This window comes from Nocardioides sp. NPDC057767, from assembly GCF_042798275.1.
Lineage (GTDB): Bacteria > Actinomycetota > Actinomycetes > Propionibacteriales > Nocardioidaceae > Nocardioides.
Genome location: NZ_JBHVKJ010000027.1, coordinates 1 through 84,827, shown reverse-complemented (window position 1 = coordinate 84,827; position 84,827 = coordinate 1). Strand labels below are relative to the sequence as shown.

Genomic DNA, 84,827 nt, shown 5'->3' with positions numbered 1-84,827 from the left:
GTACAGCCCGATGACCAGCGCGACGAGATGTGTATAAGAGACAGGACTGCGACCTTCATGCGTGTGGCGAGGGCCGTGCTCAGGCGTTGGCCTTCTTCTTGAAGCCGATCACGAAGCCGGCCGCCTCGGCCGAGGCCTCGCTGTCGAACCAGACCTCGGCCTGGGTGCGCTTGAAGGCGGTGCTGGCGGAGGTGTGGTAGCGCTTGGCGCCGTCCTTGCGGATGTTGCCCTTCACGACGTACGCCGGGTGCGGGCTGGAGCCGTCCTCGAGCGGGTCGGCGCTGCCGGTGCCGTAGCTGCTCGCCGGCGGCAGCGGCTGCTCGGTCTCGGCGGCCGCGTTCTTCTTGCCGCGGTCGTAGAAGTCGCTGCTCGCGCCGACGAACCCGGCCGCCTCGGCCGACTCCACGGTGTCGAAGTAGACAGCCGCCTTCGTACGTCCGTAGTAGGGGCTCGCGGTCGTGTGGTACTTCTTCCCGCTGCTGCCCTTGATCGTGTACGCAGCATCCGAGCTGCTTCCGTCAGCGGCAGGCAGCACGGCGCCGGCGTAGGGAGCTCCCTTGGTCGCGGCGGGCGCCTCGGCGGCGGGAGCGGGCTCGGGAGCGGACTCAGCGGTGACCTCGGCGGTGGGAGCCGGGGTCTCGGCCGCGTCGACCGTCGGCTCGGCGGCCTCCGGCTCGGCGGTCGCGTCAGCCGCGGCCGCTGCGGCGGTGACGCTCTCGGCCTCAGCAACCACGGCAGCGGTGTCCGCCTCGGTCACCTCGGCGGCGGGAGCCTCGACGGATTCCTCGGCCGCGGGAGCCTCGTCAGCGGGTGCCTCGGCCGCCGGGGCCTCCTCAGCCGGAGCCGCGGCCGCCGGAGTCTCTGCGCTGACCGGCTCGGTCGCGGACTCCTCGGCAGGGACCGCGGCAGCGGCGACGGGAGCGCTGGTGGTCTCGGTCGCCGGGCTGTCCTTGTCTGCTCGGTGCGCGGCCTTGGCGTCCTTGCGGATCGGCCGCCCGAAGAAGAACCAGATCAGGAGGGCGAGGACGAGAATGAGGGCAAGCAGCAAGGGCCACTTCATGGGGTGATGTTTCCTTCCGGGGGAGAACTCGGGTGTGGTGGTGGGGCAGCACAGCGCCCGACGAGGGTGGCGGCCATGTCCCGCGTCCCCCCATATGACCGGAAGAACCCTTGAGGCGCCCGAACGTTACCCTCAGCCGGGTAAAGCATGACTAACACATTCAGGAGCAGTTGCCCATGACCGCCCCGCGCACACTTCTGGCAAGTGCCCGAAAGCAGCTCGAAGAGGCCGGAGTCGAGAGTCCCGACGCCGACGCAGCCATCTTGCTGGCCCATGTCCTCGACACCGATCGCAACCGCCTCTTCCTCGTCGACGACGTCGCCGAGCACCAGGAGAAGGCCTACGCCGACCTGCTCGCCCGCCGCGCGGAACGTGAGCCGCTGCAGCACCTGACCGGGGTGGCGTACTTCCGGCACGTCGAGCTCGCCGTCGGCCCCGGTGTGTTCGTGCCCCGGCCGGAGACCGAGCTGCTCGCCGGGTGGGCGATCGACCGTGCCACCGCGATCGACGCACCTGTCGTCGTCGACCTGTGCACCGGCTCGGGCGCGATCGCCAAGAGCATCGCCGACGAGGTCCCGGGCGCCGAGGTGCACGCGGTCGAGCTCTCCGAGGACGCCTATCCCTGGGCCGTACGCAACCTGGCCGGCACCGGCGTGGACCTGCGCCAGGGCGACATGGCCGACGCTTTCCCCGACCTGGACGGCGGCGTCGACGTCCTCGTCTGCAACCCGCCCTACATCCCGCTCGAGGCCTGGGAGTCGGTCGCGCGCGAGGCGAGGGACCACGACCCCGACCTCGCCCTCTTCTCCGGACAGGACGGCCTGGACGCGATCCGCGTCCTGGAACGGCGGGCGGCCGAGCTGCTCAAGCCCGGGGGAGTGGTCGGCTTCGAGCACGCCGACGAGCAGGGCCCGGACGCCGACAACGGCGGGGCACCGGCTGTCTTCGCCGCCACCGGACGATGGCAGGACGTACGCGATCACCTCGATCTGGCAGGCCGTCCGCGCTTTACGACCGCGCAACTGGCAACATGAGCACTGTGACTGAGCGCTACCCGATCGCGACCGAGGACGAGCAGACCGAGGCGATAGATGCGGCTGCGGCCGCCCTTCAGGCCGGCGAGCTCGTGATCGTGCCGACCGACACGGTCTACGGCGTCGCCGCCGACGCGTTCGACAAGGGAGCGGTGGCCGGTCTGCTCGCCGCCAAGGGCCGCGGCCGCGCGATGCCGCCGCCGGTGCTGATCTCCAACGTCGCCACCCTCGACGCCCTCGCCACCCGGATCCCCGACTGGGCCCGCACCCTCGTCGAGGAGTTCTGGCCCGGCGCGCTGACGGTCGTCTTCCACCAGCAGCCGTCGCTGCAGTGGGACCTGGGCGAGACCCGCCAGACGGTGGCCGTACGCATCCCCGACTCCGACATCCTGCGCCGGATCATCGACCGGGTCGGCCCGCTGGCGACCAGCTCGGCCAACCGCACCACGATGCCGGCCGCCACCAACGCGGACCAGGCCGACGAGATGCTCGGCAAGATGGTCAGGGCGATCATCGACGGGGGCGAGTCGCCCGTCGGTGAGGCATCCACGATCATCTCCGCCACCGGTGACGAGCCGAAGATCCTGCGAGAGGGTGCGATCAGCATCGACCGGATCAACGAGCTGCTGGCGAAGCACGATGTCGCCATCCGGCGCCCGGGCGACCCGGACCCGGCCGTGGCCGACACCGATGTGCCCGACACGGACACCGACGCAGAAGCCTGATGCGCGCCTACGTCCTCCTCTTCCTGGTCGCCGCCGTGGTGACCTACCTGCTCACCGTCGTCGCCCGCGAGTTCGCGATGCGCACGGGGGCCGTCGCGAAGGTCCGCGACCGTGACGTACATGCCGTGCCGATCCCCTACATGGGCGGCGTGGCGATGCTGGGCGGCCTGGTTGCGGCCTACCTGGTGGCCCGTGAGCTGCCGTTCCTCGCCGACGCCCCCGACTTCGTGCTGCAGGACACCGGTGTGGTGATCCTTGCCGGCGCGCTGATCTGCATCGTCGGCGTCGTCGACGACATCTTCGAGCTCGACGCCCTCACCAAGCTGGGCGGTCAGGTGCTGGCCACCGCGATCCTGGTGGGCTTCAACCTGCAGTACACCTTCATCACCTTCCCCGACGGCACCCAGTTCGCCGTCGACCCGGCCCAGGGCGCGCTGCTCACCGGCCTGGTGGTGATCACCGTGGTCAACGCGGTCAACTTCATCGACGGCCTGGACGGTCTGGCGGCGGGCGTCGTCGGCATCGGCGCGCTGGCCTTCTTCCTGTTCTGCTACCAGTTCACCCGCATCAACGACATCGGCCGGGCGTCCACCGCCGCCCTGCTGAGCGTCGCGCTCGCCGGAGCGTGCGTCGGCTTCCTGATCCACAACTGGCACCCTGCTCGGCTCTTCATGGGCGACAGCGGCTCGATGCTGATCGGCCTCATCCTCGCCGCCAGCGCCGTCACGCTCTCCGGCTCCTACAGCGCCGGCGGCCTGAACGTGAACGCCTTCGACGCCTCCACGGCGCTCCTGGTGACGTTCCTGCCGCTGCTGCTACCCCTGACGATTCTGGTGGTGCCACTCGTCGACCTGGTCCTGGCCGTCGTACGCCGCACCCGCGCCGGCCGTTCCCCGTTCGCCGCCGACAAGAAGCACCTCCACCACCGCCTCCTGGAGATCGGCCACTCGCAGCGCCGCGCCGTGCTGATCATGTGGCTCTGGGCCGGCCTGATGTCCTTCGGCTCGGTCTTCGTGACCCTCTACCGCGGCCCCGTCGTCATCGCCGGCCTCGCCGTCGCCACCGCCCTCATCGTGCTGCTCACCTTCGTCCTCCCCAAGATCCGCGGCGAGCGCACCGACAAGCTCCTCGAGGTTCCCGAGGACCTCACCCCGCTGGAGGAGCAGGCCCGATAGCGGTGCCTTGATCGATCAATTAGGGCGCCCAAAGACGCTTGTGATAGTTTTCACGAGCGTTCGGGATACGCTCCTGAACACGTGAAATGCCCCCAGAGAGAACGGCCGCCGACGATGACGACCGAAACCAGCAAATCCAAGGTGCTGCGAGGTTCTGCCGCAGTGTCCGCAGTTGCTGTGCTCGCGGCCCTCGGGGTGGCCTTCGTTCTGGCCGGGACCGATGGTCTGACCGGGGCCGCGATCGGTTCGATCGCCACCGTTGTCGTGCTGGCGGTCGGTTCTTGGGCGATGTTCTGGATCGCGGCGAAGTCGCCCGCTTTGTCGCTGCCCGCGGCCGTCGGTGTCTTCACTCTGTCGGGCATGGTTCTCTTCGTCGTCCTGCTGATCGTTTCGCAGACCGCTGGAGACGCTGTCGTACGTCCGGCAGCCTTCTCGGTCATGGCGCTGACGGTCGCATGGACGACCACGTTCGCGTTCCTGGTGCGACGCGCGCGAATCCCGCTCTTCGACCTGCCCGGGGCAGACTCGTGACCCGCCAGTAGCGCCTGATATCGTCCGGGCCGTCGGGGGCGGCCGCCGGGATGATGCCCGAGCCATTGAGGCTCGCCACCCAGAATCGTAAGTTCGAACAAACAGGAGACAGCGTGAAGTCGCTTGCCGCCACCGTTATGGCGTCGGAGTCGGGGCCTCATATCCCGGGGCCCGCGGACTTCTTCCTTCCGCCGATCGTCGGGTCCGGCGACTGGGCTCTGACCAAGGTGAGCCTCCTGGTCCTGCTGTCCGTCGTGATCGTTCTCGGCTTCTTCTACGCGGCCTCCCGGAAGGCCGCGGTCGTTCCGGGCCGGCTGCAGTTCGCCGGTGAGTACGTCTACGGGATGGTCCGCAACTCCATCGCGCGCGACATCATCGGCTCCCACGACTACATGAGGTTCGTGCCGTACCTGTTCACGGTGTTCACCTTCATCCTGGTCAACAACTTCTACGGGATCATCCCGCTGATCCAGTTCCCGACGATGTCGCACATCGGCTTCACGGCCGCGCTGGCGGCCATCACCTGGCTGATCTACAACATTGTCGGCATCGCGAAGCACGGTTTCGTCGGCTACCTCAAGCTCCAGACGGTGCCCAGCGGCGTGAGCGGCCCGATCCTGCTCATGATGGTTCCGCTGGAGTTCCTCTCCAACATCGTCGTGCGGCCGTTCACGCTGGCGATCCGTCTCTTCGCGACCATGTTCGCGGGCCACCTGCTGGTGGCGCTCTTCTCCATCGGTGGCGCCTGGCTGATCCTGCACTACGCTCCGGCGTGGCAGGGCGTCGCGGCCGGCATCTTCGCCTTCCTGCTCGGCATCTTCGTGTCCTTCCTGGACATGCTGATCATGTTCCTGCAGGCCTATGTCTTCACCCTGCTCTCGGCGATGTACATCGCCGGGGCGGTCGCCGACGAGCACTGATCCGTTCAGGCTCAACCATCAGCTCAACCAATACGACGCACAACAACTGACGCACAGCGCGTCGCAACCGAAAGGAATATCCCCATGGAGGGACAGCTCGGAATCATCGGCCTCGGCCTCTCCGCCATCGGCCCGGGTGTCGGTGTCGGTCTGATCTTCGCCGCGTACGTCGCCGGTGTCGCCCGTCAGCCGGAGGCCCAGAGCCGCCTGCAGGCGATCGCGATCCTCGGCTTCGCCCTTTGTGAGCAGTTCTTCATCATCTCCCTGGCTCTCGCCTTCGTCCTTCGCTGACGTAGGGAACTACTGAAGGTTCCGACATGATCCTTACCCAGGTAACCGCTGCGGAGACCGAGATCAATCCCTTGGTCCCGCACGTGCCGGAGATCATCCTCGGTGTCATCGTCATCGCCCTCCTCTTCGTGGGAGTCGCGAAGTTCATCGTTCCGAACTTCGAGAAGGCGTATGCCGACCGCACCGCGGCGATCGAAGGCGGCATCGAGAACGCCAACGCCAAGCAGGCCGAGGCCGATGCCAAGCTCGCCCAGCTGGAGGCCCAGCTGGCCGACGCTCGTCACGAGGCGGCTCGCATCCGCGAGCAGGCTCGCGAGGAGGGCGCCGCGATCAAGGCCGAGCTGCGTGCTGAGGCGCAGGCCGAGGCCGAGCGCATCATCACCGCAGGCAAGGCGCAGATCGAGGCAGAGCGCCAGGCGGCAGCTGCATCGCTGAAGACCGAGGTCGGCTCGTTGGCCACCGGTCTCGCCGGTCGCATCGTCGGCGAGTCCCTCGACGACGACGAGCGTTCCAGCCGTGTCGTGGAGCGGTTCCTCGCGGACCTCGAGGCAGGGGTTCACTGATGGACTTCCGTGGAGCGTCGGCCGAGGCCGTTGCCGCCCTGACCGAGGAGCTGAAGACCGCTGTCTCCGCCTCTCCTGAGGCGGCGGCGAAGGCGGCCGACACCCTCTTCGAGGTCTCCCAGACCTTCCGCGCCGAAGCAGCTCTGCGCCGCTTCGTCACCGATGCATCGGTGCCGTCGGAGGCCAAGACCGGCCTCGTCGGTGAGCTCTTCGGCGGGAAGGTCGACGCGACGGGCCTCGGCGTGGTCGAGTCGGCGGTCAAGCACCGCTGGACCCACGCCGGTGACCTGAGCGACGCGATCGAGCGACTGAGCGAGATCGCCGCGGTCCGCAGCGCCGGCGGCGAGGCCAAGCGCCTCGCTGACGAGCTGTTCGCGGTCCAGCAGGCCGTGCAGGAGACGCCGGAGCTGCGCGACGCGCTCTCCGACCCGGCTCGCACGAACGCGGACAAGGTCACGCTCGTCGACGACCTTCTCGGCGGCAAGGCGCTGGCGGCGACGGTCACCCTGACCAAGCAGGCGCTGGCGGGCACCTACCGCACCGCCACGGTCGCGCTGGGTGAATACCAGAAGGTTGCCGCTGCGGTCGCGGGCGAAGGCACCGCGGTCGTCCGCGTGGCCGCTCCGCTCTCGGAGGCGGACACCACCCGCCTGGCTGCGGCCCTCGCGAAGAAGTACGGCCGCGAGGTCCACCTGAACATCGTGGTCGACCCGGCCATCGTCGGCGGCATCAAGGTCTCGATCGGTGACGACGTCATCGACGGCACCATCTCCAGCCGCCTCGACGGGGCGCAGCGAGCACTCGCCGGCTGATCCGGCATCACGGCCCCAACTGGCCGTATGACCCCTGTGTGACACAGACTTCGACGTAAGAACGAGAGAGAAGGCAGAGATGACGGAGCTCACCATCCGTCCCGACGAGATCAGGGACGCGCTGGCAAAGTACGTCGCGGACTACAAGCCCGAGGCGGCGAAGACCGAGGAGGTCGGCACTGTCGCGCGGACCGCTGACGGCATCGCCCAGGTCTCGGGCCTGCCCTCGGCCATGGCGAACGAGCTCCTCGAGTTCGAGGACGGGACCCTCGGTCTCGCCCTGAACCTCGAGACCCGCGAGATCGGTGTCGTCATCCTGGGCGACTTCGACAAGATCGAGGAGGGCCAGTCGGTCCGGCGTACGGGCGAGGTTCTCTCGGTCCCCGTCGGTGACGGCTACCTCGGCCGCGTCGTGGACCCGCTCGGCAACGCGATCGACGGCCTCGGCGACATCGCGACGGTCGGCCGCCGCGCCCTGGAGCTCCAGGCTCCGGGCGTGATGCAGCGCAAGTCGGTTCACGAGCCGCTCGCCACCGGCATCAAGGCGATCGACGCGATGACCCCGATCGGCCGTGGCCAGCGTCAGCTGATCATCGGTGACCGTGCGACCGGTAAGACCACGGTCGCCATCGACACGATCATCAACCAGAAGCAGAACTGGGACTCGGGCGACCCCGACAAGCAGGTTCGCTGCATCTACGTCGCGATCGGCCAGAAGGGCTCGACCATCGCCTCCGTGCGTGGCGCCCTCGAGGAGGCCGGCGCGCTGGAGTACACCACCATCGTGGCCGCTCCCGCGTCCGACTCCGCCGGCTTCAAGTACCTCGCCCCCTACACCGGCTCGGCCATCGGTCAGCACTGGATGTACGAGGGCAAGCACGTCCTGATCGTCTTCGACGACCTGACCAAGCAGGCCGAGGCCTACCGCGCCGTGTCGCTGCTGCTGCGTCGCCCGCCGGGCCGTGAGGCCTACCCGGGTGACGTCTTCTACCTGCACTCCCGCCTGCTGGAGCGCTGCGCGAAGCTCTCCGACGACATGGGTGCCGGCTCGATGACCGGTCTGCCGATCATCGAGACGAAGGCCAACGACGTCTCGGCGTTCATCCCGACCAACGTCATCTCCATCACCGACGGTCAGATCTTCCTGCAGTCCGACCTGTTCGCGGCCAACCAGCGTCCGGCGATCGACGTCGGTGTCTCGGTCTCTCGCGTCGGTAGCGCCGCGATGACCAAGGCCATGAAGGCCGTCACCGGCTCGCTCAAGGTCGACCTCGCGCAGTACCGCGCGATGGAGGCCTTCGCGATGTTCGCCTCCGACCTGGACGCGGCCTCGAAGCAGCAGCTGGCCCGTGGTCAGCGCCTCATGGCGCTGCTCAAGCAGCCGGCCTACTCGCCCTACCCGATCGACGAGATGACCGTCTCGCTGTGGCTGGGAACCACCGGCCGCCTGGACATCGTCCCGACCGCGGACGTGCTCAAGTTCGAGCAGGAGTTCCTCGACTACCTGCGCCGCTCCCACGAGGGCATCCTGGCCGCGATCCGCGAGTCGCTGAAGTTCGAGGACTCCACCGAGTCCGCGCTGAGCGGTGCCTACGACAGCTTCCTCGACCAGTTCGAGACCTCGGAGGGCGCCTCGGTCAAGCCGGGTTCCGCCAAGGAAGAGGCCCTGGCTGACGAGGACGTCGAGCAGGAGCAGATCGTCAAGCAGAAGCGGGGCTGACCCATGGCCGTGTCAGTGCGTGAACTCCGCGCGCGGATCAAGTCGACGGAGTCGATGAAGAAGATCACGCGCGCCATGGAGCTCATCGCTGCGTCCCGGATCATCAAGGCGCAGCAGCGGGCCAATGCGGCCGCGCCGTACGCCCGTGAGCTCACCCGCGCCGTCTCGGCGGTGGCGACCTACTCCAACGTGGATCACCCGCTGACCACCGAGCCGGAGGCGCCGAAGCGCGCCGCCGTGCTGGTGGTCACCAGCGACCGTGGTCTGGCCGGCTCCTACTCCTCGAGCGTGCTCAAGGAGGCCGAGGGCCTGGTCGAGAAGCTCAAGGCCGAGGGCAAGGAGGTCGACCTCTACGTCACGGGACGTAAGGCCGAAGCCTTCTACAAGTTCCGCGGCCGTTCCGTGGCGCAGGCCTGGACAGGCTTCTCCGACCGTCCGGACTACGACGCGGCCAAGGAGATCGGCGAGAAGCTGATCGAGGTCTTCGTCGAGGGCACCGAGGCCGAGAAGGCCGTCGCCCCCGGCGTCGACGAGGTCCATGTGGTCTACACGCGGTTCATCACCATGATGACGCAGAAGCCCACCGCCGTACGTCTCCTGCCCCTGGAGGTCGTGGAGGGCACCGAGGCTCCGGCCGAGGGTGACGTCCTGCCGCTCTACGAGTTCGAGCCGTCGGCCGAGGCCGTGCTCGACTCGCTGCTCCCGCAGTACGTCGTGAGCCGGATCTGGTTCGCGCTGCTGCAGGCGGCCGCCTCCGAGCTGGCCCAGCGTCAGAAGGCGATGAAGTCGGCTACCGACAACGCCGACGAGCTCATCAAGAAGTTCACCCGGGTTGCCAACCAGGCTCGCCAGGCCGGCATCACCCAGGAGATCAGCGAGATCGTCGGTGGCGTGAACGCGCTGGCCGACGCCCAGGCTGCGAACGACTGAGAACCCACAGAAAGACTGACTAGAAAATGACCGCACAGGTTGACGAGAAGACCACGACGGGCCGCATCGCCCGCGTGATCGGCCCGGTCGTCGACGTGGAGTTCCCCGTCGACGCCATGCCGGAAATCTACAACAAGCTCGAGGTCGAGGTCACCGTCAACGGTGAGACCTCCGTCCTGCCGCTCGAGGTTGCCCAGCACATCGGTGACGGCATGGTCCGCGCGATCTCGCTGAAGCCGACCGACGGCGTCGTCCGCGGTGCCACCGTGACCGACACCGGCGCGCCGATCACCGTGCCCGTGGGTGACGTCACCCTCGGCCACGTGTTCAACGCGACCGGTGACATCCTGGATGTCGACCCGTCCACGGTCGAGGTCAAGGAGCGTTGGGGCATCCACCGCAAGGCTCCGGCCTTCGACCAGCTCGAGTCCAAGACCCAGATGTTCGAGACGGGCATCAAGGTCATCGACCTCCTCACCCCCTACGTGACCGGTGGCAAGATCGGTCTCTTCGGTGGTGCGGGCGTCGGCAAGACCGTCCTCATCCAGGAGATGATCGCCCGAGTCGCCAAGAACCACGGTGGTGTCTCCGTGTTCGCCGGTGTCGGCGAGCGCACCCGTGAGGGCAACGACCTCATCCACGAGATGCAGGAGGCCGGCGTCTACGACAAGGTCGCCCTGACCTTCGGCCAGATGGACGAGCCGCCGGGCACGCGTCTTCGCGTGGCCCTCTCGGCGCTGACGATGGCGGAGTACTTCCGCGACGTCCAGGGCCAGGACGTGCTGCTGTTCATCGACAACATCTTCCGCTTCACCCAGGCGGGCTCCGAGGTCTCCACCCTGCTGGGCCGGATGCCGTCCGCGGTGGGCTACCAGCCCAACCTCGCCGACGAGATGGGTCTGCTCCAGGAGCGGATCACCTCGACGCGTGGTCACTCGATCACCTCGATGCAGGCGATCTACGTGCCGGCCGACGACTACACCGACCCGGCTCCGGCGACCACCTTCGCCCACCTCGACGCGACCACCGAGCTCTCCCGTGAGATCGCTTCGCTGGGTATCTACCCGGCGGTGGACCCGCTGACGTCGACGTCGCGAATCCTGGACCCGCAGTACATCGGTCAGGACCACTACGACTGCGCCGTCCGCGTCAAGCAGATCCTCCAGCGCAACAAGGAGCTGCAGGACATCATCGCGATCCTGGGTGTCGACGAGCTCTCCGAGGAAGACAAGATCATCGTCTCCCGCGCTCGCCGGATCCAGCGGTTCCTCTCGCAGAACACCTACGTCGCCAAGCAGTTCACCGGCATCGAGGGCTCGACGGTTCCGGTCAAGGACACCATCGAGGCGTTCAACAAGATCGCCGACGGTGAGTACGACCACGTCGCCGAGCAGGCGTTCTTCATGTGCGGTGGCCTCGACGACGTCGAGGCGAAGTGGGCCGAGATCCAGAAGAGCCTCTGATGACGGACGCACTTCAGGTGGAGCTCGTCGCTGCAGACCGTGTGGTCTGGAGCGGCGGGGCCACCATGGTCATCGCCCGAACGGTCGACGGTGATGTCGGCATCCTGCGCGGTCACGCGCCGGTGCTGTCGGCTCTCACCGAGGCGGTCGTGGAGATCACTCCGGAGGAGGGCACCGAGGTCATCGCGACCGTCGACGGTGGCTTCCTCTCGGTGGCCAACGACCGCGTCTCGATCCTCTCCGAGCACGTGCTGCTGGCCCACGAGATCGACCTCAACCAAGCTCAGGTCGAGCTCGAGGAGGCCCGTCGCCTGCTCGGCACCAACAACGACGCCGAGAAGCGCATCCGTCATGCCGAGGCACGCATCCGCGCTGTCGAGAAGGCCTCCTAGGGGAAAAGGGGCGATACCCGGATGGCATGGTGGGAGCTGCTCTTGGTCGTTGTGGCCGCATCGCTTCTGCTTGTCCTCGCCTATGGCATCGGGATCGCCGTACGGCGCCGCCTGCTCGCTCGCAACGGCGGCGTCTTCGAACTGAGCCACCGCGTCCGGGACACCCGTCCCGGGCGCGGTTGGGTCATCGGAATCGGGCGCTACTCCGGTGATGCACAGCTGGAGTGGTTCCGGATCTTCTCGCTCTCGCCCAAGCCCAAACGGGTCTGGCGCCGGACCGAGATGGCCTACATCTCCAGCCGCTCTCCCGAGGGGATCGAGGAGCTGGTCCTCTACCCCGAGAGCCTGATCGTGACCTGCGAGGTCAACGGCGAGCACATCGACCTGGCGATGGACCCGCAGACTCTGATCGGCTTCCAGGCGTGGCTCGAGTCCCGCCCGATGCGGTCCACCTGGACCGTCTTCTGAGCCTTCCTCCTTCGACCGTCCCCGGCACAACACCGGGGTCGGTCGGTTTGCTTTCGGGGGCTTCCCCGATTGCCCGGAGGGCTTCTGCGGCGGATCGTTGAGGTATGTCCTCAACCGCTCCCATTCCCACCCCGCCCGCTCCGCCCGCTCCGCCCGCTTCGCCTGCTGGCGATGAGCTCCGCTGCACCGACGCCGATCGCGAGCGCGTGATCGACCTGCTCAAGGCCTCCTACGCCGACGGCCGGCTCGACCAGGCCGAGTTCGACGTCAGGTTCGACCTGACCATGAAGGCGAAGACGTACGCAGCGCTGGAGCCGATCACCCGCGACCTGGTTGCGCAGCCCACCCCGGCCCCGGCGCCGGCCAAGCCCGCCCGCGACCTGCTGCCACCGCCGACCACCGAGGAGCGGCTGCTGGCCGCGCTCGCCCAGGCCACGACCTGGGTGCCGGTCGTCGTCGGCCCCGCGATCCTCTACTACACCGTCGGCAAGCGCTCCGAGTTCGTGAAGCACCACGCCGCCGGCGCCCTCAACCTGCAGCTCACCCTGCTCGCCGTCACGATCGTGACCTTCGGGCTCGGTGGCGCGCTCTACGGGATCGCCTGGGTCCTGGCGACCGCCTTCGCGGTCGTCGCGCTCGCCGGTGCCCCGCTGCGCCAGCCGTGGGTGCTGCCGATCTTCGGACGCGGCGGTCCCTACGAGAAGAAGCGGGACTGAGACCACACTCCGTGGGCACGTCCTGGAGGCCACTAGCCTTTACCCGTGACGCCTCTTCACCGTGCCCAAGCCGGATCGGTGGTGGCGTTCGCCACCAACGGGCTGCTGTCCGCGACCTTCATCTCCCGTATCCCCGCCCTGCGCGAGAGCCTCGGTCTGACCAACTCTGCCGTCGGCCTGATGCTGCTGGCGATGGGGATCGGGTCGGTCGCCGCGCTGCCGCTCGCCGGGGGGCTGGTGATGCGCTGGGGTGCCGCTCGGGTCGTACGCCGCTGCGCGGTGCTCTGTGCAGCCGCCCTGACCATGGTGGCGATCTCCGGCAGCTGGCTGGGACAGGCATGGCTGGTGGCGGTGTTCCTGGTGGCGTACGGCGTCGGCTACGGGGTCTGGGACGTCGCCATGAACGTCGAGGGTGCCGCGGTCGAGCGGCTGGGTGGCAAGACGCTGATGCCGCAGCTGCACGCGATGTGGAGCGTCGGCACCGTGCTCGGTGGGCTGCTGGGCATCGCCCTGGTGGGTACGTTGCCGACGGTGTGGCACATCGCCGGCGTCGCGGCCGTCGCTCTGGCGATCTGCTGGTGGGGGACCGCCGGGTTCCTCCCGACCGCGGCGCCGCCGGAGGGGCATTCGCCACGGCGTGAGCTGCTGGCCGCCTGGCGCTCGCCCCACACCCTGCTGCTGGGCCTGATGGTGCTCGCCTTCGCCGCGGCGGAGGGAAGCGCCAACGACTGGGTGTCGCTGGCGATGATCGACGGCTACGACGTCAGCCATCGGGTCGGCGTGGCGTGCTATGCGGTGTTCGTCCTCTGCATGAGCCTGGCCAGGTTTGCCGGCGCGAAGGTGATCGACCGGATCGGCCGGCAGCCGGTACTGATCACCTCGGCGGCGCTGGCGGGCGCCGGGATCGTGCTGACCGTGTTCGCCGGCTCGTTCGGGCTCGCCCTGGCCGGGATCGTCCTGTGGGGCTTCGGCGCCGCCCTGGGCTTTCCGCTGGGGATCAGCATCGCCGCCGACGACGAGACCCGGGCAGCGGCGCGCGTATCGGTCGTCTCCACGCTGGCCTATGGCGCCTTCCTCGGATTCCCGCCGATCCTCGGTGCCGTGGGGGACCAGATCGGCACCCTGCGCGCGCTCCTGGTCGTCGCGGTCCTGATGCTCCCTGCGGCGGCGCTCGCCGGGACCGTGGCGCGCCGGCGGGCGGTGTAACACGCTGTTCGTGGGACTATCCGGTCGTTCTGACAGGGCGAGTAGTCCTACGAACGACGTGTTACACGAGAGCGACGCCCCCGCCCGCCCGTTTCAGTCGAAGAGTGCGCGGATGTCGTCGGCGCCGATGGTGGATCCCATGGCACCCTCGCCGTCCACGACCTTCGCGAAGAGCTCGGCCTTGCGCTCCTTGAGCTCCATGACCTTCTCCTCGATCGTGTCGGTCGAGACCAGCCGGTAGACCATGACGTGCTGGGTCTGGCCGATCCGGTGGGCGCGGTCGACGGCCTGGGCCTCGGCGGCAGGGTTCCACCACGGGTCGAGCACGAAGACGTAGTCGGCCTCGGTCAGGGTCAGACCGACGCCTCCGGCCTTCAGCGAGATCAGGAAGACCGGGGCATCTCCGTCGCGGAAGCTCTCGATCACCGCACCACGGTCACGGGTAGCACCGTCGAGATAGGCGGCGTCGATGCCGGCCTCCGCGAGCCGGGTGCGGGCCCGGCCGAGGAACGAGGTGAACTGGCTGAAGACCAGCGCCTTGTGGCCCTCGGCGGCAAGCTCCTCGATGTGGTCGACCAGGGTGTCGAGCTTGGCCGAGCCGATGTGGTCGTCCTCGGGGTCGACCAGGCCGGGATCGAGGGAGAGCTGGCGCAGCCTGGTCAGTGCGCTGAGGATCGCGACCCGGTTGTCGTTGAAGTCGTCGAGCAGGTGCAGGATCCGCTGCCGCTCCCTGGCCAGGTGGGCGTCATAGATCTTGCGGTGGGCCGGGTTGAGGTCCACGCCGAGCACCTGCTCCTGCTTGGGCGGCAGGTCGTCGGCGACGAGCTCCTTGGTGCGTCGCAGCAGGAACGGGCGCAGCCGGGTCCGGAACCGGCGCAGCGCTCCGTCGTCGCCCGACTTCTCCACCGGAGAGACCACCGTGTCGCGGAACATCCGAGGGCTGGGGTAGAGCCCCGGCGCGGTGATCGAGAGCAGCGCCCACAGCTCCATCAGCCGGTTCTCGAACGGTGTGCCCGTGACCGCGAGACGCCAGCGGGCGTCGATGCGGCGGGCGGCTGCGTACGTCTTGGACTGGTGGTTCTTGACCTGCTGGGCCTCGTCGAGGACGAGACCGGCCCACGGGCGCCCGGCGAAGGCGTCCTGCTCGAGCCGGAGGATGGCGTAGGTGGTGACCACGACGTCGGCGTCCTCGCGGGCCTCGGCCACGGAGTCGACGCGCTTGCTGACCGTGCTCACTCGGAGGCCGGGAGTGTGGCGGCGGGCCTCCTGGACCCAGGCCGGGACGACCGATGTCGGCGCCACCACGAGGTAGGGGGCGCGCGGGCCGGGCTCCGAGTGCACGGCATGGGAGATGGTGGCCAGCACCTGCAGCGTCTTGCCCAGACCCATGTCGTCGGCGAGGATCCCGCCGAGGCCCTGATCGTGCAGGAACGCGAGCCAGTGGAAGCCGTCGAGCTGGTAGTGGCGCAGCTCGGTGGCCAGACCGGTCGGCTCCGGCCGCGGGATCTCGCGCAGGTCACGCAGCGCCTGGGCCCGTCGGACCCATTCGGCGGCCTGCTGGTCCACGACGCCCAGCTCGGCGAGCTCGGCCCAGACCCCGAGGTCGTGCTTGCCGACCGCGATCCCGTCGCCGGTGCGCTGGTGGAGCTGCCCGGCGGCCTCGACGACGTTGCGCAGCCGGTCGAGCTCGGGGCGGTCCGTGGTGATGTAGGTGCCGCTGGGGAGGATCAGGTGTTCGTCGCCCCGGGTCAGTGCCGCGAGCACGTCGGGCAGCGGGACGGCCTCGCCGCCGATCCGGATCACCACCTGCAGGTCGAGCCAGTCCTGGCCGATCCCGGCGCCGCCCTCGGGGGAGGTGATCTCGAAGGAGATCTCCGGGTCCTCGTCGGTCTCGCGGAACTCGGGCCGCTCCACCTCGGTGACCTCGACGCCGTCGACCTCACGCAGCGCCGGGAGGTCGTGGATGGCGAGCGCGAGCGCGTCGCCGTCACGTACCTCCTGCTTGCGGAGCAGCTCGGCGGAGACCTTGTCGCGAAGGACGGCCTCCGCGGCCGGATCACGGACCAAGCCGAGATCCTCGCGGGAGTCCACCGGGTAGTGACGTACGCCGTAGGACCACGTCCAGCCGAGCGTGGCATGTGTCGAGCTGCGCCAGGTGACCGTCAGGCTCAGGCGCGGCGCGGGAGGCGCCGGGATGTCCAGGGAGTCGTCGGTCGAGCGCAGCGGGACCAGACGAGCCAGCGGGCCCAGCAGGGCGCTGAGCGTGCCGATCTCGGGCTCGGGGACGGTCAGCGGCTCTCGGGCGGTCACCAGCCGCTGCGCATGCGTCGACAGCGGCCCGGCCAGGTCGCCGAGGTGGAGCACGCCGGCGTCGAGCACGCCCACCGAGCGGGTCGGGCGACCGATCGGCAGCACGGTCGGGCCGGCGTAGACGCGGTCGCCGTGGGCCAGGCCGAAGCGGAGGACGGCCTCGCCGTCCTCACGGCGCAGCTCGCCGGCGAGCGAGAGCGGCTCATCGAAGATCACCACGCCGCGTACGTTCTCGCCGGGCAGCACCGTCACGCCGCCACGGATCGCGTCGCGGAGCAGGCTGACCGCGTGCTCGCCGAAGTCAGCGAGGCTGAGCGAGGAGCCGCGGGCGTAGAGCAGCCGGTCGGGCCGCAGCTGCCGGGCCAGCTCCTGGAGAGGGAGCAGCTGGCTGCGCGGGAAGTCCTTGCCCGGCAGCGCGCCGGGGATGTTGGACCAGTCGGCGCCGGTCTTCGCCCAGCGCTCGCGGTTGCCCATCCGCATCGGCCGGAGCTCGACCGTGGGGGAGCTCGCGACCGCCGACCGCGGGCTGTGCACGTCGATCTCGAGCGCCAGCGCCGGCAGGTCGTCCTCGGGCTTGTTGTCCTCGGCGAGCTGGCCGAGCAGCGTACGCAGCTCCGTCTCCCACAACGAGCTCGGCGACGCCGCCGCGGTGCGTGAGCCGGTGAGCACCAGGCCCAGGGCGGCACCGTGCTTGCAGCTGTTGCGTACGGGGCAGGTGCACGAGCTGGTCACCCGGTCGACGCCGTTCCTGGACTCCAGGCTGAGGGTCGCGCGGTAGGGGACGGGGCCGCTTCCCCGGACCTCGGCCGTGGCACGCAGCGTGCCAGCGACCTCGCTGATCTGGGGCTCGGCGACGCGGCCCTCGGTCGCGTAGGCCTTGCCGCGCTCCATGGTCTGTGGGTCGAAGGTCTCGCGGAGCAGGTCGTTCGTGAGAGCTTCGAGCGAGGACACCCGACCTAGTCTTCCAGCATGAGGGCGGTTCTGCGACTTCGTGGACGCTGGTGGTGAGGAGCGTCTCGTTCGTTGCGGTGGCGGTGGTCTAGACCAGAGGCGCAGCCTGATGGGGTTTCGGTGCATTCATGGGTCTGCATAGCCGCGCGTCCGTCGCGGACATGCGGGCAACCGAATCCGAACCCGTCGCGACGACTTCGTCGCGCAAAAGTAGAGCCACCTCGATCCGAGCGGGGGGATCCGGACCGAGGTGGCGATGAATACTTTCGGCCAAGTCGGCGGTGAATGCAAGTCGAACCGCCATGGCGGGAATGTGACGTGTCGTATATCTGCCATGATGTCCGTCGTTCTTCCCTCACTACGAAAGGGTTCTCGGATGCTCGATGCGCTCGGTCTCGACAATCTCGAGGAGACGGTCTACCGCCAGCTGGTCGGCGCGCCGTCGGCCAACCTCGACGAGCTGGCCGAGGCGGCCGACCTGGACAGCTTCGCGGTCTCCGCGGTGCTGGCCACGCTGGAGGGCAAGGGGCTGGTCGCCCGAGCGTCGGCGGGGCAGGACAGATACGTCGCCTCGCCTCCGGCGGTGGCTCTCGGGGCGCTGCTGGTCCAGCGGCAGGACGAGCTGCGACGCGCACAGGTCGAGATGACCGAGCTCGCCGGTCTCTACCGCGGCTCCGTCGCTCGCCGGGACGTGGCCGACGTCGTCGACGTGGTGCACGGCACCGAGGCGATCGCCCAGCGGTTCGCCCAGCTGCAGTACTCGGCGAAGAAGTGCATCCAGGCGTTGCAGAAGCCGCAGGCCGCGGTCGTCACACGGGAGGACGCGGACGAGGCCGAGCGGGCCGCGATCGAGCGCGGCGTCAGGCACGACATCGTGCTGGAGCGCTCCGTCTTCGACACGCCGGGCATCTACGAGACCATCGACTCCGGGCTCGAGATCGGCATCGAGCTCCGGGTGGTGCCGACCGTGCCGCTGCGCGCCTTCATCGTCGACCGCGAGATCGCCCTGATCCCATTGATGAACAGCGAGCACAACACGGTCCAGGACGCGCTGCTGCTGCACCCCAGCGGTCTGCTCGACGCGATCATCGCCCTCTTCGACCTGATCTGGAACTCGGCGCCGAAGCTGGTCGCGACGCCCGAGGGTACGGTCGAGACGGCCGCCGACCGGCTCGAGCCGCTGGACACCAAGGTGCTCTCGCTGCTGCTGGCAGGTCTGACCGACGCCTCCATCGGGGCGCAGCTCGGGTTGTCGCTGCGTACGGTCCAGCGGCGGGTGCGCCAGATGATGGACCGTGCACGGGTCGACACCCGCCTCCAGCTCGGCTACGAGGCGGGTCGTCGCGGCTGGCTGTGAGCTCTGGCTAGCGCTCGCCGCCCGGCACCCACAGGACGTCGCCCTGCTCGCGGTTGGCGTGCCGGGCGAGGATGAAGAGCAGGTCGCTGAGGCGGTTGAGGTAGGTCAGCGCGAGCTTGTTCATGGTCTCGCCGTGCACCTCGTACGCAGCCCAGGCGGCCCGCTCGGCACGGCGCGCGACCGTGCGGGCCACGTGCAGATGGGCCGCGGCGACGGTGCCGCCGGAGAGGATGAACGAGCGGAGCTTCTCCAGCGGCTCGTTGTAGTCGTCGCACCAGGCCTCGAGCCGGTCGATGTAGGCCTGCTCGACGCGCAGCGGCGGATACTCGGGGTCGGGGACGACCGGGGTCGAGAGGTCGGCACCGACGTCGAAGAGGTCGTTCTGGATGGTCGTCAGCACCTTGACGACGTCCTCGTCGATGCCGCCATGGGCCAGCGCGACACCGATCGCCGCCCCGGCCTCGTCGGTGGTCGCGTACGCCTCCAGCCGCAGGTCGGTCTTCGCGGTCAGGCTCATGTCGCCGAGCCGGGTCTCGCCGGCGTCGCCGGTGCGGGTGTAGATGCGTGTCAGGTTGACCATGCGCTGAGCCTATGCGGACGGGCCAGTTCTCGGCGAGCGTGGTCGTTTGACAGAAAATAGTGACGGAAGTGACGAACGGGGCTGTTGAGGTGCAACCAATCCCAGCTGCCGCGCGTCATAGTGGGCGAGAGGGAGCGCCAACTCGTGGGTAGAGCCTTCTGGGTGAGGGCAGCCCATTTCTGGGGATGGAGGCAGGCATGGAGATCGTGATCGACGGGCCGACGCTGGTGCTGAACGGCGACTTCGACGTACGCAGCACCTGGATGGCCCGCAGTGTCATCTACGACCACCTCGAGTCGGTCGAGGGTGATGTCGTGCTCGATGTCTCCGGTGTGTCCAGTGCGGACGTGACGGCGCTGAAGCTGCTCGCTGTCGCGACCCGGCAGGCTCACGCCGAGGGTCGCCGTCTCACACTGCAGGGCTGCACGCCCGCGGTGCGGCGTATGCTCCACCTCTCCAGGCTCTATCGTGTACTCGAGGTGGAGAACTCGCCGCTCATCGCGTAGTCGGTAAAGAGTGGGCAGGCGAGTGACATCTTCCACACCGGACCCGGTTACTGATCGGTAACCGAGGGGCTAGCATGCCTCTTATGACGGACACCACGCCTTCCGAGCAGAGCCGCCCGGCGAAGGATCGCTCCTGGCTGATGCGGACGTACGCCGGCCACTCGACCGCCGAGGCGTCCAACGAGCTCTATCGCACCAACCTCGCCAAGGGGCAGACCGGTCTCTCGGTCGCCTTCGACCTGCCCACGCAGACCGGCTACGACCCCGACAGCGCCCTCGCCCGTGGCGAGGTCGGCAAGGTGGGCGTGCCGATCATGCACATGGGGGAGATGCGCAAGCTCTTCGACCAGATCCCCCTCACCGAGATGAACACCTCGATGACGATCAACGCGACCGCCATGTGGCTGCTCGCGATGTACCAGGTCGCCGCCGAGGAGCAGAACCCCGACATGGACCCGGCCGAGGTGGCCGCCAAGCTCGCCGGGACCACCCAGAACGACATCATCAAGGAGTACCTGTCCCGGGGGACGTACGTCTTCCCGCCGGAGCACTCCCTGCGCCTGATCAGCGACATGATCGCCTACACCGTCCACCAGATCCCGAAGTGGAACCCGATCAACATCTGCAGCTACCACCTGCAGGAGGCCGGCGCGACGCCGGTGCAGGAGATCGCCTACTCGATGTGCACCGCCATCTCGGTGCTCGACGCGGTCAAGGCCTCCGGTCAGGTCTCCGAGGAGGACTTCGGCAAGGTCGTCGGCCGGATCTCGTTCTTCGTGAACGCGGGCGTGCGGTTCGTCGAGGAGATGTGCAAGATGCGCGCCTTCGTCCAGCTGTGGGACGAGATCACCCGTGAGCGCTACGGCGTCGAGGACCCGAAGATGCGCCGCTTCCGCTACGGCGTCCAGGTCAACTCCCTCGGCCTGACCGAGGCGCAGCCGGAGAACAACGTGCAGCGCATCGTGCTCGAGATGCTCGCGGTGACGCTGTCCAAGAACGCGCGGGCGCGCGCGGTGCAGCTGCCCGCCTGGAACGAGGCCCTGGGCCTGCCGCGTCCGTGGGACCAGCAGTGGTCGCTGCGCCTGCAGCAGGTGCTGGCCTACGAGTCCGACCTGTTGGAGTACGGCGACCTCTTCGACGGCTCGCCGGTCGTGGAGGCCAAGGTGGCCGAGCTCGTCGCCGGCGCCAAGGAGGAGATCGACCGGGTCCAGGCCATGGGGGGCGCGATCGCCGCGGTCGACACCGGTTACATGAAGTCCGAGCTGGTCTCCTCACACGCCCGCCGTCGCGCCGCGATCGAGTCCGGCGAGGAGATCATCGTGGGCGTCAACAAGTTCACGACGACCGAGCCGAGCCCGCTGACCGCCGACCTGGACGCGGCGATCATGGTCGCCGACCCCCGCGCCGAGGAGGCTGCCAAGGCCTCCCTCGAGGCGTGGAAGGCCGAGCGTGACGAGTCGGCCGTCTCCGAGGCGCTGGCCGCGCTGGCCGCCGCCGCGAAGACCGACGCCAACCTGATGGAGGCCACCCTGGCCGCTGCCCGTGCGGGCGCGACCACGGGGGAGTGGGCCGGCACCCTGCGCGAGGTCTTCGGCGAGTTCCGGGCACCCACCGGTGTCTCCGGTGCCGTCGGTGCCGCGGAGGCGGGCGCCGAGCTGGCGGCCGTACGCGACCGGGTCAAGGCCACCGGCGAGGAGCTCGGCGTCAAGCTGCGCATGCTCGTCGGCAAGCCGGGCCTGGACGGTCACTCCAACGGCGCCGAGCAGGTCGCGGTGCGGGCCCGTGACGCCGGTTTCGAGGTCATCTACCAGGGCATCCGGCTCACCCCGGAGCAGATCGTCGCCGCAGCGGTCGCCGAGGACGTACACGTGGTCGGGCTCTCCATCCTCTCCGGCTCCCACATGTCGCTCGTGCCCTCGGTGGTCGACGGGCTGCGCGAGGCGGGCCTGGGCGACGTACCCGTCATCGTGGGCGGCATCGTGCCCGAGTCCGACGCCAAGGCGCTGCTCGCGTCGGGGGTAGCGGCGGTCTACACGCCCAAGGACTTCAGCCTCACCGAGATCATGGCCGACATCGTCGAGGTCATCCGTAAGGCCAACGACCTCTCCTGAGTCCGCCGTCGACACGTCTCCCGAAAAAACTTTCGGGAGACGTGTCGATTCTGCGTGCGGCCGTTCGTGGAAGGGGCAGAGGGAGGCGGACAGCGCCTCCCGCCACCTCACGGGAGAACGAGATGTCCACGATCACCACCGCCCAGCAGACCTACTCCAACCGCGCCGCGCGCGCCGCCGGCTCGGCTGCCCGCAAGTCGGTCTGGCTCCATGGCCTCGGCGCCACCGTTGCCGCCAGCGCGGTCGTCACCGTCCTCGCCGTCGTCGCCTCGGCGGCAGGGGTGAGCTTCGAGACCGCCAGCGGCACGATCCCGCTCGCCGGCTACGCCCAGCTGACCGCATTCTTCTCGCTCATCGGCGTCGCGATGGCTGCGGTGATGGCCCGCGTCGCCCGTCGCCCGCGGCGTACGTTCGTGGTCACCACCGTCGTGCTGACCGTCGCCTCGCTCGTGCCCGACGTGACCTTCGGCTTCGACGCCGCCAGTGCGGTCGTCCTGATGCTCATGCACGTCGTGGCCGCCGCCATCGTCGTCCCGGTGCTGGCTCGTCGCCTCGCGGAGTGACCAGGGCTAGTAGCCTGCCGCGCATGCGGGTAACGGTGGTCGGAGCCGGAGTCATCGGGCTCTCGTGCGCGGTGCGGTTGCTGGAGGCCGGTCACGAGGTGAGCATGATCGGCCGGGAGCGTACGAGCGGAACCACCTCGGCGGTGGCCGGCGGGTTCTGGTTCCCCTACCTGGCCGAGCCGCGCGAGCGGGTGATGGTCTGGGCGGCCGAGACCTTCCTGGAGCTCGCCCGGCTGGCTCGTGAGGAGCCCGAGGCAGGCGTACGCATGGTCCACGGCACCCAGCACAACCCCGGGTCCGACCTGTGGTGGGCCGCGCCGATCACCGACCTGACCGTCGGCGAGAACCGCGCGGAGTTCACCGCCCCGATCGCCGAGATGCCGGTCTACCTGCCGTGGCTCGAGCGGCAGGTCACCGAGGCCGGCGGGAGCATCACCACCGGGACCGTCGACGACCTGGAGAGCCTGGACGCCGATGTCGTGGTCAACGCGACCGGCCTCGGCGCGCGGGAGCTGGTCGGCGACACCAGCCTCTATCCGGTCCAGGGGCAGATCGTCATCCTCGAACCGGGCGCCACCGAGGAGTGGCTGGAGGCCGAGGGCGAGGCGCCCTCCTACGTCTTCCCGCGCGGCGGGGACACCGTGGTCGGAGGTACGTCGGTCCCGCACGCCTGGGGCCAGAGCCCGGACCCGCGTACGGCCGAGCGGATCCTGGCCGACGCCACCGCTGCGGTGCCGGAGATCGCGAACGCCCAGGTCAGGGCGCATCTGGTCGGCCTCCGCCCGGCCCGTCCGTCGGTCCGGCTGGAGCGCGAGGGACGGGTGGTGCACTGCTACGGCCACGGCGGCGCCGGGGTGACCCTGAGCTGGGGCTGTGCCACCGACGTGGCAGCCCTCGTGAAGTAAGGCTTGCCTAACTCTGCTGTTACCCTTCGAGGGTGGCCAAAAAGAGGAAGCCTCCCAAGACGGAGTGCTGCGTATCGAAGTCGCGCTGCAAGCGGTGCCCGATCCGGATGCTCAAGGAGGGCACGCTGCCCGAGGGCATGACGGTCAAGAAGCGGCGCCTGGTGACCCTCGACGGCAAGCCGGTCAAGAAGAAGCATCTGGCTGCTTGAGCGGAAAGGCGGCGCCAAGTTGTGCCCGAGGTGGTAGGAATTGCCTTGCAGACGATTACCTACTCGTGCAAGGACGTTACCGATGCCTCACGCCACCCGCCGCTCTGTCCTGTCCGGTGCTGCTGTCACGGGCGCCGCGGCGCTGAGCGCTGCCGGCTACACCGCCACTCCGGCCCATGGTGCGATCAGCGCGGGAAAGGGTGACACGGTCCGGCTGACCGTGCTCGGCACGACCGACCTGCATGGCAACGTCTTCAACTGGGACTACTACAAGAACGCCGAGTTCTCGAACAGCGCCGGCAACGAGATCGGCGTCGCCAAGGTCAAGACGCTGATCGATGCCGTGCGCCAGGAGCGTCGCGGTGAGCCGATCCTCACGATCGACGCCGGCGACACCATCCAGGGCACCCCGCTGGCCTACTACTACGCCCGGATCGACCCGATCACCGAGGGCGCGATCCACCCGATGGCGCGGGCGATGAACCTGGTCGGCTACGACGCCGCGGCGCTGGGCAACCACGAGTTCAACTACGGCATCGACACCATCCGGAAGTTCGAGGAGCAGGTGGACTTCCCGATGCTCGGCGCCAACGCGGTCGACCCGTCGACCAAGCTGCCGGTCTTCCCGCCCTACGTCATCAAGGACTACGACCTCGGCCGTGGCCGCCGCCTCCGGGTGGGTGTGCTCGGTCTGACCAACCCCGGCATCGCGATCTGGGACAAGGCCAACGTCGAGGGTCGGATGGAGTTCCCGGGGCTGGTCGAGCAGGCCAAGATCTTCGTGCCCGAGCTCAAGAAGGCCGGCTGCGACCTGGTCATCATCAGCGCTCACTCCGGCGCCGACACCTCCAGCTCCTACGGTGACGAGCTGCCCCCGGAGAACGCCTCCACCCTGGTCGCCGAGCAGGTGCCGGACGTCGACGCGATCCTCGTCGGCCACGCCCACCGGGAGATCACCCAGCGCTACGTCACCAACACCGAGACCGGCAAGCAGGTGCTGCTGACCGAGCCGCTCTACTGGGGCATGCGCGTCTCCGTGATGGACCTGGTCGTACGCCGCGAGAAGCGCCGAGGCCGGCCCCGATGGGTCCTGGAGTCGGCGACCTCGCAGACGCTCAACTCCAACACCGTCGACCCCGACCCGGAGGTCTCGGCCGCCGTCCAGGAGCAGCACGACGTGGTCGTCGACTACGTCAACTCCGTCGTCGGCACCTCGGCGGTGGAGATGCTGGCCGCGCGGGCGGTCGTCGAGGACGTACCGATCATCGACTTCATCAACTTCGTCCAGGCCGACGCGGTCAAGGCGGCGCTCACCGGCTCCGACGCTGAGCTGCCGGTCATCTCGATCGCGGCCCCGTTCAGCCGTGCTGCGGCCTTCCCTGCGGGTGAGGTGACCGTACGCGACGTCGCCGGTCTCTACATCTACGACAACACCCTGATGGCGGTGCGCATCACCGGCGCCCAGCTCAAGGACTACCTCGAGTTCTCCGCCCGCTACTTCAAGCAGGTCAGCGGCACCGGTCCGTTCCCGATCGACCAGGTGACCAACGCCCCGACCGGCACCGCGCCCAACGGCACGCCCGACTACAACTTCGACACGATCGCCGGCCTGGACGCGCCGCTGACCTACGACATCGACATCTCCGTCCCGGTGGGCTCGCGGATCACCGGCCTCTCCTATGGAGGCGTTGCGGTCACCGATGCGCAGGAGTTCGTGCTCGCGGTCAACAACTACCGCCAGTCCGGCGGCGGCGGCTTCCCGCACGTCACCGACGCCACCGTGGTCTACAACCAGCAGGTCGAGATCCGTCAGCTGCTCATCGACTGGGTCACCGCCAACCAGGTCATCGACCCGGCCGCCTTCGCCTCGGTCGACTGGCGCCTCGTCTCCGGTGGCGAGCCCATCACCGTCAACTCCTGACCTGCCGAGTCGGCTCGTTCTGACCGAAAACCCCGCCGAGTCGGCTCGTCATGACGGGCCGACTCGACGCGGTTCCGGGTCAGGACGGGCCGACTCGATCGATCAGCGGGGGTTGATCCAGTTGAGCAGCTGACTCATCGAGATCAACAGGTCGTCCAGCCGCCGCTCGACGCTGTCCAGACGCGCGTTGACGCTGTCGATCGCGGCATCGGTGCGCTCCATCCGCCCCTTGATCGCATGGAACTCCGCCGTGTGCATCTGCTGCATCGTCAGGAGATCGATCATGATCGTCTCGACGTCGCTCACGGACAGGCGGCCCCCAACGCCATGCCCCGAGTAGTTCATGGACATGGCGCGAATCTTGTCACGCAGTTCCATGCGAAACGTATGGAATGGTGTTTCGCCGACGTGAACTTGCCTGACCGTGCACCAACTGTTGGTCAGAAGAGTCTCTCGGTCGGGTCATCGAGGCCGCGAAGCGCGTCGTAGTCGACGATTGCGCAGGTGATGCCGCGGTCCTCGGCGAGCACGCGGGCCTGCGGTTTGATGGCCTGGGCTGCGAAGATGCCGCGCACCGGGGCCAGCAGCGGGTCGCGGTTGAGCAGCTCGAGATAGCGCGTCAGCTGCTCGACTCCGTCGATCTCGCCGCGTCGCTTGATCTCGACGGCGACCGATTTCCCGTCGGCGTCGCGACACATCAGGTCGACCGGGCCGATCGCGGTCGGGTACTCGCGGCGTACCAGGGTCAGGCCCTCGCCCAGCGTCGCCGGGTGGTCGGCGAGGAGCTCCTGGAGGTGCTTCTCGACGCCGTCCTTCTGCAGGCCGGGGTCGACGCCGAGGTCGTGGGACGACTCGTGGTGGATCTCTTCGATCAGGATGCGCAGGGTGTCATTGGTCTTGGAGGTGACGGTCCACTCGATGCGGCCGTCGTCGGACTTGCCCTCCGAGAGGGTGCACGGCGGCGACATCCAGTTGAGGGGCTTGTAGGAGCCCCCGTCGGAGTGGACCAGCACCGATCCGTCGGCCTTGAGCATCAACACCCTGGTGGCCATCGGGAGGTGGGCGGTGAGCCGCCCCGCGTAGTCGACCTGGCAGGTGGCAACGACGAGTCTCACCGGGAGAACGTATCGCATGGGCCCATGTGAGCAGCGTCACGCCGTCAGGGGTTACTCATGGGTAATAAATTTGGCAGTCTTCCGTCGCATGACGGTTTCGACCCAGGGTTCCATCCACGACGTGCTCGTACTGCCCTACCTCAACCACGCGATTCGCATGCTCGAGTCGGGCTACGCCACCGCCACCGACATCGACAACGCCATGTGCTTCGGCTGCGGCTACCCCCAGGGACCGCTGGCCACGGTCGACGAGATCGGCGCTTCTGTCGTCCGCGACGCGCTGCTCGCCCGCTTCGAGGAGACCGGCGACAACCTGCACAAGCCGGCCGACCTGCTGACCAAGATCTCCGACGAGGCCGGGACGTTCGCTGCGGTGGCCGGGGACCACGTACGCGCCCCGCAGCTGCGCCGCACGATCGAGAAGATCGGCGTGGTCGGCACCGGCACGATGGCCTCCGGCATCGTCCAGGTCTTCGCCCAGGCCGGCTACGAGGTCGTCTTCGTCGGCCGCTCGCAGGAGAAGCTCGACGGAGTGGTCGCCGGGATCACCAAGTCGCTCGACAAGGCCATCGCCAAGGGCCGCTCGGACGAGGCGACCAAGGCCGCCGTGCTCGGCCGCCTCACCGGGAGCACCTCGCGCGAGGACCTCGCCGAGGCGGACCTGATCGTCGAGGGCATCGCCGAGGACCTCGAGGTGAAGACCGAGCTCTTCAAGGACCTCGACCGGATCGCCAAGCCCGGCGCCATCCTGGCCACGACCACCAGCTCGATGCCGATCACCGAGCTCGCCAAGGTCACTGCACGCCCCGGCGACGTCATCGGGATGCACTTCTTCAACCCCGCGCCGGTGATGAAGCTCGTCGAGGTGGTCACGACCGACCTCACCTCGGCCGAGGTCGACGAGACCGTGCGCGCGCTGTCCGCCGCGGTCAAGAAGGTGCCGGTCTCCTGCGGTGACCGCTCCGGCTTCATCGTCAACGCCCTGCTGTTCCCCTACCTGAACGACGCCGTCAAGCTGCACGAGTCCGGTGTCGCCATGGACGAGATCGACGCCGCGATCAAGGAGTCCGCCAAGTTCCCGATGGGCCCCTTCGAGCTCCTCGACGTCGTCGGCAACGACGTCTCCCTGGCGATCCAGTCCGAGCTCCGCAGCGAGTTCGGCGAGCCCGGCTTCGACCCCGCCCCTCTCCTGGTCCAGAAGGTCCAGGAGGGCAAGCTCGGCCGCAAGACCGGTGAGGGCTTCCACACCTACTGATCCCCCCCCGGCCGAGGCGTCACCTACGTCGGCCGAGGCGTCACCTACGCGAATCGAGTCGGCACTCCGGTGCCGGCTCGATTCGCGCGTGTGACGCCTCGGCCTGCGGGGGCGACGCCTCGGCGGTCAGGGGCGGGGGTAGCCGCGGCGTACGGCTCGCTCCAGGATCCCAAGCGTGGCTCGGATCGACTTCTGGTCGATGACCGGGAAGATCGGCTTCCACTCGGGGAGGGCGGTGGACCAGTCGCAGTACGAGGTGACGCGGGTGTCGCCGGTGTCGAGCTGCTCGAGCTGGTAGCCGAAGCGGTGGCCGATCGGCGGCTTGATGGTGCCGTCGATGGTCCACTCGATCGACCGGTCGGGCTCGAAGCCGGTGATGATCACGGTGACGTCGTACCTGCCCATGGGGTAGTCGCCGAGGGCCTCGCGGTCCATGTGGACGACGAACCGGTCGCCGATCGCGGCCACGGCGGATCCCTCCGCCGACTGGAGCATGCCGGAGGCGTCGATGGCGACGTGGCCGTCGGGGTCGACCAGTACGGCGAAGATGTCGGTGGGGGAGGCTGGGATGATCCGCTCGGCGTCGATGCGTTCGGTCTCGGTGGGCTCGGTGGGCTCGGTGGCACGGGTCTGTTCGGTCACGGGTCCCGAATCTAGCGGCGTCCTGGCGTGCTTGGCATCACACCGTGGCAGGATGCTCGGCATGAGCGAGCGCACGATCGAGACAGTCGGAGTCGTCGGCCTGGGCACCATGGGTGCGGGGATCGCGGAGGTGTTCGCCCGCAACGGGTTCACCGTCGTCGGCGTGGAGCGCGACGAGGAGGGTCTCGAGCGCGGCAAGGCACACCTGGCGCACTCGACGGGTCGTGCGGTCAAGCGCGGCAAGCTCAGCGAGGAGGAGCAGCAGGCGCTGCTCGGCCGGATCTCCTTCGCCACCGACGCGACGGCGCTCAAGGACGTCGACATGGTCGTCGAGGCGGTCGTGGAGTCGCTGGAGCTGAAGAAGTCGATCCTCGCCACCCTCGACGAGATCGTGGCTCCGGAGACGATCCTGGCGACCAACACCTCGTCGCTGTCGGTGACCGAGATCTCGACCGCCTCCAAGCACCCCGGGCGGGTCGTCGGCGTGCACTTCTTCAACCCCGCACCGGTGCAGAAGTTCGTCGAGATCGTACGCACCGTGGTGACCGAGCCCGACGTGCTCGACGACGCCCGAGAGGTCGTCGGCAAGCTCGGCAAGTCGCCGGTGGTCTGCGGCGACCGGGCCGGGTTCATCGCCAACGCGCTGCTCTTCGGCTACCTCAACCACGCGGTCTCGATGTTCGAGGGCCACTACGCCACCCGCGAGGACATCGACACCGCGATGCGGCTCGGCTGCGGCTACCCGATGGGGCCGCTGGCGCTGCTGGACCTGATCGGCCTGGACACCTCCTACGAGATCCTCGACACGATGTACCGCCAGGGTCGCGACCGCCTGCACGCCCCCGCACCGATCCTCAAGCAGATGGTCACCGCCGGGATGCTCGGGCGGAAGTCGGGCCGCGGCTTCTACACCTACGAGGCCGCCGACTCGCCCGTCGTGGTGCCGGACGCGCTCACCCCGAGCGCCGACGCCACCCACGAGCTGCGCCGTACGATCACGAAGGTGGGCGTCGTCGGCACCGGGACGATGGCCTCCGGGATCGTCGAGGTGTTCGCCAAGGGCGGCTACGACGTGACGTACGTCGGACGCAGCCAGGACAAGGTCGACGGAGTCGCGGCGCGGATCACCAAGAGCCTCGACAAGGCGATCGGGCGGGGCAAGCTGGAGGAGTCGGCGAAGCCGGAGATCCTCGGCCGGCTGACCGGCACCACCTCGCTGGACGACCTGGCCGACGTGGACATCGTCGTGGAGGCGATCGCCGAGGACCTGGCCATCAAGACCACGCTCTTCGAGAACCTCGACGACATCTGCAAGCCCGGCGCGATCCTGGCCACGACGACCTCGAGCCTGCCGGTCATCGAGCTGGCCAAGGTGACGAAGCGTCCCGCCGACGTCGTCGGGATGCACTTCTTCAACCCCGCACCGGTGATGAAGCTGGTCGAGGTCGTCTCGACGGTGACCACTTCTGAGGAGGTCTCCGAGACCGTCCGCGCCCTCTGCGCGCAGGTCGGCAAGTCGCCGGTCTCGTGCGGCGACCGCGCCGGCTTCATCGTCAACGCGCTGCTGTTCCCCTACCTCAACGACGCGGTCAAGATGCTCGAGGGCCACTACGCGACCGCCGACGACATCGACACCGCGATGAAGCTCGGCTGTGCCCTCCCGATGGGGCCTTTCGAGCTGCTCGACGTGGTCGGCAACGACGTCTCGCTCGCCATCGAGCGTGAGCTCTACCTGGAGTTCCGCGAGCCGGGCTTCGCGCCCGCGCCGCTGCTCGAGCACCTGGTCACCGCGGGCTACCTCGGGCGTAAGACCGGCAAGGGGTTCCGCGACTACAGCTGAGCCGCCAGCGGCGTCAGTTCGTCTAGGTATGCAGCCGGACCGCCGCATCCCAAGTGGAACTCCGCTTGGGATGCGCTGGTTCGCCTGCATACCTAGACGAACCGCGCCCCCACCACCCCGGCAGTACGCTGAATGACGTGGGACTTCTGATCGCACTTCTCATCGTCGTCGCGGTGATCGGGACCGTGGTCGTGACCAGCAGGCGCTCGCAGGCGCGAGCGCTGGAAAAGCAGCGCGCCGAGCTCGAACCGGTCAAGCAGCTCGCCTTCGAGGACGTCACCGCCTTCGGTGAGGAGCTCCAGAAGCTCGACCTCGACATGACCGGCAAGGAGCTCGACGAGGGCGCCAACGCCGACTACCAGCGAGCGCTGGACGAGTACGAGACGGCCAAGCGCACCGTCGACAAGATGACCTCGCCCGACGACGTCAAGCAGATCACGACGATCGTCGAGGACGGCCGTTACGCGATCGCGTGCGTCGAGGCGCGGGTCGCCGGGGAGCCGCTGCCCAAGCGCCGCCCGCCGTGCTTCTTCGACCCCCGCCACGGGCTCTCGGTCGAGGACGTGGAGTGGGCGCCCCCAGGTGGCGTGCCCCGTGACGTACCCGCCTGTGCGCTCGACCTCGAGCGGATCAGGGCGGGTGCCGAACCGGACACCCGCAAGGTGATGGTGGGCAACGAGCGAGTGCCTTACTGGCAGGGCGGACCGGCCTACCAGCCCTACGCACGTGGCTACTTCGGCTCATTCGGGCCGATGGACTGGATGTTCGCGGGCATGATGTTCGGCGCGTTCGGTGGCTTCGAGGCGATCGGTGAGATCGGCGAGGGCATGGGCGAGGCGATCGGCGGCTTCGGTGAGGGCCTCGGCGACATGTTCGACGGCTTCGACTTCTGAGCGAGTCGGCAGCGCACGTACGATCCTCGCTTGTGACTGACCTGCACACGCTCGAGCTCGGCGAGACCGGCAGCCGCGTCGTCTTCCTGCACGGACTCTTCGGCCAGGGCCGCAACTGGAACACGCTCGGGAAGCAGCTGGCCGACAGACATCGGGTCACGCTCGTCGACCTGCCCCACCACGGCCGCTCGCCGCATCCCGAGACCTTCGACTACCTCGAGGTGACCGCGGCCGTCGCCGAGCTGCTCTCGGCCGACGACCCCGCGACGGTGGTCGGCCACTCGATGGGCGGCAAGGTGGCGATGCTGCTCGCGATCACTCGCCCCGAGCTGGTCGCGAAGCTGGTCGTGGCCGACATGTCCCCGGTGGTCTACGAGCGGGTCGGCGGCTTCAAGACGTACGTCGACGCGATGCAGGCGCTCGACCTGAGCCGCATCACCCGGCGCGAGGAGGCGGACGCCGGGATGTTGGAGGCCGTCCCGGACCCGACCATCCGTGGCTTCTTGCTCCAGAACCTGCGTCGTGAGGGGAACGGCTGGCGCTGGGCGATGAACCTGGACGTCCTCGGCCGCGACCTCGACCGCATCGGCGCCTGGCCGGCCGAGGAACTGAAGGCCTACGAGCCGTACGACGGGCCCGTGCTGTGGCTGGCCGGCGAGCTGTCGAACTACGTCACCGACGAGTACGCACCGGCGATGAAGGAATGGTTCCCGCGCTACCGCAAGGTGACGATCAAGGGCGCCGGTCACTGGGTCCACTCCGAGAAGCCGGATACCTTCCTCGCCGCCCTGCGCCAGTTCCTCGGTGACTGAGTCGCCGCGGCGTCTACGCTGAGCGGCATGGACCGCGACAGGCCCGCCATCGTGCTGGTCGCCGCCGAGCACGTGCTCGACGAGGGCACCTCGATCGAGTTGCTGCACCGCGTACCGAGCATCGTGGCGACAGCGCGCCGGGTCCGTGAAGCGGGTCGCCTCTGCGAGCGGCGAGGGCGCGTCGGTGCTCCCGCTGGTGCACGCCCACCTGGCGCGGCTGCGCGCTCGGGAGTTCGGCGCCTGAGCTACCGGGACTCCCTGGTGCACGGGCCGACGAACACGGTCGCCATCCGGGCGGCGATGGCGGTCCTCGCGCGGCTCCGGGCACCATCTTCCTGATCGAGGAGCAGGCGCGCGGCGAGCCCCTGGGTCAGGGCGAACGCAGCCTCGCCCTCGAGGAGGCTGTCGGTGTCGGGGGTGACCTCCCCACACTCCATCCCGTTCCTCACCCCCTGGGTGATCCGGTCGCGAAATCGCCGGTCGAAGGCCCGCTGGTGCTCTGCGAGAGTCGGGTTGTCGAGCGCGAGGCCGGCGAAGGCGTGCCGGAGATAGGTCTCCTTCCGGCGGGCGGTGCTCAGGGGAAGCAGCTCCAGAAGCCCCGCGCCCAGCATGTGCTCGATGCGGGCGTGGTCGCGTTCGGCCCGGGCGATGGCGGCATCGACGCGACCCTCGATGTCGTTCAACAGGCGGCTCAGGGTGTCCGCGAGCAGAGACTCCTTGGAGTCGTAGTAATGCTGCACCAAGCCGACGGAGACGCCCGCGGCCTTCGCGGTTCCGGCGACGGTCACGGAGCCGAGCCCGGAGGAGAGAGCGAGCTCGCGCACGCCTGTGGTGATCTGGGCACGTCGGCCCTCGTGGTCCGCGGTTCTGGGCATAAATCAGATGATAACAATATGGCCGTACGGTTATTGTCGGCGGCATGGACATCTCTCGACTTCTGACAAATGTTGTCGCCGGCGCTGCGGTTGCGATCGTGCTCGCCTCGCCGGTGTCTGCGGAGGCGGTGAAGACGTCGGCGGAGCCGGACGCCGCTGTCGAGGCGTACGTCGAGGGGTGGCGTGAAGCCAACCGAGTGCCAGGTGCGGCGGTCGCGGTCGTCGAGGGTGACGAGGTGCGGACCTACCTCTCGGGCGAGGACGGGGTCGGGGAGCCGGTTTCGCCCACGACTCCGTTCCTGGTGGGCTCGGTGGCCAAGACCTTCACCAGTGCGCTCGTTCTCGGCCTGGTCGAGGACGGCCGGATCCGGCTCGACGACCCGGTGAACCGCTATCTGACCTGGCTGGACGCACCGACGATGACCGTACGCCAGCTGCTCACCCATACGGCCGGCTACACCGCCGGTGACGGGCTCGCCGTCTCGGAGCGGTTCGACAACGAGCCTGGTGCGCTGCGCCGGGCGGCCGGGGACCTCGAGCACCGCGGCACGCCGGGGGAGTACGCCTACAGCAGCGCCGACTACCTGGTCCTCGGCGCTCTGGTCGAGGAGGTCACGGGCGGCTCGTTCGCGGCGGTCGCGCAGGAGGAACTCTTCGAGCCCCTCGGGATGACCGACACGGCCGCCGACGCGGACGGCGCCTCGACGCTCGCCGCAGGCCATCGCCACTGGTGGGCGTGGACACGGGCCTACGATCCCGGCTTCGACGAGTCCGGTGCTCCCTACGGGTACGTCGTCTCGACGCTCGACGATCTGGTCACGTACGCCCGCGCGCAGCTCGCGGGTGAGGTGCTGCCGCGCGACCTCGCCAGCGAGGCGTGGAGCATGCAGGAGGTCACGGGGCCGGGGAGGGGTTACGGCTACGGCTGGAGCATCGATGGCGGTGACCGCCGTCGCGTCCACCACACCGGCGCCACCCCCGGCTACTTCGCGCATGTCTCCCTGATCCCCGGCGAGGGCAGGGCCGTCGTCGTCCTGGCCAACTCCTACGCGGAGAAGCGCGCGCCGAGCCTTGCCGCTGCCGCCGCGGACATCGACGAGCTCGCGCGTGGTGGTTCGGTGGCGGTCAAGGGCGGCGACCCGTTGCTGTCCTCGGCGCCCTGGGTCCTGGCCGCGGTGGTACCGGCGGGTCTGATGCTCATGATGGTCGCCGTCCGCCGCCCGAGCTCGTCGAAGCTCAGGTGGGTGTTCGCCCTGGCTGCGGCGACCGCCGCGGTCGCCCTGGCTCTGCTGCCGAGCCTGCTGGGAGCGTCGCTCGGCTTCGCCGTCACGTGGCTGCCCGACCTCGCCGTCGGTGTCGTGGCGGGGAGCGCCACGCTGCTGCTCCTGGCGGCTGCCCTCGTCGTCCGTGGGCGGGTGGGGAGGCTCAGGGCTCGATGAGACCCGCCCTGATCGCGTATCTGGTCACCTGGGTGCGATCGCGCAGGCCGAGCTTCGCGAGGATGTTCTCGCGGTGCCGCTCGACGGTCTTGTAGGAGATCGTCAGCGCGCGGGCGATCTCGCGGGTCGAGTGTCCTTCGGCGATGAGCTTGAGCACCTCGTCCTCGCGCTCGGTCAGGACGGTACGCGGCAGACTCTCGCCCCGGTTGAGGCGGTCTAGGTAGTCGCGGACCAGTGCGCTCATCGCACCGGGGTAGACGAAGGCCTGGCCGCTCATCGCGGTGCGGCAGGCCTTGACCAGGTCCTCGTCGGCGACCGACTTGAGGACGTAGCCGCTGGCGCCGACCTTGAGTGCCTCGAAGAAGTACTGCTCGTTGTCGTGCATCGAGAGCATCAGCATCTTCGGCGGCGTACGCATCCGGACGATGCTGCGAGCGGCCTGCAGCCCGGTCATCCGCGGCATGGCGACGTCGAGGATCACCAGGTCGACCTCGACGTCACGCAGCGCGGCGACGGCCTCGGCGCCGTCGGCCGCCTCGGCGACCACCTCGAGGTCGGGCTCGGCGTCGAGGATGAGGCGTACGCCGCGACGGACCAGGGTGTGGTCGTCGGCCAGCAGGATCCGGATCTTCGCAGGCGTGGGGGTCACAGCGGCACCTCCAGGACGACGGTGGTGCCGCGGCCGGGGTCGCTGGACACCCGGAGGTCGGCACCCACGAGCAGCGCCCGCTCGCGCATTCCGCTGATCCCGGCGCCGGCGACGAGGTCGGCGCTGCCGCGGCCGTCGTCGGAGACGGTGAGGACGATCTTGTCGCCGACCTTGCACAGGGAGAGCTCGGCGGTGGCGGCGTGGGCGTGGCGGACGACGTTGGTGAGCGCCTCCTGGGCGACCCGGTAGATCACCAGCTCGCGGTCCTGGGGCAGCTCGGGCAGTCCTCGGCCGACGGTGCGGCGTACGGTCGTTCGGCCGAGCGCGCCGACGTCGGTGGTCAGCGAGGCCAGGGCGGCGTGCAGACCGAGGTCCTCGAGCACGCCCGGCCGAAGCTGCCGCGCCACGCGGCGTACGTCGTCGATACCTGTGCGCGCGGACTCGCGCACAGCGGCGAGATCGGGGCGCACCGCCTCCGGCACCTGCCGCTCCAGACCCTTGAGCCCCAGGAGCACGACCGTCAGCGACTGGCCGACCTCGTCGTGGAGCTCCTGGGCGATCCGGTGCCGCTCGGCCTCCTGGGCGGCCAGCGCCTTGGCGTTGCTGGTGCTCCGCTCCGTCTCCAGCCGTTCGAGCATCGCGTTGTAGCTGGCCACCAGCCGGGCTCCGGCGCCCCTGCCGTGGGTGGTCAGGCGCTGGTCGGGAGAGAGGTGGTCGACCGAGTCCATGGTGCGGATCACCCGGTCGATCGGGGCCAGGCTGCGCAGCAGGAGGAGCGCGTTGAGGGTCGCCATCACGACCAGCCCGACCGCCAGCACGACCGCCTCGGAGGCCAGGACCCGCTCGGATACCCGGGCCGGCGACAGCGCCAGGACCAGGGTGCCGACGCAGAAGACCGCCCAGTTGGTCAGGCAGACCCGCCAGTAGAGGGGCAAGTGACTCATGCCCCAACCCTGACAGGTCCTCTGGCCTGGCCTTATGGGTGGCAGCACCCATTCGGATCCGGCGTGCGTTCGCGGAGAGTCGACGGCATGGAGCTCAACGCATGATCGTGTACGCAGCGGTGGCCGTCTTCATCGTCACCTACGGCCTCATCGCCACCGAGCGCGTCCACCGCGTCGCCGCCGCCCTGGGTGGCGTCGCCGCGATGGTCGCGCTCGGGATCATCAGTGCCGAGTCGGCCTTCTACAGCCATGAGACGGGGGTCGACTGGGACGTCATCTTCCTGCTCTTCGGGATGATGGTGATCGTCGGCGTCCTCAAGCAGACGGGTCTGTTCGAGTTCCTCGCGCTCTGGGCGGTCAAGCACTCCGGCGGCCGCCCGGCACGCCTGGCGACGCTGCTGATCCTGGTCACCGCCGCGCTCTCGCCGATCCTCGACAACGTGACCACGGTGCTGCTCGTCACGCCGGTGACGCTGTCGGTCTGCGAGCGGCTGGGGCTGCGGCCGATGCCCTACCTGATCTCGCTCATCCTGGCCGCGAACGTAGGCGGCACCTCGACCCTGATCGCCGACCCGCCCAACATCATCGTGGCCAGCCGGGCCGACCTGACCTTCGACGACTTCCTGATCCACTCGCTGCCGCTGTGCCTGATCCTGCTGGTGGTCCTCATCGGGCTGGTCCGGGTCCTCTTCAGGCACGATCTGCGCGGCCACGTCGACCTCGACGGCCTGATCGAGCCGCCCGCCTCGGCGATCCCCGACCGTGGGCTCCTCTACCGCTGCCTGGCGGTCCTGGCCCTGGTGATGCTCGCCTTCGGGCTGCACACCGAGCTCCACCTCGACCCCTCGCTCGTCGCCATGCTCGGTGCCGGCGCGATGGTGGTCGTCTCCCGGACCAGGACCGAGGCGTTCCTGGAGGAGGTCGAGTGGTCGACCCTGGCCTTCTTCATGGCCCTGTTCGTACTCGTCGGCGGCCTGGTGGAGGTCGGCGTGATCGGCTCCCTGGGCACCTTCGCCGCCGACCTGATGGGCGACAACGAGCTCGCCGGTGTCACCGGGCTGATGATCGGCTCGGCCGTCGTCGGCGGGTTCGTCGACAACATTCCCTACACCGCGGCGATGGTGCCGATCGTGGAGGAGATGGTCGCCGCGACGCCGTCCTCGGGCGCCGACAGCCCGCTGTGGTGGGCCCTCGTCTTCGGCGCGGACCTCGGCGGCAACACGACCGCCGTCGCCGCCGGTGCCAACGTGGTCGTGCTCGGCCTCGCCGCCAGGGCCGGCCACCCGATCAGCTTCTGGAGGTTCACCAGATACGGCATCGTGGTCACGATCGTGACGCTGGCCGTCGCCTGGGTCTACGTCGCGCTGCGCTACTTCGTGCTCGCCGCCTGACGCTCTCGATAAGCCGCCACCGCGTTGCGGTTGGTGCAGGTCGGCGAGCAGTAGCGCTTGGAGCGGTTGCGGGAGAGGTCGACGACCACCCCCGCACAGCCGTCGTCGGCGCAGATCGAGAGCCGGGACAGCTCGTCGGCGCGGATCACGTCGACCATCGCCATCGCGGTCTCGACGGCGATCCGCGTCGCCAGCGGGGCGTCGGGCTCGGTGGCGTGGATGTGCCAGTCGTACGTCGTGTGGCGGACGAGCTGGGGCGTGGCCCGGTGCTCGGCGAGCAGCGCGTTGGTCAGCCGCACGGCCTCGTCGCGCTCGGCGGTGAGCAGGTCGCGCAGTCGGGTGCGCAGGGCACGGACCTCGTCGAGCTCGGCGCGGTCACGGTCGTGCCGACCCGTGTAGTCGTACGTCACGAAGAACTCGTCGAGTGCCGCCACGGTCGCCAGCTCGTCGACCGAGCCAGGGGAGAGGGCGAGGGTGTTCGCCAGCGCCGCGGCCGCCTGGAGGCCTACCTCGGTGTCATGGGTGAAAACCATGTTGACACATTACCGCGTCGCTGGGATCGTCATGTGTCATGACGACTTTGACCAATGACGAGGCGGTGCCGCAGAGCACGACGAAGACGCCGCTGGTGGCTGCCGGACTGCTCCTGGCGGTCGTCTCGGCGGTCACCTTCAGCCTGTCCGGGCCGCTGGGACGCGGCCTCTTCGACACCGGCTGGTCGACCGGCGGCGTGCTGATCTTCCGCGTCGGCATCGGCGCCCTGGTCCTGGCTCCCTTCGCGGTGCGGGCACTGGCCGGTCGATGGCGGAACATCGCCTCGAGCTGGCGGGTCGTTGCGGCGTACGCACTGCTGGCGATCGTGGTGCCGCAGTTCGCGTTCTTCTCGGCGGTGCAGTGGATGGCGGTCGGGCCGGCGCTGCTGCTGGAGTACATGGGGGTCGTGCTCGTCGTCGCCTGGATGTGGCTGCGGCACGGCGAGCGGCCCTCGCCGCTGACGATGGTGGGCGCGTTGGTCGCGATCGCCGGGCTGGTACTGGTCCTCGACCTGGTCAGCGGTGCGAACGTGCATCCGCTCGGTGTCCTGTGGGGCTCCGCGGCCGCCGTCGGCCTGGCCGGCTACTACGTGCTCAACGCGCACTCCAGCACCACGCTGCCGCCGCTCGCGCTGGCCTGGCTCGGCCTGACCGGTGCCACGATCCTGCTCGCGCTGCTCTGCCTGATCGGGGCGATCCCGTTCGCGATGGAGACCACGCCGGTGGTCCTCGCCGGACTGGAGATGCCCTGGTGGGGGCCGCTGGTCGGCCTCGGCGTGCTGACCTGCTCGGTCGCGTACGCCACCGGCATCGCCGCCACCCGCACCCTCGGTTCGCGGCTCTCGTCCTTCGTGGGACTTCTCGAGGTCGTCTCGGCCGTCGTCTTCGCCTGGCTGCTGCTCGGCGAGGCGCCCGGGCTGATCCAGCTCATCGGCGGGCTGGTCGTGCTGGCCGGCATCATCGCGGTCCAGCAGGGCGAGCAGTCGACGACCGCCTCCTGACAGCGCGAAGCGCCGCCCGTCTGAGCTGATCGGCTGAGACGGGCGGCGCTTCGAAGGGTCGTGCTAGCGCTCGTCCTGAGCTCTGACGTAGACCTCACGGACCAGCATCAGGATGGCCGCCGCGGTCGGGATCGCCAGCAGCGCACCGACGACACCGAGGAGCGAGGCACCGATGAGGGCCGCGATCACGGTGACCACGCCGGGGATGTCGACCGAGCGGGACATGACCCGCGGGTAGACGACGTAGTTCTCGAACTGCTGGTAGGCGATGTAGAAGACGACCGCGATGAGCCCGGTCTTCAGGTCGGTCGTCGCGAAGGTGATCGCACAGACGATGACCGCGCCGATCGTGGCCCCGATCATCGGGATCACGTCGGTGATCATGACGACGAAGGCCAGCGCGACCGCGTACTCGCCCATCCCGATGACGAAGAGCAGCACCAGCGTCGACAGGCCGGCGCACAGCGCGACGATGAAGGCTCCGGAGACGTAGCCGCCGATGCCGTCGAAGACCCGGTCACCGAGCTTGCTGACCCGGTCGCGGCGCGAGGCCGGGGCGAGACGGTAGATCGCGCTCTTCGTCCGGTCGTACGCGGCGATGAAGTAGAGCGTCAAGACGATGACGATGAAGGCCGTGACGAGCACGTTGATCACCGCCAGGCCCACGCCCAGCGCACCGCCGAAGGCGCTGCTGACGAAGTCGCCGCTGGCGACGTACTCCTGCACCTTGTCGAGGATCTGGTAGTCCTCGTTGAGCTGCTGGATGCGCTGGTTGCGCTGGAGCTCCTCGACCCAGTCGGGCACGTTGGCCGAGATCTTGGCGACCTGGTCGCTGATCACCGGCACCAGTGCCACGAAGAAGAGCGCGAGCGCGCCCAGCACGCCGAGGATGACGGTCAGGACCGCCCACGGACGCGCGAAGCCACGCCTCTGCAGGAAGACCACCATCGGGTTGATCCCGGCGGCGATGAAGAGCGAGACCACCACCTGGAGGATCACGCTCCCCATCGTGGTGAGGAGGTTGCCCGCCGCGTAGGCGGTCAGCAGGCCGAAGCCGAGGAGCAGCCCGAAGAGGTAGGGCGAGTTGCGGTCGAACCGCGGTCCGGGCTTGCCGTACCGCTTGTCGCGCTCGCTCTCCTCCTCGGGCTCCTCGACGTCGATCGCGGTCTCGCTGTCGACCGCTGGGTCCTCGTTCGAGCCATTTTCGGCAGACGTCGACTCAGGACCGTCCGTGGGACGGTCGGCAGCGGCCGCGTTCACCGGCTTTCGGACTTCGCAGTCTCGGGCTCGCGGATCGCGGTCTTCTCCGAGGGCTCGTCGTAGTCGTCGTAGTCGTCGGAGAGGTCGTCGTCGGAGTCGACCAGGGTGACGCTCTCATCGACCACGAGCTCGCCGTCGACGATGTCCTCCTCCACGGTGCGCGGCTTCGGTGCCTCCAGCTCGGCCGGGTCCTCGGTCTTGCCGAACCCGGAGACCAGGTCGGTGAGCGAGGAGAGCTGAGCGGCGATGGCGTCGCGGCGCTTGGTGAGACGGTCGACCTCGGCCTTGATGATCGCGAGACCCTTCTCGGCCTCGACGGTCGCGGTGGAGGCGAGGTGGTCGGCCTCGGCGCGAGCCTTGGACAGGACCGCCTCGGCGTCGCGGCGGGCGCGGGAGATGATCCCCTCGGACTCCTTGGCCAGCTCGGCGCGCTGGTCGGCGACGTGCTGGGCGGCGATCCGGGCGCGCTCCTCGGCGTCCGCGGCGCGGGTCTCACCCTCGGCGACGATGCGAGCGGTCTCGGCCATCGCCTGGTCGTGGTGGTCGGCGGCCTCGCGGGCGAGGCGCTCGCGTTCGACGGAGAGCATCCGCCGAGCCTCCTGGACCTCGCGGTCCGCGCCGGCACGGGCCTTCTCGACCTCGCGCTGGGTCGACGTACGCAGCTGGGTGACCTCCTGCTGCACGGCGAGCCGGATCTGGTCGGCCTCGCGCTTGGCGGCGGCGAGCATCTCGTCGCTCTCGGCCTGCACCATCTTGCGGGCCTGCTGGACCTCCGACATCACCTTCTCGCGGTGGTCGTCGATCTCCTTGTAGTGCGTCGTACGCAGCGACTCGATGTCACGCTGGGCGGACGCCTTCGTCGCGGCAGCCTCGCGCTGGGCGGCCTCGCGGATGACCGCGGCCTCCTTCTCGGCGGACTCCTTGACGGCGGCGGCCTCTTCCTCGGCCAGCCGGAGCATCGCACTCGCGCGGCCACCGAGCGAGGCGTAGGAGGGGGCCTCGTTGCTCTGGGCCGCGGCGGCCTTGAGGTCGTTGACCTTGCGCTCGAGCTCGGCGATGCGCCGCTGCGCGTTGCGCAGGGCCGACTGCCCCTGGCCGTTGGCCTGGAGCAGCTGCTGGACTCGTGCGTTCACGGTCCCGGGGTCGTATCCGCCACGACGCACGACCGGGAAGGCTGGGAGCGAGCCTGGAGCCGGTGGTGGGGAGTTGTGGCCGGAGCTGGGTGAACCAGATGCGCCGGGGACCCGGGGGAGGACCTGTGTCTCGGTCGAGTCCTGCTCGGGCTTCTGCCGAGGCTCTGAAGCCTCGTTGAAGATGGACAGTCCCTCATTCGTCATTTGTGGCGGATTCCTCACACTGTAGGTCGTCTACGAGCTGCCTCTGCTCCCAAAGGGCAAGACTACGGCCGGTCGCCCCTCGCGCAAGGGGAGACCGGCCGTGAATCCAGTCTCAAACGGGTCTATTTACTGAGACTGGAGTCTCAGATCCCCCGGAAGAGGTTGATCTTGTCGATGTGCGCCGCACGCTTCTCCTCGTCGAGGACGCCGAGGCCCTCCTCGGGAGCCAGGCAGAGCACGCCGACCTTGCCCTGGTGCTTGTTGTGGTGCACGTCGAGCGAGGCCTGGCCGACCTCCTCGAGGGTGTAGGTCCGCGACAGGGTCGGGTGGATCTTGCCCTGCGCGATGAGGCGGTTGGCCTCCCACGACTCGCGGTAGTTGGCGAAGTGGCTGGAGATGATCCGCTTGAGGTTCATCCACAGGTAGCGGTTGTCGTACTCGTGCATGTAGCCCGAGGTCGACGCGCAGGTGGTGATGGTGCCGCCCTTGCGGGTCACGAACACCGAGGCGCCGAAGGTCTCGCGGCCCGGGTGCTCGAAGACGATGTCGATGTCCTCGCCGCCGGTGAGCTCGCGGATGGCCTTGCCCAGGCGCAGCCACTCCTTCGGGTTCTGCTGGGTGCCGTCCTCGTTCCAGAACTTGAAGTCCATCTCGGAGCGGTTGATGACCATCTCGGCGCCCATGTTGCGCACGATCTTGGCCTTCTCCTCGTTGGAGACCACGCAGACCGGGTTGGCGCCGCCGTTGAGCGCGTACTGCGTCGCGAAGCCGCCGAGGCCGCCCGAGGCGCCCCAGATCAGGACGTTGTCGCCCTGCTTCATGTTGCCGCCGTTGGCGGAGACGAGCTGGCGGTAGGCGGTGCAGTTGACCAGGCCGGGGGAGGCGGCCTCCTCCCAGGTCAGGTGCTCCGGCTTCGGCATCAGCTGGTTGGCCTTGACCATCGCGATGTCGGCCAGGCCGCCGAAGTTGGTCTCGAAGCCCCAGATGCGCTGGGAGGGGTCCATCATCGTGTCGTCGTGGCCGTCGGGAGCCTCGAGCTCGACCGAGAGGCAGTGGGCCACGACGCGGTCGCCGGGCTTCCACTTGGTCACGCCCGCGCCCACGGCCAGCACGACGCCGGACAGGTCGGAGCCGACGATGTGGTAGTCGAGGTTGTGGCGGGCGCCGAGCTCGGACTCCTTGCCGTAGCGCTCCAGGAACCCGAAGGTGGAGACCGGCTCGAAGATCGAGGTCCACACGGTGTTGTAGTTGATCGCCGAGGCCATCACCGCGACGAAGGCCTCGCCGGGACCGAGCTCGGGGAGGGCGACGTCCTCGACGTGGAGGGACTTGCGCGGGTCCTTCTCCTTGGTCGCGACGCCCTCGAACATGTCGACCTCGTCCTTGTGGACGGTTGCGGCACGGTAGTGGTCGGGGATCTCGAGGTTCGCGAACTCCTCGCCGGGTGTGTCACCGGCAAGGATCGCGTCGAGGATTTTCTGCATTGGTCGGCTCCTGCGTCGTCGTAGGGGTCGCGGTTGAGGCTATTTCGCTGGACATTACTGGTGAGTAACCGTTAACGCCAGCCTGATGTGACACATGACTCTTGGATCGTTCACGTGCCGTGGTCGGTTCTCAGTGAGCGGGGTTCGCGGCCGGCTCGACCAGCTCGACCAGGACGCCGCCGGCGTCCTTGGGGTGGATGAAGTTGATCCGCGAGTCGGCGGTGCCGCGTCGCGGTGCGTCGTAGAGAAGACGTACGCCGCGTTCCCGGAGGATCGCGGAGACCTGCTCCACGTCGGTGACCCGGTAGGCCAGCTGCTGCATGCCCGGGCCGTTGCGGTCGAGGAACTTGGCGATGGTGCTGTTCTCGTTGAGCGGGGCGAGCAGCTGGAGCTTGTTGTCGGAGTCGCCGATGGCGATCATCGCCTCCTCGACACCCTGCTCCTCGTTGGTCTCCCGGTGAGCGAGCCTCATCCCGAAGGTCTTCTCGTAGAAGTCGATCGCCGCGTCCAGATCGGCGACGGCGAGGCCGACGTGGTCGATCTGGGTGAACAGGTGGGGTGGGATCTCAACGGTTGTCATGGGCCTACTCTCCTTGAGGTCGGGCCTAAGAGGCACAATGTGTGATGACAGCCACACCAAGCTGCTGTCATCTCTCTTCCCACTGAGGTTACTAATAAGTAACCTCAGTGGCAGATCAGCACCACCAACATTCTTGGAGGACCCATGTCCAACGTCATCGTCGCCGGGGCGCGCACGCCGATCGGTCGCCTCCTCGGCGGGCTCAAGAGCCTGTCCGCGGCAGATCTGGGTGGCGTCGCCATCAAGGGCGCCCTGGAGAAGGCAGGCGTCTCGCCGGAGCAGGTCGACTACCTGATCATGGGTCAGGTCATCCAGGCCGGCGCCGGCCAGAACCCGGCCCGCGCGGCCGGCATCGCCGGCGGGCTGCCGATGAACATCCCGTCGATCACCATCAACAAGGTGTGCCTCTCCGGCCTCAACACCATCGCCATGGCCGACCAGATGATCCGCGCCGGCGAGGCCGAGATCGTCGTCGCGGGCGGCATGGAGTCGATGACCAACGCGCCGCACCTGCTGCCGAAGTCCCGCGAGGGCTTCAAGTACGGAGACACCACCCTGGTGGACTCGATGGCCTACGACGCGCTCTACGACCAGCTCACCCAGCAGGCGATGGGCGGGCTGACCGAGCAGGTCAACGCCGAGGGCGTGAAGCTCACCCGCGAGGAGCAGGACGCCTTCGCCGCCACGTCGCACCAGCGTGCCGCCGCCGCCCAGAAGAACGGCGTCTTCGACGACGAGATCGTCCCGGTCTCGATCCCGCAGCGCAAGGGCGAGCCGATCGTCGTCAGCGCCGACGAGGGCGTGCGCGGCGACACCACCGCCGAGTCGCTGGCCAAGCTCCGCCCGGCGTTCTCCAAGGAGGGCACCATCACCGCCGGCTCCGCCTCGCAGATCTCCGACGGCGCCGCTGCCGTCGTGGTGATGAGCAAGGAGAAGGCCGAGGAGCTCGGCCTGGAGTGGTTGGCCGAGATCGGCGCCCACGGCATGGTCGCCGGTCCCGACTCCTCGCTGCAGCTGCAGCCGGCCAACGCCACGGCCAAGGCGCTGGAGAAGGAGGGCATCACCGCCGCCGACCTCGACCTGGTCGAGTTCAACGAGGCGTTCGCCGCCGTCGGCATCGAGTCCACCAAGAAGCTCGGTCTCGACCCGGAGATCGTCAACGTCAACGGCGGCGCGATCGCCCTCGGCCACCCGGTCGGCATGTCCGGCACGCGCGTCGTGCTCCACCTGGCGCACGAGCTCAAGCGCCGTGGCGGCGGCACCGGTGCGGCCGCGCTGTGCGGCGGTGGCGGCCAGGGTGACGCACTGATCGTGCGTGTGCCCAAGGCGTGAGCCATCGCTGATGTGAGCGACCTGGTCGCGCGCGCCCGGGGCGGGGAGCCCCGGGCGGTCGCGCGGCTGGTGTCGTACGTCGAGAACGCCCCCGTCGGTGGCGGAGAACGGCTCCGCGAGGTGATGGCCGCGCTCGCGCCGCACGGCGGGCACGCCCAGATCGTGGGGCTCACCGGTGCGCCGGGCGTCGGGAAGTCGACGACCACCTCCGCGCTGGTCCGCGAGCTGCGCTCCGCCGGGCGGACCGTGGCCGTGCTGGCGGTCGACCCGTCCTCCCCGTTCTCGGGCGGCGCGCTGCTCGGTGACCGGATCCGGATGACCGACCACGCCACCGACCCGGGTGTCTTCATCCGGTCGATGGCCTCCCGAGGGCATCTCGGTGGTCTGGCCTGGTCGGCGCCGCAGGCGATCCGGGTGCTCGACGCCGCCGGTTTCGACGTGGTGCTGGTCGAGACCGTCGGCGTGGGCCAGTCCGAGGTGGAGATCGCCGGCCTCGCCGACACGACCGTCGTCCTGCTCGCGCCCGGGATGGGCGACGGCATCCAGGCGGCGAAGGCCGGGATCCTGGAGATCGGCGACCTCTACGTCGTCAACAAGGCCGACCGGGAAGGGGCGACCAAGGTGCAGCGCGACCTGCGCGGCATGCTGCGCCTGGCCGACCGTCCCGCCGAGGCCTGGACCCCGCCCGTCCTCACCGCCGTGGCTCAGGCCGGCAAGGGACTGGCCGACGTCGTCGCCGCGCTCGACGAGCACCGGGCCTGGCTCGAGGCCAGCGGCACGCTGGAGCTGCGGCGTACGCGGCGGGCCAGGGCCGAGATCGAGGCCATCGCCGTCGAGACCCTCCGGGCGCGGTGGACGACGGTGGGGTCGTCGAGCGACCTGGACGCCCTCGCGGAGAAGGTCGTCACGGGCGAGAAGGACCCGTACGCCGCCGCGGACACGCTCCTCGCCGAATAGCCGTCGCCGGCCTTTCGGCAGGAGTTGTCCCGGCGTACGGCTTGTTCTGTCGACTCTCGCTTCGCGGAGTCACTATCGTTGCTGGTGTGAACCTCTTCGGTGTCGACATCTCCAAGCACCTTCTGCGCGACGAAGGTGAGGTCGTCGTCGACGAGGTCACCCATCACTGGGTCTCCTACATCCGGCCGGTGGTGGAGGCGATCTTGGGCCTGGCGCTGATGATCGTCGCGGCCACGATCGACATGAACGTCGCCTGGATCATCGTGCTGCTCGCGTTCGGACTGGTCGGGCACGCGTTCTGGCGGTCGCTGGTGGTCAGCCGCGACCGGTTCGTGGTCACCAACATGCGGATCTTCCGTGTCCACGGCGTGCTCTCCAGCGAGCTGGCGACCATGCCGCTGGCGCGAGTTCTCGACATCACCGTGAAGCAGTCGTTCACCGGCCAGATCTTCAACTACGGCCACTTCGTCTTCGAGTCGGCCGCCCAGGAGCAGGGCCTGAACAACATCTACTTCGTCGGCCGGCCGAACGAGCGTGACCTGACCATCCAGCGCGTCGTCCAGCGTGCGGGCCTCCGCGGCAGTGTCGGTTAGACCGTTCTCTTAGGATTGACCGCATGACGCAGCAGCCGTTCTCCCGTCCCGGAGCCGTCGACCTCTCCGGGCTCGCCAGCACCACCCCCGCACAGGACGCGCCCTTCGGCGGTCCGGCCGATGCGGCTCCCGCCCAGGGGCGGAGCGCCGGCTCCTACACCGTCGAGGTCGACGAGCAGATCTTCCAGTCGGTGCTCGAGGCGTCGATGACCGCGCCGGTCGTGCTGGTCTTCTACTCCGCCTCCCGTGCTCCCGAGAGCGTCACCTATGCCCGCGACGTCTCGACGGTCGTGGAGGAGTACGACGGCCGGCTCCTGGTCGGCCTGGTCGACATCGACCGCAACCCGCAGATCGCGCAGGCGCTGCAGGTGCCCCAGGTGCCGCTCCTCTACATCCTGCTCGACGGCCGCCCGGTCACCCAGCCGATCCCGGGAGCGCTCAACCTGGAGGAGCTGCGTATGGTCTTCCAGCAGCTCGGGCAGCAGCTCACCACCCAGGGCATCGGTGGGCGGCACAAGCCCAACGCCATCGGCGGCGGCGCGACCGAGGAGGGTGCCGAGCCGGCTCTCGACCCGCGCTACGCCCCGGCCCAGGACGCGCTGGAGCGCGGTGACATCGACGCCGCCGTGGCCGAGTACGAGAAGCTGATCGCCTCCAACCCCGCCGACTCCGAGGCCGCCGCCGGGCTGGCGATGGCCAAGGTCCTGCAGCGTACGCAGGGGGTCGACCTCAACGCCGCCCGTGCCGCCGCCGCGGCCGCGCCCGAGGACGTGGACGCTCAGACGCTCGTCGCCGACCTGGACCTGCTCGGTGGCCACGTGGAGGACTCCTTCCTCCGGCTGGTCGAGCTGGTGCGGCGTACGTCGGGGGACGACCGCAACAAGGCGCGCGAGCACCTGCTGGGGCTCTTCGCCGCGGTCGGCAACGACGACGAGCGCGTGCTCAAGGGTCGTCAGTCGCTGGCCTCGGCACTGTTCTGATCGGCACCGTTCTGCTCCGCTAGCGCCGCGAGCACCACGGTGACCGCCGGCGAGGCGGTCATGGTGCGCCGGTGCAGCGCGAGGATCTCGCGGGTGGGGACCGGATCGACGACGCGTACGGCGACCAGGTCCTCACCCAGCGCCGCCCGCCCCAGGCGGGGGACGAGCGCGATCCCGAGGCCGGCCCGCACCAGCGCCAGATGACTGTCGAACTCCATCGAGACGTGCGCGATCCGCGGCAGCCGGCCGGTGCCGGCGTACATCCGGTTCAGCCACTGCCGGCAGATCGTGCCCTCCGGCGTCGCGATCCAGCCCTCGGCGACGAGGTCGTGCGGCGTCACCTTGGCGAGCTGGGCCAGCGGGTGGTCGCGATGGGCGATCACGTCGGCGACGTCGCGGTGGAGGTCGGTGGTGACGAGGTGGTCGGGGATGGAGAGCGGCACGTCGCCCCAGGAGTGCACCACACCGATCTCGCTGTGACCGGTCGCCACCAGGTCGACGGTGTCCCACGGCTCCCGCTCGGAGAGGGTGAGGACGAGGTCGGGATGGGCGGTGCGGAGCGCTCCGGCGACCGGCGCGACCAGCCCGCGCATCGCGGTGGAGAAGGCGGTCAGCCGTAGTCGTCCGGCCACGGTCGTGGCCTGCTCGTGCAGCCCGGACTCCAGCGACTCCATGTCGGCGAGCAGCCGGGAGCCCTCGTCGACCAGGTGCCGCCCGGCATGGGTGAGCATGACGCCGCGCCCGATCCGCTCCAGAAGAGGGACGCCGACCTGCCGCTCGAGCCGCTTGACCTGCTGCGACACCGCGCTGGGGGTGAAGCCCAGCGCGTCGGCGGCCGCCACCACCGAGCCGTGGGTGTCGACGGCCCGGAGAGCGACGAGCGCGGACAGATCGATCATGAAGCGATGCTACGTCATTGGATGAAGAATCATTCGCTGGTGCTTCATGATCTGCGCCTTCATCCTGGTTGATGTGACTCGCCGTGACTCGCTGCTCGCCGTCCTGGTCGCCGTCCTGTGGGGCTTCAACTTCGTCGTCATCGACTGGGGTCTCGAGACGCGTGACGGCCATTCGGTGCCGCCGCTCCTGCTGCTCGCCGTGCGGTTCGTCCTGGTCGCCTTCCCGGCCGTCTTCCTGCTTCCTCGTCCGAAGGCGTCGTGGAAGGTGGTCGCGGCGGTCGGGGTGTTCATGAGCCTGGGCCAGTTCGGCCTGCTCTACACCAGCATGGCCGCGGGGATGCCGCCGGGCCTGGCGGGCCTGGTGCTCCAGGCGCAGGTCGTGCTCACCATCGTCATCGCGGCCGGCGTGCTGCGTGAACAGCCGACGCCCATGCAGGTGGTCGGCGTCGTCGCCGGTGCGCTCGGCCTGGTCGTGGTGGCGCTCGGCCGTGGCGGCCACGTGCCGGTCGTGGCGCTGGTGCTGTGCCTGCTCGCGGCGCTGTCGTGGGCGATCGGCAACGTGATCTCCCGCGCCGCCAAGGTGTCCGGCGGACTCTCGCTGACGGTCTGGTCGGCGCTGGTCGTGCCGCTCCCGCTGCTCGCGCTCTCCTTCGTGATCGACGGACCCGAGGGCGTACGCGACGGGGTGGCCGCCTTCGGCTGGGAGGCGCTCGTGTCCACGGCCTACACCGTGGTGCTCGCCTCGTTCGTCGGCTACGGCATCTTCAACTCGCTGCTCGCGCGGCACCCGGCCTCCTCGGTGGTGCCGTGGATCCTGCTGGTGCCGCCGGTCGCCATCGGCTCCGCGTGGCTGCTGCTCGGCGAGGTGCCGAGCGCCGGCGAGCTCGCCGGCGGCGCCCTGCTGGTGCTCGGCGCGCTCGTCGCGCAGGGAGTGCTACGCGCGCCCCGACTCGGTGTAACCCGGGCCGCCCCGCAGCGCCGCGAGCGCGGCCTCGACCCGGCGCGCGGTGAAGTCGGCGGCCCGCTCGCGGACCTCGTCGAGGGTGCAGAACGCCACTGAGCGGATCTCGCGCGGCTGGAGGGTGGTCTTCTCGACGATCGAGGCGGGGTGGACGCCACCGTCGAAGACCAGGCAGACGGCGTCGTCCCAGCCGCCCCAGGGTGGCAGCCAGTCGGTGAGCAGCAGGTCGCCGGCGGGGAGGACGAGGGCGAGCTCCTCCTCGATCTCGCGGGTGGTCGCCAGCTTGGGCGACTCGCCCACCTCCACGATGCCGCCGGGCAGGTCCCAGTCCTTCTTGTAGGTCAGCTGGCACATCAGGACGCGGTCCTCGTGGTCGCGCACCAGCATCTGGCCGATCGCGCGCTTGCGCGGGAGGAAGGAGTTGAGCAGGGCCCGGAAGCCCTCGGGGGCCTCCACCGGAGCGTCGCTCGCCACCCGGGCGTAGAGCATCCGGTCCTGGCCGCCCCGCACGCCGCGGAGCAGGCCCTCGCGGTGGAGCCCGGCCCAGGTCGCGGTGCGCTGCTCGACGGTGTCGTCCGGGTCGACCAGCGCCTCCACCCGATGGTGGGTGAGGAGTGCGGCGGCCACCTCGCGGCGTACGACGTCGACGGCCTCGCCCGCGGCCCACTCGATCCGGGCAACGCCCTCGGCCACCGTCGTCGTCTCTGGCTCGCTCACGCCCCAACCCTAGTGTCACAACCTGACGGTTGTCGGTGTCTGGATGGTGACGAGATGCTCGGACGACACAGGAGGGGCGATGATGCCCGGTTTGTTCAGGATTCCGCCGTCCTCGGCGGCGGTCGGGCCGGCGGTAGGGCCGGCGGTAGGGTCGCAGGCATGAGCGCTGATGCCGCGACGGAGATCTTCGTCGCCCACCGCAACCTGCTCTTCACCGTCGCCTACGAGATGCTCGGCTCGGCCGCCGACGCCGAGGACGTCCTCCAGGAGACCTGGCTGCGCTGGGCCGACGTGCCGCTGGAGGAGGTCCGCGACCAGCGCGCCTACCTGGTCCGGATCACGACCCGGCTCGCGCTCAACCGCATCCGCACGCTCTCGCGCCGCAAGGAGACGTACGTCGGTCCGTGGCTGCCCGAGCCGCTGCTGACCGCTCCGGACGTGGCCGAGGACGCCGAGCTCGCCGACTCGCTCTCGACCGCGGTGCTGCTGGTGCTGGAGACGCTCTCGCCGACCGAGCGGGCCGTCTTCGTGCTGCGCGAGGTCTTCGCGCTGGGCTATGACGAGATCGCCGCGGCGGTCGACAAGTCGCCGGCCGCGGTGCGACAGATCGCCCACCGGGCCCGCGACCACGTCGCCGAGCGCCGGCCGCGCGAGTCGGTCTCGGCGGCCGAGGCGCGCCATGCCCTGGAGCGGTTCCGAGACGCCGCGACCGGCGGCGACCTCCAGTCGCTGCTCGACGTACTGGCGCCCGACGTCGTCCTCTTCTCCGACGGTGGCGGCGTGGTGCAGGCGGCCCGCAAGCCGATCCACGGTGCCGAGAAGGTGCTGCGGTTCTTCGCGGGGCTGGCGACGAAGTACGGCGTCCCCAGGTTCGAGATGGCCAGCGTCAACAGCGCCCCCGGGATGCTGCTCTACTTCGGCGAGGAGGTCGACGGCGTCGTCACCCTCCACGTCGAGGAGGGCCTGGTGACCGGTCTCTACTACGTACGCAACCCGTCCAAGCTCAGCGGTGTCCTCGAGCAGGTCCGTCTGGAGCGTTGACGCCTCGGCGCGTGGTCAGGCCTCGGGGGTCCGGGGGTGATGGACGCTCATCAGGTTCCGGAGCAGGCACTCGAGCTCCTCACGGACGGCGCGATCCCGGGACGGGTCGACCGCGGTGGGGCGGGACGTCCGTCGGGGCGTCGTCGTGTGATCGGCCGGCCGGTCCTTGGCACGACGTGCCACGCGCGCGATCGCGCTCGAGGGCATGGGGCCGGGAGCCCCCGTCCCGGGTGTCGGGCGGGTGCTGGCGGATGCGTTGGTGGTCACAGTGCTGGTCATAGAAAGGCCCCGCTGGCGTCTCGGGTCACCAGCGGGGCGATCACTACTCTGACATACCGGAGCCACTCACGTCACTACTTCTGCAAAAACTTGCAATGCAGAATGATGGCGTGGGCGGGTTGCAGACTTCTGCAACCCGCCCCGGTGGCCTACTGACCGAAGACCTGCAGCTCGGCGGCGTGGACGATCGTCCCGCGGTCGGAGCCGGTCTTGCAGTCGGTCGTGGTGGTGGGGTCGGCGTCCTGCTCACCGGCGTAGCCGTCGAAGCCCGTGCACTGGTTCTCCAGCGCCACCAGACGTACCGCGGCAGCGGCGGTGTCCGGGACGTCGAAGGTGCGCAGGTTCAGGTTGGGCGCGACCGGCCTCGGGCGCTTTCCGGGGAAGGCGTCGGCGGCCGAGGTGTAGAAGCGCTTCCAGACCGCACCGGAGGTGTTGCACGCGGAGACGCACGCCTCCAGCGCGAACTTCCGCAGGGCGGTGAAGCGCGACCCCGAGTCCGCGTCCGTGTCGGTGGCGGGGGAGAGGTAGGCGCTCACGTTCACCCTGGTCACCGTGTGGGTCCCGCCGGCGAGGTCGACGGCGACCGACGGCGTGGTCGCGTCCACGTTGTCCGCGGTGACGCCACCCCAGTTGGTGCCCTCGGTGCCGTCGATCAGGGCATCCGGGTTGCGCGAGCCCTCGGTCGAGGCGATCACCGTGGCGCCCTTGGCGGCAGCGGCGAGGTTGGTGCTCGATGCGAAGGAGACGGTCTTGGTGATCTCCGCGGAGGAGATCGTGACCGTCTTGCGCTGGGCTCCGCCGGTCTTGGTGACGTAGAGGAACTCGTACGTCCCCGGGACGAAGTGCGCCACCGACCCCATCGCGGTGTCGACCAGCGTGTCGGCGATGGGCGTGGCCCGAGCCTCGAAGCGGCCGACGTACACCTTCCCCGGCGTGCCGGAGGGCGCGCTGAAGGTGACCTTGACGTTGCGTGAGGCCGGCGAGGCGAAGCTCGGGGTCGGCTCGTGGTCGTCGGCGGTCGTGGTCGCGTACTGGCCCATCCCACGTCGGGCGAACGCATCCGCGATCACCTGGCGGTTGGCACCGCCGAAGCGCATCTGGTCGGCGGCGAGGAACGCGTCGCGGGCGTCCAGCATCGAGGTCGCACCCTGCTGGAGCAGGAACGAGTCGAAGACCAGCTGGATCCAACGGCGGTTGCCGGGGCACTTGTCGGCGGCGAGCGGCGAGGCCGTCGTCGTCCCGACCGAGCAGCGCCGCTGCAGGGCCTTGTCGGCGTAGGGGTAGGTCGCGTTGTACTTGTCGACCAGCGCCTGCCGCACCGACCACATCGTGCCGTTCCAGATCTCGCCGTCGGCGTGGACCTGTGGGCCGGTGCTGTCGTAGCCCACGTCGGAGTAGTTGAGCGGGTTCCTGTCGATCGCGAAGTTACGGATCGCGGTGTCGGTGTTGCCGGTGGCGTAGGAGCCGACGGCCCACGGGCTGCCGCCGTTGTAGAGGTCGAGGGCGAACATGTGCTCGGCCGCGGCCAGGTCGCTCCAGGACTCGCCCATCGCGCCGCCCTGGTCGGAGGTCAGCCCGTCGTCGGGGCCGCCGACCATCCGGTTGGAGATGGCGTGGGTGTATTCGTGGCCGACGATCCCGAAGTCCAGCGAGCCGTCGGTGCAGGGGGCGTAGAAGGCGCCGGCGGCGGGCTGGAAGAGGTACTGGTTGGTGATGCCCGGCACGCCGTCCATCAGGGTGAGCTGGTTGGCGTTGTTGCGGCCGGTCAGGATGCCGGTCTGCTCGATGACCTGCGAGTCGAGCGCCGCCGCCTGCGCGTTGCCGACCTCGGCGTCGAGGCCACGCCCGCCGCGACCGAGGTTGTCGGTCTGCAGGTTGTAGTTCTCCTCGGTGAAGCCGAGGAAGTAGGACCAGTCGTGCATCCGGTTGTGGCTGGCGAACAGGTTGCCGACGACGTAGTTGACGTCGTTGCCGCCCGGCACCAGGTTGGTGGGCGCGCACTGGGAGTTGTTCCAGGCGTCGGTGAAGGTGCCGGTGTAGTCCCGCACCGGCGAGACCGGTGCCTGTTCCAAGCCGCCCGCAGCGAGCGGGGAGAGCCAGCCCTCGTGGGTGTTGGCGTTGTTGCCGATCGTGGTCAGGCTCGGCACCCCGACGGTCGTGTTGAGCAGCGTGTCCCACGGACCGGCGTTGGCCAGGCTCTTCAGCTCGGGCCCGGTGCACTCGGCCACCTTGGTCCAGCAGGCGATCACGTCGTTGGTCGGGACCGCCTCACCGCTGGTCGAGGCGGCGTCGGGGGTGCCGGGGAAGTAGGACCAGCGCGGGTTGCTGCCCGGCAGCTCACCCGTGTCCGCGCCGGCGTCGGAGGACGCCACGGTCACCGTGTAGCTGCCGACCAGGAGCGAGTCGTCGAAAGGACAGACCTGGACCGCGTACGTCCCGGGGTCGATCTTCTCGGCGGAGTAGGTCGCGGTCTCGGGGCTGGTGAGCAGGTCGCCCTCCACGAGCAGCTTCCCGTCCGGTGCGAAGAGCTTCACCGTGAAGTCGTCCGTCGGCAGTCCGACCGCGATCGCCGCGATCGTGCGGGTCTTGTCGTCGGTGATCTCGAAGCTGTGCTTGGGGCCGCAGGCGCCCAGCGCGGTGCCGGTGAACGGGCCCTCGACGTCGTTCTCGTGGTCGACGTTGTCGTGGCGCCACAGCACCTCGCCGGTGACCGCGTCGACCAGCACCGTCTGCCCCAGCAGGGTGGCGGCCGCGGAGTCGACGACGGTGGCCTGGAAGACCGGGCGTACGCCCTCGCCGGGGACCGGGAAGGCCCGCAGCCGCACCAGCTGGTCGGTCGCCAGGCCGGGCACGGTCAGCTTCGTCCAGTCGGTCAGCTTCGCGGCGGCGTCGGTGACGATCTCGCCGACCTTGGAGTCGGCGACGGGTCGTCCGGCCGAGGCGGCCGCCTTCAGCCACGCCTCCGTCGGGCTGAGCTCGGCCTTCGCCGGCGTGCCGGTCACCTTCGAGAGCGAGGAGGAGACATAGGTGATGTCGCCGTCGGCCACCCCCACGGTGACCAGACCCTCGGTGGCGGCGGACAGACCGTCGTAGGTCTGCCTGAAGAGGACCGCATGGCCGCCGCCCCCGGCCAGCTTCTGGTCGCTGACCAGCTCGAGGTCGCCCAGCTGGGACGCGGTGAGTCCGAAGACCGCCGCGTTGTCGGCGAGGAAACCCCGGGCAGCGGTGACCGGGTCCGAGGAACCGGCCGCGGCCAGCACGCCGTCGGCCGTGATCAGCGAGGTCGGCGTCCCATGGGCGTTCCAGCGGATGTCGACGGCGTCCAGGGCCTGGGCCGCGGACTCCTGGGTCGAGGTGGGCAGTACGCGGTCGCGTACGTCCAGGCCGGCATCGGCCTCGTGACCGAGCAGCCCGCCGGAGCGGGCCGCGTCAGCCATGGTGTTGGCAGTGTCATCAGTAGTGGAGAGCGCGGCACCCGAGACCGGCGTCACCAGCACGAATGCGCCGAGGGCGATGCTCAGGGCTGCACCGAGGCTCGCCCTGGCGCGACTGGAACGAATATCGGTCATGTTATTGAAACGGCCCTTTACCGGCGTTGGTTACGCGATTACCTGCGAGGGTTACGCGATACACGCAACGCCTGTACCGCGAACCGGCACACGAGAGGTCGAAAGCACCCGATAGTGTTCCGGACACATGTAACCGCCTTCACAGACAGGGGAGCGCCACGATGGGTGACTTCGTCAACCTCACCGTCGAGGACGGCATCGGCACGATCCGGCTCGACCGGCCGAAGATGAACGCGATCAGCTTCCAGGTGCAGGCCGAGCTGCTCGCGGTCGCGACCGAGGCGGCAGCCGACGATGACGTACGCGCGGTGGTCGTCTACGGAGGCGAGAGGCTCTTCGCCGCCGGGAACGACGTCAAGGAGATGGCCGGCCTCTCCTACTCCGAGATGGCCAAGCGGGTCGCGGGCGTTCAGGCCGCGGTGACGGCTGTCGCGGAGATTCCCAAGCCGGTCGTCGCCGCGGTGACCGGCTACGCGCTGGGCGGTGGCTGCGAGCTGGCGCTCGCCGCCGACTTCCGGATCGCCGCCGACGACGCCACCTTCGGTCAGCCGGAGGTGCTGCTCGGCATCATCCCCGGCGCCGGCGGCACGCAGCGGCTGGCGCGACTGGTCGGGCCGTCCAAGGCCAAGGACCTGATCTTCTCGGGCCGCTTCGTCAAGGCCGACGAGGCGCTTGCAATCGGCTTGGCCGACCGGTTGGTGCCGGCGGCCTCGGTCTATGAGGAGGCGCTCGCGTGGGCGAGTCAGTACGCGGAGGCGGCTCCGTACGCCCTGGCGGCGGCGAAGACGGCGATCGACAAGGGGCTCGGGGTGGACCTCGCCACCGGGCTGGCCATCGAGCAGCAGCAGTTCGCCGGCGTGTTCGCGACGCAGGATTCCCAGACCGGGATGGCATCGTTCCTGGAGAACGGCCCCGGCAAAGCAAACTTCGAAGGGAAGTGAATCTCGTGTCCGACACCAAGACGTCCGGCGGTCCAGGTGTGGTCCACACCGTCCGGTCCTACGCGTCCAGGGTGGTCTGGGTGATCGCGCTGATCGCCGCGCTGGCGCTGGCGATCGGGGCTCTGCTGATCGCGCTCAAGGCCAACCAGGACAACTCCCTGGTCGACTTCGTGCTCAACGCCGCCGACACCGCCGATCTCGGCCTCTTCTCGCGGGAGAACGGCATCAAGCAGTTCGGCGGAGAGGATGCGGAGATCAAGAACGCGCTCTTCAACTGGGGTATCGGCGCGCTGGCCTGGCTGATCGTCGGCCGGATCGTGGCTGGTTTCATCAGACCCTGAGGCCATGTGACATTCTCAACGCGTAGGCACCTGTCATCCCTATGTGACTGACGGGTAACATCGCTGGCGAACTACGACCATTCCAGGAGGGGCCGGCAAGGCCGCACCATCATGAACATTGTTGTGCTTGTGAAGTACGTGCCGGACGCGACGGCGGACCGGCAGTTCGAGGACGACTTCACCGTCGACCGCGTGAACGTCGACGGTCTGCTCTCCGAGCTCGATGAGTACGCGGTTGAGCAGTCGTTGCAGATCAAGGAGAAGCGCGAGGGTGAGGAGATCACCGTCACCGCGCTGACCGTTGGTCCCGAGGCTGCCGAGGCTGCCGTGCGCAAGGCGCTGCAGATGGGCGCCGACAAGGGCGTCCACGTCGTCGACGACGCGATCGCCGGCTCCGACTCCATCGCCACCTCGCTGGTGCTCGCCAAGGCGATCGAGAAGCTCGGTCCGGTCGACCTCGTGGTCGGCGGTCTGGCCTCGACCGACGCCGGCATGAGTGTCGTCCCGGCGATGCTGGCCGAGCGTCTCGGCCTGCCGCAGGTCACGCTGGCCTCGGTCGTGGAGACCCAGGGCGACCAGGTCCGCATCAAGCGTGACGGCGACGTGGCCACCGAGGTCATCGGCGGCACGCTGCCGCTGGTCCTCTCGGTCACCGACCAGTCGGGCGAGGCCCGCTACCCGTCCTTCAAGGGCATCATGGCGGCCAAGAAGAAGCCGCTGGACACCTGGTCGCTGGCCGACCTCGGTGTCGACGCCTCCCAGGTGGGTCTCGGTGCTGCGTACACCGCGGTCGAGGAGACGGCGGCCCGTCCGCCGCGCACCGCCGGTGAGATCGTCACCGACGAGGACGGCTCGGGCGCCAAGGCGCTGGCCGACTTCCTCGCGTCCAAGAAGTTCATCTGAGGCCGAGAAGGGATATCTGAATCATGGCTGAAGTTCTCGTTCTCATCGACCACGTGGGTGGTCAGGTCAAGAAGCCGACCTACGAGCTGCTCACCCTGGCCGCCAAGCTCGGCGAGCCGTCCGCGGTCTACATCGGTGGCGCCGACGGTGCTGCTGGTGCCGCCGAGGCCGTCAAGGGCTACGGCGCCGAGAAGGTCTACGTGATCGACGACGCCCAGATCAAGGGCTACCTGGTCGCTCCGCGCGCCGAGGCGCTCGCGCAGCTCGCTGCGTCCGCCTCTCCGGCCGCGATCCTGCTGCCCTCCTCCGCGGACAACAAGGAGGTCGCCGCCCGCCTGGCGATCAAGCTCGACTCCGGTCTGATCACCGACGCCGTCGACCTCGACGAGTCCGGTGTGGCGACCCAGTCCGTCTTCGCGGGCAACTTCACGATCAAGGGCAAGGTCACCAAGGGCACCCCGATCATCACGGTCAAGCCCAACTCGGCCGCCCCGGTCGAGAAGGCCGGCGCCGCTGCGGTCACGCCGTTCGAGGTGACCATCTCCGACGCCGCCAAGACCGCCCAGATCGTGGCCTCCCAGCCGCGTAAGGCGTCGGGTCGCCCCGAGCTCACCGAGGCCGCGATCGTGGTCTCCGGTGGTCGTGGCACCGGCGGCGACTTCTCCGCCGTCGAGGGTCTCGCCGACGCGCTCGGTGCCGCCGTCGGTGCCTCGCGTGCCGCGGTCGACTCGGGCTGGATGCCGCACACCTTCCAGGTCGGCCAGACCGGTAAGACCGTCTCCCCGCAGCTCTACGTGGCCAACGGGATCTCCGGTGCGATCCAGCACCGTGCCGGTATGCAGACCTCGAAGACCATCGTCGCGGTCAACAAGGACGAGGAGGCGCCGATCTTCGAGCTCGTCGACTTCGGCGTGGTGGGCGACCTGCACACCGTTCTCCCGGCCGTCACCGAGGCCGTCAAGGCCGCAAAGGGCTGAGCCTGGCACTGGGACATACGTCACAAAACCCGCCTCCGAGCAGAGCTCGGAGGCGGGTTTCTTTCGGTTTGGCATCTTGTTCTGGGAATTGTCGTTGCGGCACATACGTCGCTGGGTATAGTCCGGCCGCATGTGGGGGAATGTGCTCAGGTCGAGAACGACCCGGAAGATCTCGATCGCTTCGGCTGTGGCCGGCTGTGTGGCGGCTCTGGTGATGGCGACGATGTCCGTGGTCGCGACCTCGGCAACCGCGGCGACCTGGGCGCCGCCGGCAGGGCCGTTCTTCAACAACCCGACCGGTGACTTCGCCCAGCGCAACGCCGTGGTGAGCCGGATCAACAACAGCGTCCGCTACGCGCGCGCGGGCTCCTACATCCGGTTCGTCACCTACAACCTGGACCGCGCCGACACCGTCGACCAGCTCATCGCCGCCCACAAGCGTGGGGTGCACGTGCAGATCCTGGTCAACCGCAAGATGTGGAGCAGCGGGGAGCGGAAGCTGGCCAACCGTCTCGGCACCAGGCGCTCCCGGCCGAGTTTCATCTACGGCTGCGCCGGCGCCTGTCGCGGCTACGACACGGGCAACCTGCACATCAAGATCCACTCCTTCACCCACGTCGGCGACAAGCGCAACATCATCATCAACAGCTCCGGCAACCTCGGCGGCGGTGCGGCCGGTTCGCAGTGGAACGACGCCCAGACGATCTACGCCAACGACAGCCTGTGGCAGACCTGGCTGCGGATGTTCAACGAGCTGAAGGCCGACCGGAAGGCCACCCCGCGCTACGTCTCCTGGTCCGGGGGCGGCACCTCCGTCGGCTTCCAGCGTCAGCACACGGGCACGACCAGCGACGAGATCTACGCCCGCGGCACCGGCGACCGGGTGATCGACCGGTTGCGGCTGATCGGCTGCAGCGCACCGAGCGGATACGGCACCAAGGGCAGGACGATCCTTCGGATCCACATGTACGCGTGGTACGGCCGCCGCGGCGAGCGCATCGCCGACGAGGTCGTCCGGCTGAAGAAGCGCGGCTGCGTGGTCCGGGTGATCGGCTCGGTCACCAACAACGCGGTCTACCGCAAGCTGAGGGCGGTCGGCATCCCGGCGCGCGACGCCGCCTGGGACTGGGGCCAGAAGACGTCGACCAGCGGCGACGAGATCGTCTACGGCTCGCGCTGCTACTCCCACTACAAGTGGATGAGCGTCAACGGCCGGTTCAACGACCGGGGCACCCTCAGCGTCTGGACGGGTTCGGAGAACTGGTCGCCGCCGTCGTTCAGCAACGACGAGGTCACCTTCCGGTTCACCTCGAAGACCTATTACCAGGCCTACACCGCTCGGTTCAACAAGATGTGGGACAGCTCGAGGGCGACCCACCGGATCTACTGGCAGCCGACGATCCGTCCCTGCGCCTGACCGGTTAGCCTCCCGGGGTGAGCTTCGGTGACCTCGGTGGCGGCCTCCAGCCGCTCGACGGCGGCTGGTCGGGCGAGACGTTCCTGGCGGAGGCCGGCGGGGAGAGGTCGGTCGTGCGGGTCTTCGCCGACCCGCGCCACCACCCGCAGGCCGCGGAGATCCACGAGGCTCTGCACCGGCTGGTGCGGGGCCTCGTCCCGGTCCCCGGCGTCCTGGAGGTGCGCCACGCCGACCCGGCGATGGGCACGCCCGCGCTCCTGGTGACCGAGTTCGTCGAGGGCGTACGCGGCGACCTGCTGCTCCCCGACCTGGACGAGGCGGACCGTGGCCGACTCGGGCGTGCCCTCGGGGAGATCGCGGCCACCCTGGCGGGGATGCCGTTCCTCGCCGCGGGGACCTTCGCCGACAAGGAGCTGCGGATCGAGGCGTTCGCCCTGGACCTGCCCGAGTGGGTCGAGTCCCTCGCGGAGCATCTGGCGTGGTCACCTGCCGACCTGGAAGGTCTGCGCGACGTGGCCGCCGACGCCCAGGACCTGCTCGACACGGTCGGCAGGGTGAGCCTGGTGCACAGCGACCTCAACCCGAAGAACGTCATCGTCGACCCGGAGACGCTGCGGGTTCGTGCGGTGCTCGACTGGGAGTTCGCCCACGCCGGCTCACCGTTCGCCGACCTCGGCAACCTGCTGCGGTTCGAGCGGGACGAGGCGTACGTCTCGGGGGTGCTGGCGGGCTACGTCGCGGCGCGCGGTGGCAGCACCACGGATGCCCTCGATCTGGCGCGCTCCGCGGACCTGGTCGCGCTGGTCGAGCTGGGGGCGCGGCGTACGGACAATCCGGTGGCCGCCCGGGCGCACGACCTCCTGCTCGAGATCGCCCGGACCGGGGATGTCCACTCCGCCCCGGAGGCTTCCGTTCGCCGCTAGGATTCGGAGCGCGCCGGACGGCGCCGTCGCAGCGTGGGGGATGGTTGTGGGAGTGAGCGATCTCGACGGGGCCGGGGGCCCTGCCGGAGCTTGGTGGCGTGGGTGGACGCCGTGGATAACGGCGTTGGTGCTCTCGGCGCTCTTCGCCGGTGCGACCTCCGGGATCACGTTCGTGCGGAGGTCCTACGAGCCTCCGGTGGACTATCCGGCGATGAACGAGTCCGAGCTGGAGGAGAGCGCCGTGCGCTCGTCTCCAGCGGAGCCGACTCGTAAGAAGGACCGGCTCGGGTCCTCGCCGTCGACGGGGCCGACGGGGGAGCCGACACCGACGAACGCGCCCCGGAAGGTCAGGCCGTCGGCCTCCGGCTCGGGGAGCACTGAGCCGATGGCTTCTGAGGAGCCGTCCGAGAGCCCTGACGGGCCGTTCGCGGGCCTGGGGGAGCTGCTCGGCCTCGGTGGCGCGGACTGACCCTCACCGAGCGGGTCCGCACGGCGAAAGGGTGGTGGCTGCGTACGCCTGACGGCATAGGCTTCGGGTATGAGTGCTGAGGCAGTGATTCGTGAGGTGGCGGCGAAGGCACGAGAGGCGAGCTACGAGCTCGCGGTCGCGCCGCGCAGCGTGAAGGACGCTGCGCTGCACGCGATGGCCGACGCGCTCCTCGCCCGGGCCGAGGAGGTGCTGGAGGCCAATGCGACCGACGTCGCCCGCGCCGAGGCCGCGGGCAGCCCCGCCAACATCATCGACCGTCTCTCCCTGACCCCGGAGCGGCTCGAGGGCATCGCCGCCGCGCTCCGCGAGCTGGCCGCCCTCCCGGACCCCGTCGGAGACGTCGTACGCGGCAGCACCCTGGCCAACGGCCTCGAGCTGCGCCAGGTGCGGGTGCCCTTCGGTGTCGTCGGGATGATCTACGAGGCCCGCCCCAACGTGACCGTGGACGCCGCCGGTATCTGCCTGAAGTCCGGCAACGCAGCACTGCTGCGCGGCTCGTCCAACATCGCGGCCAGCAACGACGCGATCGCCGCTGTGCTCCGCGACGCCGTCGCCTCCGTCGGCCTCCCTGCCGACGTGATCCAGGTCGTGCCGGGGGAGGGCCACGACCCGGTCAAGGCGCTCATGCGCGCCCGCGGCCTGGTCGACGTGCTCATCCCGCGCGGTGGTGCCGGCCTGATCCGGACGGTCGTCGAGGAGTCGACGGTGCCGGTCATCGAGACGGGGGTGGGCAACGTACACGTCTATGTGGACAAGGCCGCCGACCTCGACAAGGCACTCTCGATCGTCATCAACTCCAAGACGCAGCGCACCAGCGTGTGCAACTCCGCCGAGTCGCTGCTCGTGCACGCCGACATCGCCGAGGAGTTCCTGCCCAAGGTGGTCCCGGCGCTGCAGGAGCATGGCGTGCAGATCCACGGCGACGACGCCTTCCAGTCCTACGACCTGGTCGAGCCGGTGACGGATGAGGACTACGCGGCCGAGTTCCTGGCGCTGAAGATCAGCGCCGCCGTGGTCCCCGACCTCGACGCCGCCGTCGCTCACATCCGGCGCTGGTCGAGCGGTCACACCGAGGCGATCGTGACCGAGGACCTGGGCGCGGCCCGGCGGTTCACCGCCGCCGTCGACTCCGCGGCGGTCATGGTCAACGCCTCGACGCGGTTCACCGACGGCGGCGAGTTCGGCTTCGGCGCGGAGATCGGCATCTCGACGCAGAAGCTGCACGCCAGGGGCCCGATGGGTCTGCCCGAGATGACCTCGACCAAGTATGTGGTCACGGGGGACGGGCACGTGCGCTGACCTGGCAACGGGCAAGGTAATCTGTCGCCCATGTCGAACTCTGTTGTGTCGAGCATCATCACCTCCGCTGAGCACGGGGCCGAGCACGGCACCTCCGGCGTCGAGTGGGTCATCGGGGGCGTCGCCTTGGCGATCCTCGTCTTCGCGCTCCTGACCCTGGTCTGGTTCGCCGGCGGCCGTGAGCACTCCTGAGCGCTGATCAGATGGGCAGCGGGGGAGCGCCCGAGCCGGGTCTGGAGGGCCTGACCGGCAAGCGCCGCGTCGGGGTGATGGGTGGCACCTTCGATCCCATCCACCACGGCCACCTGGTGGCGGCCTCCGAGGTGCAGTCCTTCTTCGACCTCGACGAGGTCGTCTTCGTGCCCACCGGTGACCCGTGGCAGAAGGCCGACCGGGACGTCTCGCCGGCCGAGCACCGCTACCTGATGACGGTCATCGCGACCGCCGCCAACCCACGCTTCACCGTCAGCCGGGTCGACATCGACCGGGCGGGCAGGACCTACACGATCGACACCTTGCGCGATCTGGCCAAGGCTCTGCCCGACTCCGAGCTCTACTTCATCACCGGGGCCGATGCGCTCGCCGAGATCTTCACCTGGCGCGACACCGACGAGCTCTTCGAGCTCGCCCAGTTCGTGGGGTGCACCCGTCCGGGGTACGCCATGGATCCCGAGGTGATCGCCAAGATCCCCTCCCACCGCATCACCATGCTCGAGATCCCGGCCCTGGCGATCTCCTCCTCCGACTGCCGCGAGCGGCGCCATCGTGGCGAGCCGGTCTGGTATCTCGTCCCCGACGGTGTGGTGCAGTACATCGGCAAGCACGACCTCTACCGGTCCAAGACTCCGCACGACAAGACTCCCCAGAACGAAGAAGGCCTATGACTGCCACCGAGCACGCCATCGAGCTCACCATCACCGCCGCCCGTGCGGCCTCGGAGAAGAAGGCCGCGCACATCATCGCCTTCGACGTCAGCGACCAGCTGGCCATCACCGACGCCTTCGTGCTGGCCTCCGCGCCCAACGAGCGTCAGGTGCAGTCGATCGTCGACGAGGTCGAGCTGAAGCTGCGCGACCTCGGCTCCAAGCCGCTGCGCCGCGAGGGTCACAAGGAGGGCCGCTGGGTGCTTCTCGACTACGGCGAGATCGTCGTGCACGTCCAGCACGAGGAGGAGCGCCAGTTCTACGCCCTCGAGCGGCTCTGGCGCGACTGCCCCTCGATCCCGCTGCCCGCCGACGTCGTCTCCGAGGGCTGAGGTTTCGGTGGTCGAGCCTGTCGAGATGACCACTCGTCGCATCGTCCTGCTCCGCCACGGCGTCACCGGCTGGAACGCCGAGGGCCGCTACCAGGGCCAGACCGACATCGAGCTGGCCGAGACCGGCCACCAGCAGGCCAAGGCCGCGGCTCGTGCGCTCGGGACGACCTTCTCCGTCACCCGCCTCGTCTCCTCGGACCTGATGCGGGCGCGGCAGACCGCTGCGTACGTCGCGGAGGAGACCGGCCGGGAGGCTGCGTACGACCCTCGTCTGCGGGAGGTCTGCGCGGGCGAGGCCGAGGGGATGGACCGCGCTCAGATCCTCGAGCGGTTCGGTGAGATGCCAGCGAGCTGGGAGCCCTACGGCGGGGAGTCCTGGCCCACGGTCGCTGCGCGCTTCAGCGCTGCGCTGCACGACGTCGCCGAGACCGTCGTGCTCGGCGAGACCGTCGTGGTCGTCGCGCACGGCGGTGCCATCCGCCAGGGTCTGGCCGCCTTCCTCGGCTGGGACCCGGCCGTGGTCACCACTCTCGCCCCGCTGACGAACTGCTCCTGGATCGAGCTCGTGGCCCGGGAGTCCGCGCCCGGACTCATCCCCTCGGCGCCCTGGCGGCTCGCGACCTACGGAACGGGGGCCCCGATTTCGTGATCGGGAGCGGCTTCCGCTACTGTTCTTCTCGTTGCCCGGGGTGATCAACCGGGACAACGCCACGGGGGTGTGGCGCAGCTGGTAGCGCATCTGCATGGCATGCAGAGGGTCAGGGGTTCGAGTCCCCTCACCTCCACCGAAACACCAGGCCAGAGGCCGTGTTCGATTCCAAGAAGATGGAACCGGGCACGGCCTCTGGTCATTTGTCGGTCATCAGTTCGGGAGCGTGCGCGGCCCCACTCCGCGGCAGTGTCCAGGCGCCTTCGCGATCTGCATCAACGGCTCCGACAGGGAAGCTCGAGCGCCGATTCCCAGACTTTCGAAAGATACTTTCGAACTTTCGCGAGTTCTGTATGGACTATTGACGAGTGCTTGGCTGAAACCGTAGGTTGACGAGCGCACAACGTGACACAGGTCACAGTTGCGGCTCACTTGGCTTCACCCTCCCGAAGGAGCATTGATGCGCAACCGTCCCACCCCTGCCGCGAACCACGAGGTTCCGGCTATCGCACGCAAGCTCGGGCTCAACCGTCGTCAGCTGCTGGCGGCCACGACAGGCATGGCCGCGGCGGGAATCGCCCTCGGCGGTGTCCCTCTCGCGGGCCCCGCCGCTGCCGACAACGCACTGCTGATCCCGCGGCCGCGGCGCGGGATCATCCTCTACACGGTGCGCGACGCGATCAGTCGCGACCCGGCCACCAGCCCGTACGCCTCGGGATTCAAGGCGGTCTTCGAGGAGCTGTCGAAGATCGGCTACCGGCAGATCGAGTTCGCCGGCTACAACCAGAGTGCCAATGCGCCCGGCGGCAACGTCAACAACGTCGAGGGCGCGCACCTGCTGCGGATGTGGCTCGATGACAACGGCCTCGAGGCCGAGGGGAACCACGGGTCGGTCCCTTCCACGATCACCGATGCGTCTCTGGCCGCCTTCGACGCGGCGTGCGAGGTCGCGAACATCTTGGGGATGAGGCACATCGGGACCGGAAGCGACCCCACCGGCTCGGCCTATCTGGCCGACTGGCAGGCCGCCGCCGATCGCTGGAACATCCTCGGCGAGCGCGCGGCCGGACACGGGCTCAAGCTCTACACGCACAACCACGACATCGCCTACAGCTTCCTTCTGGACAGCGGGCCCAACGACGCGCTGGGCCGCCCGACCCGGTCGTCCGGGGTGCGTCGCCTGGAGTGGTTCCTGGCGAACACCGACCCGGGCTACGTGTCGCTGGAGATGGACATCTACTGGGCGCACGTGGCGCAGCACAAGCACCACACCTACACCGCCCCCGACGGCAGTCTCGTCGAGGACCGCTTCGACCCGCTCGAGGTCGTCAAGTCCGCTCCGATGCGCTTCCCGCTCTTCCATGCCAAGGACGGCAAGAAGGACGCGACGCAGGCCAACGGCTATGTGATGGCGCCGTTCGGGGAGGGCGACATCGACTACCAGGCCTTCTTCGGCGACATGCCGGCACGGGGCTACCACAACCCGATGTGGGAGCAGGACACCGCGCCGGGCGGTGCGTTGAACCCCGGCCAGTCCCTGGCCCTGGCCAAGCTGAGCTACCAGAACATGGACGAGCTCCGCGGCTGACCGGCCGCTCCTTTCCCTTCGCGAACAGCCGGAGCGCGCGCCCTGATCGGGTCGCGCTCCGGCCACCGGCGTGCTCGGACGCCCTCTTCGGCTTCACCCGCCCTCGTTCTCCAAGGAACCGTCATGCCCAAACACAGCTCAGTCGGTGGGGTACCCCGACGTGCTCGGCGATCACTCCTCGCGGTGACCTCCGGGCTCGCGCTCGCTCTCACCTCCGGAATCGCACTCGCGACGCCTGCCGCCGCCCACGACGGTGTCGACCACGGCACCGAGCCCGGGGCCGGCCTCGCCCTGGACTGGTCCAACTACGAGAAGGTCACGCTCACCAAGGACACCGGTGAGCCGATCGACATGGCCGTCCTGCCGGACCGGCGCGTGCTCACCACGGCCCGCAACGGCGACGTCCGGCTCGTCGACCCCGACGCCGGTACGACCCGCGTGGTCAACACGATCGCGACGTACAACAACTCCGAGGACGGTCTGCAGACGATCACCCTCGCGCCCGACTTCGAGGAGTCGGGCTGGGTCTACCTCTACTACGCGCCCCGCACCATGACCGGCCCGTACCCGACGACCACGCCGTCCGGCTCGGCGCCCAACACGCTGCCCGCCGGTCAGACCGAGGCCTACTGGGACCAGTGGAAGGGCTACAACCAGCTCACCCGCGTGAAGTGGGACGAGGCGGCCGACAAGCTGGATCTCGCGACCGAGCAGGTGATCCTCAAGGTCGAGGTGCAGCGCGGTCAGTGCTGCCACGTCGCCGGCGACGTCGACTTCGACGACCAGGGCAACCTCTACCTGTCCACGGGTGACAACACCCCGGCGGGAACCCCTGGTGCGAACGGGTATGCGCCCAACAACGACGCGCCCGGGTTCAACCCCGGCTTCGACTCCCGCCGCGGCGCGGGCAACACGAACGACCTGCGTGGCAAGATCCTGCGGGTCGCGGTCCAGGAGGACGGCTCGTACACCATCCCGGAGGGGAACCTCTTCGCCCCGGGCACGGAGGGGACGCGACCGGAGATCTTCGCGATGGGTCTGCGCAACCCGTTCCGGATGGATGTCGACCCCGCCACGAACTCGGTGACCTGGGGCGACTACGGCCCCGACGCCGGGGCGCCGAACCCCGATCGTGGCCCGTTGGGGTACGTCGAGTGGCAGACGACCGCGATCGACGAGCCGATCAACGGCGGCTGGCCGTACTGCACCGGCGACCAGTTCAACTACAACGAGTGGAACTTCGAGACGGCGACCCCGCGGGAGTTCTTCGACTGCGCCGCCGGTGCGGAGAACAACTCGCGGTGGAACACGGGGCTCTCGACCGTTCCGCCGGCCACGGCCGCGACCCTCTACTACGGTGACAACAACACCCACCAGCCGTGGCCCGAGCTGACCGACTTCAGCCCGGCGGGCGGCCAAGGACCCATGGGTGGTCCGGTGTACCACTACGACGAGGACAACCCCTCGCCGACGAAGTTCCCCGAGTACTGGGACGGCAAGGCGTTCTTCGCCGAGTTCTCCCAGGACTACCTGGCGGCATTCACCGTCGACTGGCCCAGCGGCCCGGTCTCGCACATCGAGCAGTTCCTTCCGAACGTCGATCTCGAGACGAACCGGCAGCCGATCACGGACAGCCCGATCGACATCGAGTTCGGACCGGACGGGTCGCTCTACGTCCTCGACTACGGTGACGGCTTCTTCCGCGCCAACCCGGATGCCGGCCTCTACCGGATCGACTACAGCGTCGGCAACAAGGCGCCGCGCGCCGACATCGTCGCCGACCCGATCTCCAGCAGCTCGGCGCCGCTGACCGTCGAGTTCGACGGTTCGGGCTCGATCGACCCCGAGGGCGGCGCGCTCACCTACGACTGGGACCTGGACGGCGACGGCACCTTCGACGCCACCGGGGCGACCACGTCGCACACCTACGACGAGCTCGGCCGCTACACCGCCCGGCTCCGGGTCACCGACGCCGAGGGGCGCCGCGGCATCACCTCGACCTCGATCAGCGTGGGCAACGTCGCGCCGACGATCGACGTGGCCACCCCGGCCGAGGGAGGCTTCTTCGACTGGGGTCAGGCGGTGCCGTTCCAGGTGACGACCGACGACGCCGAGGACGGCAACGCGACCGTGTGCTCACGGGTGACCTGGACGTTCGGCCTCGGGCACGACGTCCACGCCCACCCGCTCAGCCAGGGGACCGGATGCCGATTCGCGATCCCGACGCCCGCCGATGCCACCGAGCACGGCGAGACCGAGAACATCTACGGAGTCGTCGTCATCGGTTACACCGACAACGGAGCCAACGGTGTGCCTGCGGCCCGGTCCGAGGTGTCGTTGATCCTCAACCCGAAGTCGCAGGAGGCCGAGTGGGCCGACGCCTCCGAGGGAATCGCCATCGCTCCGGACGAGACGGCGAGCGGCCTGCGGAAGGTCACCTCGCTCGACGCCGGTGACTGGCTCTCCTGGAAGCCTGTGAACCTCTCCGGCATCACCTCGGCGAAGCTGAGGGCCAGCGGCAAGGGCAGTGTGGAGCTGCGCTGGGGATCGGCCGACGCGACGCCGTTCGCCTCGTTCGACGTCGACAGCGAGGGCTGGTCCGAGACGACGGCCGACCTGATGGGAGCGTCGCCGGGCAGCGGTGAGCTGTTCGTGACCTCCGCCGGTGGCGTGACCCTGGACCGGATCAGGTTCGTCGGGGACGGCTTCGCCGACGTCACCCCTCCCACGGTCTCCGCGACGCTCGACCCGGCGCAGCCGACCGGGCAGAACGGCTGGTGGACGGGGAACGTGTCGGTGGCGGTCGCCGCGACCGACAACGGCACCGTCGCCTCCCGGCAGCGCTCGACCAACGGTGGCCAGACCTGGGAGAACGCGAACAACCCGCTCACGGTCTCCGCGGAGGGCGTGACGACCGTTCACTACCGGGCGACCGACAACGGCGGCAACGTCTCAGAGGTCGGAAAGGTCGTGGTGCGGATCGACAAGACCGCTCCGCAGGTCGCGGTCGACGGTGTCTCCGACGGCGCCGACGTCGGCAACGCCGGGGATGCATCCTGGTCGGCCACCGACGCCACCTCCGGTGTCGGGTCCGTGACCGCGACCCTGGACGGTGCCGCGGTCGCCGGCGACGGCCTTGCCCTGTGGCGGCTCTCGCTCGGATCGCACACCCTCGCGGTCACCGCGACCGACAGGGCGGGACGCGTGACGACGAGAACGGTGACGTTCACGACCACCACCTCGCTGACCGAGCTCACCGCCCTGACCGAGCGGCTCGCCCGCTCCGGCGAGATCACCCCCGCCGGGGAGAGCGTCCTCGAGAAGCGGCTCAGCCAGGCCGCCAAGCACGTCGATGCCGGACGGTACGCCTCCGCGCGATCGCTGCTGCGGGAGTACGCCGACCTGGCGGCCAGCTCGCTCTACGTCGGCGACGCCGACGCACGTGCCGCGCTGCAGCGCGACGCCCGGGCGGTGATCGGGCAACTCTGAGGGATCACCTCCGTGCGGGTCCAAGGCATGCCTCCTGGGCCCGCACGGGCCGTTGCCGGCACCTTTCGATCTCGTGTCTCCGATGTCCGAAGAACCGAGCGTTCACCCGGTGCCGGTCCTGGCGAACGGTGGCGCCTGCAGCAGGCCCCGTTCCAAGGCCACCATCAGCGCCTGGGAACGGCTGTTGACCCCGAGCTTGTCGTAGAGCCGGGCCACGTAGGTCTTCGCGGTCGAGTTGCTCACGTAGAGCCCGCGGGCCAGCTGTGGGATGGTCAGCCCGCGGTGCAGCAGCCGCAGGACCTCGGTTTCGCGCGAACTCAGCGGAGAGGAGTCCCGTGCGTCACGCAGCCGGACGAGCGCGGCGGCGAGACCGGGCGCGGTGAAGGACCGTGCCGCGACCGCGGCGTGCCGGATCGCACAGACGATCTCCGGCGCCGAGGCGGTCTTGGGTACGAAGGCGGACACCCCGGTCTCCATGGCCCGGAACAGGACGTCGTCCTCGCCGAAGGAGGTCAGCACGACGATTCCCAGCTCGGGAAAGCGGTCCCGCAGGTCGCGTGCGAGAGCGAGCCCGTTGCGGTCGGGCAGGCTGACGTCCACGGTGACGACGTCCGGCGTCAGCTCGCCGACCAGTGTCACCGCCTCCGTGGCAGTGCTCGCCTCGCCGACGATCTCGATGTCTTGCTGTTGGTGCATCAGCTGCGACAGGCCGAATCGGTGCAACGTGTGCCCGTCGACTGTCACGAGTCGAATGTTCATGAGTCCCCGCCCCTACGTGATTCCAGCGAGAACAAGGAAGCCACACCAAAGGTGCGAATCCGAGTGCAGACCGGTTGCAGGACGGTTGCAGAGACCGGGCCGTTCCACCTACCCGCTGAACGTCTCCATGATCGAGAGGGCGGCGGGCCCGAGGACGACGATGAACAACGCCGGGAAGATGCAGAACATCATCGGGAAGAGGATCTTGACGGGAAGCTTCTGTGCCTTCTCCTCGGCGAGCTGACGGTGCTTGGTCCGCATCTCCTTCGACTGCTCGTGCAGGACCTGCCCGGTCGGGACGCCGAGCTCGGACGCTTGGACCAGCGCGGACACGAACGCCCGCAGCTCGACGACGGTCGTCCGGTCCGCGAGTGCCCGCAGTGCCTCGACCCGAGACTTTCCGAGCTGCATCTCCTGCAGCATCCGCACACATTCCGCGGCCATCGGTCCGTCGGTCTTCTGGGCCACCTGGGCCAGCGCTGCGTCGAACCCGAGCCCAGCCTCGACACAGACGCTCAGCACGTCCAAGGTGTTCGGGAGCTGCTTGCGTATCGCGGCTTGGCGCTTGCTGCCGGCGTTGTAGAGAAGGACGTCGGGAAGGAAGAAGCCGGCTGCCGCACCGATCGCGCCGAAGCCGAAGATCGTGACTCCGGACCGTGACCCGAGCAGTGCTCCGAGCGCCGCGCCCGCGACCAGCCCCAGGCCCTTGTAGGCGAACACCTTCTCCACGGTCCAGCTCCCCGGGTTGCCTGCGAGGTTCAGCCGCCGGCTGATGGACGCCGGCACTCCGGCCGGCGACAGCTTGGCCGCGAGCCGGCCCAGCCGGACGAGCGGGTACGGCAACCCGACCCGGCCGGAACCGCTCACGACGCCCGCCTGTCCGTTGCCGTAGTACCGCTCGATCGACTCGAGTCCGTCGGCCACCCGCCGGGTCCCCGCTCCCCAGGTCATCGACAGGCCGATGATCCCGAGTGCGATCGCGACCGCCAAGGTCGCCACTCCGAGCACGAGCACGTTCACTCCTCCACCTTGACCAGGCGGCTCATCCAGAACCAGCCGAGGGACATGCAGCCCACTCCGACGGTGACCAGCACCCAGCCGATCGGCGTCGTGTAGAGCGGCGCGACGTAGCCGCGGTTGCTCAGCAGCATCCAGCAGGCGAGCAGGATGGGGAGCGCGATCAGGACGTACGCAGACATCCGGCCCTCGGCCGAGAGTGCCTTGACGTGCCGGCGCAGCTGGGCGCGCTCCCGCATGGTCTCCGCGGTCGTCTGCAGCAGTCCGGCCAGGTTGCCGCCGACCTGCCGCTGGATCCGGATCGCCATCACCACCCACGCGAAGTCGGCCGACTCCATCCGCCCGGCGGCCTTGTCCAGCGCATCCTCCACCGACATGCCCAGCCGGGTCCTGGCGAGCGCACGGGCGAGCTCACCGGAGATCGGCTCCGTACCGTCGCGGACCACCCCGTCGAGCGCCTGCGGCAGCGAGAAGCCGGTCCGGAGCGCGGCGACCAGGAGGTTCAGCGTGTCCGGCAGCTGTTCGCCGAATGCGGCTCGCCGCCGGGAGATCCGGAACCGCAGGTAGGACCGACCGGCGAACCATGCGACCACGGCCAGGATCACGCCGATGACCCAGGCCCAGCCGAGAACGACGGCCACCACGCCGGGTACGAGGCTCACGCTCACGCGCACCACCAGCCACTCTGCCGGCCGCAGCGACATGCCTGCGAGGTCGAGGTCGGTGGCGAGCTGCTCGTGCCGGCCGCGCCAGCTCAGGAACCGCTCGCTGAAGGTGAGCAGGTGCCGCAGCGGCGAGGACCACGCGTCCGTCTCGTGGGGTTCAGGCACGGCCGCGGCCACGCGGTAGCGCGCCAGGCTGGCCAGGCCCCGCTCGCGCCGACGGTCGCGGCGCAGCGGACCGAGCACTGCGATGGCGACGCCGACCAGGCCCGCGAACAACGCACCGGCGCCGGTCACCAGCAGCCACGCAGGTGGCGGAGAGTCCGGCTCGACCACCGGTGGTGCGGGCACCAGCTCCGCGGCCTGGGCCTTCGCCTCCTCCGCGGTCAGCATGCGGCCGCCGGTGCCCTCGGTCAGCCGCTGGCGTCCGCCGGACCCGTGAACGCCGTCGAGCACGCCCATGTCGACCGTGATCCCGTACTTTCGCAGCAGCGCCAGGGCCTCCTCGAGCGACCGCTCGCTGTCGGTGTCCTCGCCGTCGGAGAGGATCAGCATCTTCCGCGTGCCCGGTGCTCGGGACAGCGTCTTCGCACCGAGTACGACGGCGTCGTAGAGACGGGTGCTTCCCTGGGCCTGCGCCGTGCGTACGGCCGCGCGGATGCGCTGCCGGTCCACGGCGAGCGGTGCGGTCAGCTCCGGCGTGCCCGAGGAGGTCACGAGCCCCGCCGGCACGTCGGGAGGCAGCGCGCGGAGATAGCTCTCGGCCGCCTTCTGCGCCGACGCCAACCGCTCACCGCTCATGGAGCCGCTCGTGTCGAGCAGGATGACGACCGCTCCCGGGCTCGGCTGTGCCTCGGTCGCCACCGCCGCGGTCGGGGTCAGGGCCGACAGAAACGACAGCATCACGAGCGCGACGACCAGCAGCGGCCGTCGGCTCCGACGTACGCAGGACATGGCCATGGAGGCACCCACCTCTCGACTCATCGCTCGCCGACCAGGGTGCCGAGCAGGTCGGGCATCGTGATGCCGTGCTGCTCCAACCGTTCGGAGAAGGTCGGGCGCAGCCCGGTCGAGCGCAGGGCGCCCCGGAACCGCCCGTGCTCGTCGACCCCCGCGCCGAAGTCGAACAGGAAGAGGTCCTGCAGGGTCAGTACGTCACCCTCCATGCCGGTCACCTCGGTGATGTGGGTGATCCTCCGGGTGCCGTCCTTGAGGCGGGCCTGCTGGATGATCAGGTCGATACCGGAGGCGATCTGCTCCCTGATCGCCCGGCTCGGCAGGTCGATGCCCGCCATCAGGACCATCGTCTCCAGCCGCGAGGCCGAGTCTCTCGGCGAGTTGGCGTGCACGGTCGTGAGCGACCCGTCGTGGCCGGTGTTCATCGCCTGCAGCATGTCGAGGGCGGCACCGTCGCGGACCTCGCCGACGACGATCCGCTCGGGCCGCATCCGCAGTGCATTACGGACCAGGCTGCGGATGGTGATCTCGCCGCGGCCCTCGATGTTGGACGGCCGCGACTCCAGACGCACCACGTGATCCTGGCGCAGCTGCAGCTCGGCCGCGTCCTCGATGGTCACGATGCGCTCGTCGTGTGGAAGGAACGATGACAGCACGTTCAGCGTCGTCGTCTTTCCCGACCCGGTGCCGCCGCTGACGATGATGTTCAGTCGGCCCCGAACACAGGCTGACAAGAGGTCGGCGACCGGCTTCGTCATGGTGCCGAACCTGATCAGGTCCGCGACCTGGAACGGATCGGCGGAGAACTTCCGGATGGTCAGGGTCGAGCCGTCCAGCGCGATGGGGGATACGACGGCGTTGACCCGGCTGCCGTCGGCGAGCCGGGCGTCGACCATCGGACTGGCCTCGTCCACCCGCCGACCGACCCGAGCGACGATCTTGTCGATCACGCGACGCAGATGGTCCTCGTCCGCGAACGCCGCGGGCACCGAGGACAGGCGGCCTGCGCGCTCGACGTAGATCCGGTCCGGACCGTTGACCATGATCTCGGTGATCCCGGGATCGTGCAGCAGCGGCTCGAGAGGGCCGTGACCGAGGATCTCGTTCGCGACCTCCTCCGCGAGACGGATCCGGTCGGCGGCGGTCAACGGGGTGTCCTCCCGCTCGAGCACGCTCTTGACCGTCACCCGCACCCGCTGTGCCAGCTCGTCCTCGGCGAGCTGGTCGGCGTACAGGCTCGGACCGAGCTCCTCGAGGAGGGTGTCGTGCACGCTCCGCTTGAGCTTGGCGAACGGGTCGGCGTGGCGGCTGGCGCGCACGGGCGACTCGTCGGGCTCGGAGACCGACTCCGCCTGTGTCGCCTGGCGGGCGGCGGGCTCCCGGCCCGGTCGCTGCTCGGCCAGCCGCTCACTCAGTCGCATGCTCATGTGTCGTCCCCGCTCCGCGCGCCGATGGCGAGCCACCGGCGACGCTGCCCCTTGGCCGCTGGTGCCTCGGCCGCGTGCAGACGGTCGATGCGCTGGACGCCGAACTCCCGGATCGCCGCACTGACGCGGTGCGACGGCTTCTCGGCCGTGATCGGTACGCCGCGGTTGAAGGACGCGGCGACCTCGAGGTTGTTGGGGATCCTGGCGGCGAGCTTGCTGCGCAGAGCCTGCTCGACGTCGGCGGCGGTGATCCCGACCCGGTTGTCCTCCCGGTTGAGCACGATGCTGCGGGTCGCCCGCGGATACGAGAGCAGGTCGAGCATGTCGAGCGTCAGTCGGAGGTTCTTCATCGCCGCCAGGTCCGGGGTCGTCAGCAGCACGTGGTGATCGCTGCCGTCGAGTGCACGGAGCACGTGCTCGTTGAACTGAGGGGGCGTGTCGACCACGACGTAGTCGAACATCCCGCGCAGCATCTCGAGCAGGTCGTCGATCACGGTGGCCGGCACCTTCTCGGCATCGCCGGGCTCCACCGGGGCGAGCACGCACTCCAGGCCGGGCCGGAAGCTGGTGAGCAGGCCGGCCACACCGGTCGTATCCATGTTCTCGCCCATCCCGACGGCGTCGACGAGGGTCCGCCTTGGTTCGAGCTGCAGCGAGATGGCTACATCGCCGAAGGCCAGGTCGAGGTCGACCAGGCACACTCTGCGTGCGCCGTCGGCGTGCAGCGCGACCGCGAGGTTGGTGGCCAGGGTCGTCTTGCCGCAGCCGCCCTTGGCGCTGAAGATGGTGATCACCTTTCCCTCGCTGTCCGCGGTGGTGTCCACGGGCAGCAGGATCGACTCCGAGAGCCGCCGGGAGCGCAGGCAGGCGTCGGCGAGGCCTGACAGGTCCGCCGTGGAGACGAGCTCACGGATGCCGGCCTGCATCGCGTGCGCGTAGGTCTCGACGTCCAGCTCGGGTCGGATCACCACGACGCCGACGAGCGGTCGCGTCAGACGCAGCGCGGTCGCGAACCCGGCGGCATCGGCGAAGCCGACCTCCGGCCCGATGACGACCAGGGGCTCACCCGGGAGCTGCTCGACCAGCTCCTGCGCCCGGGACAGGGTCGGGGCGGTCAGGACGCCGGTTCCTACGGCGGCGAGCAGCTCGTCGCTGGGCTGGGACGGGGTGCAGAGGATGGTCATGTCGCTGTCTCACTCAACTCTCGGTGCGGGTCATGGATCGGGTGTCGGCGCCGCGCCCGGGCTTGACCTCGGACGAGTCGGACCGCAGCGCGAGGTGGAGCGAACCGGTCTCGGAACGGAGGATCAGCCGCTCCGCGTCGTGCTGGTCGACGGCCACGGTCACCAGCACGTCGACCTGCTGGGTCCCGGCGGGTTCGCCCTCCTTGGCCGGGGCGCCGCCGACGGCGAGCACCTCGACCTTGGGTAGCAGCACCCGGGTGATCTGGACGTCGTCGCGCCTCTTGGGGAGGCCGTCACCGGTAGCCCGGCCCTCCCGGTCACGCTCGGTGTAGGTGTCGAACACCGCCACCTCGGAGCCGGCCGTCACATAGCCCGCGACCTCTTGGGTCACGCCGAGTGCGACGGTGACAGCGACCTTGCCGTCCGGGATGGCCAGGCCCGACGAGCTGGGCCGGTCCTCACCGAACATCGAGCGCAGCACCAGCTGGCCGGGCGCGATGTCTCCGACGGCGACCAGGTGCTCGAGGTCCGGCGGGATCTCGCTCAGTACGCCCGTCGGCACGGTGTCCGCAGGCATCTGCTCGGTCCTCAGCAGCCCGCCGTCGAGGGCCCTGCCGGCTTCGGTGCCGGCCGGCACCGACTGGTCGGCGATGAGCACGGTCACGGCCTGCTTTCCGGCCATCGCCCGGGCATCCGCGCCCCGGACGTACCAGAGGACCGCCGTGGTGCCCACCACCGCGAGCAGCAGTGCGAGGCCCAGGACGAGGACGGAACGTTTCATGGTGCTTCTCTTCTCTCTGGTCTGCTCAGCCGATGACCTGGACGGTCGTGGCGCCCATGTCGGGCCCGCCGAGCACGGTGCCTGCGGTGGTGACGAGGTCCTTGGTGAAGTAGCCGAAGACGCACTTGGCGGAGCTGGAACCGGTCGCGGAGCACTTCCTTCGTCCGGTCAAGGTCGAGGCCGCCTTGAAACCCGCCAGGTCGTAGCCCGTCACCACGAACGCCGCGAACCCGCGCATCTGGTACGTGCCGTTGCTCCCGGTCCCCGTGGCGACGTCGAAGATCGGGACGAGCAGGGGCTCTCCGGAGGTCCGAGCCGCTGACAGCAGTGCCTCGCACTTCGCCCCGGACACGCCGGGGTCTGCCGAGAACGACCCGTCGACGTCGACGTCCAGGCCGCAGTCGCTGTCGGCCAGCCAGCCGAAGCCGCCGGGCAGGTCTCCGCCCGAGGGGGTGCCCGGACATGGGATCGGGTCGCCGCCGTCAGCCTTGATGGACAGGACGCGCTCGTAGCTGCCGTCGACGACGGTCGGCGGGGCCGGAGCGAAGCTGACGCCGTCCTGGGTGGCGTACTGCCACTCGCAGAACGAGATCGTCAGCGGGAGGGTGGAGGCTGCCCGCAGACCGCCCCAGGCGGCCCGGGCGCAGGCGAGCACGCCGCGGCCGTCGTAGTCGTCGCCGAGCAGGATCTGCCCGAAAACCGGGGGCAGCACCGTCGAGTCGTCGTCCTGCAGGGTGGTGGTGCGGACCTCGACGAAGTTGCCCGGAGCCGGTGGACGGGTGCCCAGGCACGCGTCGGACACTGCGTCCTCCGCCGGGCACGGGGCCAGGAACCCGGTGGTGGTGCGTCCGCACACCAGGCTCGCATCGGCCTTGCCGTCGCTCGCGTCGTTGTCCGCGGCGTACCTCTCGGCCACCTGCTGGGCATCGGGAGCGCAGCCGTCGGCATCCGCGCAGTCCTGGGCGACGGCGAGGGCCGCCGCGTCGGCGCCGTTCTGGAGCTCGGCCCGCTCGACGTAGAGCTGGCCGGTGTCGATGACCAGGGCGCCGATGCCGAGCAGCAGTCCGACGCCGAGGACGATCGCGACCACGGTCGTCACCGCTCCTCGGTCGTCGCCGTGCCGCCGGGTTCGGTCGATGATGCGGTCGATGATGCGGTCGATCAGCCGAGGCATCGCATGACTCCTCTACCAGTGAGCTGGACCGAGGATCCGACGCCGCCGCCGAACATGCCGGCGATGCTCTCGATCGGGGTGACGAAGGTGAAGTTCTGTCTCGCGAGGACGACCGCGTCGTCGGTCGGCCCCGGGTTCGCCGGGCAGGCGGTGATCGAGACGGTGACGCCGGTCAGCGGCTCGGCGGCGGCACGGGTCCTGTCCGCGGCGCCCGGCTGTTCGAGGGCGGCGAGACGTACGCCTTCGCGTGCTGCCTGGGTGAGCGTGACCTGTGCGTTCAGCGCCCGCCCGAAGTCGATGAGCCCGAACAGCACGAGCAGCAACAGCGGCAGCACGAGCGCGAACTCGACCGCGGCGGCGCCGCGGTCGGCCCGGTCGGGGCGACTGAGGAGGCGTGGCATTCGGGTCTCTTTCTGAAGGGACGGAGGAGGTGACGAGGGGCCGGCCGGCTGACCGGCCCCTCGACCCTGCTGCGGATCAGGCCGCGGCCCCGCCACCCGGCAGAGCGTTGAGCACGGTCACGAAAAGCCCGTTCAGCCGAGGGCCGAGGAGGGCAAGCGTCGCGACGATCGCGACTGCGATCAGACCGACCAGCAGGCCGTACTCGACAGCGGTGGCACCGCGCTCGCGGTCCTCGACCCGACGGTCCAACCAGCTCTGGGCGAATGCGATGAGAGCAAGCATGAGAAACTCCTTGTGTCCTTGATGTGAGGGTCCGGGACCGAGTTCCTGGACTGGCTTCGGGCGACCCCACGTCTCCCGATGCCTCAACGATCCGCGGTCGGGGCGGTCCCCGGAAGCGGGCGAACGGCCAGGGTTGGAGCGCGGTCGGACGACATCCGTAGACCCGTGTCGGGCATTCGGAGGACACCTGTCGGGCCACCGGCAGACGGTCGGCCATTTATGCGCCGGAGCCCTGGGCCGGCCGACCCGTCTGTTCTACCGTCGAGGCGTGCACCTGGAGATGGCGATGATCGGTACCGCAGGCGGGGCGCTCGCCGCGCCCTGGCTGCGAGTGCTGGTGTTCCGCCTCTCGGTTCGGTCGGGAGAGCCCGACCGCACTCGGTGCCCCGGCTGCGCCACCGTGCTGGTCTCGGGCCGACTGTGGCGCTCACTCCTGTCCCCGAGCGGCCGCTGCCCGCGCTGCCGGAGCCGGATCGGGCCGTCTGCCGGTGTCGTCGAGTGTATTGCGGCCGCGCTCACCGGCGCCGTCGCGGGCGCGATCGGTCCGCGTCCCGAGCTGCTCGCGTTCGCGTTCCTGGCGCTGCTGGCGGTCCCGCTCGCGTTCATCGATGTCGCGGTCCACCGGTTGCCCGACCGGCTGACGCTGCGGGCGTACCCGATCCTCGCGGGCCTGCTCGCGGTCGCGGCTCTCGTCTCCGGCGAGCCGCACCGGCTTCTCGGCGTCCTTGCCGGTGGGGCGGTGGCCGGGCTGGGCTACCTGGCCCTGGTGCTGATCCGCCCCGACCAGCTCGGCCTCGGCGATGCGAAGCTGGCCGGTCTGCTCGGTCTCGCCCTCGGCTGGTGGGGGCTGTCCGCGGTCGTGCTGGCGTGCGCTCTGGCGTTCGTGCTCTCCGGGATCCTCGGTCTGGCGCTGCTGCTGACCAGACGGGTGAAGCTCGACTCGGCCCTGCCGCTGGGGCCGTTCCTGGTTGCCGGCGCGTTCGCGGTGCTGCTGGGGACGACCGGCTGGTAGTCCAGCCCTCACCGGTCCGAACGGACCCACGCCGCTCCCGATCCCCACTTTCCTCCTGCGCATTTCCGTGGTTTGTGGCACCTTTGTTGTGGGGAGGGACCACGCAAAGGGGGTCGCGAGACGGAACCATCAGCTGAGCACGCGGGCACCGGCGCGAGCGCGGATCCCCTCTCCGAACTCGTCGATCGCGCCACGGTTCTGCTCCATGATGCTGCGGCGGACTCGGACGACGTTGCGGAGTTCGTCGAGGATGTCGCGCGGCTCGATCCCGAAGCCGTGCTCCGGGAATCCGGGCCGGGCGGGGACGCGTACTCCGCCCTGATGAGGCACGCACGGTCGGTCGTGGTGCGGATCGGCCTCGACGGGACCTGGTCGGTGCTCTCCGATGCGATCATCGAGACGCTCGGCTATCCGCCGGACGTCGAGCTGCCCTCCGGCCTGCGGGACGCGGTCCACCCTGATGACATCGACACCGCGGCCGACGCGTTGCGTGCGGTGCGGACCCGCGAGCTGCCGGCGGCGCGGACCGACATCCGGGTGCTCGCCGCCGACGGTCGATGGCGGGAGATGGACACCGTCTTCTACGACATGGCCGACGTCCCGGGCGTACATGCCGTCATCGCGTACGCGCTCGATGTGACCGACCAGCGGGCCGCCGAGCGCCGTTCCCGGACCGAAGGAAAGCGGCTCCGCGCGCTCGTGCGGCAGCTCGACGCCGCGGTACTGGTGGAGGACGAGGACGGCCGGACCGTGCTGGCCAACGAGACGTTCGCGCGGGTCTTCGGACGCACGAGCGCCGAGGATTGGGCAGACGTCGACCGCACGGAGATCCTCGGTGCCGTGGCCCGGCGCTGCCGCGAGCGAGCCACGGTGCGCGCTCAGCTGGACGACATCGCGACCCTCCGCAAGGCGTGCCTGGGCTACGCCCTCGAGCTGGTGAACGGCCGCTGCCTCAGCCTGGACTTCGTGCCGATCCATGACGGTGACACCGACCTGGGAGCGCTGTGGTACTTCCGAGACGTCACCGAGATCGCCACCACTCAGCACGAGCTCCGCGAGCGGAACCGGGTGCTGACCGAGGCGGCAGAGCTGAAGAACCACTTCGTGGCCGCCGTCTCCCACGAGCTGCGTACGCCGCTGACGGCGGTGGCCAGCTTCACCGAGATGCTGCGCGACCCGGCCTCCGGTTCCCTCACGGAGCGACAGCGGACCGCCGTCGATGCCGTCGTACGCAACGCTGAGCGGCTGACGAGACTCGTCGACGATCTGCAGCTGATCACCCAGCTCGAGCGGCACACCCTCCCGATCCACGAGTCGGCCGTCGACGTGTCCGAGCTGGTGCGCCTGGCGGTCGCAGACCACCGACCCGAGGCGGATCGGGGCGGACTGACCATGACCGCCGACATCGCCGGCGGTCCGCCGGTGACCGGCGACCCGACGCGTCTTCGCCAGGTGCTCGACAACCTGCTGAGCAACGCCGTGAAGTTCACCATGTCCCCGGGATCGGTGGCGGTCCGCGCCGGATGTGGTGCGGCCCGGTGGACGATCGAGGTGACCGACACCGGCATCGGGATTCCGGACGAGGAGGTGCCCGCCGTCACCGATACCTTCATCCGGGGCTCGAACGCCGTCCGGCGGCGGCTGTCGGGCAGCGGGCTCGGTCTGGCGATCTGCAAGACGATCATCGAGCTGCACCACGGATCACTCGCGGTCGAGAGCGCCGAGGACCGCGGCACGACGGTGCGGGTGACCGTACCGCTGGCCCGGGAGGCCCGATGACCAGGATCCTCGCCATCGAGGACGAGCCGGACATCGCGCTCGCCCTACGGATGCTGTTCGAGCGCGGCGGCTACGGCTTCGAGCTGGCGACGAACGGCCGGGTCGGGCTTCGTACGGTGCACGATGTGCGGCCGGACCTGGTGGTCCTGGACGTGGGGCTGCCAGAGATGGACGGCTGGACGGTGCTCGAGCGAGTGCGCGACTTCGCCGACGTACCGATCCTGATGCTGACCGCCCACGGCGAGGAGTCGGAGAAGGTCCGCGGCCTCCGGGGTGGCGCCGACGACTACCTCACCAAGCCGTTCAACAACAACGAGCTGCTGGCGCGTGTCGAGGCGCTGCTGCGTCGTGCGCGGGCGACCGGGCGAACGGCGGACCGCATCGGGTCGGGGGTGTACGACGACGGTGTCGTCCGCATCGACCGCCGGATCCGGCAGGTCGAGGTCGGGGGACGGCCGGTCGACCTCACGCGCACCGAGTTCCGGCTGCTCAACGTTCTGGTCCAGCACGCCGGCGCCGTGCTCTCACCGAGCCAGCTGCTGGAGCAGGTGTGGGACGACCCGACCGGGATCGCTCCGGAGCGGGTCAAGTTCGCGGTGCTCCGGCTGCGTCGCAAGCTCGGCTGGGCAAGTGACGCCTCGCCGATCGCGGCCGTTCGTGGCGTCGGCTACCGCTACCGGCCGCCTGCCTGAGCCGGACCTCGCCTCGGCAGTCATCGGATAGCCGCGACCCTTGACGGCGCTCTGAGAGCCGTTCTACGATCATTCTGATATATGAGTTGTGTATCATTACCGGCATTCAGGAGCCCAGCATGACCATCAGTCCTCCCAGCTCGACCGCTGTTGCGCCCGTGGCGACCGCCGCCTCCACAGCGACGACCAACGTGCTCACGCTCTCGTGCCAGGAGCGTCCGGGGATCATGCAGGCGGTCACGAGCTTCCTCTACGACCGCGGGTTCGACATCCTCGAGCACCAGCAGCACGACGACCGGATGGGCGAGCTGTTCTTCCTCCGGACCGCGTTCGCCTCCGCCGACGGGGCCGATGTCGATGAGCTCACCGCCGCGTTCGGTCCGATCGCGGACCGGTTCGACATGTCGTTCACCTTCCACGACGAGCGCAAGCCGCGGCTGCTGGTGATGGTCTCCAAGTTCGGTCACTGCCTCAACGACCTCATCTTCCGGTGGCGCGGCGGGACCCTGGGTGCCGAGATCGCCGTCGTCGCCTCCAACCACGAGGACCTCCGGCCGATGGCCGAGGCGGCCGGGCTGGAGTTCATCCACATCCCGATCACGCCGGAGACGAAGCCGCAGGCCGAGCAGCGCATGCTCGACCTGGTCGACGAGTACGAGATCGACCTGGTCGTGCTCGCCCGCTACATGCAGATCCTCTCCGACGACCTCTGCCGCCAGCTCGAGGGACGCGCGATCAACATCCACCACTCGTTCCTGCCGGGCTTCAAGGGTGCCAAGCCCTACCACCAGGCGCACGCCCGCGGCGTGAAGCTCGTCGGGGCCACCGCCCACTACGTCACCGCCGACCTCGATGAGGGCCCGATCATCGAGCAGGAGGTCAACCGGGTCGACCACACCTACACCCCGCAGGCCCTGGCCCATGTCGGGCAGGACGCCGAGTGCCTCGCGCTCTCGCGCGCCGTCCGCTGGCACTGCGAGCACCGCGTCCTCATGCACGGCTCCAGCACCGTCGTCTTCCGCTGACCACCCACCCCGAACCACCCGAAAGCTCAGGAGTTGCTCATGCCGTCCTCCGACAGCACCGTCTCGCCCCGCACAGTCATCATCGGCGCCGGCATCGTCGGCACGAACCTCGCGGACGAACTCGTGTCCCGCGGGTGGTCCGACATCACGGTCATCGAACAGGGCCCGCTCAGCCTGCCCGGCGGCTCGACCTCGCACGCCCCCGGTCTCGTCTTCCAGATCAACCCCTCGAAGACGATGACCCTGTTCGCCAAGTACACCGTGGAGAAGTTCATGGGCCTGGAGAAGGACGGCCTGAACTGCTTCAACCAGGTCGGTGGTCTCGAGGTCGCCACCACCGAGGCCCGCGTGGCGGAGCTCTACCGCAAGCTCGGCTACGCGAAGTCCTGGGGGATCGATGCCCGGGTCATCGGCCCGGCCGAGTGCAAGGACCTCTACCCGCACATCGACGAGTCGCAGGTCCTCGCCGGCCTGCACATCCCCACCGACGGCCTCGCCCGAGCGGCTCGTGCCGTCGACCTGCTCATCGAGCGTACGCAGGCGGCCGGCGTCACCTACCTCGAGCACACCGCGGTGACCGGCGTCCTCCAGGAGGGTGGCCGGGTCACGGGCGTCGAGACCACGAACGGTGTGGTCGAGGCCGACATCGTCGTCTCCTGCGCCGGCTTCTGGGGTGTCGAGGTCGGGAAGATGGCGGGCACCGACGTGCCGCTCCTCCCGCTCGCCCACCAGTTCATCAAGACCACGCCCGTCCCGGTCCTGGCGGGCAAGCACGACCAGCCCGACGGCGCGACCCTGCCGATCCTGCGCCACCAGGACCAGGACCTCTACTTCCGGGAGTGGGGCGAGGGCTACGGGATCGGCTCGTACGCCCACAAGCCGATGCCGTACGTCGCCTCCGATCTCGGCCCGACCCCGGAGCACGTCGACCACGACAACATGCCGTCCCGGCTCGACTTCACGCCCGAGGACTTCGAGAGCCCGTGGGACGAGTGCCGCAAGCTGCTCCCGTGCCTGCAGGATGCGGAGATCGCGGAGTCGTCCTTCAACGGGATCTTCTCGTTCACGCCCGACGGCGGGTCGCTCGTGGGTGAGTCCCGCGAGGTCGACGGCTTCTGGGTGGCCGAGGCCGTCTGGGTCACCCACTCCGCGGGTGTCGCCCGCGCGGTCGCCGAGGTGCTGACCACGGGACGCTCGGAGTACGACCTCGCCGACCTCGAGCTCAACCGGTTCGAGGAGACCCAGCTGGCCCCGGCGTACGTCAGCGAGACCTCGCAGCAGAACTTCGTCGAGATCTACGACATCCTGCACCCGCTGCAGCCCAAGGAGTCGCCGCGCGACATCCGGGTCAGCCCGTTCCACGCCCGCCAGGTCGAGCTCGGTGCCTTCTTCCTCGAGGCCGGGACCTGGGAGCGACCGCACTGGTACGAGGCCAACGCGGCCCTGCTGGACGAGCTGCCGGAGGAGTGGAAGTCACCGACGCGCGACGACTGGTCGGCGCGCTACCACTCGCCGATCGCGGCGGTCGAGGCGTGGAAGACCCGCACCGCGGTCGCCATGTACGACATGACGCCGCTGCGCCGCCTCGAGGTCTCCGGTCCCGGCGCCGAGACGCTGCTGCAGCGGCTCACCACCGGTGACGTGAGCAAGAAGCCCGGTGCGGTGACCTACACCCTGTTCCTCGACGAGCAGGGCGGGATCAAGAGCGACATCACCGTCGCCCGTCTGGAGGACGAGCTATACCAGGTCGGCGCCAACGGTCCGGTCGACCTGGCCTATCTCCGTCGCGAGGCGCGCAAGCTGCGGGCCGAGGACCCCGCCCTCACCGCCGAGGTCCGCGACACCACCGGCGGCACCTGCTGCATCGGCCTGTGGGGTCCGCTGGCCCGGGACCTGATCGGCAAGGTCAGCGCGGACGACTTCACCAACGACGGCCTGAAGTACTTCCGCGGCAAGCGGGCCACCATCGGTGGGATCCCGGTGACGGCGCTGCGGCTGTCCTACGTCGGTGAGCTCGGCTGGGAGATCTACGCCTCCGCCGAGAACGGCCAGAAGCTGTGGGACGTCCTGTGGGAGGCCGGCCAGGAGCACGGCGTGATCGCCGCCGGGCGGGCGGCGTTCGGCGCGCTGCGCCTGGAGAAGGGCTACCGGTCCTGGGGTGCCGACATGACCACCGAGCACGACCCGTACGAGGCGGGCGTCGGCTTCGCGGTGAAGACCGCGAAGGAGGACTTCGTCGGCAAGGCCGCGCTCGAGGGCCGCTCGGTGGAGACCTCGGCTCGCCGCCTTCGCTGCCTCACGATCGACGACGGCAAGTCCATGGTGCTCGGCAAGGAGCCGGTGCTGTCGGGGGAGACCGCGGTCGGGTACGTCACGAGCGCTGCCTACGGGTTCACGATCGGCAAGCCGATCGCCTACGCCTACCTTCCGGCGGAGATCGGGGAAGGGGACCAGGTCGAGATCGAGTACTTCGGTCAGCGGATCCCGGCGACGGTCACCCCGGAGCCGCTCTTCGACCCGAGCATGAGCCGCCTGCGCGGCTGACCGACGGGTCAGGATCGGCTCCGGCCAGGACACCTTCTTCGGCCTCGTCGCGGGGCTTTCC

At 69.4% G+C, this 84,827-nt stretch carries 81 protein-coding genes, 1 tRNA gene and 1 pseudogene; 55 read left to right on the top strand and 28 right to left on the bottom strand.

Translation table 11 applies throughout. The annotated features are described in order from the left end of the window. Positions 1-79 precede the first annotated feature (79 nt). A complete protein-coding gene (locus tag ACFVDI_RS15620; RefSeq protein WP_378906524.1) occupies positions 80-1,060 on the bottom strand; it encodes a hypothetical protein in 981 nt (326 codons plus the stop codon). Positions 1,061-1,236: 176 nt separating this feature from the next. Between ACFVDI_RS15620 and prmC the strand changes: the two genes are divergently transcribed. The 15 genes from prmC (at position 1,237) to ACFVDI_RS15545 (ending at position 14,006) form a co-directional block, all read left to right on the top strand. Continuing rightward, positions 1,237-2,094: a peptide chain release factor N(5)-glutamine methyltransferase gene (prmC, locus tag ACFVDI_RS15615; RefSeq protein WP_378906522.1), complete on the top strand. Its 858-nt coding sequence runs from the start codon at positions 1,237-1,239 to the stop codon at positions 2,092-2,094. Beyond that, positions 2,091-2,819: an L-threonylcarbamoyladenylate synthase gene (locus ACFVDI_RS15610; RefSeq protein ID WP_378906520.1), complete on the top strand. Its 729-nt coding sequence runs from the start codon at positions 2,091-2,093 to the stop codon at positions 2,817-2,819. Before prmC ends, ACFVDI_RS15610 begins: the two co-directional genes overlap by 4 nt. Continuing rightward, entirely contained in the window at positions 2,819-3,994 is a 1,176-nt protein-coding gene (locus ACFVDI_RS15605) for a glycosyltransferase family 4 protein (protein WP_378906518.1), read from the top strand. The genes ACFVDI_RS15610 and ACFVDI_RS15605 overlap by 1 nt, the downstream gene beginning before the upstream one ends. 162 nt (positions 3,995-4,156) lie before the next feature. Then, positions 4,157-4,525, top strand: a complete 369-nt coding sequence (locus ACFVDI_RS15600) for a hypothetical protein (RefSeq protein ID WP_378906516.1) — start codon at positions 4,157-4,159, stop codon at positions 4,523-4,525. A gap of 113 nt (positions 4,526-4,638) precedes the next feature. After that, positions 4,639-5,445: a F0F1 ATP synthase subunit A gene (atpB, locus tag ACFVDI_RS15595; protein ID WP_378906514.1), complete on the top strand. Its 807-nt coding sequence runs from the start codon at positions 4,639-4,641 to the stop codon at positions 5,443-5,445. A gap of 84 nt (positions 5,446-5,529) precedes the next feature. Continuing rightward, a complete protein-coding gene (locus ACFVDI_RS15590; RefSeq protein WP_091047785.1) occupies positions 5,530-5,736 on the top strand; it encodes an ATP synthase F0 subunit C in 207 nt (68 codons plus the stop codon). Between the two features lie 26 nt (positions 5,737-5,762). After that, the gene (locus ACFVDI_RS15585) at positions 5,763-6,299 is read left to right on the top strand and encodes a F0F1 ATP synthase subunit B (RefSeq protein WP_378906512.1); all 537 of its coding nucleotides are present in this window, start codon (positions 5,763-5,765) and stop codon (positions 6,297-6,299) included. Then, positions 6,299-7,111 (top strand): F0F1 ATP synthase subunit delta, encoded by an 813-nt coding sequence (locus ACFVDI_RS15580; RefSeq protein ID WP_378906510.1) that lies wholly within the window; start codon positions 6,299-6,301, stop codon positions 7,109-7,111. Before ACFVDI_RS15585 ends, ACFVDI_RS15580 begins: the two co-directional genes overlap by 1 nt. Positions 7,112-7,190: 79 nt before the next feature. Beyond that, positions 7,191-8,831 (top strand): F0F1 ATP synthase subunit alpha, encoded by a 1,641-nt coding sequence (gene atpA / locus ACFVDI_RS15575; protein ID WP_378906508.1) that lies wholly within the window; start codon positions 7,191-7,193, stop codon positions 8,829-8,831. A 3-nt stretch (positions 8,832-8,834) separates the two neighbouring features. Continuing rightward, positions 8,835-9,761 carry a F0F1 ATP synthase subunit gamma gene (locus ACFVDI_RS15570; RefSeq protein ID WP_378906506.1) on the top strand — a complete coding sequence of 309 codons (927 nt, stop codon included), beginning with the start codon at positions 8,835-8,837 and terminating at the stop codon, positions 9,759-9,761. A 26-nt stretch (positions 9,762-9,787) separates the two neighbouring features. Next, positions 9,788-11,224, top strand: coding sequence for a F0F1 ATP synthase subunit beta (gene atpD / locus ACFVDI_RS15565; protein ID WP_045547376.1), 1,437 nt, complete (start codon positions 9,788-9,790; stop codon positions 11,222-11,224). Next, positions 11,224-11,616 carry a F0F1 ATP synthase subunit epsilon gene (locus ACFVDI_RS15560; RefSeq protein ID WP_328529275.1) on the top strand — a complete coding sequence of 131 codons (393 nt, stop codon included), beginning with the start codon at positions 11,224-11,226 and terminating at the stop codon, positions 11,614-11,616. The genes atpD and ACFVDI_RS15560 overlap by 1 nt, the downstream gene beginning before the upstream one ends. 21 nt (positions 11,617-11,637) lie before the next feature. Then, entirely contained in the window at positions 11,638-12,084 is a 447-nt protein-coding gene (locus ACFVDI_RS15555) for a DUF2550 domain-containing protein (protein WP_378906504.1), read from the top strand. Between the two features lie 104 nt (positions 12,085-12,188). Beyond that, positions 12,189-12,800: a DUF1707 and DUF4870 domain-containing protein gene (locus tag ACFVDI_RS15550; protein ID WP_378906502.1), complete on the top strand. Its 612-nt coding sequence runs from the start codon at positions 12,189-12,191 to the stop codon at positions 12,798-12,800. Between the two features lie 45 nt (positions 12,801-12,845). After that, positions 12,846-14,006 (top strand): MFS transporter, encoded by a 1,161-nt coding sequence (locus tag ACFVDI_RS15545; protein WP_378906500.1) that lies wholly within the window; start codon positions 12,846-12,848, stop codon positions 14,004-14,006. A 93-nt stretch (positions 14,007-14,099) separates the two neighbouring features. Here the strand turns inward: ACFVDI_RS15545 and ACFVDI_RS15540 are convergent, their stop codons facing one another. Beyond that, positions 14,100-17,267: an SNF2-related protein gene (locus ACFVDI_RS15540; RefSeq protein WP_378906498.1), complete on the bottom strand. Its 3,168-nt coding sequence runs from the start codon at positions 17,265-17,267 to the stop codon at positions 14,100-14,102. 376 nt (positions 17,268-17,643) lie between these two features. Here ACFVDI_RS15540 and ACFVDI_RS15535 point away from each other — a divergent pair, with 376 nt between their 5' ends. Next, entirely contained in the window at positions 17,644-18,624 is a 981-nt protein-coding gene (locus ACFVDI_RS15535; protein ID WP_378906496.1) for a helix-turn-helix domain-containing protein, read from the top strand. Between the two features lie 7 nt (positions 18,625-18,631). Here ACFVDI_RS15535 and ACFVDI_RS15530 read toward each other — a convergent pair whose 3' ends face one another. Continuing rightward, positions 18,632-19,204, bottom strand: a complete 573-nt coding sequence (locus ACFVDI_RS15530; protein ID WP_378906494.1) for a cob(I)yrinic acid a,c-diamide adenosyltransferase — start codon at positions 19,202-19,204, stop codon at positions 18,632-18,634. Between the two features lie 197 nt (positions 19,205-19,401). Here ACFVDI_RS15530 and ACFVDI_RS15525 point away from each other — a divergent pair, with 197 nt between their 5' ends. From ACFVDI_RS15525 to ACFVDI_RS15500, 6 genes are all read left to right on the top strand, one after another. Next, positions 19,402-19,710, top strand: a complete 309-nt coding sequence (locus ACFVDI_RS15525; protein ID WP_378906492.1) for an STAS domain-containing protein — start codon at positions 19,402-19,404, stop codon at positions 19,708-19,710. 83 nt (positions 19,711-19,793) lie between these two features. After that, entirely contained in the window at positions 19,794-21,821 is a 2,028-nt protein-coding gene (locus tag ACFVDI_RS15520; protein WP_378906490.1) for a protein meaA, read from the top strand. Between the two features lie 122 nt (positions 21,822-21,943). Continuing rightward, positions 21,944-22,384: a DUF6069 family protein gene (locus ACFVDI_RS15515; protein ID WP_378906488.1), complete on the top strand. Its 441-nt coding sequence runs from the start codon at positions 21,944-21,946 to the stop codon at positions 22,382-22,384. A gap of 23 nt (positions 22,385-22,407) precedes the next feature. Further along, positions 22,408-23,289 (top strand): NAD(P)/FAD-dependent oxidoreductase, encoded by an 882-nt coding sequence (locus ACFVDI_RS15510; protein WP_378906486.1) that lies wholly within the window; start codon positions 22,408-22,410, stop codon positions 23,287-23,289. 32 nt (positions 23,290-23,321) lie between these two features. Next, entirely contained in the window at positions 23,322-23,498 is a 177-nt protein-coding gene (locus tag ACFVDI_RS15505) for a hypothetical protein (protein WP_378906484.1), read from the top strand. A gap of 82 nt (positions 23,499-23,580) precedes the next feature. Continuing rightward, on the top strand, positions 23,581-25,419 hold the full coding sequence (locus tag ACFVDI_RS15500) for a bifunctional metallophosphatase/5'-nucleotidase (RefSeq protein ID WP_378906482.1): 1,839 nt from the start codon (positions 23,581-23,583) through the stop codon (positions 25,417-25,419). 102 nt (positions 25,420-25,521) lie between these two features. On the opposite strand, the gene ACFVDI_RS15495 is transcribed toward ACFVDI_RS15500, so the two are convergent. Together ACFVDI_RS15495 and nucS are read right to left on the bottom strand one after the other, a co-directional pair. Continuing rightward, entirely contained in the window at positions 25,522-25,797 is a 276-nt protein-coding gene (locus ACFVDI_RS15495; RefSeq protein WP_378906480.1) for a hypothetical protein, read from the bottom strand. Positions 25,798-25,859: 62 nt separating this feature from the next. Further along, a complete protein-coding gene (gene nucS / locus ACFVDI_RS15490) occupies positions 25,860-26,534 on the bottom strand; it encodes an endonuclease NucS (RefSeq protein WP_378906478.1) in 675 nt (224 codons plus the stop codon). 88 nt (positions 26,535-26,622) lie between these two features. Between nucS and ACFVDI_RS15485 the strand changes: the two genes are divergently transcribed. Next, positions 26,623-27,789 (top strand): 3-hydroxyacyl-CoA dehydrogenase NAD-binding domain-containing protein, encoded by a 1,167-nt coding sequence (locus ACFVDI_RS15485; RefSeq protein ID WP_378906476.1) that lies wholly within the window; start codon positions 26,623-26,625, stop codon positions 27,787-27,789. A 126-nt stretch (positions 27,790-27,915) separates the two neighbouring features. On the opposite strand, the gene ACFVDI_RS15480 is transcribed toward ACFVDI_RS15485, so the two are convergent. Next, positions 27,916-28,431 (bottom strand): polyketide cyclase, encoded by a 516-nt coding sequence (locus ACFVDI_RS15480; protein ID WP_378906474.1) that lies wholly within the window; start codon positions 28,429-28,431, stop codon positions 27,916-27,918. 61 nt (positions 28,432-28,492) lie between these two features. On the opposite strand from ACFVDI_RS15480, the gene ACFVDI_RS15475 reads away from it, so the two are divergent. The 3 genes from ACFVDI_RS15475 (at position 28,493) to ACFVDI_RS15465 (ending at position 31,976) form a co-directional block, all read left to right on the top strand. Continuing rightward, complete coding sequence (locus ACFVDI_RS15475) at positions 28,493-30,271, top strand: 3-hydroxyacyl-CoA dehydrogenase family protein (RefSeq protein WP_378906472.1); 1,779 nt, start codon at positions 28,493-28,495, stop codon at positions 30,269-30,271. Positions 30,272-30,408: 137 nt separating this feature from the next. Continuing rightward, positions 30,409-31,164, top strand: coding sequence for a hypothetical protein (locus ACFVDI_RS15470; RefSeq protein WP_378906470.1), 756 nt, complete (start codon positions 30,409-30,411; stop codon positions 31,162-31,164). A gap of 32 nt (positions 31,165-31,196) precedes the next feature. Then, complete coding sequence (locus ACFVDI_RS15465) at positions 31,197-31,976, top strand: alpha/beta fold hydrolase (protein WP_378906468.1); 780 nt, start codon at positions 31,197-31,199, stop codon at positions 31,974-31,976. Positions 31,977-32,221: 245 nt separating this feature from the next. On the opposite strand, the gene ACFVDI_RS15460 is transcribed toward ACFVDI_RS15465, so the two are convergent. Next, on the bottom strand, positions 32,222-32,851 hold the full coding sequence (locus tag ACFVDI_RS15460; RefSeq protein WP_378906466.1) for a TetR/AcrR family transcriptional regulator: 630 nt from the start codon (positions 32,849-32,851) through the stop codon (positions 32,222-32,224). A gap of 44 nt (positions 32,852-32,895) precedes the next feature. Here ACFVDI_RS15460 and ACFVDI_RS15455 point away from each other — a divergent pair, with 44 nt between their 5' ends. After that, positions 32,896-34,290: a serine hydrolase domain-containing protein gene (locus ACFVDI_RS15455; RefSeq protein ID WP_378906464.1), complete on the top strand. Its 1,395-nt coding sequence runs from the start codon at positions 32,896-32,898 to the stop codon at positions 34,288-34,290. On the opposite strand, the gene ACFVDI_RS15450 is transcribed toward ACFVDI_RS15455, so the two are convergent. Both ACFVDI_RS15450 and ACFVDI_RS15445 read right to left on the bottom strand, forming a co-directional pair. Beyond that, positions 34,277-34,939 carry a response regulator gene (locus ACFVDI_RS15450; RefSeq protein WP_378906462.1) on the bottom strand — a complete coding sequence of 221 codons (663 nt, stop codon included), beginning with the start codon at positions 34,937-34,939 and terminating at the stop codon, positions 34,277-34,279. The genes ACFVDI_RS15455 and ACFVDI_RS15450 overlap by 14 nt on opposite strands. After that, positions 34,936-35,883 carry a sensor histidine kinase gene (locus tag ACFVDI_RS15445; RefSeq protein ID WP_378906460.1) on the bottom strand — a complete coding sequence of 316 codons (948 nt, stop codon included), beginning with the start codon at positions 35,881-35,883 and terminating at the stop codon, positions 34,936-34,938. Before ACFVDI_RS15445 ends, ACFVDI_RS15450 begins: the two co-directional genes overlap by 4 nt. Positions 35,884-35,984: 101 nt before the next feature. On the opposite strand from ACFVDI_RS15445, the gene ACFVDI_RS15440 reads away from it, so the two are divergent. Then, on the top strand, positions 35,985-37,274 hold the full coding sequence (locus tag ACFVDI_RS15440; RefSeq protein WP_378906458.1) for an SLC13 family permease: 1,290 nt from the start codon (positions 35,985-35,987) through the stop codon (positions 37,272-37,274). Here ACFVDI_RS15440 and ACFVDI_RS15435 read toward each other — a convergent pair. Continuing rightward, positions 37,253-37,807 carry a CGNR zinc finger domain-containing protein gene (locus ACFVDI_RS15435; RefSeq protein WP_378906456.1) on the bottom strand — a complete coding sequence of 185 codons (555 nt, stop codon included), beginning with the start codon at positions 37,805-37,807 and terminating at the stop codon, positions 37,253-37,255. The two genes, ACFVDI_RS15440 and ACFVDI_RS15435, sit on opposite strands and share 22 nt — an antisense overlap. A gap of 38 nt (positions 37,808-37,845) precedes the next feature. On the opposite strand from ACFVDI_RS15435, the gene ACFVDI_RS15430 reads away from it, so the two are divergent. After that, positions 37,846-38,808, top strand: a complete 963-nt coding sequence (locus ACFVDI_RS15430) for a DMT family transporter (protein WP_378906454.1) — start codon at positions 37,846-37,848, stop codon at positions 38,806-38,808. Positions 38,809-38,871: 63 nt separating this feature from the next. Here the strand turns inward: ACFVDI_RS15430 and ACFVDI_RS15425 are convergent, their stop codons facing one another. From ACFVDI_RS15425 to mce, 4 genes are all read right to left on the bottom strand, one after another. After that, positions 38,872-40,068, bottom strand: coding sequence for an AI-2E family transporter (locus tag ACFVDI_RS15425; RefSeq protein WP_378906452.1), 1,197 nt, complete (start codon positions 40,066-40,068; stop codon positions 38,872-38,874). Continuing rightward, a complete protein-coding gene (locus tag ACFVDI_RS15420; RefSeq protein WP_378906450.1) occupies positions 40,065-41,201 on the bottom strand; it encodes a hypothetical protein in 1,137 nt (378 codons plus the stop codon). Before ACFVDI_RS15420 ends, ACFVDI_RS15425 begins: the two co-directional genes overlap by 4 nt. 347 nt (positions 41,202-41,548) lie before the next feature. After that, complete coding sequence (gene ccrA, locus ACFVDI_RS15415) at positions 41,549-42,889, bottom strand: crotonyl-CoA carboxylase/reductase (protein ID WP_378906448.1); 1,341 nt, start codon at positions 42,887-42,889, stop codon at positions 41,549-41,551. A gap of 130 nt (positions 42,890-43,019) precedes the next feature. Continuing rightward, positions 43,020-43,469 (bottom strand): methylmalonyl-CoA epimerase, encoded by a 450-nt coding sequence (mce, locus tag ACFVDI_RS15410; protein WP_378906446.1) that lies wholly within the window; start codon positions 43,467-43,469, stop codon positions 43,020-43,022. Between the two features lie 144 nt (positions 43,470-43,613). Here mce and ACFVDI_RS15405 point away from each other — a divergent pair, with 144 nt between their 5' ends. The 4 genes from ACFVDI_RS15405 (at position 43,614) to ACFVDI_RS15390 (ending at position 47,331) form a co-directional block, all read left to right on the top strand. Continuing rightward, the gene (locus ACFVDI_RS15405) at positions 43,614-44,801 is read left to right on the top strand and encodes an acetyl-CoA C-acetyltransferase (protein WP_378906444.1); all 1,188 of its coding nucleotides are present in this window, start codon (positions 43,614-43,616) and stop codon (positions 44,799-44,801) included. 12 nt (positions 44,802-44,813) lie between these two features. Beyond that, the gene (gene meaB, locus ACFVDI_RS15400) at positions 44,814-45,758 is read left to right on the top strand and encodes a methylmalonyl Co-A mutase-associated GTPase MeaB (RefSeq protein WP_378906442.1); all 945 of its coding nucleotides are present in this window, start codon (positions 44,814-44,816) and stop codon (positions 45,756-45,758) included. A gap of 86 nt (positions 45,759-45,844) precedes the next feature. Next, the gene (locus tag ACFVDI_RS15395; RefSeq protein WP_378906440.1) at positions 45,845-46,351 is read left to right on the top strand and encodes a PH domain-containing protein; all 507 of its coding nucleotides are present in this window, start codon (positions 45,845-45,847) and stop codon (positions 46,349-46,351) included. A gap of 23 nt (positions 46,352-46,374) precedes the next feature. Continuing rightward, positions 46,375-47,331 (top strand): co-chaperone YbbN, encoded by a 957-nt coding sequence (locus ACFVDI_RS15390; RefSeq protein ID WP_378906438.1) that lies wholly within the window; start codon positions 46,375-46,377, stop codon positions 47,329-47,331. On the opposite strand, the gene ACFVDI_RS15385 is transcribed toward ACFVDI_RS15390, so the two are convergent. After that, positions 47,304-48,230 (bottom strand): LysR family transcriptional regulator, encoded by a 927-nt coding sequence (locus ACFVDI_RS15385; protein ID WP_378906436.1) that lies wholly within the window; start codon positions 48,228-48,230, stop codon positions 47,304-47,306. The two genes, ACFVDI_RS15390 and ACFVDI_RS15385, sit on opposite strands and share 28 nt — an antisense overlap. Positions 48,231-48,276: 46 nt before the next feature. On the opposite strand from ACFVDI_RS15385, the pseudogene ACFVDI_RS15380 reads away from it, so the two are divergent. Continuing rightward, a pseudogene (locus ACFVDI_RS15380) lies at positions 48,277-49,140 on the top strand (EamA family transporter); the annotation flags it as partial. A 24-nt stretch (positions 49,141-49,164) separates the two neighbouring features. On the opposite strand, the gene ACFVDI_RS15375 reads toward ACFVDI_RS15380, so the two are convergent. Beyond that, positions 49,165-49,908 (bottom strand): NUDIX domain-containing protein, encoded by a 744-nt coding sequence (locus ACFVDI_RS15375; protein ID WP_378906434.1) that lies wholly within the window; start codon positions 49,906-49,908, stop codon positions 49,165-49,167. 159 nt (positions 49,909-50,067) lie between these two features. On the opposite strand from ACFVDI_RS15375, the gene ACFVDI_RS15370 reads away from it, so the two are divergent. Further along, positions 50,068-50,949: an RNA polymerase sigma-70 factor gene (locus ACFVDI_RS15370; RefSeq protein WP_378906432.1), complete on the top strand. Its 882-nt coding sequence runs from the start codon at positions 50,068-50,070 to the stop codon at positions 50,947-50,949. Between the two features lie 15 nt (positions 50,950-50,964). On the opposite strand, the gene ACFVDI_RS15365 is transcribed toward ACFVDI_RS15370, so the two are convergent. Both ACFVDI_RS15365 and ACFVDI_RS15360 read right to left on the bottom strand, forming a co-directional pair. Beyond that, on the bottom strand, positions 50,965-51,228 hold the full coding sequence (locus tag ACFVDI_RS15365) for a hypothetical protein (RefSeq protein ID WP_378906430.1): 264 nt from the start codon (positions 51,226-51,228) through the stop codon (positions 50,965-50,967). A 149-nt stretch (positions 51,229-51,377) separates the two neighbouring features. Continuing rightward, on the bottom strand, positions 51,378-54,797 hold the full coding sequence (locus ACFVDI_RS15360) for a M36 family metallopeptidase (protein ID WP_378906428.1): 3,420 nt from the start codon (positions 54,795-54,797) through the stop codon (positions 51,378-51,380). A gap of 161 nt (positions 54,798-54,958) precedes the next feature. Here ACFVDI_RS15360 and ACFVDI_RS15355 point away from each other — a divergent pair, with 161 nt between their 5' ends. From ACFVDI_RS15355 to ACFVDI_RS15285, 15 genes are all read left to right on the top strand, one after another. Then, a complete protein-coding gene (locus tag ACFVDI_RS15355) occupies positions 54,959-55,738 on the top strand; it encodes an enoyl-CoA hydratase/isomerase family protein (RefSeq protein WP_378906426.1) in 780 nt (259 codons plus the stop codon). A 5-nt stretch (positions 55,739-55,743) separates the two neighbouring features. After that, positions 55,744-56,079, top strand: coding sequence for a hypothetical protein (locus ACFVDI_RS15350; protein WP_378906424.1), 336 nt, complete (start codon positions 55,744-55,746; stop codon positions 56,077-56,079). Positions 56,080-56,190: 111 nt separating this feature from the next. Continuing rightward, the gene (locus tag ACFVDI_RS15345) at positions 56,191-56,982 is read left to right on the top strand and encodes an electron transfer flavoprotein subunit beta/FixA family protein (RefSeq protein ID WP_378906422.1); all 792 of its coding nucleotides are present in this window, start codon (positions 56,191-56,193) and stop codon (positions 56,980-56,982) included. A 23-nt stretch (positions 56,983-57,005) separates the two neighbouring features. Beyond that, on the top strand, positions 57,006-57,959 hold the full coding sequence (locus ACFVDI_RS15340; protein ID WP_378906420.1) for an electron transfer flavoprotein subunit alpha/FixB family protein: 954 nt from the start codon (positions 57,006-57,008) through the stop codon (positions 57,957-57,959). Positions 57,960-58,089: 130 nt separating this feature from the next. Further along, positions 58,090-59,376: a phosphatidylserine/phosphatidylglycerophosphate/cardiolipin synthase family protein gene (locus ACFVDI_RS15335; RefSeq protein WP_378906418.1), complete on the top strand. Its 1,287-nt coding sequence runs from the start codon at positions 58,090-58,092 to the stop codon at positions 59,374-59,376. Positions 59,377-59,393: 17 nt separating this feature from the next. Then, on the top strand, positions 59,394-60,299 hold the full coding sequence (locus tag ACFVDI_RS15330; RefSeq protein WP_378906416.1) for a phosphotransferase family protein: 906 nt from the start codon (positions 59,394-59,396) through the stop codon (positions 60,297-60,299). Positions 60,300-60,351: 52 nt separating this feature from the next. Next, complete coding sequence (locus ACFVDI_RS15325) at positions 60,352-60,768, top strand: hypothetical protein (RefSeq protein ID WP_378906414.1); 417 nt, start codon at positions 60,352-60,354, stop codon at positions 60,766-60,768. Positions 60,769-60,837: 69 nt separating this feature from the next. Next, complete coding sequence (locus ACFVDI_RS15320) at positions 60,838-62,088, top strand: glutamate-5-semialdehyde dehydrogenase (protein WP_378906412.1); 1,251 nt, start codon at positions 60,838-60,840, stop codon at positions 62,086-62,088. Positions 62,089-62,118: 30 nt separating this feature from the next. Beyond that, entirely contained in the window at positions 62,119-62,280 is a 162-nt protein-coding gene (locus ACFVDI_RS15315; protein ID WP_378906410.1) for a hypothetical protein, read from the top strand. Between the two features lie 11 nt (positions 62,281-62,291). Then, positions 62,292-62,972 carry a nicotinate-nucleotide adenylyltransferase gene (nadD, locus tag ACFVDI_RS15310; protein WP_378906407.1) on the top strand — a complete coding sequence of 227 codons (681 nt, stop codon included), beginning with the start codon at positions 62,292-62,294 and terminating at the stop codon, positions 62,970-62,972. After that, positions 62,969-63,343: a ribosome silencing factor gene (rsfS, locus tag ACFVDI_RS15305; protein WP_378906405.1), complete on the top strand. Its 375-nt coding sequence runs from the start codon at positions 62,969-62,971 to the stop codon at positions 63,341-63,343. The genes nadD and rsfS overlap by 4 nt, the downstream gene beginning before the upstream one ends. 25 nt (positions 63,344-63,368) lie before the next feature. Further along, complete coding sequence (locus ACFVDI_RS15300) at positions 63,369-63,992, top strand: histidine phosphatase family protein (protein WP_378906403.1); 624 nt, start codon at positions 63,369-63,371, stop codon at positions 63,990-63,992. Positions 63,993-64,055: 63 nt separating this feature from the next. Beyond that, a tRNA-Ala gene (locus ACFVDI_RS15295) sits at positions 64,056-64,128 on the top strand. A gap of 324 nt (positions 64,129-64,452) precedes the next feature. Next, positions 64,453-65,580 carry a sugar phosphate isomerase/epimerase family protein gene (locus ACFVDI_RS15290; protein ID WP_378906401.1) on the top strand — a complete coding sequence of 376 codons (1,128 nt, stop codon included), beginning with the start codon at positions 64,453-64,455 and terminating at the stop codon, positions 65,578-65,580. Between the two features lie 183 nt (positions 65,581-65,763). Next, on the top strand, positions 65,764-69,069 hold the full coding sequence (locus ACFVDI_RS15285; protein WP_378906399.1) for a PQQ-dependent sugar dehydrogenase: 3,306 nt from the start codon (positions 65,764-65,766) through the stop codon (positions 69,067-69,069). A 102-nt stretch (positions 69,070-69,171) separates the two neighbouring features. Here the strand turns inward: ACFVDI_RS15285 and ACFVDI_RS15280 are convergent, their stop codons facing one another. The 9 genes from ACFVDI_RS15280 to ACFVDI_RS15240 all read right to left on the bottom strand — a co-directional run bounded on the left by ACFVDI_RS15280 (position 69,172) and on the right by ACFVDI_RS15240 (position 77,714). Then, complete coding sequence (locus ACFVDI_RS15280; protein WP_378906397.1) at positions 69,172-69,828, bottom strand: response regulator; 657 nt, start codon at positions 69,826-69,828, stop codon at positions 69,172-69,174. 108 nt (positions 69,829-69,936) lie between these two features. Continuing rightward, positions 69,937-70,848: a type II secretion system F family protein gene (locus ACFVDI_RS15275; protein ID WP_378906395.1), complete on the bottom strand. Its 912-nt coding sequence runs from the start codon at positions 70,846-70,848 to the stop codon at positions 69,937-69,939. Further along, a complete protein-coding gene (locus ACFVDI_RS15270; RefSeq protein WP_378906393.1) occupies positions 70,845-72,467 on the bottom strand; it encodes a type II secretion system F family protein in 1,623 nt (540 codons plus the stop codon). The genes ACFVDI_RS15275 and ACFVDI_RS15270 overlap by 4 nt, the downstream gene beginning before the upstream one ends. A gap of 20 nt (positions 72,468-72,487) precedes the next feature. Further along, positions 72,488-73,891, bottom strand: coding sequence for a CpaF family protein (locus tag ACFVDI_RS15265; RefSeq protein ID WP_378906391.1), 1,404 nt, complete (start codon positions 73,889-73,891; stop codon positions 72,488-72,490). Then, positions 73,888-75,075, bottom strand: a complete 1,188-nt coding sequence (locus ACFVDI_RS15260; protein ID WP_378906389.1) for a CpaE family protein — start codon at positions 75,073-75,075, stop codon at positions 73,888-73,890. Before ACFVDI_RS15260 ends, ACFVDI_RS15265 begins: the two co-directional genes overlap by 4 nt. A 13-nt stretch (positions 75,076-75,088) precedes the next feature. Continuing rightward, on the bottom strand, positions 75,089-75,856 hold the full coding sequence (cpaB, locus tag ACFVDI_RS15255; RefSeq protein ID WP_378906387.1) for a Flp pilus assembly protein CpaB: 768 nt from the start codon (positions 75,854-75,856) through the stop codon (positions 75,089-75,091). Positions 75,857-75,881: 25 nt separating this feature from the next. Further along, positions 75,882-77,030, bottom strand: coding sequence for a pilus assembly protein TadG-related protein (locus ACFVDI_RS15250; protein WP_378906386.1), 1,149 nt, complete (start codon positions 77,028-77,030; stop codon positions 75,882-75,884). Continuing rightward, positions 77,018-77,431 carry a TadE/TadG family type IV pilus assembly protein gene (locus ACFVDI_RS15245; protein WP_378906385.1) on the bottom strand — a complete coding sequence of 138 codons (414 nt, stop codon included), beginning with the start codon at positions 77,429-77,431 and terminating at the stop codon, positions 77,018-77,020. Before ACFVDI_RS15245 ends, ACFVDI_RS15250 begins: the two co-directional genes overlap by 13 nt. Before the next feature lie 76 nt (positions 77,432-77,507). Beyond that, positions 77,508-77,714, bottom strand: a complete 207-nt coding sequence (locus ACFVDI_RS15240; RefSeq protein ID WP_328529332.1) for a Flp family type IVb pilin — start codon at positions 77,712-77,714, stop codon at positions 77,508-77,510. A gap of 286 nt (positions 77,715-78,000) precedes the next feature. Between ACFVDI_RS15240 and ACFVDI_RS15235 the strand changes: the two genes are divergently transcribed. Next, positions 78,001-78,726, top strand: a complete 726-nt coding sequence (locus ACFVDI_RS15235; RefSeq protein WP_378906384.1) for a prepilin peptidase — start codon at positions 78,001-78,003, stop codon at positions 78,724-78,726. 129 nt (positions 78,727-78,855) lie between these two features. Here the strand turns inward: ACFVDI_RS15235 and ACFVDI_RS15230 are convergent, their stop codons facing one another. Further along, entirely contained in the window at positions 78,856-79,056 is a 201-nt protein-coding gene (locus tag ACFVDI_RS15230; protein WP_378906382.1) for a hypothetical protein, read from the bottom strand. Between ACFVDI_RS15230 and ACFVDI_RS15225 the strand changes: the two genes are divergently transcribed. From ACFVDI_RS15225 to ACFVDI_RS15210, 4 genes are all read left to right on the top strand, one after another. After that, positions 79,048-80,505, top strand: coding sequence for an ATP-binding protein (locus ACFVDI_RS15225; RefSeq protein ID WP_378906380.1), 1,458 nt, complete (start codon positions 79,048-79,050; stop codon positions 80,503-80,505). The genes ACFVDI_RS15230 and ACFVDI_RS15225 overlap by 9 nt on opposite strands. Continuing rightward, complete coding sequence (locus tag ACFVDI_RS15220; protein ID WP_378906378.1) at positions 80,502-81,197, top strand: response regulator transcription factor; 696 nt, start codon at positions 80,502-80,504, stop codon at positions 81,195-81,197. Before ACFVDI_RS15225 ends, ACFVDI_RS15220 begins: the two co-directional genes overlap by 4 nt. A 119-nt stretch (positions 81,198-81,316) precedes the next feature. Then, complete coding sequence (gene purU / locus ACFVDI_RS15215; protein ID WP_378906376.1) at positions 81,317-82,222, top strand: formyltetrahydrofolate deformylase; 906 nt, start codon at positions 81,317-81,319, stop codon at positions 82,220-82,222. Between the two features lie 39 nt (positions 82,223-82,261). Continuing rightward, positions 82,262-84,766, top strand: coding sequence for an FAD-dependent oxidoreductase (locus ACFVDI_RS15210; protein ID WP_378906374.1), 2,505 nt, complete (start codon positions 82,262-82,264; stop codon positions 84,764-84,766). Positions 84,767-84,827: the final 61 nt, after the last annotated feature.

Coding starts and splice junctions, on each gene's coding strand:
- ACFVDI_RS15620 (WP_378906524.1), bottom strand. CDS start 1,060: ATGAAGTGGCCCTTGCTGCTTGCCCTCATTCTCGTCCTCGCCCTCCTG.
- prmC (WP_378906522.1), top strand. CDS start 1,237: ATGACCGCCCCGCGCACACTTCTGGCAAGTGCCCGAAAGCAGCTCGAA.
- ACFVDI_RS15610 (WP_378906520.1), top strand. CDS start 2,091: ATGAGCACTGTGACTGAGCGCTACCCGATCGCGACCGAGGACGAGCAG.
- ACFVDI_RS15605 (WP_378906518.1), top strand. CDS start 2,819: ATGCGCGCCTACGTCCTCCTCTTCCTGGTCGCCGCCGTGGTGACCTAC.
- ACFVDI_RS15590 (WP_091047785.1), top strand. CDS start 5,530: ATGGAGGGACAGCTCGGAATCATCGGCCTCGGCCTCTCCGCCATCGGC.
- ACFVDI_RS15585 (WP_378906512.1), top strand. CDS start 5,763: ATGATCCTTACCCAGGTAACCGCTGCGGAGACCGAGATCAATCCCTTG.
- ACFVDI_RS15580 (WP_378906510.1), top strand. CDS start 6,299: ATGGACTTCCGTGGAGCGTCGGCCGAGGCCGTTGCCGCCCTGACCGAG.
- atpA (WP_378906508.1), top strand. CDS start 7,191: ATGACGGAGCTCACCATCCGTCCCGACGAGATCAGGGACGCGCTGGCA.
- ACFVDI_RS15570 (WP_378906506.1), top strand. CDS start 8,835: ATGGCCGTGTCAGTGCGTGAACTCCGCGCGCGGATCAAGTCGACGGAG.
- atpD (WP_045547376.1), top strand. CDS start 9,788: ATGACCGCACAGGTTGACGAGAAGACCACGACGGGCCGCATCGCCCGC.
- ACFVDI_RS15560 (WP_328529275.1), top strand. CDS start 11,224: ATGACGGACGCACTTCAGGTGGAGCTCGTCGCTGCAGACCGTGTGGTC.
- ACFVDI_RS15555 (WP_378906504.1), top strand. CDS start 11,638: ATGGCATGGTGGGAGCTGCTCTTGGTCGTTGTGGCCGCATCGCTTCTG.
- ACFVDI_RS15550 (WP_378906502.1), top strand. CDS start 12,189: ATGTCCTCAACCGCTCCCATTCCCACCCCGCCCGCTCCGCCCGCTCCG.
- ACFVDI_RS15535 (WP_378906496.1), top strand. CDS start 17,644: ATGCTCGATGCGCTCGGTCTCGACAATCTCGAGGAGACGGTCTACCGC.
- ACFVDI_RS15530 (WP_378906494.1), bottom strand. CDS start 19,204: ATGGTCAACCTGACACGCATCTACACCCGCACCGGCGACGCCGGCGAG.
- ACFVDI_RS15525 (WP_378906492.1), top strand. CDS start 19,402: ATGGAGATCGTGATCGACGGGCCGACGCTGGTGCTGAACGGCGACTTC.
- ACFVDI_RS15520 (WP_378906490.1), top strand. CDS start 19,794: ATGACGGACACCACGCCTTCCGAGCAGAGCCGCCCGGCGAAGGATCGC.
- ACFVDI_RS15515 (WP_378906488.1), top strand. CDS start 21,944: ATGTCCACGATCACCACCGCCCAGCAGACCTACTCCAACCGCGCCGCG.
- ACFVDI_RS15510 (WP_378906486.1), top strand. CDS start 22,408: ATGCGGGTAACGGTGGTCGGAGCCGGAGTCATCGGGCTCTCGTGCGCG.
- ACFVDI_RS15500 (WP_378906482.1), top strand. CDS start 23,581: ATGCCTCACGCCACCCGCCGCTCTGTCCTGTCCGGTGCTGCTGTCACG.
- ACFVDI_RS15495 (WP_378906480.1), bottom strand. CDS start 25,797: ATGGAACTGCGTGACAAGATTCGCGCCATGTCCATGAACTACTCGGGG.
- ACFVDI_RS15485 (WP_378906476.1), top strand. CDS start 26,623: ATGACGGTTTCGACCCAGGGTTCCATCCACGACGTGCTCGTACTGCCC.
- ACFVDI_RS15475 (WP_378906472.1), top strand. CDS start 28,493: ATGAGCGAGCGCACGATCGAGACAGTCGGAGTCGTCGGCCTGGGCACC.
- ACFVDI_RS15460 (WP_378906466.1), bottom strand. CDS start 32,851: ATGCCCAGAACCGCGGACCACGAGGGCCGACGTGCCCAGATCACCACA.
- ACFVDI_RS15455 (WP_378906464.1), top strand. CDS start 32,896: ATGGACATCTCTCGACTTCTGACAAATGTTGTCGCCGGCGCTGCGGTT.
- ACFVDI_RS15445 (WP_378906460.1), bottom strand. CDS start 35,883: ATGAGTCACTTGCCCCTCTACTGGCGGGTCTGCCTGACCAACTGGGCG.
- ACFVDI_RS15440 (WP_378906458.1), top strand. CDS start 35,985: ATGATCGTGTACGCAGCGGTGGCCGTCTTCATCGTCACCTACGGCCTC.
- ACFVDI_RS15435 (WP_378906456.1), bottom strand. CDS start 37,807: ATGGTTTTCACCCATGACACCGAGGTAGGCCTCCAGGCGGCCGCGGCG.
- ACFVDI_RS15430 (WP_378906454.1), top strand. CDS start 37,846: ATGACGACTTTGACCAATGACGAGGCGGTGCCGCAGAGCACGACGAAG.
- ccrA (WP_378906448.1), bottom strand. CDS start 42,889: ATGCAGAAAATCCTCGACGCGATCCTTGCCGGTGACACACCCGGCGAG.
- mce (WP_378906446.1), bottom strand. CDS start 43,469: ATGACAACCGTTGAGATCCCACCCCACCTGTTCACCCAGATCGACCAC.
- ACFVDI_RS15405 (WP_378906444.1), top strand. CDS start 43,614: ATGTCCAACGTCATCGTCGCCGGGGCGCGCACGCCGATCGGTCGCCTC.
- ACFVDI_RS15390 (WP_378906438.1), top strand. CDS start 46,375: ATGACGCAGCAGCCGTTCTCCCGTCCCGGAGCCGTCGACCTCTCCGGG.
- ACFVDI_RS15385 (WP_378906436.1), bottom strand. CDS start 48,230: ATGATCGATCTGTCCGCGCTCGTCGCTCTCCGGGCCGTCGACACCCAC.
- ACFVDI_RS15370 (WP_378906432.1), top strand. CDS start 50,068: ATGAGCGCTGATGCCGCGACGGAGATCTTCGTCGCCCACCGCAACCTG.
- ACFVDI_RS15365 (WP_378906430.1), bottom strand. CDS start 51,228: ATGACCAGCACTGTGACCACCAACGCATCCGCCAGCACCCGCCCGACA.
- ACFVDI_RS15360 (WP_378906428.1), bottom strand. CDS start 54,797: ATGACCGATATTCGTTCCAGTCGCGCCAGGGCGAGCCTCGGTGCAGCC.
- ACFVDI_RS15355 (WP_378906426.1), top strand. CDS start 54,959: ATGGGTGACTTCGTCAACCTCACCGTCGAGGACGGCATCGGCACGATC.
- ACFVDI_RS15345 (WP_378906422.1), top strand. CDS start 56,191: ATGAACATTGTTGTGCTTGTGAAGTACGTGCCGGACGCGACGGCGGAC.
- ACFVDI_RS15340 (WP_378906420.1), top strand. CDS start 57,006: ATGGCTGAAGTTCTCGTTCTCATCGACCACGTGGGTGGTCAGGTCAAG.
- ACFVDI_RS15335 (WP_378906418.1), top strand. CDS start 58,090: ATGTGGGGGAATGTGCTCAGGTCGAGAACGACCCGGAAGATCTCGATC.
- ACFVDI_RS15320 (WP_378906412.1), top strand. CDS start 60,838: ATGAGTGCTGAGGCAGTGATTCGTGAGGTGGCGGCGAAGGCACGAGAG.
- ACFVDI_RS15315 (WP_378906410.1), top strand. CDS start 62,119: ATGTCGAACTCTGTTGTGTCGAGCATCATCACCTCCGCTGAGCACGGG.
- nadD (WP_378906407.1), top strand. CDS start 62,292: ATGGGCAGCGGGGGAGCGCCCGAGCCGGGTCTGGAGGGCCTGACCGGC.
- rsfS (WP_378906405.1), top strand. CDS start 62,969: ATGACTGCCACCGAGCACGCCATCGAGCTCACCATCACCGCCGCCCGT.
- ACFVDI_RS15300 (WP_378906403.1), top strand. CDS start 63,369: ATGACCACTCGTCGCATCGTCCTGCTCCGCCACGGCGTCACCGGCTGG.
- ACFVDI_RS15290 (WP_378906401.1), top strand. CDS start 64,453: ATGCGCAACCGTCCCACCCCTGCCGCGAACCACGAGGTTCCGGCTATC.
- ACFVDI_RS15280 (WP_378906397.1), bottom strand. CDS start 69,828: ATGAACATTCGACTCGTGACAGTCGACGGGCACACGTTGCACCGATTC.
- ACFVDI_RS15270 (WP_378906393.1), bottom strand. CDS start 72,467: ATGGCCATGTCCTGCGTACGTCGGAGCCGACGGCCGCTGCTGGTCGTC.
- ACFVDI_RS15265 (WP_378906391.1), bottom strand. CDS start 73,891: ATGAGCATGCGACTGAGTGAGCGGCTGGCCGAGCAGCGACCGGGCCGG.
- ACFVDI_RS15260 (WP_378906389.1), bottom strand. CDS start 75,075: ATGACCATCCTCTGCACCCCGTCCCAGCCCAGCGACGAGCTGCTCGCC.
- cpaB (WP_378906387.1), bottom strand. CDS start 75,856: ATGAAACGTTCCGTCCTCGTCCTGGGCCTCGCACTGCTGCTCGCGGTG.
- ACFVDI_RS15250 (WP_378906386.1), bottom strand. CDS start 77,030: ATGCCTCGGCTGATCGACCGCATCATCGACCGCATCATCGACCGAACC.
- ACFVDI_RS15245 (WP_378906385.1), bottom strand. CDS start 77,431: ATGCCACGCCTCCTCAGTCGCCCCGACCGGGCCGACCGCGGCGCCGCC.
- ACFVDI_RS15240 (WP_328529332.1), bottom strand. CDS start 77,714: ATGCTTGCTCTCATCGCATTCGCCCAGAGCTGGTTGGACCGTCGGGTC.
- ACFVDI_RS15235 (WP_378906384.1), top strand. CDS start 78,001: ATGATCGGTACCGCAGGCGGGGCGCTCGCCGCGCCCTGGCTGCGAGTG.
- ACFVDI_RS15225 (WP_378906380.1), top strand. CDS start 79,048: ATGAGGCACGCACGGTCGGTCGTGGTGCGGATCGGCCTCGACGGGACC.
- ACFVDI_RS15220 (WP_378906378.1), top strand. CDS start 80,502: ATGACCAGGATCCTCGCCATCGAGGACGAGCCGGACATCGCGCTCGCC.
- purU (WP_378906376.1), top strand. CDS start 81,317: ATGACCATCAGTCCTCCCAGCTCGACCGCTGTTGCGCCCGTGGCGACC.
- ACFVDI_RS15210 (WP_378906374.1), top strand. CDS start 82,262: ATGCCGTCCTCCGACAGCACCGTCTCGCCCCGCACAGTCATCATCGGC.